Origin of the sequence: Clostridium aromativorans (genome assembly GCF_020908015.1) — a bacterium.
In the GTDB taxonomy this organism is placed as follows: Bacteria; Bacillota; Clostridia; order Clostridiales; family Clostridiaceae; genus Clostridium_B; species Clostridium_B aromativorans.
The window spans coordinates 1-85,784 of the sequence record NZ_JAJJPB010000016.1; the positions used below are offsets into that span (position 1 = coordinate 1).

The 85,784-nt window shown below is 35.3% G+C and carries 74 protein-coding genes, 1 pseudogene and 1 riboswitch; of the genes and pseudogenes, 52 read left to right on the forward strand and 23 right to left on the reverse strand.

What is annotated here, in order from left to right:
- The first annotated feature begins 504 nt into the window (after window positions 1-504).
- The 7 genes from LN736_RS12095 to LN736_RS12125 are packed head-to-tail and all read left to right on the forward strand — an operon-like array spanning window position 505 to window position 6,404.
- Complete coding sequence (locus LN736_RS12095; RefSeq protein WP_229981612.1) at window positions 505-1,047, forward strand: 2-oxoacid:acceptor oxidoreductase family protein; 543 nt, start codon at window positions 505-507, stop codon at window positions 1,045-1,047.
- A 1-nt stretch (window position 1,048) separates the two neighbouring features.
- A complete protein-coding gene (locus LN736_RS12100; protein ID WP_229981613.1) occupies window positions 1,049-1,354 on the forward strand; it encodes a 4Fe-4S binding protein in 306 nt (101 codons plus the stop codon).
- The gene (locus LN736_RS12105) at window positions 1,347-2,537 is read left to right on the forward strand and encodes a transketolase C-terminal domain-containing protein (protein ID WP_229981614.1); all 1,191 of its coding nucleotides are present in this window, start codon (window positions 1,347-1,349) and stop codon (window positions 2,535-2,537) included. The genes LN736_RS12100 and LN736_RS12105 overlap by 8 nt, the downstream gene beginning before the upstream one ends.
- Window positions 2,527-3,417: a thiamine pyrophosphate-dependent enzyme gene (locus tag LN736_RS12110; protein WP_229981615.1), complete on the forward strand. Its 891-nt coding sequence runs from the start codon at window positions 2,527-2,529 to the stop codon at window positions 3,415-3,417. Before LN736_RS12105 ends, LN736_RS12110 begins: the two co-directional genes overlap by 11 nt.
- Before the next feature lie 19 nt (window positions 3,418-3,436).
- Window positions 3,437-4,906 carry a 4-hydroxyphenylacetate 3-hydroxylase family protein gene (locus LN736_RS12115; protein WP_268253870.1) on the forward strand — a complete coding sequence of 490 codons (1,470 nt, stop codon included), beginning with the start codon at window positions 3,437-3,439 and terminating at the stop codon, window positions 4,904-4,906.
- The gene (locus LN736_RS12120; RefSeq protein WP_229981616.1) at window positions 4,875-5,189 is read left to right on the forward strand and encodes a hypothetical protein; all 315 of its coding nucleotides are present in this window, start codon (window positions 4,875-4,877) and stop codon (window positions 5,187-5,189) included. The genes LN736_RS12115 and LN736_RS12120 overlap by 32 nt, the downstream gene beginning before the upstream one ends.
- A gap of 57 nt (window positions 5,190-5,246) precedes the next feature.
- Entirely contained in the window at window positions 5,247-6,404 is a 1,158-nt protein-coding gene (locus LN736_RS12125) for a pyridoxal phosphate-dependent aminotransferase (protein ID WP_229981617.1), read from the forward strand.
- 93 nt (window positions 6,405-6,497) lie between these two features.
- Here the strand turns inward: LN736_RS12125 and metG are convergent.
- Window positions 6,498-8,066 (reverse strand): annotated as a pseudogene (gene metG, locus LN736_RS12130) (methionine--tRNA ligase); the annotation flags it as partial.
- Window positions 8,067-8,349: 283 nt separating this feature from the next.
- On the opposite strand from metG, the gene LN736_RS12135 reads away from it, so the two are divergent.
- The 7 genes from LN736_RS12135 (at window position 8,350) to LN736_RS12165 (ending at window position 20,822) form a co-directional block, all read left to right on the forward strand.
- Window positions 8,350-8,718 (forward strand): ArsR/SmtB family transcription factor, encoded by a 369-nt coding sequence (locus LN736_RS12135; RefSeq protein ID WP_229981618.1) that lies wholly within the window; start codon window positions 8,350-8,352, stop codon window positions 8,716-8,718.
- A gap of 32 nt (window positions 8,719-8,750) precedes the next feature.
- Window positions 8,751-10,877, forward strand: coding sequence for a heavy metal translocating P-type ATPase (locus LN736_RS12140; protein WP_268253872.1), 2,127 nt, complete (start codon window positions 8,751-8,753; stop codon window positions 10,875-10,877).
- Between the two features lie 408 nt (window positions 10,878-11,285).
- Window positions 11,286-11,831, forward strand: coding sequence for an SDR family NAD(P)-dependent oxidoreductase (locus tag LN736_RS12145; protein ID WP_326839086.1), 546 nt, complete (start codon window positions 11,286-11,288; stop codon window positions 11,829-11,831).
- Between the two features lie 89 nt (window positions 11,832-11,920).
- Complete coding sequence (locus LN736_RS12150) at window positions 11,921-12,688, forward strand: EFR1 family ferrodoxin (RefSeq protein ID WP_179977799.1); 768 nt, start codon at window positions 11,921-11,923, stop codon at window positions 12,686-12,688.
- Between the two features lie 271 nt (window positions 12,689-12,959).
- Entirely contained in the window at window positions 12,960-14,477 is a 1,518-nt protein-coding gene (locus LN736_RS12155; RefSeq protein WP_407647162.1) for a B12-binding domain-containing radical SAM protein, read from the forward strand.
- A gap of 314 nt (window positions 14,478-14,791) precedes the next feature.
- The gene (locus LN736_RS12160; protein WP_326839085.1) at window positions 14,792-17,281 is read left to right on the forward strand and encodes an MMPL family transporter; all 2,490 of its coding nucleotides are present in this window, start codon (window positions 14,792-14,794) and stop codon (window positions 17,279-17,281) included.
- A complete protein-coding gene (locus tag LN736_RS12165) occupies window positions 17,271-20,822 on the forward strand; it encodes a GLUG motif-containing protein (protein ID WP_229981619.1) in 3,552 nt (1,183 codons plus the stop codon). Before LN736_RS12160 ends, LN736_RS12165 begins: the two co-directional genes overlap by 11 nt.
- A 60-nt stretch (window positions 20,823-20,882) precedes the next feature.
- On the opposite strand, the gene sugE is transcribed toward LN736_RS12165, so the two are convergent.
- Window positions 20,883-21,203: a quaternary ammonium compound efflux SMR transporter SugE gene (gene sugE / locus LN736_RS12170; protein ID WP_179977797.1), complete on the reverse strand. Its 321-nt coding sequence runs from the start codon at window positions 21,201-21,203 to the stop codon at window positions 20,883-20,885.
- A gap of 57 nt (window positions 21,204-21,260) precedes the next feature.
- Window positions 21,261-21,364, reverse strand: a riboswitch (guanidine-I (ykkC/yxkD leader).
- A 303-nt stretch (window positions 21,365-21,667) separates the two neighbouring features.
- Between sugE and LN736_RS12175 the strand changes: the two genes are divergently transcribed.
- Window positions 21,668-22,879, forward strand: a complete 1,212-nt coding sequence (locus tag LN736_RS12175) for a trans-sulfuration enzyme family protein (protein ID WP_179977796.1) — start codon at window positions 21,668-21,670, stop codon at window positions 22,877-22,879.
- Between the two features lie 65 nt (window positions 22,880-22,944).
- Here the strand turns inward: LN736_RS12175 and LN736_RS12180 are convergent, their stop codons facing one another.
- Window positions 22,945-23,838 carry a LysR family transcriptional regulator gene (locus LN736_RS12180; RefSeq protein WP_229981620.1) on the reverse strand — a complete coding sequence of 298 codons (894 nt, stop codon included), beginning with the start codon at window positions 23,836-23,838 and terminating at the stop codon, window positions 22,945-22,947.
- Between the two features lie 100 nt (window positions 23,839-23,938).
- Here LN736_RS12180 and LN736_RS12185 point away from each other — a divergent pair, with 100 nt between their 5' ends.
- The 5 genes from LN736_RS12185 to LN736_RS12205 all read left to right on the forward strand — a co-directional run bounded on the left by LN736_RS12185 (window position 23,939) and on the right by LN736_RS12205 (window position 29,052).
- Window positions 23,939-24,040 carry a group II intron maturase-specific domain-containing protein gene (locus tag LN736_RS12185; protein WP_179977794.1) on the forward strand — a complete coding sequence of 34 codons (102 nt, stop codon included), beginning with the start codon at window positions 23,939-23,941 and terminating at the stop codon, window positions 24,038-24,040.
- A gap of 95 nt (window positions 24,041-24,135) precedes the next feature.
- Window positions 24,136-25,557 (forward strand): sigma-54 interaction domain-containing protein, encoded by a 1,422-nt coding sequence (locus LN736_RS12190; protein WP_229981621.1) that lies wholly within the window; start codon window positions 24,136-24,138, stop codon window positions 25,555-25,557.
- Between the two features lie 254 nt (window positions 25,558-25,811).
- Entirely contained in the window at window positions 25,812-26,630 is an 819-nt protein-coding gene (locus tag LN736_RS12195) for a BKACE family enzyme (RefSeq protein ID WP_229981622.1), read from the forward strand.
- Window positions 26,631-26,647: 17 nt separating this feature from the next.
- On the forward strand, window positions 26,648-27,595 hold the full coding sequence (locus LN736_RS12200) for a 3-hydroxyacyl-CoA dehydrogenase family protein (protein WP_229981623.1): 948 nt from the start codon (window positions 26,648-26,650) through the stop codon (window positions 27,593-27,595).
- 140 nt (window positions 27,596-27,735) lie between these two features.
- A complete protein-coding gene (locus tag LN736_RS12205) occupies window positions 27,736-29,052 on the forward strand; it encodes a gluconate:H+ symporter (RefSeq protein WP_229981624.1) in 1,317 nt (438 codons plus the stop codon).
- A gap of 119 nt (window positions 29,053-29,171) precedes the next feature.
- Here LN736_RS12205 and LN736_RS12210 read toward each other — a convergent pair whose 3' ends face one another.
- Both LN736_RS12210 and LN736_RS12215 read right to left on the reverse strand, forming a co-directional pair.
- The gene (locus LN736_RS12210) at window positions 29,172-29,945 is read right to left on the reverse strand and encodes a sulfite exporter TauE/SafE family protein (protein ID WP_229981625.1); all 774 of its coding nucleotides are present in this window, start codon (window positions 29,943-29,945) and stop codon (window positions 29,172-29,174) included.
- A 1-nt stretch (window position 29,946) separates the two neighbouring features.
- Entirely contained in the window at window positions 29,947-30,522 is a 576-nt protein-coding gene (locus LN736_RS12215; RefSeq protein ID WP_150358653.1) for a TetR/AcrR family transcriptional regulator, read from the reverse strand.
- Between the two features lie 199 nt (window positions 30,523-30,721).
- Between LN736_RS12215 and LN736_RS12220 the strand changes: the two genes are divergently transcribed.
- A complete protein-coding gene (locus LN736_RS12220) occupies window positions 30,722-31,054 on the forward strand; it encodes a hypothetical protein (protein ID WP_229981626.1) in 333 nt (110 codons plus the stop codon).
- Window positions 31,055-31,175: 121 nt separating this feature from the next.
- Here the strand turns inward: LN736_RS12220 and LN736_RS12225 are convergent, their stop codons facing one another.
- The gene (locus LN736_RS12225; protein WP_229981627.1) at window positions 31,176-32,573 is read right to left on the reverse strand and encodes a DHA2 family efflux MFS transporter permease subunit; all 1,398 of its coding nucleotides are present in this window, start codon (window positions 32,571-32,573) and stop codon (window positions 31,176-31,178) included.
- 196 nt (window positions 32,574-32,769) lie between these two features.
- Between LN736_RS12225 and LN736_RS12230 the strand changes: the two genes are divergently transcribed.
- Both LN736_RS12230 and LN736_RS12235 read left to right on the forward strand, forming a co-directional pair.
- Window positions 32,770-33,306 (forward strand): flavodoxin family protein, encoded by a 537-nt coding sequence (locus LN736_RS12230; protein ID WP_229981628.1) that lies wholly within the window; start codon window positions 32,770-32,772, stop codon window positions 33,304-33,306.
- 52 nt (window positions 33,307-33,358) lie between these two features.
- A complete protein-coding gene (locus LN736_RS12235; protein WP_229981629.1) occupies window positions 33,359-35,041 on the forward strand; it encodes a MutS-related protein in 1,683 nt (560 codons plus the stop codon).
- 88 nt (window positions 35,042-35,129) lie between these two features.
- Here the strand turns inward: LN736_RS12235 and LN736_RS12240 are convergent, their stop codons facing one another.
- From LN736_RS12240 to LN736_RS12275, 8 genes are all read right to left on the reverse strand, one after another.
- Window positions 35,130-36,410: an exonuclease domain-containing protein gene (locus tag LN736_RS12240; RefSeq protein WP_229981630.1), complete on the reverse strand. Its 1,281-nt coding sequence runs from the start codon at window positions 36,408-36,410 to the stop codon at window positions 35,130-35,132.
- Between the two features lie 454 nt (window positions 36,411-36,864).
- Window positions 36,865-37,371 (reverse strand): DUF1097 domain-containing protein, encoded by a 507-nt coding sequence (locus tag LN736_RS12245; protein WP_229981631.1) that lies wholly within the window; start codon window positions 37,369-37,371, stop codon window positions 36,865-36,867.
- Window positions 37,372-37,425: 54 nt separating this feature from the next.
- The gene (locus LN736_RS12250; RefSeq protein WP_179977785.1) at window positions 37,426-38,634 is read right to left on the reverse strand and encodes a molybdopterin molybdotransferase MoeA; all 1,209 of its coding nucleotides are present in this window, start codon (window positions 38,632-38,634) and stop codon (window positions 37,426-37,428) included.
- A gap of 159 nt (window positions 38,635-38,793) precedes the next feature.
- On the reverse strand, window positions 38,794-39,585 hold the full coding sequence (gene asrB / locus LN736_RS12255) for an anaerobic sulfite reductase subunit AsrB (protein WP_229981632.1): 792 nt from the start codon (window positions 39,583-39,585) through the stop codon (window positions 38,794-38,796).
- Window positions 39,585-40,643 (reverse strand): anaerobic sulfite reductase subunit AsrA, encoded by a 1,059-nt coding sequence (gene asrA / locus LN736_RS12260; RefSeq protein ID WP_229981633.1) that lies wholly within the window; start codon window positions 40,641-40,643, stop codon window positions 39,585-39,587. The genes asrB and asrA overlap by 1 nt, the downstream gene beginning before the upstream one ends.
- Window positions 40,644-40,682: 39 nt before the next feature.
- Window positions 40,683-41,348, reverse strand: a complete 666-nt coding sequence (locus LN736_RS12265; RefSeq protein WP_229981634.1) for a TorD/DmsD family molecular chaperone — start codon at window positions 41,346-41,348, stop codon at window positions 40,683-40,685.
- Window positions 41,349-41,963 carry a 4Fe-4S dicluster domain-containing protein gene (locus LN736_RS12270; protein WP_229981635.1) on the reverse strand — a complete coding sequence of 205 codons (615 nt, stop codon included), beginning with the start codon at window positions 41,961-41,963 and terminating at the stop codon, window positions 41,349-41,351.
- Entirely contained in the window at window positions 41,963-44,650 is a 2,688-nt protein-coding gene (locus LN736_RS12275; protein WP_229981636.1) for a molybdopterin-containing oxidoreductase family protein, read from the reverse strand. Before LN736_RS12275 ends, LN736_RS12270 begins: the two co-directional genes overlap by 1 nt.
- Before the next feature lie 377 nt (window positions 44,651-45,027).
- Here LN736_RS12275 and moaA point away from each other — a divergent pair, with 377 nt between their 5' ends.
- The gene (gene moaA / locus LN736_RS12280) at window positions 45,028-45,984 is read left to right on the forward strand and encodes a GTP 3',8-cyclase MoaA (protein ID WP_229981637.1); all 957 of its coding nucleotides are present in this window, start codon (window positions 45,028-45,030) and stop codon (window positions 45,982-45,984) included.
- 3 nt (window positions 45,985-45,987) lie between these two features.
- Here the strand turns inward: moaA and LN736_RS12285 are convergent, their stop codons facing one another.
- The gene (locus LN736_RS12285; RefSeq protein WP_229981638.1) at window positions 45,988-46,875 is read right to left on the reverse strand and encodes a LysR family transcriptional regulator; all 888 of its coding nucleotides are present in this window, start codon (window positions 46,873-46,875) and stop codon (window positions 45,988-45,990) included.
- A 178-nt stretch (window positions 46,876-47,053) separates the two neighbouring features.
- Between LN736_RS12285 and LN736_RS12290 the strand changes: the two genes are divergently transcribed.
- The 10 genes from LN736_RS12290 (at window position 47,054) to LN736_RS12335 (ending at window position 57,708) form a co-directional block, all read left to right on the forward strand.
- Complete coding sequence (locus LN736_RS12290) at window positions 47,054-47,974, forward strand: LysR family transcriptional regulator (RefSeq protein WP_229981639.1); 921 nt, start codon at window positions 47,054-47,056, stop codon at window positions 47,972-47,974.
- A 189-nt stretch (window positions 47,975-48,163) separates the two neighbouring features.
- Window positions 48,164-49,066: a bifunctional enoyl-CoA hydratase/phosphate acetyltransferase gene (locus LN736_RS12295; RefSeq protein WP_179977779.1), complete on the forward strand. Its 903-nt coding sequence runs from the start codon at window positions 48,164-48,166 to the stop codon at window positions 49,064-49,066.
- 26 nt (window positions 49,067-49,092) lie between these two features.
- Window positions 49,093-49,236, forward strand: a complete 144-nt coding sequence (locus tag LN736_RS12300; protein ID WP_229981640.1) for a hypothetical protein — start codon at window positions 49,093-49,095, stop codon at window positions 49,234-49,236.
- Window positions 49,237-49,541: 305 nt separating this feature from the next.
- Window positions 49,542-50,840 (forward strand): MFS transporter, encoded by a 1,299-nt coding sequence (locus tag LN736_RS12305; protein ID WP_229981641.1) that lies wholly within the window; start codon window positions 49,542-49,544, stop codon window positions 50,838-50,840.
- Window positions 50,841-51,111: 271 nt separating this feature from the next.
- Entirely contained in the window at window positions 51,112-52,278 is a 1,167-nt protein-coding gene (locus LN736_RS19140; protein WP_229981642.1) for an acyl-CoA dehydrogenase family protein, read from the forward strand.
- 246 nt (window positions 52,279-52,524) lie between these two features.
- A complete protein-coding gene (locus LN736_RS12315; RefSeq protein WP_229981643.1) occupies window positions 52,525-53,667 on the forward strand; it encodes an acyl-CoA dehydrogenase family protein in 1,143 nt (380 codons plus the stop codon).
- Window positions 53,668-53,679: 12 nt separating this feature from the next.
- Window positions 53,680-54,468, forward strand: coding sequence for an electron transfer flavoprotein subunit beta/FixA family protein (locus LN736_RS12320; RefSeq protein ID WP_150356638.1), 789 nt, complete (start codon window positions 53,680-53,682; stop codon window positions 54,466-54,468).
- A 15-nt stretch (window positions 54,469-54,483) separates the two neighbouring features.
- Window positions 54,484-55,494, forward strand: coding sequence for an electron transfer flavoprotein subunit alpha/FixB family protein (locus LN736_RS12325; protein ID WP_179977775.1), 1,011 nt, complete (start codon window positions 54,484-54,486; stop codon window positions 55,492-55,494).
- Window positions 55,495-55,543: 49 nt separating this feature from the next.
- The gene (fadK, locus tag LN736_RS12330; protein WP_229981644.1) at window positions 55,544-57,226 is read left to right on the forward strand and encodes a medium-chain fatty-acid--CoA ligase; all 1,683 of its coding nucleotides are present in this window, start codon (window positions 55,544-55,546) and stop codon (window positions 57,224-57,226) included.
- Window positions 57,181-57,708: a hypothetical protein gene (locus tag LN736_RS12335; RefSeq protein WP_150356635.1), complete on the forward strand. Its 528-nt coding sequence runs from the start codon at window positions 57,181-57,183 to the stop codon at window positions 57,706-57,708. Before fadK ends, LN736_RS12335 begins: the two co-directional genes overlap by 46 nt.
- Window positions 57,709-57,710: 2 nt before the next feature.
- On the opposite strand, the gene LN736_RS12340 is transcribed toward LN736_RS12335, so the two are convergent.
- Window positions 57,711-58,595 carry a LysR family transcriptional regulator gene (locus LN736_RS12340; protein ID WP_179977773.1) on the reverse strand — a complete coding sequence of 295 codons (885 nt, stop codon included), beginning with the start codon at window positions 58,593-58,595 and terminating at the stop codon, window positions 57,711-57,713.
- A gap of 179 nt (window positions 58,596-58,774) precedes the next feature.
- On the opposite strand from LN736_RS12340, the gene LN736_RS12345 reads away from it, so the two are divergent.
- From LN736_RS12345 to LN736_RS12370, 6 genes are all read left to right on the forward strand, one after another.
- The gene (locus LN736_RS12345) at window positions 58,775-60,064 is read left to right on the forward strand and encodes an MFS transporter (protein ID WP_150356633.1); all 1,290 of its coding nucleotides are present in this window, start codon (window positions 58,775-58,777) and stop codon (window positions 60,062-60,064) included.
- 73 nt (window positions 60,065-60,137) lie between these two features.
- On the forward strand, window positions 60,138-60,929 hold the full coding sequence (locus LN736_RS12350) for an SDR family NAD(P)-dependent oxidoreductase (RefSeq protein WP_179977772.1): 792 nt from the start codon (window positions 60,138-60,140) through the stop codon (window positions 60,927-60,929).
- An 84-nt stretch (window positions 60,930-61,013) separates the two neighbouring features.
- The gene (locus LN736_RS12355; RefSeq protein WP_150356631.1) at window positions 61,014-62,063 is read left to right on the forward strand and encodes a zinc-dependent alcohol dehydrogenase; all 1,050 of its coding nucleotides are present in this window, start codon (window positions 61,014-61,016) and stop codon (window positions 62,061-62,063) included.
- An 88-nt stretch (window positions 62,064-62,151) separates the two neighbouring features.
- Window positions 62,152-63,336, forward strand: a complete 1,185-nt coding sequence (locus tag LN736_RS12360; protein WP_150356630.1) for a CaiB/BaiF CoA transferase family protein — start codon at window positions 62,152-62,154, stop codon at window positions 63,334-63,336.
- Between the two features lie 34 nt (window positions 63,337-63,370).
- The gene (locus tag LN736_RS12365; protein ID WP_229981645.1) at window positions 63,371-64,630 is read left to right on the forward strand and encodes a CaiB/BaiF CoA transferase family protein; all 1,260 of its coding nucleotides are present in this window, start codon (window positions 63,371-63,373) and stop codon (window positions 64,628-64,630) included.
- Window positions 64,631-64,673: 43 nt separating this feature from the next.
- Entirely contained in the window at window positions 64,674-64,886 is a 213-nt protein-coding gene (locus LN736_RS12370) for an MFS transporter (protein WP_229981646.1), read from the forward strand.
- A gap of 82 nt (window positions 64,887-64,968) precedes the next feature.
- Here the strand turns inward: LN736_RS12370 and LN736_RS12375 are convergent, their stop codons facing one another.
- The 6 genes from LN736_RS12375 to LN736_RS12400 form a co-directional block, all read right to left on the reverse strand.
- Window positions 64,969-66,303 carry an APC family permease gene (locus LN736_RS12375; protein WP_179977770.1) on the reverse strand — a complete coding sequence of 445 codons (1,335 nt, stop codon included), beginning with the start codon at window positions 66,301-66,303 and terminating at the stop codon, window positions 64,969-64,971.
- Between the two features lie 39 nt (window positions 66,304-66,342).
- Window positions 66,343-67,500, reverse strand: coding sequence for a pyridoxal phosphate-dependent aminotransferase (locus LN736_RS12380; RefSeq protein WP_150356626.1), 1,158 nt, complete (start codon window positions 67,498-67,500; stop codon window positions 66,343-66,345).
- An 80-nt stretch (window positions 67,501-67,580) separates the two neighbouring features.
- Window positions 67,581-68,528, reverse strand: a complete 948-nt coding sequence (locus tag LN736_RS12385; protein ID WP_150356625.1) for a sugar kinase — start codon at window positions 68,526-68,528, stop codon at window positions 67,581-67,583.
- A 29-nt stretch (window positions 68,529-68,557) separates the two neighbouring features.
- Entirely contained in the window at window positions 68,558-69,301 is a 744-nt protein-coding gene (locus tag LN736_RS12390; RefSeq protein ID WP_179977769.1) for a sugar phosphate isomerase/epimerase family protein, read from the reverse strand.
- Window positions 69,302-69,316: 15 nt separating this feature from the next.
- Window positions 69,317-69,937: a bifunctional 4-hydroxy-2-oxoglutarate aldolase/2-dehydro-3-deoxy-phosphogluconate aldolase gene (locus LN736_RS12395; RefSeq protein ID WP_150356623.1), complete on the reverse strand. Its 621-nt coding sequence runs from the start codon at window positions 69,935-69,937 to the stop codon at window positions 69,317-69,319.
- A 136-nt stretch (window positions 69,938-70,073) separates the two neighbouring features.
- On the reverse strand, window positions 70,074-71,093 hold the full coding sequence (locus LN736_RS12400) for a LacI family DNA-binding transcriptional regulator (RefSeq protein WP_150356622.1): 1,020 nt from the start codon (window positions 71,091-71,093) through the stop codon (window positions 70,074-70,076).
- 397 nt (window positions 71,094-71,490) lie between these two features.
- Between LN736_RS12400 and LN736_RS12405 the strand changes: the two genes are divergently transcribed.
- The 8 genes from LN736_RS12405 (at window position 71,491) to fba (ending at window position 80,788) form a co-directional block, all read left to right on the forward strand.
- The gene (locus LN736_RS12405) at window positions 71,491-72,192 is read left to right on the forward strand and encodes a FadR/GntR family transcriptional regulator (RefSeq protein WP_179977767.1); all 702 of its coding nucleotides are present in this window, start codon (window positions 71,491-71,493) and stop codon (window positions 72,190-72,192) included.
- A gap of 453 nt (window positions 72,193-72,645) precedes the next feature.
- On the forward strand, window positions 72,646-74,055 hold the full coding sequence (gene ltrA / locus LN736_RS12410) for a group II intron reverse transcriptase/maturase (RefSeq protein ID WP_229981647.1): 1,410 nt from the start codon (window positions 72,646-72,648) through the stop codon (window positions 74,053-74,055).
- A gap of 469 nt (window positions 74,056-74,524) precedes the next feature.
- Entirely contained in the window at window positions 74,525-75,358 is an 834-nt protein-coding gene (locus tag LN736_RS12415) for a transketolase (RefSeq protein ID WP_179977763.1), read from the forward strand.
- Entirely contained in the window at window positions 75,358-76,290 is a 933-nt protein-coding gene (locus LN736_RS12420) for a transketolase family protein (RefSeq protein ID WP_179977762.1), read from the forward strand. Before LN736_RS12415 ends, LN736_RS12420 begins: the two co-directional genes overlap by 1 nt.
- A gap of 56 nt (window positions 76,291-76,346) precedes the next feature.
- Window positions 76,347-77,105, forward strand: a complete 759-nt coding sequence (locus LN736_RS12425; RefSeq protein ID WP_179977761.1) for an SDR family NAD(P)-dependent oxidoreductase — start codon at window positions 76,347-76,349, stop codon at window positions 77,103-77,105.
- 333 nt (window positions 77,106-77,438) lie between these two features.
- Window positions 77,439-78,767, forward strand: a complete 1,329-nt coding sequence (locus tag LN736_RS12430; RefSeq protein ID WP_179977760.1) for an MFS transporter — start codon at window positions 77,439-77,441, stop codon at window positions 78,765-78,767.
- 108 nt (window positions 78,768-78,875) lie between these two features.
- Window positions 78,876-79,829 carry a 6-phosphofructokinase gene (pfkA, locus tag LN736_RS12435; RefSeq protein WP_106009460.1) on the forward strand — a complete coding sequence of 318 codons (954 nt, stop codon included), beginning with the start codon at window positions 78,876-78,878 and terminating at the stop codon, window positions 79,827-79,829.
- Window positions 79,830-79,858: 29 nt separating this feature from the next.
- A complete protein-coding gene (gene fba / locus LN736_RS12440; RefSeq protein WP_179977759.1) occupies window positions 79,859-80,788 on the forward strand; it encodes a class II fructose-1,6-bisphosphate aldolase in 930 nt (309 codons plus the stop codon).
- A gap of 87 nt (window positions 80,789-80,875) precedes the next feature.
- Here fba and LN736_RS12445 read toward each other — a convergent pair whose 3' ends face one another.
- Window positions 80,876-82,321, reverse strand: coding sequence for an FAD-dependent oxidoreductase (locus tag LN736_RS12445; protein WP_179977758.1), 1,446 nt, complete (start codon window positions 82,319-82,321; stop codon window positions 80,876-80,878).
- A gap of 241 nt (window positions 82,322-82,562) precedes the next feature.
- On the opposite strand from LN736_RS12445, the gene LN736_RS12450 reads away from it, so the two are divergent.
- The 4 genes from LN736_RS12450 (at window position 82,563) to LN736_RS12465 (ending at window position 85,535) form a co-directional block, all read left to right on the forward strand.
- Window positions 82,563-83,720: a uroporphyrinogen decarboxylase/cobalamine-independent methonine synthase family protein gene (locus LN736_RS12450; RefSeq protein ID WP_150358665.1), complete on the forward strand. Its 1,158-nt coding sequence runs from the start codon at window positions 82,563-82,565 to the stop codon at window positions 83,718-83,720.
- Window positions 83,721-83,736: 16 nt separating this feature from the next.
- Window positions 83,737-83,919, forward strand: coding sequence for a hypothetical protein (locus LN736_RS12455; RefSeq protein WP_190972264.1), 183 nt, complete (start codon window positions 83,737-83,739; stop codon window positions 83,917-83,919).
- 96 nt (window positions 83,920-84,015) lie between these two features.
- The gene (locus LN736_RS12460) at window positions 84,016-84,813 is read left to right on the forward strand and encodes a dihydropteroate synthase (protein ID WP_150358663.1); all 798 of its coding nucleotides are present in this window, start codon (window positions 84,016-84,018) and stop codon (window positions 84,811-84,813) included.
- Between the two features lie 86 nt (window positions 84,814-84,899).
- Window positions 84,900-85,535, forward strand: coding sequence for a cobalamin B12-binding domain-containing protein (locus LN736_RS12465; RefSeq protein WP_268253874.1), 636 nt, complete (start codon window positions 84,900-84,902; stop codon window positions 85,533-85,535).
- Window positions 85,536-85,784: the final 249 nt, after the last annotated feature.

Here is an 85,784-nt window from a genome sequence, read left to right on the forward strand (position 1 = left end):
CGGATTTGGATATAACCTGCTGGCAGGAGCTAATATTGCCGGATTTGTAAAAGTGGCAGATGCAATGTATGCACAGGGAATATACTAATTATTAAACCAGGAACTGTTGAGAAATATAGAAGTTACCTATAGTGATTTTTTGAATTACTAGGGACGTATCTAGATTTTATACAATATAAGCATAGATAGTTATCATATTAGTGATAGATATCTATGCTTATTTTTTTTATGATAGGTTCGATTGCTCAACATACATGAATTTAGGAAAATACCCGTTACGTAAATTTAAATTCTGTACTGTTTTAATGAAATTTTGTAAACTTAAACTAATTTGTTAGTACGCTTTTAGAAATATTAGATAAAAACGTAAAAAGGTATAGAAAAAATACGGGATTTATGTTATTATGGAATTATAAATTCTGTATAATGGAATTAATATAAACGTTATGTCTTATTTATAGAGAATGTCTTTTAATATGCATAACACGAGGAAGGAGATATTTTATGATTGAAATTCGTTGGCATGGAAGAGGAGGACAAGGAGCATTTACTGCTGCAAGACTGCTGGGACATGCTGTATCAATTCATGATGGCAAATATGCTCAGGCATTTCCATCTTTTGGACCTGAAAGAAGAGGGGCTCCTGTTCTAGCTTTTACAAGAATTAGCGATAGTAAAATTTTTGATCGAAGCCAGGTTGAGGAATGTGACTATGTAGTGGTTTTAGATGAAACATTATATGGTTCATCAGTTATAAAAGGTTTAAAAAACGGCGGGATCTTAGTTGTGAACTCTAAAAAGGATGCTCTGGAATTTGCCGGGCATGGATTTAAGGTGGTAACTATTGATGCTACTGAATTGTCTTTGGAAATTTTAAAGAGGCCTATTACAAATGTTCCTATGTTAGGTGCACTATTGGCAGCATCTGGACTTACAAGTTTGGAGGCTGCATATGATTCTATCGACTCTCAGCTGTCGCCAGCTATAAGAGAAAAGAATAAAAAGGTACTGCTTAAAGCATATGATTCTGTAAAGGAGGAAGTATAAATTGAATAAACCAAAAGTGGAACCGTTTAATCCGCCTAAAAAAATAGGCGAATATCCATTAGGGCCTTCATCCTATTCTGGGCACTTAACGGAAGTAAGTTCTGGAATGAGAACTTTTCGAGCTGTAATAGATACTGATAAATGTGTAAAATGCCTGAGATGTTTTATGCTTTGCCCTGATGGTGCAATAGATAAATCAGGTGATGTTTTAGAAATTGATTATGACTACTGCAAAGGCTGTGGTATCTGTGCAAAAGTATGTAAATTTAATGCAGTAAGTATGAAGGAGGAGGGAGAATATGAGTAATAAAAAGTTTATATCTGGTGATGAAGCAGTTGCCCTTGGAGTTAAGCTGGCTAAACCACAGGTTATTTCAGCTTACCCAATTACACCACAGACAATTGTTGTTGAAAGATTATCCGATTATGTAGAAGATGGATCTTTGAACGCACAGTATTTATATGTTGAATCAGAGCACAGTGCAATGTCATCATGTATAGGAGCAAGTTCAGTTGGTGCTAGAACTTTTACAGCTACATCTTCCCAGGGACTTCTCTATATGTGTGAGTGTCTTCATTATGCCAGTGGCTCTCGTTTGCCAATTGTAATGATGAATGCTAATAGATCTACGGCAACGCCATGGAGTATATATGGAGATCAGAGGGATTCCCTTTCCCAGCTTGAGTCTGGGTGGATTCAATTTTATGTTGAGGATTCACAGGAAGCTTTAGATACAATTATTCAGGCATACCGTATAGCAGAAGATCCTGAAGTAATGACTCCAGTTATGGTGAATCTTGATGGATTTGTACTAACTCATACTTATGAACTGGTTCAAGTTCCAGAACAGTCTGATGTAGATAGTTTTATACCTTATCAAGATTATGATAATAGAATGGATCTTGAAGATCCTAAGAGTACATGTTTTACAGCAGGGCCAAACTGGAATATGGAATTCCGTTATCAACAAAATTATGCAATTTTAAATTCTATTGGAAAGATAAAATCTGTTGACAGCGAATTTAAGAAAAAATTTGGCCGTTCCTATGGTGGAGTAGTTGAAAGCTACAGATGTGAGAATGCAGATGCTATTCTGGTTACTTTGGGAAGTGTAACGGGAACTGCAAGAATTGTGGTGGATGAGATGAATAGGAATGGACAAAAGGTTGGGTTACTTAAATTGCGATGTGTCAGACCATTCCCCAAAAAGGAAGTGGCCGATATATTACGCAATGCGAAGGCAGTAGGGGTGCTTGAAAAGGATATAAGTTTTGGTTATGAAGGAGCAGTTTTCTCAGATGTGAATTCATCATTAACTATTCTTGATAAAGTGCCTAAAACTTATAATTTTATTGGGGGACTTGGAGGACGTGACATTTCGAAAGGTGACATCAAGGAGATATTTGAAAAGCTTCTCCAAAAGGATAATAAAAATGAAATAAATAATGTAGAATTTATAAAGTTGAGGTGTGAAAGTTATGACCGTTAATGCAAAGAGTTTAACTAATGAAGAATATTTTTATGGACATAAAGCCTGCGGCGGTTGTGGGGCAAGTTTGGCGATACGATTGGCCTTAAAGGTTTTTGGTAGAAGAACTTTTGCTGCAGTACCACCTAACTGTATGTCAACTGTTGGTTTTATATATCCTCATTTCCCATTCTTTTGTAATGCTATAATTCCACCCTTTGCGGGGACGGGATCGGTTATGTCAGGAATATTAGCTGGTGCTAAAGCCCTTGGTCTTAAAGATTACTATGTAATAGGGTTTGCTGGAGATGGTGGGACAGCAGATATAGGATTACAGTCCTTATCAGGAGTTGTTGACCGCAGGGAAAGGATAACTTACATTTGCTATGATAATGAAGCATATATGAATACGGGTGTTCAAAAAAGTGGGCTTACTCCTTACGGAACCAAAACTACAAACACTCCTGCAGGTAAGAATATTCACGGTTGTATGAGTACAAAGAAAAATATGTTCGAAATAATGGCAGCTCATGATATTGCATATGCTGCAACAGCAAGTCTGGGATATCCGGAGGATCTTTTAAATAAACTGGAGAAAGCAAAGAACTGTCCTGAAACTTCATTTATCCATATTTTCACTCCATGCCCAACAGGCTGGGGAGCTCCATCTGATCTGACAATTGATTTAGCTAAAGATGCTGTTGACTGTGGTTTGTGGTTTCTAGCAGAATATGAAAATGGAGAATTTACTGTTAATAAAAATCCTGGAGAATTTACTTCAATAAAAGATTATTTAAAAAAGCAGGGACGTTTTTCACATTTAACTGAAAAAGATATAGAAATTATTACAAAACAGCGTGATGCGAAATGGCAAAAAATTAAAGCAAATTGGATAAAGTAGTTAAAAAGGGGTGATTGAGATGATGACGGGACAAGAATATAAAGACAGTTTAAGAAAACGTAATATTAAAGTTTACGTTAAAGGAAAACTATTAAACAGTAATGAGGTAATTGACCATCCGTTTATACGTGGACATGTTAATGCAGCAGCATTAACTTATGATCTTGCAGATGATCCAATGTATGAAGATTTAATGACGGCAACTTCGCATTTAACTGGTAAAAAGATTAACCGTTTTACTCACATTCATCAAAGTGTAGATGATTTAATTAAAAAAGTAAAAATGTTGAGAATGATTTCTCAGAAAACGGGTACCTGCTATCAAAGATGTGTTGGCTTTGATGCTATGAATGCGACGTATTCTGTGACTTATGAAATGGATAAAAAATTGGAAACTAATTATCATGAACGTTTCAAGGAGTTTCTTCTTTATGTGCAAGAAAATGATATAATGGTTGCAGGTGCAATGACAGATCCTAAAGGAGATCGTAGCCTACGTCCATCACAGCAGGCAGATCCAGATCTTTTTGTTCATGTTGTAAGTAAGAATGATAAAGGTATAATAATTAGAGGGGCTAAAGCACATATGACAGGTATGGTCAATTCTCATGAAATGTTAATAATGCCCACTATGGGAATGAAAAAGGAAGATAAGGATTATGCAATATGTTGTGCAGTGCCGGTAGATGCGCCAGGTATCATTCATATTTTTGGTAGGCAGACAAATGATGACAGGAAATGTGAAGGTGATATAGATCAGGGTAATGCAAAGTATGGCATTGTTGGTGGTGAATGCCTCACAGTGCTTGAGAATGTTTTTGTTCCTTGGAATAGAGTATTTATGTGTGGAGAAACTGAATTCGCAGGTGTCTTAGTGGAGAGATTTGCTTGCTATCACCGTCAAAATTATGGAGGTTGTAAGGGCGGAGTATCTGACGTTGTAATAGGTGCATCAGCAGTTATGGCTGATTATAGTGGCTATAGCAAGGCAGGGCATATTAAGGATAAAATTAATGAAATGATTCATATGGCTGAGACACTTTATGCATGTTCAATAGCTTGCTCAGCTGAAGGAAAGCCCACTGCTTCTGGTGCATATTTTGTAGATCCTTTACTTGCAAATGTTAGTAAGCATAATGTAACAAAGCTGATATACGATATTGACAGAATTGCTCAAGATATAGCAGGGGGTATTGTAGCTACAATGCCATCTGAGTCTGATCTTGATAATCCTGAGATTGGTAAATATATAAGAAAATATCTTAAGGGAATATCTTCTGTTCCTACAGAAGACCGTATGAGAATTGCCAGGCTAATAGAGAATATGACTGGAGGAACAGCATTAGTGGAAAGTATGCATGGTGCAGGTTCACCACAGGCTCAAAAGGTTATGTATTCTAGATTATCTAATTTGGAACATAAGAAGCAATGTGCATTGAAAATTGCGGGAATTAGGATTGAGAAAAAAGAAGAAAAAGAAATTGATTAAGAAAGTAGGGGTAAAATTTTGTGGTAATTGTAATCCGCATATAAATACAGCTTTTTTGTTAGAGCAGTTAAAAAGTGCTGCAGAAGATATAAAATTTGTCTGTTGGGAGAAAGGCGGATACGACATTTTGCTTTTACTAAATAGCTGTCCTGTAGGATGTGTTACCCCTCCGGAGTTTAAAGGATCTTTGGTAGTTGTTACCAGTGATTCAGTAAATTATTTACCTATAGCATTTGAGAAAATAATGAGTGAAATATTACGGGCTTTACGGGAAAATTTCTAGCTATGTTGCTGTATTTTGAAATATCAAAAAAACTATGTTTTAGAAGGAGGTCTTTATATGAAACATTTATCTGAATTAGCCATAAATTATCCTGCATCAGGAATTAGAAAAATGTTTGATTTAGCTGAACAATATGATGATGTGATAAAACTTACTCTTGGGGAACCAAATTTCGATACCCCTATCAACATTAAAGAGGCGGCTAAAAAGGCTATCGATGATGGCTATACTCATTATTGTCCAAATGCAGGTATGGATGAATTACGTCGAGCAGTAGCTGATTATTATAAAAAATATTCAAAGGAATATACTTTTGAAAATGTAATAATAACGGTAGGTGGACTAGAGGCACTAACATTGAGTTTATTTGCTACTATAAATTCCGGGGATGAAGTTATAGTTCCAGATCCCGGTTTCCCAAATTATGTAGGACAAGTAATGATAGCTGGAGGAAAGCCTGTACCTGTTCCGATTTATGAAGAAAATGATTTTAAAATAAAACCTGAAGACATTGAAAAGGCAATAACGTCAAAAACAAAAGCAATTGTGCTTAATTCTCCCAGTAATCCTCTTGGCTCAGTATTGGATAAATCAGATATAGAAGCAATAGCTAAAATCGTGGAAAAATATGATTTATTAGTGTATTCTGATGAAGTATATGACAAAATTGTTTATGATAGTTATAAAAATTTCAGTATGGCTGAAATTCCAGAAGTTCGTAATAAAGTTATTGTAATTAACAGCTTCTCTAAATCATATGCAATGACAGGTTGGAGGCTTGGGTATATAGTTGCAGATAAAAATATAATATCAAATATGCCTAAATTGCAAGAAGGAATGGTCTCATGTGTACCAACATTTATACAAAAAGCAGGAATAGAAGCCTTAAATGGATCACAAATTGCAGTGAAAAAAATGATTGAAGATTATGCACGCCGTCGTGATATTTTAATAGATGGATTAAATAATATTCCAGGCATAACTTGTAAAAAATCTCCTGGCAGTTTTTATGCCTTTCCTAATATAAAATCCTTTGGTAAAACTTCGCAGGAATTTGCGGAGGAACTTGTAAGAGGAGCTAAAGTAGTAGTAGTTCCAGGTTCTGCATTCGGTGAAATGGGAGAAGGCTATTTACGTCTGGTATTTGCTAATTCAGATAAAAATTTGCAAGAAGCAGTAGCAAGGATCGATGAATATATTAGAAAAACTTATTAATTAAGAAAATATTGATTTAATAAATAAGGCATTACAGTAGGTTCATCTACTTAATGCCCTATTTCTACTATGTCAAATTAAATAATTTTATGATTGCATTTCCTTTAATTTATTTAATTCTTTTATCTTTTTATCAACGTCAATTCTTGGAAATAGTAAACTACCTTTATTTATTTTTGCTCCTACCTTTGTTCCGTGAAAAGATGACACACTTTCCCAGCTAATCAATTTTAAATTTAATTCATTATTTATTTTCTTGCTCGTTTCAGGTAAAAATGATGAAATACAAACTGACACTATTCTTAATGTTTCAACTAAATTATACAATACTGTACCTAATCTTTTTTTCTTAGCTTCATCCTTTGCCAGAATCCACGGAGTAGTTTCATCTATATATTTATTTGCTCTGGAAATTAGATCCCATGTTTTGTCTAAAGCCTCTGATATTTTAAGCTCATTAATGCTTTTTTCTATTCTCTTTGGAGTTTCGATAGCCATATTTATAAGTCCATAATCAATATCTTCCATTTCACTAGGTTCAGGAATAGTTGAGCTAAAATATCTTTCAATCATGGATGAGGTTCTAGATACTAAATTTCCTAAATCATTTGCAAGGTCAGAATTAATTTTTTTAATAAATATTTCATTATTGAACAGGCCATCAGAACCAAAAGGTATTTCTCTTAACAAAAAGTATCTAACGGCATCAGCACCGAAATGATTGACTAAAACTACGGGATCCACAACATTTCCTTTTGATTTTGACATTTTGCCTCCGTCAACTAAAAGCCATCCATGCCCAAATATTTGCTTGGGGAGGGGAAGATCCAATGCCATCAATATAATTGGCCAATATATGGTGTGAAATCTCAAAATATCTTTGCCAACGATATGTACATCTGCAGGCCAATATTTTTTATAGAGATTATCATTATTGGTTGCATAACCTAATGCAGAAAGATAATTAGCCAATGCATCTATCCATACATATATGACATGTTTTTCGTCAAATGTTACTGGAATTCCCCAGTTGAATGAAGTTCTTGATACACATAAATCCTGCAAACCAGGTCTTAAGAAATTATTTAACATTTCGTTTTTTCTTATTTCAGGTTGAATAAATTTGGGATGACTTTCTATATAATTTATTAATTTTGGAGCATATTTAGACATCTTAAAGAAATATGCTTCTTCCTGGGCCATTTCAACAGGTCTTCCGCAGTCAGGACATTTTCCATCAATCAACTGAGTTTCTGTCCAAAACGACTCGCAAGGGGTACAATATAAGCCTTTATAATAACTCTTGTATATATCTCCCTGATCATATAGTTGTTTGAAAATTTTTTGAACTGTAGTAATGTGATAATCATCCGTAGTTCTTATGAATTTGTCATAGCTAACATTCATTATTTTCCATAAATCTTGTATGCTTTTGACTATTACATCTACATATTCTTTTGGTGTAACTCCTTTTTCTTCAGCTAGCCTTTGAATTTTCTGACCATGTTCATCTGTTCCGGTTAAAAACATTACGTCGTATCCTGTTAACCTTTTAAATCTAGCAAGTGCATCTGCTGCAATAGTAGTATATGTATTTCCTATATGTAGCTTTGCTGATGGATAATAAATTGGTGTGGTAACGTAATAAGTTTTGCTTTTCATTTTCATGCCCTCCTCTATAAATTTTTTTAATATACTTACTTATTTTTAGGCTTTCTTAATTTTGTATGAATAAATATGTATATTTAATAGCATGTTTTCAAATTATAAAAAACTGTAATTTAAATTAAAATTTATAATTATATTATAGAATATAAAATGGAATTGTCAATTCCATTTTATTATATTTTAACAAATCGAAGATATTATTGACTATCCAAAATATTTAAATTATAATACATATAAATACATAATTATATGTTCATATATAGGAGGAAAATAAACTATGAATTATGATAATGAAAATATTGAAGTTTGCGATGTAAAAATTATACATGATAATGTAGTTAACATGGTTAAAAAGAAAATTACAAATGATACTTCAATATTTAATATGGCAGAATTTTTTAAAGTATTAGGTGACCCTACAAGGCTAAAAATAATTAATGCGCTGATATTATCTGAAATGTGCGTATGCGATATCTCTGCTGTATTGAATATGAGTCAGCCTGCAATATCCCATCATCTTAAGATATTGAGACAGTCAAAATTAATTAGATATAGACGGGATGGAAAAATTGTGTACTATTCACTGGACGATGAACATATCAAGCCAATATTTAATCAATGTTTAGCTCATGTTAATGAAAAATAAGCAAAAAATTTTTAGAAAGAAGGCAGACTTTTATGAATTCTGTGATTAAAAAAGAATTTTTGCTTCAAGGTTTGAATTGTGTAATTTGTGCAGGAAAAATTGAAAATAAAATTAAAAAGATAAAAGGTATAAAGTCAGCTTCAATAAATTTCATATCAAAAAAATTAGTTCTAGAAATCGAAGATGAAGAAACTAAAATTATAAATCAAGTAACTAAAATAGTAAAAGATATAGAGCCAGAAATTAGGGTTATTGAGTCTTATTCTACAAAAAAAGGTATTGAAAATGAAAATAATAATGATGACGATGAAGATCGTAAAAGAGTAATAATAAAACTTGTGATTGGTGGTACTTTATTTGTAGTAGGAATGATTTTTGAGCTCCCAAATTGGCTTGAACTGACTATATTCTTAATAAGCTATATTATAGTTGGAAGAAATGTTGTTTTACAGGCAGCAAAGGAGATATCTAAAGGCAGGGTATTTACTGAACATTTTCTTATGAGTGTTGCTACAGTTGGTGCTTTCTGTGTTGGACAGTATCCGGAAGGCGTAGCTGTTATGCTGTTCTATATGTTAGGTGAATTGCTTGAGGATATGGCTGTAGACCGTTCCAGAAAATCAGTCAGTGAGTTAATGAATATAAGACCTGATTATGCAAATCTTAAAGTTGGCGGTAAATTGAAAAAAGTATTACCTGAGGAGATAGGTGTAGGAGAGATAATTGTTGTAAAACCAGGAGAAAAAATTCCTCTTGATGGTAAGGTCATAGAAGGAATTTCAATGGTTAATACGTCTGCGTTAACAGGTGAATCAGTTCCATTTGAATTGGAACCTGGTAAAGATGCTTTAAGTGGATTTATCAATGAGAATGGTGTCCTAACAGTTGAAGTGTCAAAAAAATATGAGGAATCTACTATAGCAAAGATTCTTGATTTGGTTCAGAATGCCAGCAGCAAAAAAGCTCCTACTGAAAAGTTTATAACAAAATTTGCGCGTTACTATACTCCAATTGTTGTATTTGGCGCTTTAGCACTTGCAATAATACCACCTTTGGTTATTCCGGGAGCAACCTTCTCTGATTATATTTATAGAGCTTTAATATTTTTAGTGGTATCCTGTCCTTGTGCATTAATAATTTCAATTCCGTTGGGATTTGTCAGTGGTATGGGGGGAGCTTCAAAAAGAGGAATATTAGTAAAAGGTGGTAACTACCTCCAAGCATTGAATAATGTTGAAGCAGTTGTTTTTGATAAGACAGGTACATTAACTAAGGGTATATTCAAGGTTACAGGAACAAATCCACAAAATGATTATTCAAGTGAAGAGTTAATAGAAAGTGCAGCATATGCAGAAAGTTATTCAAATCATCCTATTGCTCTCTCAATTGTAAGTGCTTATAATAAAGAAATTGATAAAAACCGAATTGAAAATTATCAGGAGATTGCTGGGCAGGGCATCAAAGTTAATATAAACAATAGAGAAATTCTGATTGGCAATACTAAGTTTATGGCAAACCAGAATATTAAATATAATGATGTTGATACCATAGATACTGTAGTTCATGTTGCAATAAATAGAAAATATGCAGGTAATATAGTAATTGCTGATGAGGTTAAGGAAGATTCACTAAATGCAATTAAAGATCTTAAATCTCTTGGCGTTAAAAAAGAGATAATGCTTACTGGAGATTTAAAAGCTGTTGGCAATAAAATTGGAAGGCAATTAGGTCTGGATAAAGTTTATTCAGAGTTGTTACCAGCTGATAAAGTAGATAAGATTGAATCTTTAGAGATGAAAAAATCTCCTAAAGGAAAGATTGTATTTGTTGGAGATGGAATAAATGATGCACCAGTACTTGCAGGAGCAGATATAGGTATTGCAATGGGTGGGCTTGGATCAGATGCTGCCATTGAAGCTGCAGATATTGTGATCATGACTGATGAGCCATCTAAGGTAGCATCTGCAATAAGAATTGCAAGAAGAACTCAGGGTATAGTATATCAAAATGTAGTATTTGCATTAGGGATCAAAGCAATATTTCTCGTATTAGGTGCATTGGGAATAGCTTCAATGTGGGAAGCTGTATTTGGAGATATGGGAGTTGCGTTGATTGCAATCTTTAACTCAATAAGAGCAATAAATACAAAAAACTTATAGAAGATTTTATCGAAGGCTTTCGTCGAGAGCAGCTCAAACATAGTACCAGAAAAGGTGTCTAAGGTTTGTTTTGCTCCTTTCGTTACTTTTTTCGTAATATCATATTTCATAAATATACCTTTTTGCAGATTTCATGATTTTGTCTAAATTTGGGCAAAAGCGTATTTTTGATTCTTGATAATATTTGTATCTTAGTCTACAATGAAGTACAAAAGCTTGCAATTGTCTATTATTTTTCAATTGAAAATTATTCACAAGTTTATATGCAGCCTGACCTTGCGGGAGAAATCCTGAAGGTACGAGAAAACGGATCGAAAACTTTCATGTACCATACAGGATGCTATCGGTTACGCGACCGAGGAGTTGTGAAGAGCTTCAAACTAGAAAATTTTACAATGTATTGGTAAAATTCTTGAAGAAAATAATCCAGATATCAAACTGCTCATCAGCAATTCCGGTGTTGTCACACGCGGCAATTTTGATGAAGCAGATCTAAAAAGCCAAATAGCTATGTGTGATCTAAATGTTAAAGGCTCTACAGCAGTAACCCATCTTTGCCTGCCCTATATGAAAAAGGGCAGCATCATTCTGGAAACTTGTTCAACTTCAGCATTTGCACCAAATCCGCATTTAAATGTCTATAGTGCAACAAAAGCTTATTTAATGAACTTTTGCACAGGTTTACGACAGGAATTGAAGCCGCGCGGTATCAATGTTTGTGCAGTTCACCCAGGCTGGATGAACACTGAAATGAATGTTGGCGCAAGAAACACAAGTCATACTGGTGTCTCTAATTTTTTACCGGAAGTGAATGTTAAAAAACTTGCGTCGAAATCGCTGGCAGCAGCAAAGAAGGGAAAGGCTTCCTATACGCAAGGTGCTTTTTATGAATTTTACCACTTACTGGCGAAAGTTCTGCCTCATACCCTAATCGTGAAATTTTCAGCAATGTAATTATCATTGAATAGCTGCAGATATGGTTTCCCTGATTGAATAATTTCATCATTTTGGTGCTATATTAAGGAAATAAGGAGGGTAAGAATATGATCTTTTATTTTTCAGCAACGGGAAACTGCAAATATGTCGCTTTGAAAATTGCGGCAGAAACGAAGGAGGAACCCGTTGCAATCACTGATTGTGTAAAAAAACAGGAATTCATATTTGAGGTAAAGGATAAAGAAAGAATCGGTTTTATAACACCCACCTATTTCTGGGGCTTGCCTTCCATTGTATGTGAGTTCCTTAAAAAACTGGAATTGCGTATGCTGAATTTGCACCATCCCTACATCTATCATGTTGCAACATTCGGAACCACAACCGGACAGACCGGTCATATGGTCGATGGGTTTCTGAGAAAAAAAGGATTGTCCTTAGACGGAAAATTTAGTGTGCAGATGCCTGATACGTGGACTCCTATCTTTGATCTTACTGATAGAGAGAAAATAGAGAAAATCAATTATGAAGCCGAGAAGCAGATTGCGGATGCGACCCAAAAGATCAAACAGAATGTTATTGGAGATTTCAGCCGTCGAAAGATGCCTATGGTCGCAGTTAAATTATTTTACCCGCAATATGAGAAGCAGCGTCAGACAAAATATTTTTCAGTTGAGCATAGCTGTATCGGGTGTGGGCTATGTGCGAAAAAATGCCCGGTTACGGCTATTGAAATGAAGGAGGGAAGGCCGGTATGGGTCAAGGAAAAGTGTACCCTTTGTCTTGGGTGCTTACACCGCTGCCCAAAGTTTGCGATCCAATATGGAAACAAAACTAAAAATCACGGTCAGTATGTTAATCCAAATGTAAAGATGTAAGGTGGGATTAATACTGGCATTTTCAAAATATACTATGATATCAATAGATTTTGTTTGCTTTGAGATAGTCTGGTACAATTAGGCCAAAACTTAATTAAGTTGAATATTGCATGGTTCTAAACAGAAAAGTATAATAAATATATGTATATAAGTAAATAACAGATCAATAAATAATTTACTAGCATAAAATGGTAAAATGATGAAACATTTTTTAAAATGTGTGTAATAGTTATTGATGCTGGCTTGGTCTGCTATCTAGTGAGAAGAGAATATGTCCATAATATTTAGCGAAAGACAGGTGATATTTATGAAGATACTATTGGCTTATCCGAAGTCGCCGGAAACATTCTGGGGTTTCAATCATGCACTTAAATTTATATCCAAAAAAGCAGCGTTTCCCCCCCTGGGACTGATAACTGTTGCTGCAATGCTTCCTGCTGCCTGGGATAAGAAACTAATTGATATGAATGTCAAAACGATCAAGGACGATGATATTAAATGGGCGGATTTTGTTTTTATAAGTGCAATGGTTATACAAAAGCAATCCGCAAGGGAGTTAATAAGCAGATGCAAAAAACTTGGAGTTAAAACTGTAGCAGGTGGACCTCTTTTTACCAGCGAATATCAGGATTTTGATGATGTTGATCATTTAGTATTAGGTGAAGGAGAATTGACTATTCCAGAATTTCTTCGTGATCTGGATAACAATTGCCCGAAGCATATATATACAACTAATGAATGGGCTGATCTGACACAAACTCCAGCTCCGCTGTGGAATCTTATTGATATGAGTAATTATTCAACTTTAAACATCCAATACTCACGAGGATGTCCGTTTAATTGTGAATTCTGTAATATCACAACACTTTTCGGACGAATTCCAAGAACTAAACCGGTTAGACATCTTATCAGTGAGCTTGATGCCATATATGAAATGGGATGGAAAGGTTCAATTTTCTTTGTTGATGATAATTTCATAGGCAATCGCAAAAAGCTTAAGGAGGAAGTTTTACCAGCTCTTATAGAATGGCTGGAGCAAAGGGATTATCCATTCAGTTTTTTTACGGAAGTCTCTATAAATCTGTCTGATGACGACGAACTTATGAACTTAATGGTTAGAGCTGGATTTAAAACAGTTTTCATAGGAATAGAAACAGTCAGTGAAGAAAGCCTGACTGAATGCAACAAACTTCAGAATAAAAACCGCAATCTGGAGGAATGCGTGAAAAAAATACAGCGTAACGGTCTTCAGGTACAGGGAGGATTTATTATAGGCTTTGATAGCGACAACAAGACTATATTTAAAAAAATGATCAGGTTTATTCAGGACACAGGTATTGTAACAGCTATGGTAGGTTTATTGAATGCACCAAGAGGAACATTACTTTACAAAAGGCTGAAAAAAGAAGGAAGAATTGAAGAAGGATTTTCTGGCAACAACACAAGCTTATCAATTAATTTTAAGCCCACAATGAATCTCAAAGAATTAATTAGTGGTTACAAGTATGTTGTCAGTACGCTATACTCACCAAAACATTATTACGAACGTGTTACTAATTTTCTAAATGAATTTCGTCCAAGTAACTTTGGCAAGCGGCACATTGGCTTAAGCGAGATAGAGGCATTTCTTAAAGCAAATGTTTACCTTGGTTTATTTGGAAAAGAAAGGAAATATTACTGGAAGCTGTTTTTTGGATGCATGTTCAAGCGGCCCAAAGTATTCGACTTGGCAATTACCTTTGCTATTTATGGATATCATTTTAGGAAGATATTTGAAGAGTATACATAATTTAAAATTATAAAAACAGAATTTAATTTATATGTGGAAAAGTATTTGAATCTCTTGATGCGTTAAAATAGCAACTTGTAGATTATGTTAATTGGCTCGATAATCGCAGAATTCATTCATTTTGTATATATTGTTTCATAATTTTGCGGATTAATCTAATTTGTCTAAATATAGACAAAATCTTTTATTTGATTCTTGATAAAATTTGTGTCTACTTCTATTATTAAAAGGAGTAGGCTATTGTCTATAAATTTGCAAACGCATGAAAAACAATTACTTTTTTATTGATGAAAGTAGGAAATTGGAAATAAAGAATGAGACATGAGGATATTACAATGGAAAATAAATCACAAGATAATAATATTATGAAGAAAATTTCAACATTTATTGTCGATAAACGGCAGGGCTTTTTTCTGTTGTTTATTGTTGCCATAATTTACTGCATTATTTCAATTCCCAAAGTCTCAATCAACAATGATATCACTACCTACTTACCGGCTAATTCGGAAACACGTCTTGGCCTGAACGTAATGCACAAAGAATTTACTACATTTGGTACAGCCAGCGTAATGGTAGCCAATATCAGTTATGACCAGGCGGAAGAAATCAGCAAAAAGATAAAGGAAATCAAAGGGGTTTCTTCTGTTGATTTCGATAACAGCAGCAAGCATTTCAAATCGGCATCTGCCCTGTTTGATATTACATTTGATGGACAGGAAAAGGATAAAGTAAGCATTGATGCCATGTCCGAGATTAGGAAAATGCTTTCAGGATATGATTTTTACGTATCGAGTACTGTGGGTGTAGATAATGCGAAAATCCTGGCAAAGGAAATGACCTCTATACTTGTGATTGCGGTTATAATCATTTTGGGGGTTTTGCTGTTTACCTCCAAGACATATATGGAAATTCCTGTTCTGATAATTGTATTTGCTGTTGCAGCTGTTCTGAATATGGGAACCAATTATTTATTAGGCACAATATCTTTCATTACAAATGCTATAGCAATTGTGCTGCAATTGGCCCTTGCTATTGACTATGCCGTTGTTCTGTGCCACCGTTATACAGAAGAAAGAGAGACGAAAGAACCAAGGGAAGCCACCATTGCAGCGCTGAGCAAGGGTGCTATAGAAATTGGCTCCAGCAGTCTTACGGCTATTGTAAGTTTAGCTGCTCTCATGTTTATGCAGTTCCGGCTCGGTTATGATATGGGAATTGTCATGATCAAGGCCATTGCATGCAGTCTTGTGAGCGTTCTTCTCTTAATGCCTGGTTTACTCATGCTTTTTCATAAAGGAATTGACAAAACCGGCCATCGGAACTTTGTACCTGCAATAGATTTTATCGGAAAGCTGGCTAACAAGACGAGGTACGTTGTGCCTTTGTTGTTCATACCTCTTCTGATTACAACTTTTTATCTAAGCCGTCAGACTGAATTTGCCTTTGGTCAGAAGGACATCCCCACAATTAGACAAAACGAAACACAGATTGCTGATCATAAAATAAAAGAGACTTTCGGGCAGCCGAATATCCTGGCAGTGGTTGTTCCTTCCGGAAATTATGAAAAAGAGGGAGAGCTGCTGAAGGCTCTGGGCAAAATAAAACATGTTACAGCAGTTACGGGTCTTGGAAATATAAAAGTAGGCGATTATGTGCTGACGGATAAGATGACTCCGAGAATGTTTGCTGAACTTACAAATATGGACATTAATGATACAAGGCTGCTTTATGCAGCTTATAGCCTCGAGCATGAAGAATACGGGTATCTGGTAAACGAGTTTAACAATCGGAGTGTAACACTTTATGAAATGTTCATGTATGCATATCAAAAGGTTCAGGAAGGCTATGTGACACTACCTTCCGATACAAGAGAAAATCTATACGAAATCCATAAGCAGCTTGTAATGGCAACAAAACAACTGCAGGGGAAAAATTATTCTCGAATGGTTATTAAACTGGATCTGCCGGAAGACAGTAAGGAAACCTTTGAGTATCTGCCGACCGTACGGAAGGTGGTATCGGAATTTTACAAGGAAAATACTTTTCTCGTAGGAGAGTCAATTAATAATCATGATCTGGCAACCTCATTTGAAGTTGACGATATAGTTATATCTGTATTGACTCTACTGTTTGTTGTGTTTGTCTTGCTGTTCACATTCAAATCTGCAGGATTACCCATACTTTTGGTTACTACGATTCAGGGAAGCATTTGGATTAATTTTGCGATCCAGGCATTATCCCATAACCGTGTTCATTTTATAAGCTATTTGATTGTTTCAGCGATTCAGATGGGGGCCACCATCAACTATGCTATTTTTATAACAAACAGATATCTTGTGGCAAAGAAGCATATGTCGATTTCAGAAGCAATCAACGAGGCAGTCAATGGGGCTTTCCCGACGATTATGACGTCGGGTTCCATCCTCTCATCAACTGGAATTTTGATAGGTCTCCTCAGCTCGGATCCTGTTATCTCTGCCATAGGCAGCTGTCTTGGGAGGGGAACAATCATCTCCATTTTTCTTGTTTTATTTGTTCTGCCTCAGATACTGCTCCTCGGTGATATTATTATCGAAAAAACAAGATTCACACTACAAGTGGATACTTATCAAAAAGTTCAAAGTGGCAATGTGCGTCTGAACGGGCATATTAGAGGTTATGTTTCAGGTATGATAAATGCCAACATCAAGGGAGACTTGAAAGGAAAAATTGATGCGGTGATTGACAGCCAAAATACATCAATAGAGCATATTGATGAAACCGAAAGTACAGCACAGGAGGAGAAAAATCAGGATGAAACTTAAAAAGAGAATTGCAGCTTTACTGATAATTATTGCAATATTTATTAATATTGCCGGTATTCCTGCAATGGCAGCACAGGACGAAAAAGTCATCTATATAAATTCCGTGAAGGATCTTGTCAAACTCGGCAATGACTGTTCTTTGGATACATATTCGCAGGGGAAAACAGTATACCTGAAGCGTAACCTGGATATTTCCAACAGTAAATTTGCCGCCATTCCTACATTTGGAGGGACTTTCAATGGTGGCGGGCATACAGTCAGCGGATTGAAGATTACAAAAGCAGGCTCTGTACAGGGCGTATTTCGATATATACAGAACAGCGGCAAAGTTATTAATTTAAATGTATCGGGAATCATCCAGCCATCTGGAAGCAAGCAGGAATTGGGAGGAATTGCCGGGATCAATTACGGAGAAATACTGAATTGTTCTTTTTCAGGATCCATTGTGGGGAGCAAGTCTGTTGGAGGTATTGCGGGAGTGAATGAAACAACAGGAACAATCAAAGGCTGCAGCTCCTCAGCTACTGTTACATCGGATCGCTGGGCAGGCGGCATTACAGGTAAGAATTTAGGTTCCGTTTTTTATTCAACCAATAAAGGCAAAATCAATGCGGTCTATACGCAAAAGCGTACTCCCAACACGACTGTCGATTCTAAGAACAGTAATTCTGATATTCTTCCAAAGTTTGGTGTGGGAACTGATGCTTCCAGAAATCAAACATCGGAAGCTGGTACAGGTGATTTGCTGAATGAGCCGGGAAGTTATATGGATGCCGGCGGAATTGCTGGGCATTCTTCTGGAATAATACAGTATTGCAAAAACTCCGGGGAAATAGGTTATCCCCATGTGGGCTATAATGTAGGTGGTATTGCAGGCAGACAAAATGGTTATCTTACAAACAGTAGCAACCAGGGAGAAATCCAGGGCCGTAAAAATATAGGCGGTATTGTGGGGCAGATGGAGCCGAACCTTTCTCTTCAATATTCAGAGGATACCTTTCAAAAAGTAGGAAGCCACCTGCAGAAAATGTCAAGATTGTTTGACAACCTGCTGGACGATGTACACGGCAGCTCAAATTCCATATCGAATCAGATTACTGATACTATGAAAGCCATTGACAGTGCTTTGGCGACAACAAACACTCTTGCCCATCAGACAACCGACTTGATTTCGGAAGGTAGTGAGTCCATTAATAACTCAAGCGAGAGAATAACAAATTCCCTGGCAAAATCAGAGCAGGTTTTCGAACAGCTTGAAAATGCAGCGGACAACATGTCGGCTGCTGCGAAAAATGCTGCAGATGGATTTGAAAGCCTGCGGGGAAGCAGTTCCAAGGCAGCTGAGGCCATGGAGGATTTATCGGATGCTTTCGATAAATTTGGAGATGGTGCAGATAAGCTTCAGGATGCTTCGGATAAAGTTGTTGAAGCTTTTGATAAACTGATAGTAGCACCAAACGAGGACGAAAGAAAAGCTGCCTTGGAAGATCTGCAAAATGCTCTGGCTAGTGCTCAGTCTGCTTCTCAAGAGATGAATTCCGCCCTTCAGAATGCGGTGACTGCGCTACAAAAAATACGCGAAGAAGATCCTGAAGCTTATGATGAACTCAATCAGGCGCTTGCCGATTTGTCTTCCGGTACTGCGAAGCTCATTACAGCTTTTTCACAGATCAGTGCCGATTTGTCCGTTGTTATTAGCAATTCTTTACCATCAATCGATCTTGATGGTTTTGCAAGTGGGATGGCTTCTGCATTGGAGTCTTTTAATGAGGCGGTTGATAATGTGACCGAAGGTTTCGAGAAAATTAGTGATGCTTTTAATGAAATGTATAAGGCAAGTAATGATCTTGGTGAAGGTCTTGGATCTTTTAAGGACGCATCAAACAACCTGTCTTCGGCACTTGCCAATTTAAGTGATGCCTCTGCAAAAATGGAGCAAATTATTTCAGAATTGACAGAAGAGCCGATTATTCAGCTTCCAGTTCCTGATGAATCCTATTCTAATCATCTGGATCAGCTTTATGACTCCCTTTCTGAAATAACCTCCGGCATTGAAACAATAAACAACCTTGCGGCAGATGCAGGCACTGCGGTAACAAATGATCTAAAAGCGATTACTGCGGAGATGAATAATATTGGTGAAGAATTAGCCAGCTCCAATGAACAAAAGGAGGATGCCAACCTTTTTCAGGACATTTCGGATAAAGAACTGGCCGATGCTAAGGAAGGAAAGGTTGCCTTCTCTGAAAACACCGGTGTTGTGAGCGGAGATGTTTCTGCAGGTGGGATAGCGGGTTCCATGTCAATATTTTATGAATTTGACCGGGAGAATGATGTTCTCAATCCTCAAACTACTGGAACAAAATCACTGAATTTTGTATACAAAACAAAAGCTGTCATTTATCAATCCTATAACAGAGGAGAGATTACTGCAAAAAAGAACTGCGCCGGCGGAATTGCAGGAGAAGCAGATTTAGGAACTGTATATGGCTGCCAAAACTATGGCAATATCAAAAGCACTGATGGCGATTATGCAGGAGGCATTGCTGGCAGTTCCTTGTCCACAGTTCGCCTTAGCTATGCTCTCTCGGAGATTTCCGGAAAAAGCTATGTTGGAGGAATTGCAGGTTCGGGAGAAAATATTGAAAACTGTTATGCTTTTGTTCGAATAAACAGTGACGGAGAATACCTGGGATCTATTGCGGGAGCTGGTGACGGAAACATTACTAATAACTATTTTGTTGGAAATCAGTGGAATGGGATTGACGGAATAAGCTATAGTGGAAAAGCAGTTCCTCAGGAATACAGTAATTTTATCATGGCAGAAGACATGCCGACTGAATTTAAAAATCTAAGACTCCGCTTTCTGGTGGACGGTAGGGAAATAGCTGTGATTCCCTTTCATTATGGGGAGTCCATCTCTACCAGGATGCTGCCTGAGATCAAACCAAAATCCGGGTATTCTGCGAAATGGCCTGATTATGATTACAGCAATTTGACTTTTAATGAGACATTTGAAGCGGAGTATGACCCTCTGGTTACTGCTATTGCCAGTAAGCAGACTCGAGGGAAACCTGCACGCCCAATTCTTATAGCGGAGTCCTCTTTCGAGAAGGGCGCAGTCATTAACCTGTCTAAAGCAGAAACGAAAAGCAAAATGATTTCAGTAAATGATCAGAGTATCCTGGAGTCCTGGAAGGTGACGGTCAACGGCCTGCATGACGGCAATGCAAAGGAAATCAAATTTAGATATCTTGCATCCGAAACAAGTGGTAAAATTCATATTTGGGTCAAAAAGGGTTCTGGTTGGGAAGAAGAAGCTTATAAAGCGGATGGCAGCTATCTCATTTTTACGATGGAACCACAGAGTGTGTTTACTGTTACGATGCAGCCAAATATTTTTCTGAAATATCTGGCTGTCTGGATAGCTTTAGCAAGTCTGCTTATCCTTATTGCTATATTTTTCCTGATGTATCGCAGAGGAAAATTGCTTCCAGTGCAGACTTATTTTAAAAAATTATTTAAAAAAATAAGGTCATAGCATTGCTATTTATTCTTACTCACTCAGACTATGAAAAATTATATAATGGCAAAAAGCTTATTAATGTGGGGATACAAGCTTTAATCCTAATATACCCACTATTATAAAGCCAATACAAATTATCCTAATTATATTAATAGGCTCTCTAAATAATATTATTCCGAAGATTACAGTACCAATAGTTCCAATTCCTGTCCAGATTGCATATGCTGTACCCAAGGGAAGAGTCTTTAGTGCTAATGATAAAAAATAGAAACTTCCTATCATTCCTATTATTGTAAATATACTTGGTATAAGTTTTGTAAATCCCTGTGAATATTTTAATGCTATCGCCCACCAAACTTCTAATAAACCTGCAATGAATAATATTAACCATTTCATAATTTTCACTCCCTATAAATGTAAAAAATAAAAAAGCTCCGGTTGATATTATGAAATATCTCCCGGGCTTTTATCCCTCCGTGAACACAATAAGTTGTGTGTTTCATCTTGGACCTGACCAGTCATAAATTTCAAACTGCGGAACCCTATAAAACTTAAAACTGTGTTATTATTTTACTCATATTAAAATAATAGCAAAAAATATATGGTTAATCAATAGACATTTAATTTCAAATTATTTTATAATTATAAATTAAGGCTTGATCTCAACCTACTAAAAGTGAAATATATTCATTTATAATGTGAATATAATGAACTTTACTAACCTATAAAATGGATATATATTATAAATAAAGTAGCTGCATAAAAATATTACGTACTCTACTAAAAATTAAAAAACTGGGCAGATAAATAAGTATATGTGAAATATTTTGATAAAAAAGTATTAGAAGAGGAGGTAAATAATGGATACAAAAAAACTATTGTTTAACGCAAGAGCAATACATGTAGGGAGTGAACCAGATCCAGCTACTGGCGCGCATGTTGCTCCGATTTGCCGTACTTCAACATTTGTAATGAAAAATGTTGAAAAAGCAATTGCTGCAGGTTATGGAGATGAAGAGGGAGTTTATGCATATACTAGATATGCAAATCCGACAGTAGATGCTGTACAACGTAAGATAGCAGCTTTGGAAAATGCAGAAGCGTGTTTAATGGCTGCATCAGGAATGTGTGCTATAACTACATCATTGCTTGCAAATTTAAATACTGGCGATCACTTAGTCGCTGGTAATACTGTTTACGGAGGAACTTTTGCTTTTATTAAAAACATTATTCCTCGTTTTGGAATTGAAGCAACTACAGTTTCAACAACTGGTGATAATATTGAAAACATTAAAAAAGCAATGAAACCTAATACGAAGATTGTTTATATTGAAACACCATGTAATCCAACTTTGGGAATTACAGATATCAGGAGGGCGGCGGAAATAGCACATGAGGGTGGAGCATTACTGTATGTTGACAGCACATTTGCAACACCATATCTGCAAAATCCACTTTCATTGGGTGCAGACATTGTGCTGCATTCAACAACTAAATACTTGAATGGACATGGAGATATTTTGGGCGGAGCAATTGTAGGAAATAAAAAATTAATTCATAAAATAGATGCCGAGTTTATGAAGTTTATGGGTGGAATTATGTCACCTGCAGATGCAGCAGAACTTTCTAAAGGTATTAAAACTTTAGGTGCTAGAATGGATAGGCATTGTGCAAATGCCAGAAAAGTAGCCGAATTTTTAGATAACCATGATATGGTTGAAAAAGTATTATATCCTGGACTAAAATCTCATCCAGGTCATGAGATCGCGAAAAGACAAATGAAAGATTTTGGAGGAATGATGAGCTTCAATGTCCGCGGTGGATTTGAAGCAGGAAAAATGTTGATGGATAGCGTGAAAATGATAAGTTTAGCAACTTCTTTAGGTAATGTCGATTCACTGATCCAGCACTCAGCATCAATGAGTCATGCTTCTATGAGCAGAGAAGAACGTGAAGCAGTTGGGATTGCAGATGGGCAGGTTAGGCTATCGGTAGGAATTGAAGAAGCAGAAGAAATTATCAAAGACTTAGATCAAGCTTTGAATAATGTTAAAAAACGATTAAATTTATAGGTTAAAATTTATACTACACATTTTAATTATAAAATATCCTTTATACTAAACAAGATAGTATCGTTTCAAATGATGTTATCTTGTTTTATTATACTTTTAATATATGAAACAATATGATCAAACATTTTTAAAGTTGCGGGAGAAAGTAATTGTTTTTTATGTGTTACTAGTCCAATAGTACGAAACTCATTTGGCACTATTGGATAGATATTTACATTGCATCGCACTTTATTTAGAATTAATTCTGGAACAATACTTATACCAAGTCCACTCTCAACAATTGCAATGATGGATTGGTCATCTTCTATGAAAAATTGTGGGCGGATAGATAAATTGTATTTTTTAATAAAAGAAATGGTGTCTGAATTATAACCTTCTTGTTGCAAAATAAAGGGATGATCCCTTATATCATCAATGGTGACATATTTAAAATGAACAGGTTTAAAATTTTTCGGTGTAATACACAGAAGTCTATCCATATACAGAGGCGTTTCCGTAAGATCTTCTTTAACAGGCAGAGTAGCAAAGCCAATATCTACAACACCTGTTTTTACCCAGAGCAGAACATCTTCATAATCCCCTTGCATAATATTGATATCAATGTTTGGATAAAAGTTGTGAAAAGATTTTACAATATCGGGAATCCAATTGGTACAAACACTGCTAAAGGTACCAATTACTACAGTTCCCTTTTCCAGTCCGTTAATTTGTGCTGCTTCTTGCTGCAACTGTTTTTCGCAGCTTAGAATTGCACGTATACGTATAAGCATAAGTTCTCCTTCGCTTGTAAGTTTTACGCCAGTTCTGCTTCGTAAAAATAGTGGGAAACCCATCTTACCTTCCAGTGAGGATATAGAATGACTAACAGCCGATGGAGTTAAATTCAAAACTTCAGCCGCTCGTAAAAAGCTTTGTTGCTTTGCCACAGCATCAAAAATTTGATATGAAAATATTGACATATATGTTTCTCCTTATAGGTGAATATTATTCATTTAAATAGTATAATGATGAGCTATATTTTAGATAACTTAATAATACAGTTAAATAATAAAATAGTCAATGTCAATTACATCTTCGATGATAAATCCTACTATCAGAGGTTGGTTCAACTATTTTACAAAATATAATCCTTCAGCAGTTAAATATACCATTTTATGCTAGTTATAAGGTTAAATATTTTATCTTTATTATTTGATATAATAAAATTTATAAGGAAGGGTGTGTTTATAAACTATTCTTAGGAGGATGAATAAAATATGGAAGATGATACACAAATAGGAAAGATAAGTAAATGTGACTTTGAAGAAATTGTTGATAATTTATATGATGGTATTTATTTTGCTGACGGAGAGGGAAATACATTGTATGTAAATAGAGCCTATACAGAAATGACTGGATTGAACCGAGATAAGCTTATAGGTAGAAATGTGAAAGACTTGCTTAAGGAGGGCGTTTATTATAATGCTGTCACACTAGAGGTTATTAAGCAGAAAAAAACTGTTACTTCAATAGGAAAAGCTAAAAAAGGCGTGGAAATGCTTATAACTGGAAGCCCTATTTTTTCCCATGGGGGAACTGTAAGGCGAGTTGTAGTTATTGATCGGGATATTAGTGAATTAAGAAGAATACAAAGGGAATTAGAACTTTCACTAAAGAAAATTAAAGTAGTGGAAAAAATAAACTCCAAGAAGGAACAGGAAATTGAACATTTGAGAAAGCAGCAGCTAAATAATAATTTTATAGGCAGCAGCAAAGAAATGAAAGAAATATTGAAGATGATTTCAAAAGTTGCACCTTTAGATGTAACCGTTTTGATTACTGGTGAATCCGGCGTGGGAAAAGAAGTAGTTGCAAATCAAATTTTTAGAAAGAGCCTTCGTAATAAGGGAGCATTTATCAAAGTAAATTGTGCCGCTATTCCTGCAAATTTATTGGAATCTGAATTATTTGGTTATGAAAAGGGCGCTTTTACTGGCGCTATTAATAGAAAAATAGGTTTGTTTGAATTGTCAGATAAAGGTACATTAATGCTTGATGAAATTGGAGACATGTCATTGAATTTACAGGCGAAACTGTTGCGTGTTATTCAAGAGAAAGAAATAACTAGAATAGGAGGAGAAAAAACAATTCCCGTAGATGTGCGAATTATTGCCGTAACAAATAAAAATTTAAAAAAGATGGTGAAGCAGGGAACATTTAGAGAAGACTTATATTACCGGATAAATGTGTTTCCAATTCATATTTTACCATTACGTTCACGAAGGAGTGATATTTTAGATTTATTAGATCATTTTTTAAAAATTTATAATACCAAGTACAGTAAAGAAGTTGTAATTGATAAAAGGGCTATTTCGGTGTTTCAAAGATATCCTTGGCCGGGAAATATTAGAGAATTGAAAAATATAATCGAAAGAATTGTTATTATTTCTGAACCACATACTTCTATTACTCCAGATGATGTAGCTAGTTTATTGATGATGAAAGAAGAGAGAGCTGATATGTCACAATCCAAGTTGGGGCTAAGAGAGAGTATTCAAAATGTTGAACGGGAATTAATTAAAGAAGCGTTAAAAAGAGGCGGAAGTACTAGGAAGGCAGCAGAAATTTTAAAAATTAGCCAATCGGCTGTAGTAAAAAAAGCAAAAAAATTATCGATTGATTTTAATAAGCAGCAATAATAGATAATTTTGATTATAAATAGAATCAATTTGATTACAAATGGAATAATTTTTAAATATGGTCATAATCAATGAATAAGGGCAGTTGTAGTCAGGATTGATTTCTTATTTTCAGAATATTGATGAATTAATTCATCAATATTCTTTTTATTTTGTCAAAAAAGCTAGTAAATGAGGAAATTTAGATTTGGTATAGTATTTGCTGATATAGATACGTGTAAAAAATAAAAATCAAATTGAAAGGATGTTTTAAAATGGAAAAGATAATTGTTACAGCAGCATTGACAGGAGCGTTTCCTCGAAAAGATAAAAACCCCAATATTCCTACTACACCACAGGAAATTGCCAATGAAGCATATGAATGCTGGAAAGCTGGAGCAGCTATTGTCCATCTTCACATGATAGATGAAGAAGGCAGGGGAACAATGAATAAAGATAAATTTGCAGAGACTGTGGAATTAATTAAAAGTAAATGCGATGTTGTTATAAACTTAACAACTTCTGGAGATTTAAATGCTACGGATGAAACTAGAATGGCACATCTAGTTGAATTAAAGCCTGAAATGGCCTCTTATGATGCAGGTACAATGAATTGGATGAATAACTCAGTGTTTTATAATACTCCGGCATTCCTAGAAAAGTTGGGTAATTGTATGAAGACCAATAATGTTAAACCAGAAGTAGAAATTTTTGATGCAGGAATGATATACAATACATTGTATTATGTAAAAAAAGGAGTTTTAGATGTACCAACACATTATCAGTTAGTTTTAGGAGCAGTTGGAGGAACTGCGGCAACTGTTGAAAACCTTGTTTATTTAAAGAATTTACTTCCTAAAGGTTCTACCTGGTCAGCTTTTGGTATAGGGAAACAACATTTGCCAATTCTCTATGCAACTATTGCACTTGGTGGACATGTTCGCGTAGGACTAGAAGATAATATTTATTATTCTTATGGGAAAATTGCCAAATCAAATGTAGAATTTGTAGAAAGAGCAGTTAGAGTAATTAAGGAAGCTAATAAAGAAGAGGCTACGCCAGCAGAGGCAAGAGAAATATTAGGTATAAAATAACTAGGAGGAAATATAAAATGATAAAAAAAATAGCTGTAATTGGTGCAGGAACGATGGGACACAGTATCGCAGAATGTTTTGCCCTTTATGGATATCCAGTAAATTTGTTTGATACCAATTCGGAGACATTAAAAAATGTAAAAAAGACAATGGATAAGGATTTGTCAGAATTAGTGGAAGGAGGTTTATTTAGTGAGGAAGCTATCGTAAAGTCGCTGGATAATGTTACACTTTTTAATGATATGGAGAAAACAGTAGAGGATAGAGATTATATAATCGAAGCTGCACCTGAAAAAATTGATATAAAGAGAGATATATTTTCTAAATTGGATAAATATGCACCTAAAAATGCAGTTTTTGGAAGTAACACCTCCAGCTTATCATTAAGTGAAATGCTGACAGCTGTAAGTGATGAAAGGAAAAAGAGAATGTTAGTGGATCATTTTTATAATCCGGCACTTTTGATGCCGATTATTGAGCTGTCGTTTTTTGGAAATATGCCAGAAGATATTTTCAAAGAAATACAGGAGATCTACAAATCTATAAAAAAACAAACAGTTAAAATTTTAAAAGATGTACCAGGACTTGTTGCTAATCGTATTCAACAGGGAGTTGCCAGGGAAGTGTTTTCACTTATGGAACAGGGAGTTGCCGAACCAGCTGAAATAGATAAAGCGTTAAAATTTGGTCCGGCATTTCGTTATGCCACAACAGGTCAATTGGAAGTGGCTGATCTTGGCGGTTTAGATATTTGGTGTACTGTAGGAGATAATTTGTTAAAAGTGATGGACAACTCAACTTGTGCAAATCCGATTTTACGTGAAAAAGTTGAAGCTGGAAAACTGGGAGTTAAATCCGGAGCAGGTTTTTATGACTATAGGCCGGAGGAAATTGAAGCTCTTAAAAAAGAATTTAATAAACGCTTAATTCATCAGCTGAAGGCTTCTGAATTCTATATTAAATGAAAACGGTGCAAAAATCATCTGTATTATTTTGTATGTTAATTGAGTATGACCTTGAGTTAGTAATAGAGTAATATTACTGGCTTAAGGGTGATACTGAAATAATTTAGAGATCAATTTTGGAAGAAGGAGTGAATTATATTATGCCTCTTATTATTTTGGCAGTAGGTATCGCATTTCTTTTTGTACTATTAGTTAAATTTAAACTCAACGGATTTTTATCCCTTATGCTGACCTGCTTGGTAGTAGGTGTGGCAGAAGGATTGCCAATAATGAAGACCATTAGCTCAATTGAGTCAGGTGTAGGAGGAACACTAGGACATCTTGCAATAATTTTAGGCCTTGGAGCAATGTTTGGCAGGCTTATGGCAGATGGTGGAGGAGCTCAGCGTATTTCGATGACTTTAATTGAAAAGTTTGGTAGGAAAAATGTTACCTGGGCAGTTGCATTGACAGGATTTATTGTTGGTATAACACTATTTTGGGAAGTTAGTTTTGTTGTACTTATTCCGATTATATTCACCATAGCTGCAACTGCTGAGATTCCATTATTAGAAGTTGGTATTCCAATGTTGGCGGCCATATCGGTGACTCATTGTTTTTTGCCGCCGCATCCTGGTCCAGTTGCTGTAGCAGGAATTTTTAAAGCCAATATTGGGTTGACATTAGCTTATGGAATAATAATAGCAATACCAGCCTTAATTGTTTCCGGGCCATTATATTATAAATTGGTTAAAAACAACAAATCTGAAATACCAAAAGGCCTGGCTATTGCCAAAGTATTTAAAGAAGAGGAACTTCCTGGTTTTGGAATAAGTGTTACCACAGCTCTTATACCTGTAATTCTTATAGCAGGATCATTATTAATTGAATTTTTTGTTCCCAAAAATTCATATGCACATACGTTTTTATCCTTTATTGGAAATACAGATATGGCATTGTTAATAGCTTTCTTTATTTCATTATATACTTTTGGATTTCGTGTGGGTAAAAAGATGCCTGAGTTAATGAATAGTACGGTAGAAGCGGCCAAGTCTATTGCAATGATTTTACTCATTATTGGAGGTGGTGGTGCCTTTAAACAGGTTATAGTTGACAGTGGAGTAGGAAAATATGTAGCAACCTTAGTAGTAGGACTGCCTATATCACCATTAGTATTGGCCTGGGTTATTACAGCTCTTATAAGAGTAACAGTTGGCTCTGCGACAGTAGCATTATTTATGTCTGCTGGAATCTTATTGCCATTGCTCGCACAAACAGGTGTTAGTCCAGAATTAATGGTGTTGGCTGTTGGATGTGGCTCTATGTTCTGTGATCCTCCTACTGATGCGTCTTTCTGGATGGTTAAAGAATATTTTAGTTTGACTTTTCCTCAGACACTTAAAATTTGGTGCGTACAGACATCGATTATTTCAATAATGGGATTAATTGGTGTAATGGTTTTGAGTCTGGTAGTCTAAAATAAGTACAGATTATTGATAGGTATAGATTTATACAAAACTAAATCTATAAACTAAATCTATACCTATAATTTAAATGATTATGAAAACTGAACTATATACCAGCAGAGCATATGCGTCTATTTAAAAATCAGCATTCCACCCATTACAACGATCATGGTGAAAAGTGCTGGTCGAAGAATCTTTTCTAATTTTTTCTTATCTATGCGCTTGAGAAGGAACGGGCTTGCAAAAGCTCCACATACTGTACCCACAGCTAAAAGTCCTACGAGTTTCCAATCGATATTTCCCAATCCAAGATGTGTGATAAATCCAGTAATAGCTATGCCAAGTAACACGAGTACTGAAGTCCCCACTGTTTCAAGTACCTGACATCCTAAAATCATAAGTCCTGCTACAATTGGACCGCCGCCGCTTAAACCGACAAGCCCGGACATGACTCCCCCCAGCAGGCCAAAACAAACCGCTTTAATAATATTGGATCTCTTAGTTTGACTAACATCTTGGGAATCATCTTTCTTTTGGTTACTTCTTGTGAATGAAATAAGCATCTGTACGGCCAGTAATACCAAGATAATTCCGGTCAGTTTATTATACAAGTTCTGTGGCAGCAGTCCGGAACACAGTGAACCTATAATTGAACCGACTACACCTCCGATTAGCATGGTAAGGCCTAAATGTAAATTTACATTTCCAGCCTTCCAGTGGCTTAAGGTCCCAACCGCGGTGGTAGGAATTGTAGTTGCAAGCGAAGTTGAGGCTGCAATGGCAGGAGGAATGTTGAAGAAAGCAGTGAGAATCCCCACATAGACAGCTCCACCGCCGCCGCCAAGGGAAATAATAAGCAGACCGACTGCAAATCCAACTATAGGTAAGGCAATATATTGAACCATGCTAATTATCCTCCCTTGTATTTAAAGTTGATATCAGACATGAAACAAGCTGTTCGAAGCTTTTATCCACATCGGCTTCGGTGCTCTGAAAAAACCCTACCTCTTCTAGGGAGACAAATCCGTGAAGGGCACTGCGGAACCCGCGGACAAAATGAATGGTTTTTTCTTTACTGTAGTGATAAGATTCCATGACCTGGTATAATATATGGACAACAGCATGACCTGCTTCCTGAATACTTCTATCATTGTAAGCGGGAAATCTCAAAATTGCCTTGTAAAGTTCCGGATTTTCTCTTGCAAATTTACGATATGCCAAAGCAATTGTCATTAACGCATCGCCCTTTGACCGACCAACTGCTGCACTGCGGATGGTGTCTCCGAGTCTGGAGATAGCAAGCCTTGCAATGCCCAATGAGAGTTCTTTAAATCCACTAAAATGATTGTACAGTGATGGTGATTTTACACCCAATTTTTCCGCAACCTGTAGTAAGGAAACATTTTCAAGTCCATTTTCTTCCACCAACTCTGCTGCGGTATTTAGGATTGTCTCTGTATTTAACCTTCTTTTTGCACTCATATTAATCTCCTTTATATAAAACTATAATAAATTTATTATAAACTAATATGATTAGTTTGACAATAATTTAATTTGAACTTTCAAGAATATTTTAGGTGTATAATATAAGTAAAGAAACTATACGTATGAAATACAAAAATATCTGCAATTCCATAAGTTTATAAAGATTATGTATTTTTAAAGAAAGGATGAATGTGCAATGACTCAAAAGTTGTGGTTATGGTTATGGCTGTCCGTTGTTATGGTTATTTCCGGTGCATTGTTACTGTATCCTATTGGAACAACAGCCTTAAATATCATATTTGTTGTAGTTAAAATTGGCATGTTAGCGGGTTTAGTTATACTTCTATTTTTAAGAAAAAAACTTGGCTTTTATATTTGGGCTTTATTTTCTATCGGTGCTGTTGTAATAACTATAATTAAGTGGAACATAGTGGGAAGAGTTTCTTTTCTTATAATTGCCAGCATTGTTGTTGACATACTTATGCCTGTTGTCGCATATGTACTTATAAAAAAATATGGGGTCATTTAGAACTGCAGCTAAATGGATGAAATTTAGATAATAGATAGCTTTTTACAAAACCTATCTATTATTTTTTTGACAATGCTGCTAGAATTATAGCAGCATTTAAAATAAACCGGAGATATTGTTGTTATTCCGATTTTAAAGTAAATGACAGAAAAAGACCAAATAAAACAAGCACTGCTAGAGCTAGTACTGCTGTACTGAATCCGGCAGTAACAGCGGCTTGTTCTGAAGCCAAGTTATTTAAAGCTTTTTGCTGTGAAGCCGACATAATGCCTATAAATAATGAGGAGCCAATTGCTGCTGATAATTGTTGAAGTGTGTTTAATATGGCCACCCCGTGTGGATAGTATTCTCTTGGCAATTGATTAAGGGAACTTGTTTGAGATGGTGATAATGTGCTTCCAACTCCAATACATACTACTATATAAATAATTGTAATCTTTGCAAGAGATATATCAAGAGTCAGTCGCGACAAAATAAATAATGATACAAGCATTATAACAAATCCTACCTGTATTAAAATTTTCGCTCCTAATTTATCGTAAATTTTACCTCCTATAAGTGTCACAAATCCATTGATAAGTGTTGCCGGAAGCAGTACCATTGCAGCTACAAAAGTTGTTGTTTTAAGTGCTCCTTGAAGAAACATAGGTAACATTACATTCATAGTAAATATCGTCATCATGGAAATCATGACAAGTGCTACACCAATTGAAAATAAAGGAAATTTAAAAGTACGTATTTCCAACATAGGTTCTTTTAGGGACAATTGGCGTTTACCAAATGCTATCAATGTGATCATTCCAATAATAAATGTTATACCAAATATCTTCGTATTTCCACTGTCCAGACTACTTAAGCTGTATATAATTCCTCCAACCCCAATGGTTGATAATATAATTGATGTGATATCAATTTTTGGTTTTGTAAGAGTCGATACATTTACTAAATAAATATGTCCAAATATCATAGCTAGTATTATAAGTGGAATTAACATTATAAATAACACATGCCAGTTGAAAAATTGTAATATAAATCCTGAAATTGTCGGTCCAAGTGCCGGCCCAAGCTGAATTGCACAGGCACCTATAGCCATTGCTGAACCGCGTTTTTTCTGCGGTGTTATAAGTAGTATTGTATTCATCATAATGGGAATCATCATTCCAGTACCCGAAGCTTGCAGCATTCTGGAAATAAGTAATATTGGGAAAGTCTTAGAACAAGCTATACATATTGTCCCAATCAAAAGTATTACCATAGCTCCCAAATACAACTTTTTTAATTCGAATGATTGGATTAAAAAAGCTGTAACTGGTACCATAACAGCTACAATCATCATATATGCAGTAACTATCCATTGTATTGTTCCCGCTGTGACGTTCATTTCCTCCATAAGAATGTTTAATGCAACATTTAATATGGTTTCATTAAATACTGCTAAGAACCCACTAAATGCCAAAACTGCCAGCATTGCCTTTATATTAATTTGTGTTTTAGGTTTTAATGTTTTTGAATCTTTCATTGAATTGATCTTCCTCCTTTTTATTAAGTTCGTACAGTTAATGTCCAAAAAAAAGCAAGTAGTATTGACAACCGGATTTACGTTATCAAAACTACTCGCTGTATATATATTATATAATAAGTTATATAATAAAATAAAGCTGTTTTGTGTAAAACTGTAAAATAAAATTATGTATAATATATCAGGAGGTATTAAGATGAAGGTATTGGTTTTAACAGGAAGTCCGCATTTACAGGGAACTACATCATTTCTTGCCGATGAGTTTTGTGATGGCGCAAAAGAAGCAGGCCATGAAATAGTTCGCTTTGATACAGCAAGATTAGATATTCATCCGTGTATAGCCTGTTCTCATTGTCTTAAGAATGATGGCAAATGTGTATATGATGATGACATGTCACAAGTTTATCCGCATCTATTGACAGCTCATATTGTTGTTTTAGTAACACCGCTCTATTATTTTAATATGTCAGCACAGCTTAAGCGTACTATTGACCGATTTTTTTCTGTTGATTCTGTACTGCTTAAGATGTCAAAAAAACTTTATTTAATTGCTGCTGGCGGAGTTAAGGATAATTGGGCAATGGATACTTTAAAAGTGAATTTTCATTCACTATGTCATTATCTTCATTGGCAGGAGGGAGGTATGCTTCTTGTTTTGGGTTCAAGCAGCAGAAAAGATGTAGAAAATAGTAAATACCAGAAAATGGCAAGAAATTTAGGGTCGGGTTTATAGTTGTGACTGATAGACACAAGCTCAATATATAATGTTTTAAAGGAGAATGATTATGACAGCTATCATTGTGTATATACTGTTGATCATAGCAGTGAGCACCTTGTTTTCAGCTTATTCAAGTTTTAAATCTGACAGTGAAATCAAGGAGAGAATAAAAAGTAATTGGGGCAGAGAAAAAGATGAAAAATACAATGATGACGATATGAATAGCATTGCTGAGTATTTTAACAACAGGAGGGAAAAAAATAGAAGTGATTTTTTTATTGATGAAATTACATGGAATGATCTGAGTATGGATGATGTTTTTAAAAACATCAACGCCACGGAAAGCAGCCCCGGTGAACAATTTTTATACAACATGCTTAGAGAACCGCTGTACGATGAGAGAGAACTTAAAAATAGGGACAGATTGATAAAATTTTTTCAGGACAACCCAATTGAAAGGGGGAAAATACAGTACATACTTGCTAAACTGGGTAAAAATAGGAACTGTTTTATATCTGATTATTTTTATAAAAAAGAAAGTGAGAGAAAATCAAATCTTATTTACTATAGAATCCTGGGGGGAATACCCATTTTGGGAATTGTACTGCTGTTTTTCAAGCCCTATGCTGCATTGATTATAATCATGGTATCTTTTGGTGTAAATATATATAAACATTACAGCGAGAAGAAAAAAATAGTACATAAATTTGAAGCTTTTATGTACATACTCAAAATAGCCAAATATGCAGGGTTGATTTTAAAGGAACAGGTGGAGGAACTCCAAGGCTATAATGAAAAACTAAGATATGCTCTTAAGGGCATAAAAAGCATAAAAAATGCAGCTTTCAGTCAGAGTGGAGGTGCTACGGATTCAGGTATACTTACAGAGTACATGGGAATGTTTTTTCTGGTGGAACTTATAAATTATGAAAAAATGTCCGATATGCTTATAGAAAGAAGCAGTGAGTTCGAAGCTATATTTGAGGTCGTAGGTGTAATAGACAGCTGCATATCCATAGCATCATATAGAGAGAGGATGCAAAATTATGTGACGCCTAAATTGATTAGATGCAGTAAAAAGCAGGCTCAAGTCAGTATATTTAAAGAACTGAGGCATCCTCTTATAAAAAATTCGATACCAAATTCCATAGAAATTGACAATTCAATTTTAATTACAGGATCCAATGCTTCCGGGAAATCCACCTTTTTAAAGACAGTGGCCATAAATATTATACTGGCTCAAACAATATATACTTGCCTGGCCTCGGAGTTCAAATGCTGTTATTTTAGAATATACACTTCCATGGCACTTAAAGATAATATATTCAATAATGAAAGTTATTATATAGTAGAAACAAAGTCTCTAAAGAGAATAATAGACAATATAGGGGATGACGTCCCAACCATATGCTTTGTAGATGAGATATTGAGGGGAACTAATACGGTGGAAAGAATAGCGGCTTCTTCTCAGGTACTAAAATATCTTACCTTAAACAATTGCATATGTGTGGCAGCTACCCACGATGTAGAACTTACATATATACTTGAAAAATATTTTTCCAACTATCACTTTCAAGAGAGGATAGTGGATAATACTATATCTTTTGACTATAAAATACATAAAGGAAGATCCCAAACTCAAAATGCAATAAAACTCTTAGGGATTTTAGGATATAATGATGATATAGTGGAAAAAGCTAAGGAAAAGGCATCAGAATTTTTAAAGGATGGAATATGGCAGGTAGAATAATTTTTATACTGTATTAAATTAAAATGGAAAGGGGAGTGTAAAAATTTTATACTCTCCTTTCCATATAGGTTTTAGTACAGGCTACATGCTATTGATTCTGCTGAAAGTCTTTTTTCTGCATTTCAAGCAGATAAGCAGGAGCTATTTTTATAATCTTATCTTCAACCTTTAGTACAATTGTTTCATAAGATTGACTTATACATTTAGGATTTGTTGTCTTGCTTATATATCCCAGAATGTCAGCGTTATAAATATTACTTTTCTTTTTATAGTATATGTCTTTTAAATCATTTGCCGAAGGGCTCAATAATTTCCATTCTTTCAATTTTTCTATTTTGTCATTTAAATTATTGAAGACTATAAGGGATTCTAAATCTAAAACTTTTTTGGAAATATCGATATTTTCCCTATTGGTTTTATATTTGCTCATATCTAAGAACTCATCTTCGTAGATTGTTTTAATATCATATCCCTGATCTTTGAGTTCAGCTGCCTTTTGTTCTTTAGAACTCATTCCGGAATTGTCAACTAGGGATTTATCCTGAATTCCCACAACTAAATAGTCTGTTTTCTTTGATACACCGCTCTTTAATATACCGCCTAAATTTACCACTTCCTGCATGGCATCTCTTCTATTTAAATTTTCTAGATCTCCTGTAAAGACCACAGTTTTATTGTAGAATGGATTGGAAGTATCGATACTGTCACACTCAGGTTTAATTTCAGATATTTTAACTGTATTGAATTTATTATGAAAAATAGGGCTTCTTTTTTTGAAAAGTTCTATTTTAGGATGTAGATCCTTAAAATTTTTAACTGGAACACTGGTATATGTATTGCAGAAGGATTCAAGGCTTTTCCTATGAGAGCGTTTCACACATTCGATGACTAAATTGGCACAGGTTATGGCGTCATCGAGAGAATTATGGTGGTGTCCTAAATCTATATCAAAATACCTGGCGCGGTCTTCTAGGGACTTACCTATTTTTTTACCCCTGCATAGTCTTGTTGATATCGGTATGCTGCAAACATATTTAAAATCTGGCATGGGTATCTTGTACAATGTCAGGCAATTTTTGAGTACAGACATGTCAAATGCAGCATTGTGGGCAACCATTAGGTTGTCCTTAAAATAAGTACTTATATTATTCCATATATCGGGAAAAAGTGGTGAGTTTTCAACGTCTTCTGGAGTTATCCCATTGATGGATATATTTTTTCTGCTGAACTCAAGAGTCGGTGGGTGAATTAAAAAATATTCCTTTTTGCATATCTCGTTATTTTTCACGGCAGCAATACCTATGGAACATGCACTGGTATATTTATTATTGGATGTTTCAAAATCTATTGCTACAAAATCAAATGACATAATATCCCTCTTTTTTATTGACCTTTTTAAATTTACTCTACTACATGATTATTATATATAATTTGCAGGTGTTTATCAATTCTAAGATTTTGGATTATACATCAACAGATTTACAAATAAAAATAAGATTGGATCATGATCGAGTATTTTAGGAGGGATAATAAAAACTTAAATTTTCGATGAGGTGATGAAATCATGAGCAAATATGTAGAATCGGAATACCCCTGCTATAGGTATTGATAATGATGTGAGTATAGCGCTAGCTCCGTTAATTTAGAAATAAACCAAAAGTTTATTAAAGAAGCTAATGACTTTTAAACTTTTGAAATTAGTGGATAAGGTTGACAATAAGCATCCGCCAGCTAAACTAGCGGATGTCTGCTTTATTTATAACCGAATTATATCTTTTTCCTTCTCTGCAACTTTATTGTATAACATTTTACACAAATCTTCCTTATCTATTATATAATTTAAATAAGAATTTTTGAAATTTGTCAACTCCAGCACCTACATACCATACACCCACTAGCATAGAGAGTCCAATTTGTATAGCCAGACTTCCTAAATTATTAATTCTGTCGGCAGTCATAATAGTCAAACCCACGGCCCATCCACACAACCATGCAGGTAGATATATCCATTTAGTAAACAATCCTGAAATTATTACTGCCAGTAACCCCAAAACAAATAGGGTAATAAACAATTCCACATTCGGATTAAACTGCATTATGTCCATCATTTTCAATGCACAACAAGCCCATATATCACCACATAAAAAACCTATTGAAATTTTAATCCCATCTTCAATTTTATTGCCATTAGCTACATAGACAGCTGCACAAATAAGAGCCACTGCTCCCGTTGAAATTCTAATATATGGACTTATAACAGCCCATATAGACGGCAATAGTGCAATTCCAAGCGCTAATGTTAAAATATCAGGCCATTCTTTTTTACTCATTTTTCCTCTTTCATCCTCCAATCTTTAATCTATACTCAGTAGAATCATATAATGTCATAGTATGAATTTTCCATTTAAGACCTCTCCTGCCTTAACATTTGCACATTTTTCAGGAATAATAATAATTCCGTTTGATCTACTCATAGTCATTAGATGATTGGAAGATTGTGATCCTACTTTATAAGCGTAATATTTTCCATCATGTTCTTTAATTTCTACGTATATATATTTTTTCCTTCCTATTTTGGCTTTAAAATCTTCCATTAAAATAACAGGGAATTCTCCTTTATTTTCAAATTGTTTACCCATCATTTTTTCAATTGCAGGTTTAACAAGTTCTTGAAAAGTTGTTATTAAAGACAATGGATTGCCTGGCAGAGAAAAAAATAGTTTTTCCTCATATGTGGCAAAAGTTACTGGTTTTCCAGGCTTGATTGCTACTGAGGTAAATTTTATATCTGCTCCTATTTCTTTTAACAGATCGTCTATAAAGTCGTAGTCTCCAACAGATGCTCCACCTGAGCTGACTACTATATCCGCATTTTCTAAGGCATATTTAATTTTTTCTCTTAAATTGTCCTTGTCATCTTTAATTACTCCTAAGGACAAGACTTTTGCACCTAAATTTTTAATTAAAGCTTTTAGTGAATATTCATTGCTGTTTCTAATTTTACCTCTTTTCAGTTTGCTATCTATACTGACTAATTCATCCCCAGTAATGATTAAGGCAACAGTAGGGCTTTTATAGACATTTACAGAACTATACCCTAATGAAGCCAATAAGCCTATTTCTACGGGCCTAATCTTACTTCCCCTATTTAGTGCCAATTCACCAACTTTAGTTTCTTCTCCAAGCTTGACTACATTATTATCTTTGTTTACAATTTGGGATACTTTTAATATACTGCCTTTAACTTCCACCTTTTCAATTTCTATAACAGCATCTGCACCTTTAGGCAGGGGCGCTCCTGTCATAATTTTAAAAGCTTCACCGGATTTTAGTTCATCTTCGCAATAGTCTCCTGCTTTTATTGATCCTTTGATCTCAAATTCTGCCGCGTTTTCTGCATCACAGTTTCTAGTATCATCACTTTTGATAGCATATCCGTCCATTGCGGACTTGTCAAAGGGTGGGAGATCATCTTTGGAATATATGTCCTCTGCTAAAATTTTGTTAAGACAGGATAGTATATCCTTTTTTTCTAAAGGAAGCTTTTTTGTATTTTCATTAATTATATTTAGAGCATTATCTACATCAATCATTTTTAATTCCCCCTATTTTTATATTATTATATAGACAAAACTTGAATCTGCCAAATCTAACATTTAAGCTGATTCAAGTTTTGCCTAATTTTCACATAAATAATCATAGATTAATTTGGGTATAAAATTTGGAGCCAACAATACCAAAGAATTTAATAGTTAATCCAGCAGATCTTTGGCTTTAGTATAGTTGAAAATCGGTCCCTCCAGGCAGACATAGGTTTCGTTTATCTTGCAGTGTCCGCACTTGCCTACTGCACAGGACATTTTTCTTTCAAAAGAAACCCATATTTTGGATTCTTCCACATCATTTGCAAGGCACTCCTGAGCTGCAAAGTGCATCATTATTGGAGGACCAACTATAATAACATTATAGTCTTTAAAGGTATTAAATGGAATCTTTTTAATGTGCGCTGTAACCATTCCAGTTTCAAATCCATCTACTTTAGTATTATCTAAGGTATAGATTGTATTGAATACAGTTTTGAATTTTTTAAGATCATACTCGAACAAAACGCAGTCGATATCTTTGAAGCCGGCAATTAGATTTACGGATTTGATCTCTTTTGGATGTTCATAAAAGTAGTTTAAAAGGCCTCTGACTGGAGCGAAGCCGGTACCGCCGGCAATTACCACCAGGTCTTTGTTCCTGAATTTATCTAGAGGGAAGGAGTTACCATAGGGACCTCTCATAAACAGTGTGTCATTAGGCTGCAGGCCGAAAATTCCCTCTGTAAGTCTGCCTACCTTTCGAATTGTGAATTCAAGCCATCCAGCTCCCTTGCCGCTTACGGATATGGGGGCCTCGCCTACCTTGGGAATTGACAGCTGAAAAAATTGTCCGTACTTGATATTGTCCTTATCATATGCAACCCTGAAGGTATATTCGGCATTGGTTTCATGTATCACATCTAGAATTTTATAAGGTGCAGGTAAGGTGATATTGGTCATTATTTATTCACCTCCCTGGATGATGGTTCTTCACTTGATATTTTTTCTATTTCATCGCTCAAACTGTTGATAGTATCAGAAAATGAAATCTCCTCTGGACATCGGCGGCTGCAACGGCCGCAGCCTACACACATATGCTCTGTACCGCCAAAACGGGCATTGTAATCATAAACCTTGTGCAGGGTTTTAAATCTCATTCTTTTACCGGCTGTTTCTCTAACTTTATGTCCACCTGCCATAGTTGTAAATTCTTCAAGCATGCAGGATGACCATACTCTTCTTCTCTCTCCCCTGCGGCTTGTTTCATTGTATATGATATCCGTAGTGTCAAAACAGCTGCACGTACCACAGACTGTATTACAGGCGCCGCAGCTTATGCACTTTGTATTGAAGCTATCCCATAATTTCAAGTTGTAAACTTTTTTCAAGAGATCAATATTGTCTATTTTAGGTAATTTTACTTTTGTTTGGTTTTGCTGAACAAATTCAGGAGTAAAATCCCTTGAGGTTTCCCCGCTGAAGTATTTTTTAAATTCCTCATCCTTTACTTCTATCAACAGGCCGTTGTCTTCAAATCTTACAGCTGCGCTGTAGTTGTCAGTCCGATTTGAACCCATGGAAACGCAGAAACAATTATCCCATCCTTTCCGGCATTCCATCATGAAGATCTTTATTTTATCACGTAATCGCTTATAATAATTATCCTCTTTGTCGCCGTTTTTCAGGAAAATGGTGTCCAGCCTTTTGATGCCGTTAATATCACAGGGGCGGGCAAATAAAATGATATTTTTACTGTCATCAATACTACTCTCAATACATTTATCTTCCGTAAAATAAAGAAGTGTCTGACTAATAGGGTAAAAGACTTCTTTCGGTGAAAAATCAGATTTTTCATCATAGACGATCTCTGATACCGAATTGATTTCAGCATAGCGTATTAGGTCGGTATTAGGCTTCCAACCGCGATTTTCAAAGCGTTTAGGAGCATATATTTTGTATTCTTTTTTAAGTTCATCGATTATTTTGTCCATTCTTTCCGAACTCACATAATAACTCAATGATTACCCCTCCTATCTTTTTATAAATTATATTTGCAGCTAATTCGTTAAACTTTCCAGAATTGTATTGTCCAAGTGCAAATAGCCGTTGGTGATTTTTCCAATCCCCTTGTAGAATTCTGTATGGGCATACTTTTCTATATCACTGCAGAAGCTTGGAACCCAATTCAATAAATGCTTACTTAAAAAATTCATCTGTTCCTTTAAGCAGGGCAAAAATTTTGATTCATCCTGTATATTCAAAACTTCTTGTGCCTCTTGACATAGAAATGCCATAAATTCCAGTTCCAGGGATATATGATCTTCAAAGAGATTCAGCTTTTCCTCATCTTTTTTCAGACCCTTTGCTGCATATATAGTCATCACTTTATCCCGGGCATCCTGCATCATGATTTTCTTTTCACTGGTATACACCGACTCATAGGGAAATGCAGCAGAACCCTCCGCTATTCCTGCAGCAAGGAAAATTTTCGCATAATCTACAGCTAGGTCAGTCAATGCAGTATTACCATGATTATCCAGATATTTTCCAAGCATTTGGTATCCTTCCCTGAGTTCAATTTCACAGCAATCTACAGGAAAGTCCATGTTTTTCATCTGCATAAATAAGGGTTCATCCACTTCTGATTCATAAAGGCGCTCCAAAAAACGATACAAATTTTCACGGTTTCTCATAAGTGTCAGGTACTCTGGATTCTTATTCACCTATCTTTTCCTCCCGTCCTGCTGGCTGCACTCCTGCGGGATAACATCAATCCACTTGTCACGGCGCAAAATGTATCGAACAGAAGGGTGAGTGCCAACATCCCGAAGACTATATACATTTTCACTGCCAGCTTCTTTTAATGCCAGGGATACATCGCTGTTCGGATCATTGATATCGCCAAAAATCATGGCCCTGCCTGAGCAATTTTTTACACATGCAGGCTTTTCACCTTTTTCTGTCAATTGAGTGCACAGAGTACATTTATCCATTACTCTCATTTCGTTGTTGAAGTTGTTTATTTCATAAGGACAGGCTCTATGACAGCTCTTGCAGCCTATGCATTTTTCCTGATCAATGAGAACGACACCGTCGTCACTGCGTTTATAGCATGCACCTGTAGGACAGACTTTGACACAAGCAGGATCAGCACATTGCTGGCACATAACCGGCAGCCAATACATCTGTACATCCGGATATGTTCCTGTAGGACCTATGGTCAGTACTCTATTTCTCGAAGAACCCAGTGCAACTTCATTCTCCATTTTACATGCTACACTGCATCCATAGCAGCCGATACACCTGTCTAAATCAATTACCAAAACATTTTGTTTCATTATTTAACCACCTCCGTAGGATCGGATGGTTGAGGGAGCCATGCCTTGAACTGTTCAGGTTTAGTCCAGACTCCTTTTGGCGGACCGTCCTCAGCTCTTGAAACCCTTACGAGAAATCCTCTTAAAGTGTAGGTCCCCACAACATCGTTGTATGGAGCAGTTGATTTTGAAAGTACGTTGACGTTCATTTCACGCCATCCTTCTGTTTCAGTATGGTAATTTTCGGGGAAAACAAAACGTTCCATATATACGGCACCAGGATTTATGCCCTTTGTCACATTGGCTTTTGCCTTGATCTTGCCTCTTAGTGATTCCACCCATACCCAGTCTCCATGGGAAATGCCGTAGGTTTTTGCAGCTTCCGGGTGAATCCAGATCTCAGGAACGGGGTACATTTCACGCAGCCATGGAACATTTCTCAAGGTTGAATGATGATAAAATGGGAGTCTCCCATTGGTCATAACCAAAGGGTATTTTTTAGCAAGCTCACTGTCTTCAATAGGACTTTCAGAAGGTTCCAGGTAGTATGGCAGCGGGTCATAGTCTTTTGAAGCAGGAGGCAGTTCACAAGTACTGTAAGGCATTCCCGTTCTTCCTAAGGTAATGAGACTCTCCAAATAGAGTTCAATTTTCTTGGAAGGTGTATCGAATCCTCTTGGCTTGCCTGTCTTTGGGTCCTTCTGCTTGTAGACATAATACTGTTTCCACTGGTTTTTAGGAAGGAACTCAAAAGGAGCTTTTTCCTTAAATTCATCCCATGTCATATCAAAGGCGCTTGTACAGCGATTTAGAAGTTCATTCATATCTTTCCAGTAAGGAAGATCGTTTCCCATAAATTCTTCATCAAATGCTTTCCTGCAGTTTTCATGTCCAAGTTCTGCACAGCGTTTTGCCAGTTTGGACCAGAATAATGTTTCATCCATGGTTTCCCAAAGGTGGGTAACTGCTTGTCTAGCAAAGACTTTATTACAGGACTCCACGGGCATATCCGTCTCCAGCCATTCTGCTGCAGGAAGGAGCATGTCTGCATAATTGGAGAATGAAGTAGGGTACATATACATATGCACAACAAACTCCATCTCTTTAATAGCGGGAACCCATGACTTACTCTCGGCTACATTGGCAAACTTATTGCCGGAACGCTCAATCCAGACTCTTGGTTTATAAGGTTTTCCAGTCAGGATTGCCTCTTTGACACTGCCAGGGTGTCCTGCCCACCAGAATAGAAGTCCTTTGTATTCGTTGCCGCCCAGACGCTTTTTGAGTTGTTCCGCTGGAAGCAATTTACGGGCAGCTGGTACAATATAGGTTGAGACAGCAGCATCACCGGGAATAACACCGCTTGTTTTAAAGCGCTGCATCAGTGATCCTGGCCTTTCGATGTTGCCCATCAGCGCATTGAGAATAATTGCTGCCATGGCTGCCTGTACTGAATTGGGGCTTTGATCGGTGGCAACGCCAAGGCAGAGACCTGCAGGAGAATTTTGTGCATATATATTAATGGCCTCTTCAATTTTACTTGCGTTAAGCCAGCATATTTCTGCCGCCTTTTGAATAGTATAGGGTTCCACTCTCTCCTTTAAAAGCTGAAATCCGGTTTTACATTCAACTCCATTTACGCTAAAGCTGCCCTCCAGTGCAGGAGACAGATCATTATTCCAGGGATAGGCTAGGGACTTAGCTGAATTGGTTTTTGTATCCCACACCATAAAAGTATCTGGAACATTAGGGTCATTGCTTTTATTAGAACGTAAGAACATCTTGGTCTTGACATCCACCAGATAAGGCAGATTTGTCCATTTCAGGACGAAATCACTGTCGTAAAGTTTTTTATCAATGATATAGCGAGTCCAGGCCTGTAGTAGTGCCACGTCGCTCCCCGGTCTTATAGGTAACCAAACATCAGCTTTAGCTGCATCTGGTGTCATACGGGGATCGATTACAACGGTTTTTACTCCCTTGGCACGAAGGTCTGCAACGGCACCTCCGCCCATTGCAGGACTGGAGTAGGAAGGAGCTGCTCCCCACAAGACCAAGCATTTCATTGGTGTATCATCGGCATAGTAAATTTCCAGGCAATTTGAGTCGGCAATACTGTAGTCAGAACCACCATACATCAAATTATTGGCTAGAATACGCGGCAGATAACATTGAGCACAACCGGGTTCAAACCAGTTGGGAGTACCAAATACATTACAAAATCTGGCGATACTCCAAAATTCAGGATTTCCACCTCCTCCAGTAGAACAGAGTACAGCTTCTGCTCCATACTTTTCACGTGTTTCCATAAGTTTCTTGGCGAGAATATCAATGGCTTCATCCCAGGAAATACGCTTCCATTTATTTTCACCTCGCTTGCCCACTCTCAGCATTGGATACTTATTACGATTTGGATTATAAAGAGCTTGTATGCCGGAAAGTCCTTTGGCACACATGGATCCTTTGCTCATAGGATTTTCAGGATCGCCTTCAAGCTTGACTACTCTGCCGTTCTTGACATGGGCAATAACACCACAGTTGGAGATACATGCTCTGCAGCATGTTTTTACAGTTTTAGTAGAGGATGATACATCATCTTGTGATGACTCATTTTGAATTAATTCCCTTGAACCATTTAGGGCTGATGTAATTCCCGTTATATTTGTTGCGCTGAGAAAATCTTTTTTATTTGTTTTTTGTTCTTCCATTTAGTTGCCTCCTTTACTGATAAATAATTTTAGATAATTATCAAATATTGTGAGTAAAGTCATTATCTAAATTTAGCATAACATCTTATAAATTCAATTTCCAATTCAAAAAAAGTGATTGCTTATTCCAAAAATGAATAATTTATGATGCCTATTACGATAGTAAAATATTTTAACTATTCCGTTTTTGAATCGATTATATAATAATTTTAAATTGATTGCAGGTACAAATTATGATTTACTAAATTAAATGGATAATTGTTTAAAAGATGTTTATCATCTATTGAAAACGATTAAACAATATTTAGATAGATATATTAATTTTGGTGGATGTTTAAAGATTCGTGAGTATAGGAGTCACGTGATGGAGGAATAATATGATGGATTCATATGAAAGAAACATAAATTATTTGAGAATATCCGTTACAGATTTATGCAATCTCAGATGTAGATATTGTATGCCTGAAAAAGGTATAACAAAGATACAACATGATCAGATATTGAGGCTGGAGGAAATATATAAACTGGCAAAAATTTTTGTGTCACTGGGAATAAAAAAAATAAGAATAACAGGAGGAGAACCTCTAATTAGAAAGGGCATCATAAATCTAATTGAAAACATAGGCAAGTTAAATAAAATTAAAGATTTTGCCATGACTACAAATGGAATACTTCTCAAAAAGTATGCCGGAAATTTAAAAAATGCAGGCCTCAATAGGGTAAATGTTAGTCTGGATACTTTAGATCAGAAGAAATACTATGATGTAACTAGGGGAGGATGCCTGAAAGATGTTCTTGAGGGAATTGAAGAAGCTAGGAAAGTGGGACTTGCGCCGATAAAATTAAATACAGTTTTGATCAGCGGATTTAATGACAGTGAAATAGAAAGCTTTGTCAATCTAACAAAATATGAGAAAATAGATGTCAGATTTATTGAGCTTATGCCCATTGGACGGACAAAGAATTGGTCGCTAGATAGATTTATATCAAATAGGATAGTTTTGGAGAAAGTTAAAGAATTAAAAAAAATTGAAAGAAAAGATGTGTCATCGCCAGCTGAATACTATAAATTACCTGATGGGAGAGGTAGGGTGGGACTTATAAGTCCTGTTTCCCATAAGTTCTGTAGAAATTGCAACAGAGTTAGATTGACAGCAGATGGTAAGCTCAAAGACTGCCTCCTTTCAGATTATGAAATAGATTTGAAATCGGCACTGAGAAATGGAGGAAATTTGAAAAAAATAATAATTGACTCAATTAACAACAAGCCTAAGGAACATAATCTGGAGAAGGGAGAGTATGTAAAGAGAAACATGACGGCTATAGGAGGATAATGATCATTCATTGTTTCTATCAATTAACATTTTAATTAATTCTCTGACCTTGGGATTTTTTTGACTGTGTTTGTTTATAACAGCTCCCAATGTAGCTGGAATACTGGGGGAGATAGGTATTAAGACAACATTGTTAGCTAGTAATTGGCTGGCCAGTTTACGTGCTATTAAAGCAGAACCAAGTTTAGCTTCCACACCGCCTAAAATAGTTTCAGGTCTTCCTCTAAATATAATATTCGGGACAATATGATGTTCTTCGAAAAAAGCCATGCATAGATGGGATATGCATGTATAGGTTTCCATCAGCATAAGAGGGATATTTTTTAATTGTTCCGGGGTAATGTGGTCTAGTTTTGCCAGGGGATTGTCTTTGTGAACTGCCAGGACAATTTTATCCGTTGAAACAGGGACAAACGGGTTTTTGCCGTTGGTTAAGTTTTGTTCATCCCAATAGGTCAATGCTATGTCAAAATTATTGCCTAGCAATTTACGAAATAATTGAGGCTCTTCCAATTCCTTGAGGTTAATTATAAATGAAGGGTTTTCCAATTCAAATCTGCTTACTGGAATGTGAAAGCCGAAACAGCTCATTATAGGCAGAGTTAATACTGTTATTCTGTATTTGTATCCAGGTTGTAGTTTTTTTGCCATGTATTTTAGATGATAGATCTCACCTAATATATGTCGGGCCTGGGGTAATAATTGTTTTCCTTCCTCCGTTAATTTTACATGCCTGCGGCGGCGATTAAAAAGCTGGACACCTAATTCACGTTCCAGTGCCTGTATTTGTTTGCTGACAGAAGATTGGGCAATATTTAACTCTAAGGCGGTTTCCATGTAACTGCCCGTGTCTATTATGGTTACAAAATATTTTAATTGTTCTTCTGTCATCATAACTCACCTATTCCATTTTTGAATCAATTATATAATAATTTAAAATTGATTACAAGTATCGATTTTGATATCTTGATAATGAAGGAGCCTTTTAAGATACAAACTAATGTAAACTATTTCAAAAGAATGTATTGTTATAAGGCAATATTTAAAGTATAAAGAGGGGAAATAAGAGATGCCAATTAGCTTATTACGTGAGTTTATTGTGCTTTCTAAAAACTTGAATTTTAGTATAACAGCACAGCAGCTCTATATTACACAATCTGTACTTAGTAAGCACATCGCTTTATTGGAGAAAAAAATTGGCTTAACTTTATTGACAAGAAATCACCATGGTGTTGAGTTGACTGCAATAGGAAAATTATTTTTAGTAGAGGCTATTGCTATTGTAAACAGATATGATGAAGGTATGAAAAAAGTAAAGATGGCAGTATATGGGATTAAAGCAGAATTGAGGATCGGTTATTTATATGCACATACTAAAGATATCCTTGTATTATCTATACAGCTATTTAAAAAACATTATCCTCATATTGAACTAAAATTAATGGCTTGTGAATATGGAAAATTAGCTCAAAAACTTAAAAATAGTGATTTCGATTTAATCCTGACAGTTAATTTTGATAAAGATATTCTATCCTGGTGCAATACGTACAAGCTATATGAAGATGTTCTTTGCGCCGTAGTATGTAATGATCATCCCTTAGCTAAGCAGCGAAATGTTACGATTCATGAACTGAATTCAGAACGTATTTTGATGCCTTCAAATGATGATTTTAATGGATATGCTACATTTGTGAATGAGATTTTTAATTCGGAAAAATTATCCCAAGATAGGAAGATTCGATATAAGTGTATAAATTCTTCATTATTAATGGTCGAAGCGGGATATGGTGTTGCAATTGTACCACAAAAGCTCAAGGTTAATGCAAGCAAAAAAATTTGTTTTATACCACTTAAAGGAGAACAATATTCTTTTGATGTTATTGCAGCCTGGAGAAAATCAAATAATAATCCAGCGATAAAGAAATTCATTCATATATTGTCACAAGTCAGATATGATTGCTTTTGCAATGAGAAAATTGAATCGTTTTAAAATTAAAGGGCTATCTCTAATGAAAATAATTTTCAAAGGAGGTAGCATTTTTTACTTGTAATTTGTAAAATAAAATAATAGGGACAGCAGCTAAGCTTAAAGGAAAAAATTATTTGCTTGCTGAACGTATTCTATCTAAGGTGTTTAAAGGGTGAAGAAAAAGCAAAGTGGTACTTAGGGGGAAGAAAAATGATAAAAAATCTTAATGATTTAATAGAGCAAATTAAATCAAAAAGATGGGGAAAAAAGAAAAGGATCATTGTAGCTGCAGCAGAGGATTTGGATATATTGGAAATAGTTGAAAAGGCTACAGAACTTAAATTAGGAGAATTTATACTTGTAGGAGATAAAGAAAAAATAGAAAAAATAGCAATTAAAAATAATAAGAGACTATTATGTGAAACAATTGATGAGCCTGACAATAGAAAAGCTGTAGAAAAAGCAGTGGAATTTATAGTAAAAGGTGAGGCAGATATAATAATGAAAGGACTGCTGCATACAAGTACATTTCTAAAATCAGTGCTTAATAAAGAAAATGGATTGAATGCGGGTAGATTGATAAGTCAGATCTCAGTCTTTGACAAGGAGTTTGGAGAAGGGCTTCAATTACTGACTGATTGTGCTATGGCAATACAACCTAATTTGGATGAAAAAAAGCAAATCATAGAAAATGCAGTATCACTAGCAAGAAAAATAGGATATAAAAAACCAAGGGTAGCTCTGCTATCCGCACTTGAAATAATAAACCCAACAATACAAGATACAGTAGAGGCTGCAATACTAAGCAAAATGGGTGACAGAGATCAAATAAAAAATGCAGTAATTGATGGACCTTTTGCATTGGATAATGCAATATCACTGGAGGCAGCAAAGCATAAAGGAATTAAAAGTGAGGTTGCAGGAAAAGCAGATATCCTTGTAGCACCTAATTTGCAGGTAGGTAATGTTTTGACAAAAGCACTTACATACTATGCACATAAAGATGTAGCAGCAGCAGTAATGGGAGCGAAAATACCAATTATAATGACTTCAAGGACTGATATGATAAAAAATAAATTACTTTCAGTAGCCTTAGCAAGTTACATTTCGTGATAAGTTATTTGAAAGAGAGGTATGAAATGAAATATTGTATTCTTACTCAATTAAAATATATTGGAATGCTTGCTGAAAGAGATCTTGGTTATAGATCTGTTTTTATAACGGATGATAAAATTAAGCATTCCAAGTTATTTGCCAGACGACTAATGAGTGATGAAGTGTGATCTAAATAGAATTAAATTGTAAGTGAGGCTTGCCTAATAGGGTGAGCCTTATTTTTATATTTTGACAAGTCATAGTTTGTAAAATTTTAAAATAATACTCTTCTTGAGGTTTTTTTATTTTTTCGGAAAATACTAATTTTTAGCTATCTGTTTATATTGGACAAGTATATCTCTCTATCAAATTATAGTTAATAACTATTAATAACAATAAAAGCAATAATTAGTAACTATTGGAAATAAAACAGATGTTTAAGTAAAATTTAAAATGACGAATTATTAAATTTAAGAATGTTAGGAGGAGTAAAATGGATATAAAAATTGGAAATAAAAGATGGAGAATCGTTCTATTACTGACGTTATGTTATTTAATCTTATATATGGATAGATCCTGTATGTCTATGGCAGGTCCGGAAATGATAAATTATTTTGGATGGAATGCCAGTGAATTTGGTTTAGTTTCCACAGCTTTTTTTATTGGATATGCTTGTACTCAGATTTTAGGAGGATGGCTGGCAGATCGTTTTGGTGGCGGAAGAGTTGTTATGTTTGGAGCCATATGGTGGTCCGTATTTGTTTTCCTTACTCCATTTGGATCAACAATAGGCCTTATGGTTGTAATACGTATAGTGATGGGGATGGGTGAAGGTGTTTCACTTCCAGCCATGTCTACAATTATTGCAAAATGGGTACCTAAAAAAGAATCGGGACTGGCATGGGGTATAAGTATAATGGGTGTTTCCATGGGTATTGCATGTGCAATGCCGCTTTCGGCTTGGATTATTAAAATATGGAGTTGGCAGATGGTATTTCATTCATTTGCATTTCTAGCACCAATTTGGGTAGTTATTTGGTGGAAATTTGGAAAGGACAGGCCAGAAGATTATGCTAAAATAAGTAAGGAAGAACTGACGTATATAAGGAAGAAGACATCGGATGACAGCTCCAGTCCAAATGAAGATAATGATCTCACTTATAAGGACATATTTTCTACGCTGTCTGTATGGACAGGTGCATTGTCATTTTTCTGTACCAATTATTTATTTTATCTGTTTATGACGTGGCTTCCTACATATTTTGTAAAAGGAAGGGGATTTGAAATGGGAGCAAGTGCTATTTATACGATGATGCCCTATATTGTTGCAACTTTTACATATCCTATTGGGGGATGGCTAGCAGACAAAGCAGCTAAGAAATTTGGGCATAATATGGGTAGAAAATTATTTCCACTTATTGGAATGGTGGGGGCAGGAATATTACTTGTATTGGGCTCCAGGGCATCAGATCCTATTTCCGCAGTTGTACTTATATCCATATCAAATGGTATATTGTGTTTAACAATGGGAGGGTATTATTCTATGCCTATGATCTTCTCTTCCAAAGATGCAGGAAAAATTACTGGACTTTATGCGACTTTCGCTACAATAGGAGGTATATCAGCTCCGTTGCTTACAGGGATAATAGTTGATAGTTATGGATACTCAAGTGCTTTGTATCTGGGTGCAGGCATATCTATACTGGGTGCAATTATTTTATTGACAAGTCAAGTGAGACCTATAGTACCTATATCTAGGAGAAAATTATCAGATAAAAAAGTACAAGTGTAATTTTTGATTATTTGAGAAAAGGAGTACTGTAAAGTTATTTTTTAAAATAACTTTACAGTACTCTATTTTTATAATTTTGATTTGTCTTGTATGGCAGTCTCCTATTTTTGGCTATTTGTGTATGTTAGATAAGTATGTCTTTCCCTCAAAATTATAGTTAATAACTATTGATAGTGACAAAAATGATAATTAGTAACTATTGGAAATATAATAAACGTTTAACTAAAATGGAAGCATAGAAGTTTTTACAAAATATCAGGGAGGTAGTAAGGTGTCAAAATTAAGCGAAAACGAATTCAAAGCATACTTAAAGCAGGTGAGAGCTTTAGCTGAAGGTCCTTTTGAGGAAATTCAGAAAGAAGTTGAGGTAACAAATAAGTTCCCTCAGAAATTCTTTGACCTGGCAATTCAAAACAATTTATATAGATGTGCGTTGCCGGAGAAATATGGTGGATGGGGATTGAGCCCATTGCAGATATTACAAGTACAGGAAGAGTTCAGCAGGGGACCAGGAGGAATGCGTATGCACCTTCATTATGCAGTAGATATGAACTGGAGAATTCTCGATGATTTTGGAAATAGAGAATTGAAAGATGAATATATGGACAAATTTCAGGACAAGACAATTTTTACCTGCTTTGCTTTAACGGAAAAAACGGGTGGTACAGGTGCAGATTTGCATACAAGGGCTGTAAGAGATGGTGATGACTACATAATAAATGGTGAAAAGACTTTGATTTCTCATACAGATTGTTGTGAATTTGCATATGTAATTACTGTTACTGATCCAGATGCTCCTAATGATAAGAGATTATCTGCTTTCTTTGTACCAGTTAATACTCCTGGTTATGAAGTCGTTCCTATGCCTCATATGATGGGATGTCGCGGTGCCGGGCATGCAGGATTAAAATTTACCAATATGAGAGTTAACAAGAAGTATCTACTTGGTAAAGAAGGAGACGGACTTAAGGTGGCAATACACTCATTATCTGTGTCAAGGGCTTATATAGCAGTGAGTAATCTCGGCATGGCACAAAGGATGCTGGAAATGGCTATTGCGAGAGCAAAAGACAGAGTCACATTTGGTAAACCGTTGGTTAAAAGACAAGCAATACAGCAGATGATTGCAGATATGGGTACTGAAATATTTGCACTGAGAATGATGATCTATAATTTTGCTAAAGATTATGAAGAAGGTAAAGATATTGAAATGAAAGCAGCTATGTGTAAGCTTCATAGTATAAATACCGTAAAATTAGTGTCTGATTATTGTCTGGAGATATTTGGTGGTATTGGATATTTTGAAGACAATCCTTATGGACCGGTAGAAAGAATGTATCGTGATTGTCGTGCAATGTGGTTAGAAGAGGGACCTAGATCGGTTCAAAGATTAACGGCTGCGAGAAAATTAATTGCAAGTGGCGGTGTTATTGATTAATTTTCTTATTATAATTTGCAAGGTGGAAAAAATATTTTAGTTCCAAAGTAGAAATGCTTTGTGAAAGTATTTTTGAGTTAATCCGGACTTATTCGGCTATATGCAAGAATTTGATCCGGAAGCCTTGCTGTATCTAAAATAGCAGTTATTACATGGAAAAGATATTATGAAATACATTCAATATATACACTTGGGATCTAAAAGAGAATTAGAACTGCTTGAAAAATAATGAGAGGTGGAAAATTAATGAGCTTATTGTATACCAAGGAGCAGAAAGAATTAATTGCTCTTGTAAAAGAGATGGCAGAAAATGAAATTAAGCCATATATTCAGGAATTAGATGAAAAAGGCGAATGTCCCAGAGAAATGTTTAAGTGTTCTTTTGATATGGGGCTTCATATGCTTGAAATCCCTAAGAGTTATGGTGGAACTGGTTTAAGCTATGAGACTACGGCTATGATTTTTGAAGAGCTGGCAAAGGTTGATGCAGGTTATGCAATTACTTTTGTTACTACATTTGTTGCTTTAAGAAATGTGATTCTTTCCGGTACTCCTGAACAGGGCAAGTATTTTGCTGATGTTATTGGGAAAGGCAATTTTGCATCTTTTGCACTTACTGAACCCAATGCAGGTTCAGATCCTGCAGCTATTAGGGGAACTGCTGTAAAAGACGGAGATGAATATATTTTAAATGCCTCTAAGACATTTATCACAAATGGAGCCTTGGCTTCATTGTTTGTAGGATTTTTCAAAACTGATCCGGAAGCAGGACATAATGGAATTTCGGCATTTATTATTGATGAAGATACAGCGGGAATTACTATTGGAAAACATGAAGATAAAATGGGACTCCGCTTATCAAATACTACGGATGTCATTTTTGAAGATGTCAGAGTCCCTGCATCCAATATGCTGGGAAAAGATGGGGGCGGATTTAAACTGGCATTAAATGCACTTAATCTATCCAGAGCTTTCGTTGCCACTTTAGCAGTAGGTATTATGCAGAGGGCTTTAGATGAATCTATAAAATATGCAAAAGAAAGAAAACAATTTGGCAAGCCTATTATTAAATTTCAGATGGTACAGCAGATGCTGGCTGATATGGCAATTAAAATAGAGGCATCTAGAGTATTGGTAAATAATACTATGCGGTTAATGGACAATGGAAATCTTGTTCGTAAGGAAGGTGCTATTACTAAGACTTTTGTATCTGATTGTGCTCAAGAAGTTACGTCCAATGCAGTCCAAATTTTTGGCGGATACGGATATAGCAAAGAGTACCCTGTAGAAAAGCTTATGAGAGATTGTAAAGTATTTCAGATTTTTGAAGGAACTAATCAAATCCAAAGAATGACTATAGCAGGTGTATTAGAAAGGGAATATAAATAAGGGGGAAGCAAGATGAATATTGTTGTTTGCGTTAAGCAGGTTCCTGATACGACGGAAATTAAAATTGATCCAGTAAAAAATACTCTCATTCGTAAAGGAGTTCCAAGTATTTTAAACCCATTTGACAAAAATGCTTTAGAACAAGCTCTTAAATTGAAAGACAGATATGGTGGAAGGGTCACTGTAATTTCTATGGGGCCTGACCATGCAAAGGAAGTTTTAAGGGAAGCTCTTTCTATGGGTGCCGATAAAGCATATTTAGTTACGGATAGGGCCTTTGGTGGTTCAGATACTTATGCTACTAGTTATATTTTATCTAAGGTAATTGAAAAATTAGGGTCCTTTGATTTTGTCCTTGTGGGAAAACAGGCAATTGATGGAGATACAGGACAGACAGGTTCAAGCATTGCAGAGCATCTGGGAATTTCTAGACTGAGTTATGTCCTTGATATTGAAATAAGTGAGAGTAAATGTATTGTAAAGCGTCAGGTGGAGGAAGGTATAGAAGTGGTGGAAACAAAATTACCGGTTCTCTGTACTTTGACTAAGGAAAGCAATAAACCGAGGTATGCAACTATTAGGGGGAAAATAGACTCGTTAAAAGCAGAAATAGAGGAGATTCACTTGACGGATGTGCCCGATATCGATACTACTAAAATTGGACTCAATGGTTCGCCTACAAGGGTAAAAGCAACTTTTACACCAAAGCGTCAGTCCAGTGGTGAAATAATGGAAGCTGTAAATCCGGAAAAAACGGCGAAAGTTTTAGTGGGTAAGCTTGTGGAATCAAAATTATTATAAAGGGGATTTTTAATTATGAGTTTTGAGGAATATAAAGATATATGGGTATTTATAGAATGCTTTCAAGGGCAGCCAAAAAATGTTGGATTTGAACTTTTGGGGCAGGGAAGGATACTGGCAGATAGGCTCAAACAGAAATTATGTGCAGTGGTTATTGAAAGCAATGTCGATAAGGCAATTGATGGTGCAAAGTGTTACGGTGCAGATAAAATTTATGTAGTTCAGGGAGAAGAGTATAAAAATTATTCTTCTGATTCCTATGGAAATGCATTTTTAAAATTATGTCATAAATATAGGCCAAATACCATTTTAATAGGTGCCACTATAAGGGGAAGGGAACTTGGATCTAAAATTGCAGTTAGTCTGAGGACAGGTCTTACTGCGGATTGTACAGCGTTAAGTGTAGATGAGGATAATGCAAATGTTGTATGGGAAAGGCCTGCCTTTGGAGGTAATCTCTATGCTCAGATTCTATGCAGTGGCACACGTCCTCAGATGGGTACTGTAAGGCCAGGTGCTTTTAAAAAACCGGAAAAAGAGGAGAACAATATTAGCAAAATAATTACAGAAAATATCAGGATGGATAAAGTTTCTGCTCTTACAAAAGTAATAGATTTTATTAAATCTACGGAAGATGCTGGAGTTAAACTGGAGGAAGCGGAGTATATTGTGTCTGGTGGAAGGGGAATGAAAGGACCGGAAAATTTTGCAATGCTTAAAGAACTAGCCGATTTACTGGGAGGAGCCGTGGGAGCATCAAGAGCGGCTGTGGATTCGGGCTGGGTTCCCCAATCAAAGCAAGTAGGACAGACTGGTAAAACTGTTTCACCAAGAGTTTATATTGCATGTGGAATTTCTGGAGCAGTGCAACATCTTGCGGGAATGAGTTCTTCAGATACTATTATAGCAATTAATAAAGATGAATCTGCGCCGATTTTTGAAGTAGCGGATTATGGTGTAGTAGGTGATGTATTTGAAATGGTTCCAGCATTAATTAAAGAAGTTCGTTCAATAAAAAACCTATAATTGAAGAATGTTTCAAGCTGTGTTCTTTCTTATAAGGAGATAAAGGGCTATGATAGGTCAAATTAAGATAAATAGCAGTCGAAAAAAAATATATGAAAAAATGGGATACTGGGGAGATAAAACTCTTCTGGATTATTGGAATGTATCTGTGAAAGATTATGCGGATCGAGAATTTGTTGTAGATGATAGAGGATACCGGTACACCTATAAGGAGATAGACGAAAAGGCGGGGGCTATTGCTTCTTATTTTATTAAGGTTGGTATTGAGCCAGGAGATGTAATTTCTTTTCAGATACCTGTATGGAGTGAATTTGTTCTGATTGTTGTTGCATGTATGAAAGTAGGTGCTGTAATTAATCCTATTGGTATGTGTTATGACGAAAAAGAAGTTGTTTATCTTTTGAATCTTACTGAGAGTAAAATTTTTATTTGTCCAACATTGTATCATAAGACCGATTATGAAAAATCGATTATATCGGCTAAAAAATATATAAAAAGTTTAAGTAATGTTGTGTTGTTGGATAATCTTAAAACGAAAAAAAGTGAAAATGTTACTTTGAAAGAAATTCTTTCTACTTATACTACTTTAGCAGATGAAGTTAAAGTCAATAGTAATGATGTTGCAGCTGTTCTTTTTACTTCAGGGACTACCGGGCACACAAAAGGGGTCATGCTTACACATAACAACATAATATTTAGCGAAAGATATTTTAACAGAGAATTAAGTCTTACTAAAGATGATGTTATGTTTATGCCTGCACCGTTAAACCATGCTACTGGATTTCACCATGGAATTATTGCCCCTATGTTTATTGGAGCAAAGGTTATTTTGCAGAGTAGGTTTAAGAGTAAAGAGGCAATTGAACTTATGAATGCGGAAAAATGCACTTATTCAATGGGTTCAACCCCTTTTATATATGATATTTTAAATGATATGGAAAATGAGGGGCTGCGTCTTAATTCGTTAAAATTTTATCTTTGCGGGGGGGCTCCAGTGCCTGGGAATATGGTTCGAAGAGCTTATGAATATGGTGTTAAACTGTGTGAAGTCTATGGTTCTACAGAAAGCGTTCCTCATGCATTTGTGAGATTAGATGAAACTTTGGAATTGATGGGAAGTACTTCAGGAAGACCTGTAGAGGGAGTAGAAGTTCGTATCGTAGATGAGAATAGGCAAGATGTTTTTCCAGGAACAGTTGGGGAAGAAGTATCTCGTGGACCCAATGTATTTGTAGGATATATTAATAACAAAAAAGCTACGGATAAAGTATTGGACGATGAAGGGTGGTTCTACAGCGGCGATCTATGTGTCGGCGATGAAGATGGCAATATTAAAATAGTAGGAAGAAAGAAAGACATGATTATCAGGGGAGGAGAAAATCTTAATCCCAATATTATTGGCAGCTATATTGTCGAGTGTCCAATGATTCAGGATCAGGCAGTGATAGGGATGCCTGATGAGCGGCTTGGCGAACGGATTTGTGCTTATGTTGTATTGAAGTCAGAACAGAGATCTTTAACGTTAAAAAAACTTTTAAAGTACTTGAAACAGAAAAGGATTCCCAAAAGGTATTGGCCAGAAAGATTGGAAATTATAGGTGAAATTCCTAGAACTGATAGTGGAAAAGTGAAAAAGAATTTATTGAGGGAAGATTTAAAATTACGTATGCATAAGGAGGAATTAGTTTGCGAGAACAGGAATTTGGGCCAAGGAGATCTAAAGAGACTGTAAAACCTGGAGTTATGTGTCAAGAGATAGTGTTCTATTATTGTAAACATTGTAAAAATCTTTTTCAGCTGTTTGGTGCTGGGGAAGGAAAAATCCTTACTTGCTGTGGCGAAAAAATGCAGTTATTGGATGCTAAATCTCCTTCAGAAGTTTCAGAGTGTGTGTTGATTGATTATAAAATAACGGGGGGATACAACGAAAATGCAGTAGAAGTTTTCTGGAAAATAAAAAAAAGGAATGTTTCAATAAAATGGATTTATATTAAAACTTTTACAGGGGGACAGATAAAGTATGTGACAAATCCCCAAAAAACATCTTTTATATTTGCGTTGGCGGATGAAGATGCCTATGCGTATTGTGATGAAGATCCCTGCTTGGAATGTGTATTTCAGTGTAAAAGGGGATTTGAAATCTATGCATATATGGGGGCAGGTGTGTTGATAAAGGTTCCTCTGGAAAAAATGCATGCCAATTGGCAGTCCTGATCCTATAGCTTTTTCTCCTTTTTAATTATATAGCTTATAAATGTCTTTACAGGTATGGTGTGATAATGTTTTTTACCATAACACATGTATACTATGTGTGCATTGAATTTGGATGGCATGTCCAACTTAATGAGCTTTAAATTATGAAATTGAAGTAAATACGGAGTGTGTGCAACTATGCCAACTTTATCTGTAGAAGACATAATCCCACCAATGGCAACTTCATCGTCAAAAGCATATGTTGCACGTAAACCAAAGGGCTTTAAAAGTTTTTTAACGGATTTTCCAATGGATAGATTATCCCGGTAGGTGATTAGAGAATAATTATGGATATCTTTGAGATTAACGAATTTTTCTTTTGCCAAAGTATGATTAACGTTTACAATGAGAATAAATTCCTGAGATATAATCGGAATAAACTCAAGATCAGGTTCGTTTTCCAAAAAAGAGCAAAATCCAATGTCATATTTTTCGGACTTAATACCTTGTACAATTTCCGATGTCACATTAGTGAAGATATTAAATTTTGTTTTGGCATTTAGAGTTTTTAAAAATCGGTTAATTGCCTTGGGCAAAAAATTATATAATGTTGGGACACACCCTATATCAATACTTCCAGCGATATTTCCAGTTTCTTTTTTCACATAATCAATTCCTTTTTCTAGTTCATTTAGAGATGCACACACATAATGATAGAATTGTTTTCCATACTTTGTCAGTTTAGCGTTTCGACCATTTTTAACAAAAAGTTTAATACCAAGCTCTTCTTCCAAAGATGAAATGGAGCCACTTAAAGTGGGTTGTGTTATATACAGCTCTTGAGCAGCTTTAGTGAAATGTTGTAGTTCAGCCAGTTTTTTAAAATAATATAATTGGTTTAAGTTCATGGATATTCCCCCTTAAGTATATACTTAGTTTTACAAATTTTACAGTATGTTCATGTAAATTTTATCACAATATTATGATAATTTCTACATTTTAATAAATTTTCAGCAAGATTTATGCTAATATTTTCAATTATTATAATAATGTGAAATTTTTAAGTAGGAAGGAAGTAAAAAAGACAATGAGTTCAGAAATTGGTAATAAGCGATGGTTTATTGCATTTATGATGGTTTTTGTTTATGCTGCTATGTATCTTGGCAGATCGAGTCTTTCATATGTTGGACCCGTACTTATGAAACAATTTGGTTGGAATGCTACCCAGTTTGGTTTGGCTTCTACAGCATTTTTTATAGGTTATGGTCTTACAATGCTTCCATCTGGCCCGTTAGCCGATAAATTTGGTACTACCAGAGTCTTAATATTCGGTGTTCTTTTCTGGTCAGTGTTTGTTTTCTTAACGCCATTCGTTGCATCACTTGGAATGATTATCATCGTTCGTGCCTTAACTGGTGTAGGTCAAGGTACTGTTCTACCTTCTAATGGTACGTTGATGTCAAGATGGATGCCTCAGAAGGAAGTTGGTTTAGCACAGGGCATCGTTATGATTGGCACACCGTTGGGTATTGCTCTTACCATGTTAACTGCACCATTTATCATGGCAAGTTTTGGCTGGAAGTCAGTTTTTTGGATATTTGCTCTTATAGGCCCTATATGGACATTTGTTTGGTTGAAGTTTGGTAAAGACAGGCCTGAGGATGATCACAGGCTTTCTAAGGCGGAATTAGAGTATATTAAATCAGGCCAGGTAAACAAGGAAATTACTGGGGATGCTGCCAAAGTTGTTGCCAAAGATATTTATTCAACACCATCTGTATGGATTGTTGCTCTTTCTTATTTCGCAAGTAACTATCTATTCTTTATGTTTATGACTTGGTTGCCTACTTATTTTGCCATTGGGCGTGGTTTTTCAATGAAAACAGCCGGTCTGCTTTTAGTAGCGCCTTATATTGTAGCTATGTTTTGTTATCCCCTTGGCGGCAAATTAGCCGATTCATTTGCTAAAAAACTGGGAGATAATGTAGGTCGTAAAATGTTCGAGGTTATTGGGCTAGCTGGAGCTGCTATTTTATTAGTATTATCAAGTTTGTCTACTAATATTATTGTAGCTGTTATATATCTTTCTATTTCAAATGGGCTACTTTCTATCACTCAAGCACCTTTCTTTTCAACTGCTGTCATTTATTCGCCGAAAAATGCTGGCATGATTTCTGGATTATATGGATTCTTTGGCACAGCAGCAGGCCTTATAGCTCCGATTGTTACTGGTATCATAGTTGATTCTGCTGGTTATAACAATGCCCTTTTTGTAGGTGCTGCAGTTGCCGTAGTTGGTGCAGTTATAATGTTATTTGCCAAAATTAAGCCGGTTGAAGCAAAGAAAGCTAAGTTTAAAGGCCCTGTATCTATCTAAATTAATTTGAAAATTTAGATATTTCAATAAGTAACAATTATATAAAAAATTATAAGTGAAAGGATTGATCAAAATGGATGATAAGACGACAGAAAATTGGTTCAAAAATGGTGAACCTCTAAAAGGGAAGGTAGCAGTTATAACTGGCGGCGGGACAGGAATTGGACGTGCTACTGCATTGACATTGTCTGCAGCAGGAGCAAAAGTAGTGTTAGCAGGACGAAGAGTAGGAAAACTGACAGGAGTTCAGGAAGAGATCGAGGAAGCTGGCGGCGAGGCCCTAAGTGTTGCCACAGATATCTTGGTTCAGAAAGATATAGATAATTTAATGGCACAAGCCTGTAATGCTTTTGGAACAGTTGATATCTTAGCGAACATTTCAGGTATAGCAATTCCAAGAATAAATACCCTTGATATTAAAGCAGAAGATTGGGACAAAGTTCTTAATACTAATCTGAGGGCAACATTTTTTGTTTCTCAGGCTGCTGCTAGGATTATGGCTAAGAAGGATGGAGGCAGAATCGTCACTATGACATCAGAAAGAGGTGTAAGGGCTTTACCAAATATAGTTCCCTATTGTACTTCAAAAGGAGCTTTAATGTCCATGACAACTGCATTGGCTATAGATCTTGCTCCATACAATATTAATGTTAATGCTGTAGCCCCTGGATACGTCATGACAGATATGGTTTCAGGCCTGTTGGCTGACAAAGCAAGATTACAAAGCGTTCTTGATAGAACCCCTTTAAACAAGATGGGAACCGTAGATGAAATGGCAGCTGCTGTGCTTTATTTCTGCATTCCTCAATCATCATATACTACAGGGCAGACATTGATATTGGATGGTGGATGGGGTTGTCAGTAATCCGAAAAAATTGTTTTGATTAAGCGATAAGTTATTAGTAAAGACATAAAAATTAATAAAATAAAAAATGGAGGTAAGTTTATTATGAAGGGTAATATGGATGCTATTTTAAAAACTAAAGGTGCACCTAAAAGTGTGGAATTTGCTTCTGTGCCGATTCCTCAAATCACTCCTGATCAGGTGTTAGTTCGAATTAAAGCCAGTGGAATCTGTGGAACAGACCATTCTCTATATCATTGGAGTGAGGCAATCGCAAGTTCTTATGATCTCAGTTTTCCTGCTATTTTTGGGCATGAATTTTCTGGAGTAATAGCCGAAGTGGGAAGCCAAGTAGAGGGAATTAAGGTTGGAGAACGTGTTACTGTAAATCCTATAATATATTGTGGAAAGTGTAGTTATTGTGCAGAGGGGAATATCGAAGTATGTGACAACCGTCCGTTTTTAGGAACAGACTATGATGGCGGATTTGCACAGTATGTAGCTGTTAGAGCTGTCAATATAATAAAGCTCCCGGATACTGTAAGCTTTAAATCAGGGGCGTTGATGGAACCCTTGTGTGTAGCAATCCATGCTGTGGACAGAGTTAAACCTGAATTTGGAGATTCTGTTGTAGTCATGGGGCCAGGAGCTATTGGGCTTTTGATGCTTTTAGTTTTAAAAAATATGGGTGTTGGAAAGGTAATTGTAGCTGGAACTTCAGCTGACAAGGAAAGACTGGAAATGGCCAAAACATTAGGAGCCGATTATATCCTAAATACACAGGACGAAGGTGCTGTGAAAAAGGTAAAAGATCTTACTGGAAGCAAAGGTGCAGATGTTATATTTGATGCTACCGGCCATAATTCTGCAATTCAAATGGCTGTTCAAATGATAACTAAGCGTGGCAGAATAGGTGTGACGGGATTGCCTCCAAGACCAAGTGAACTCATGATGACTCAAATAGCAATGAATGAAATTAGCATTATTGGAAATAGAGCTTATGAACGTAAGAATTGGCTCCAGGCTTGTAAAATGATAGATCAGGGTTTAAACATAGAAGCAATTGGGACCCATACGATGCCTCTAAAAGACTTTGAAAAAGGCATTGATTTGATTGATCAGAAAAAAGGATTGAGAATTATACTTCAACCGTAGCGTTTTATAAAAAGAAGATATTAGTAAATTCAGTATTCCTGATATTTGGAACTGAATTTACTATTTTATAGATTTGGAGGATTGTAGAATGAGTATAAAACCAATTACGAAAATAAAAATTCTTGATTTGACAAGGTATTTGCCGGGAGGTTATGCTACACAGGTATTTGCAGATCTTGGAGCTGAAGTAATAAAAATCGAGGAAATGAAAAAGGGTGACTTTTGCAGGGGAGATGAACCGAAAATTAATGGTGTAAGTTATTATTTTTCTGCATTATGTCGTAATAAAAAAAGTCTGACAGTTAATCTCAAAGACAGCAGTGGAAAACGAATTTTTAAATTATTAGCGAAAAAAGCGGATATAATAGTGGAAAATTTTAGGCCTGGAGTTACCAAACGATTGGGAATTGATTATGCTGAAATAAAAAAAATTAACCCTAAAATAATTTATTGTTCTTTATCAGCTTTCGGGCAGAGCAATCCTGCAAGTTTAAAGGCCACTCATGATTTAAATTTACAGGCGTTAAGTGGATATTTATCGCTAAATGGAGGTAAACCTTCTCCCATACATTTGGCGGATGTGGCAACTGCAATGGTATCTGCCATAGGAATTTCAATAGCTTTGTTTTATCGCGAAGTAACTGGGAAGGGTCAGTATGTAGATGTAGGGATGTTTGATTCTTTTTCATGGTGGCTGAGTTTGTTGTATAGTAGATTTCATTTCCAGGGAAATAAAATTTCTCCGGAGACAATTGAGTATCCGGCGCTTTGCTATAATACCTATGCAACAAAAGATAACAAGTTGATGGCATTTGGCATGGTTGAGCCTAAATTCTGGAAAGAGTTTTGTGAAAAAACAGGAATGGAGGAACTCATACCTAAGCAATTTTTGAGACGCCATGAAGCTCCGGAAGAGTGGGAAAAACTATCTGCTTTGGTAGCAAGTAAAACTCAAAAAGAATGGCTAGAGTGGCTTAAAGGTAAAGATATTTGTATTGCTCCAGTTAAGAATGTAGCGGAAGCTGTAAAAGATATGATGGAAGATGATACTGGAATAGTTGATTATGTGAATTTTCCCGTAGTGGGGAGCATACTGCAAACGGCATTGCCATTAAAAATGTCGGAGGTTCCCGTGTCATTTCAATCAGCAACTCCGCCACCAGCATTAGGGGAAAATACCGCAGAAATATTAGAGAAAATTGGATTTAGTAAAGAAGATATAAAAGATCTGGCGGAACAGGGAGTTATATCTCTATATAAAGAATTGGATTAATAAAATAAACTAAATAAAGGAGAGGTTTATGAGTATGAAAGGCTTAGAAGGACTTAAAGTTATAGAGTTAGCTGGTTATGTGGCAGCACCAGCATGTCCAAGAATTCTTGGCGAGATGGGAGCAGAGATTATTAAAATTGAGCCGTTTACAGGAGATGAACAGCGTACGCAAAGTGCCAGCCATGGAATGTTAAAAACGGATGTTGAAGATCCATCATTTGATATGAGCAGTATAAATAAAAACTGGCTGGCGGTAAATTTAAAAACTGACGAGGGAAGAGAATTTGCTTATAAATTGATAGAGACAGCTGATATTTTTATTACAAGCTTCAGGGATAAGGCTTTGGAAAGATTAGGTATGGATTATGAAACTATTCACAAAAAATTTCCACATATTGTTTGGGGTCAAATGAGAGGTTATGGAGAAAGAGGACCTGAAAAGGACTCAAAGGGATTTGATGCCACATCTTATTCAGCTCGAGGAGGTCTTATTACGGCATTTCCTCAGAAGGGCGAAAGTCCTGTTAATGTGGTATCTGCATTTGGTGATTTCAATGCAGCTATTGATCTGGCAGCCGGTGTTTTAGCTGCTTTGGTGAGAAAAGACAGAACAGGAGAAGGAGATAAAGTTGTCGTCAATCTTTATCATACTGCCGTATGGGCTATGCAGATTGCAGTAGTTTCTCGTCAATTTGGCAGAGAATATCCAAGGTCTAGAAAAGAAGTCCCATGTCCGTCCAATAACTGTTATCAAACTAAAGATGGAGTTTGGTTTATGATCTGTTATGGTAATTATAATAAATATTTTGAGGACATGTGTCATGCCTTTGGCCTGGAACAATTGATCGGCAACAAGGAACTGGATACATTAGAAGCACTGGGGAAGAATGGCAAAAACGTTGATGTTATCAGATACTTTGAAGAAGCATTTGCCAAAAAAAATTGGAATGAGTGGGAAGTAATATTTAAAAAATGGGATATGCCTTACCAGAAATGCTTTACTATTGATGATATTATTTCGGATGAGGAGGCCTATGATAATGATATATTGAGGCATATTAATTACGATGCTTTTGGGGATAGAGTTATTCCAACAAGTCCAATTAGATTTGGGAGTATAGGTGATCCTGAGCTGTGGCTGAATAAACCAGTTGGATATGATACTATTGAATATATGAAAAAATATGGTTATTCTGAAGAGCAAATTGATAAGTTAATTGCTGATGGTGTTATTAAAGCTTACAAGGGCAAAAAACTCAATTTTAATAAAGTTAAAAAGGGACCTGGACTTTAGAAATTTTGACGCCCCTGAGTTTAAAACTTCCGGATCAATTACCTTGAGGGGAGTTGGATTTGCAAATGCGGCAGGTAGAGTTGCATCTATTGTAACACCTCCTATAATTGCTGCAATTTTGACAACTTATGGAACAAATGCAGTTTTTGCTACAGTATTAGGGCTACTTGTATTTTTTGCAGTTGTTATAGGTGTTGCAGGGGTTGAAACAATGGGCAAATCACTGGAAGAGATAAATAAGGATGTATATTTATGATCATTTAAAATAAGTTAATGAAAAAAGTTTACTTTCATAACTTGCTAAATCATGAAAGTAAACTTTTTGTAGAGAAGTCTGATTAATCCTTGTTCATTGCCTTATAAACAGGTAGTCCTATAAATGTTAATACCAAACCTATTCCAGCATTCATTGGCTGTGTGATTATAGTATTAATAAGAATATACAATCCACCAATGATTGCCACTGCAGGAATTATTGGATACATCGGTACTTTATAGGGCCTATATAAATCTGGCTGTTTCTTTCTCAATATAAACACACTATAGAAAGTAAGAATATAAAATATAAATATTACAAATATAGTGAGATCTGTCAATTGATCAAATTTACCTGAAAATATGTATATTATACTTACAATGATCTCTAATATGCCAGCATTTACTGGAGTTTTAAATGTCGGGTGTAATCTAGATAGCCATGCACTTCCTGGTAGAGTTCCTTCTGTAGCTAGTTTATAGGGAATCCTCATACAAGTTAAAATATTTCCATTCAATGTTCCAAATACGGATATCAAGATACCTATAGTTATGATTTTTCCACCGTTTGTTCCAAATATTATTTTTGCAACATCTGCAGCTGGAGTTTCTGTTGCAGCTAAAGCTGATGAAGGCAATACGAATAAATAAGCTATATTTATCAATAAATATACGGCCATAACTAATGAAAGGCCTCCGATTATTGCTTTAGGAAGATCCTTTGCTGGGTTTTTCATTTCACCTGCAATGACGCCTACGCTTATCCAGCCATCGTAGGCAAACATTGTTGCTATTAAAGCTGAACCCAATCCTGAAACTACCGGATGATCTGCTGCTGCTATTGGAAGCAAGTTAACGGTGCCGCCGCCACCTTTTACTAATCCTACAATAATGATAGCTACTAAAGGTATTAATTTACATATTGTTGATACTGTTTGAATGTAAGCACCTGTTTTTGAACCAAGACAGTTCATTGCAAATAAGAAAACGGCCGTAATAATGGCAATAATATTCAGCATTCCGCCTGATATTCCCGTTAAATTAATAACTTGAGTTGAAAATATAATAGCTAATGCAGCTATTGTAGCCGGATAGAAAATAACTGTCTGTACCCATCCCAATAAAAACCCCCAGATTTTACCGTATGCTTCCTCTAGATATACTATCATGCCACCTGTTTTTGGTATTGCCGCAGACAGTTCCGCAACTGTAAGTCCACCTGCTATTGATAAAATTCCTCCCAATATCCATGCAATAATTCCCAACCCTGGTGCTCCTGTTGCATTGAAAATTGCATGAGATTTAAAGAATACTCCGGAACCGATAACCATTCCTATAACAAGTGACACCGCTGGTATTAGTCCAATTTCTTTTTTAAGACTGCTTTCATTACTAATTGCTTTTTTCGATTCGTCCATTATTTTTCATTCCTCCAGTTTTATAATGGTGTTTTCTGATTATAAACTTTTAACAAAGTTGTTTATCCTTTTAATTCCTTCTTCTATATTTTGATTTGAAGTTGCATAAGATATTCTAACAAATCCCTCGCCGTGTTTCCCAAAACCAGTACCTGGAACCACAACAACTCGGGCTTCTTTTAATAACCTCATTGCAAATTCTTCTGAAGTTAACCCTGTTTTGGTTATGTTTATGAATGCATAGAATGCACCTTTTGGCTTTTTGCAAGACAGGTTCTCTATTGAATTGATCCCGTCATATATCAGTTTTCTTCTTTCTGCATACTTCTCAATCATATTATTTAATGAGTCCTGTGGACCTTCCAGAGCTTCTAGTGCAGCAAATTGCGTAGCTGAGTTAACACATGCACAAACATTTTCTTGCAATTTAGTCATATTACTAATTATTTCCTTGGGACCTGCTGTAAAACCAACTCTCCATCCAGTCATAGCATAACTTTTTGAGAAGCTATCTATGAGAATTGTCCTTTCCTTCATGCTCTTTATTGAAGTTATACTGGAGAATTTGACATCATCATAAACAAAACGTCTATATACTTCATCTGAAAATACCAACAAGTCATACTTTATAGCAATTTTGGCTATATCTTCTAATACTTCACGGCTCGCTACGCCACCTGTTGGATTTGCTGGTGAATTTATTATTATTGCTTTGGTTTTAGGTGTAATTGCTTTAGCAAGCTTATCAGGATTATAAATAAAACTGTCTTCTTCAAAAACTTGTACAAATTTTGGTACAGCACCACATATTAATACTTGATTGGGATAATTTGTCCAGCAAGGATCAGTAAGTATTATTTCATCACCTTGATTAAATGCGGTGATCATTGAAAGCATTAATGCTTCCATCCCTCCAGTAGTTATAATGATTTCAGTTTCTGGGTCATAATCAATTCCATTATATTCTTTTAATTTTTTTGACACAGCTTTTCTCAATGGTAAAATGCCAGCATTAGGAGTATAATGTGTTTCTCCAGCATCAAGAGCCTTTTTTGCAGCGTCAATTATATTCCGCGGAGTTATGAAATCGGGCTCCCCGACAGCAAAGCTTATTACATTATCCATTGTAGATGCAATATCAAACATTTTTCTAATAGATGAACGCGGAATTTCAGTGGCTTTTGATAATTTAATCATAATGTTCTCCTCCAGACTTTATTTTAGTTTTTTGCATTTATCTCTTTTTTATTAAAATTATTAATATATCATTTTAAATTTTATAATTTCATAAATTCAATCAATTCTTTTTTTGATGGGTAACCATCGTTATCTCCTGGTGACATCACTGCTAATGCTCCTATTGCATTTCCCCTCCTGATAGAATCCCTCATGCTCAATTCTTCCAGTAATCCACTTATAAATCCAGCTGCAAAACCATCACCGGCACCAACAGTATCAACTACTTTGTCGACCTTAAATCCTTCTACCAAATAAGATCCTTCTTTTGATTTTACAAATGCACCTTTTTCCCCCAGTTTTATAATTACAAATTTAACACCTTTTTTTAGATAAAAATCGGCAATTTCTTCTTTTTTATTACTTCCCGTTAATATCAATCCTTCACCTATACCGGGCATTACATAATCACATTTAAACGCCAGATCGTTTATTGTTTTAACCATTTCCTCTCTGCTTGCCCATAATTGTGGCCTCAGATTGGGATCGAAAATGATCGGTATATTATTTTCTTTAATAGAATTCAATAATTTATAAACCGATTTCCTGGTACTTTCAGATAATGCCGGAAAAATTCCAGATATATAGGCACACTTGACTCCCTTTAAATCCAAATTGTCTAAATCATTTATATCAAAGTGAGCTGCGGCAGAATTCTTTCTGAAATAAAATATTTTAGGGTCTCCCTTGCTTACTTTTGATTTTAATTGAAATCCAGTAGGGTAATCATTAGTTGAACATATATAATCTGTCCCTATGTTTTCTTTTTTTAAGTTTCTCTTAATAAATATTCCAAAAGGATCTTCCCCCAATTTTGTGATGTATTCCACGGAATGTCCCAGTCTGGATAAGCCGACACATACATTGACTTCAGCACCAGCCAAATATTTTTCAAAATGCTTTACTTCACTTAATTCTTTGTCTAATTCATCAGCTCCAGCTGCTCCAAATAAAACTAATGGTTCTCCAATTGTTATTACTTCACTCATTTTTTACCTCCACTTAAAAGTTATTTATATTAGTATTCCAGCACCTTCTTAATCTCTTCTTTTATAACTGAAAAGTCTTCACATGGGTACTCTAAACTAACTGGAATATCTTTAGGAAATATATCGAGCACTTCTTTCCACAGTATATTTCCTTCATTTAATAAAACTGTCCTAAGTCCATCGGAAGTTCTTTTAACATCTTTTAGATGTATATGTCTAGTAAAATCTTTCAACAATTTTGCATTTTCCATCTCATCTTCATTTATCCAGGACCAGTTTCCAATATCATAAACATAGCCAATATCGATGTTTTCTTTTTTGCAATCCTCTAAAAATTTAATAATATTCTTGCATGTTCCATTTTCAACACTTTGATCATTCTCTATATTTATACTTATTTTAGTGTCTAGGATACCCCTTAGATCTTCTTTCAAATTACCTGCATATCCTCTGTAATCTCCAATGTTCAGCTTTAAACTTTTACAATTGAATTTTTTAGCTTCTTCAATATATTTTAAAATATTTTTCTTATTAACTTCACCATCTATAAACAGATATTTAGGTACACTATAATAAGTATTGATTCCAAATTTCTTGGATAGTTTAGAGAACATTTCTAGTTCTGTACTAAAATTTCTAATAAATTCTCTTCTTATTTCAATATTACTAAGATTGAGTTCATTTAAATATTCAAATATTTCCTCCTGTTTAAAACCTTTTTCCATATAATTTTTAAAAACAAGAGTATTAATAACAACTAATTTTTTATCCATAATAAATACTCCCACTTAATTTAATGCATCAAAAATATCTCTAACCCTTTTATCAATTTCATTTAAATTGTTTTCATTGATATTGTTTGTAAAGTATCCACCTAATCCAACAGCAACTGCACCATTTTCAAACCATTCTCTAATATTACTTTTATTAACTCCACCCGTTGGCATAAAATCTATGTATGGGAAGGGTGCTTTTAATTCTTTTATATATGACGGTTTAAGTGAGCTTCCAGGAAAAAGCTTTATAACATCTGCTCCCAGTTTATAAGCTCTAAATACTTCAGTAGGTGTGAGTGCTCCTAAAAAACAAAATATATCTTTTTCTTTACATATTTTGCAGACTTCCTCTACTGTACATGGTGAAACAATAAAGTCAGCTCCGTTTTCTATAGCTTCCTTGGCATCAGTTAGATTGACGATTGTACCTGCTCCAACTAAAATATCTGGAAATCTTTTTTTAAGTTTTTGTATTAAATTACCCGCGTTTTTAACGGTATATGTTACTTCTATTGCTTTTATACCGTTGACAATCAACTTTTCTGATACTTTTTCCGCTAATGTGAAATCTTTGCATCTGACAACTGCTATAATTTTTTTATTTATTTTTTCAGCAACATTGTATTTACTCATATTTATATCTCCTTTACTGTTTTTTATAAACCGGTTTCTAAAAATTATGTAAAAAATCTGTTTTTAATCATTTTTTAGAAGACGGTTTATATCAATATCTTATAAATATATCAATTCAGAATTACATTGATATATTTTAAAGTACAGTTGATCCTCTTATTTCTAATTTTGCTTTTAATTGTTTATGCACTATATCGTGGGTGCTTCCATTTTCTATTTTATCAATTAAAATCTTTGCTGCTTGAAATCCCATTTCACAGGTTGGTTGTGAAACAGTTGTAATTCCTGGAGTTATAAGCTCTGCCCAACCCCAATTATCATAACCACATATTGCAATATCATCTGGAATTTTTATGTTTAATTTTTTCATTGCCTGTAATGTATTTAACAGAACCACACCGTTTACTGCAAAAATCACTTTTTTACCGTTATGGCTGTTTTGGAATTTACGTATATTAACTTCAATATTTCCCTCTTCCTCGTGATCAATAACACATACATAGAAATTAGATTTATCTAGTCTTTTACTACATACATCTACAAATGCCTCTTCTCTCTCTTTTCTTGGAGTTATCCTTTTAGCATCTTCAGTAAAGAAAACAAGATTTGTAAATCCTGAATCTATTAAATAATTAATTGTTTGGCTTGTAAGTTCGTAATTATTACTAGTTACGGTACTAAATTCTTCTTCACAAACCGTTCTATCAAGCATCACAATTGGAATTCCCGTTTTTTTTATGCTGATTAATTTTTTTACGTTTTCACCCGTGCTATTTATAATTAATCCCTCTACTCTTTGATCTAATAAAGATTCAATATACTCTTCTTCTATACGAGGATTCCTATCGGAATTCACAATAATGATATTGTAGCCTTTGCTTTTACATGCATCACCAATTCCTTTGATTAATATAGATGAAAAGGGATTTATCAAATCTGCTACTATAACTCCGATTAACTTGCTTTTTTTAAGTTTTAAGCTTCTTGCAATATTATTTGGTCTAAAATCCAGTTTTTTAATTACATTCTCAATTTTTTTCTTCGTTTTTTCAGACATATATTCAAACTTACCATTCAAGTATCTGGATATAGTTGATTTAGAAACGCCCGCTGCTTTTGCCACGTCATCTATAACAATTTTTTTATTATTGTCCATATTTAATCTCACCTTACGAAACCGATTTCTAACATTAGAATATCATCTATTTTTAGCAATGTCAATATTATATCATTTTTCTGGAAAAGAAAAAATAATATAGATATTTTGTCAGTGAGGGAAATTAAATTATGGGCATAGTTGCAAAATGTTGTCAATGATAAAGAATTTTGATGGGATTTTTCGTATTTAAAATCTTTTACTTAAATTGTCCAACTTGTGTCATTATAAGTAATTTGTTATGTGAGTAGACAAGTTACAAAAAATATAATATACTTTATATTATATTAAGAAAAAGTAAAAAGTATTAAATGATCTACTATATAAAGTTAAAAAATACACAAAGTTATATTTGTAATATAAACACGAATTATAATTTTTCTATGAGGTGATTTACATGAGTTTTAATCCAGTATCGAGCAAAAAATTGTATCTACAGATTTACAATCAGATTCTTTCACAAATCCAATTGGGGGTATTTAAGATAGGTGACAAATTACCACCGGAAAGGGAGTTGTGCATGCAGTTTAATGTAAGCCGTGCACCTGTTAGGCAGGCTCTGAGTGCTTTGGAACTGAATGGATATATTTATTCTCGTCAGGGAGAGGGTGTTTTTGTCATGAGTACTCAACCGACTATCGGCGATAATAAGTCAAACGCGGTACTGGAATCAGTGACTCCGGAAGAGATTGTTGAAGCAAGGATGAATATAGAGCCTATAATTGCTAAATTTGCAGCTGAGAGAGCTACAGATCAGGAAATTAAAAACATGCGGAAGATTGAAAAAAAGTTTGAAGAAGAGGCAAATAGGGGTATTTACAACCCGGAAACAGATCAAAAATTACACAATGAGATAGCAAAAGCTTCTCATAATGATTTGTTTATGAAATTTATAAGTGATATAAATAATGCTATGAAAGAGCAGGAGATGTGGACTTTCATTTGTGATAGAACTTTTACTAAACCGGAATACAGAGATATCAATGTAAATGAGCATAAGGCAATTGTCAAATCCATTGAAAATCACAATGGTGAAGAGGCAATGGAAAAAATGACCAAACACATGTATAAACTGTACGACAGATATTGGAAAGAATAAAAGGTATAATATACTGCCAGATGAAATATTTCATCTGGCAGTTTCTTTTGTGCGCCACGCATGGCGCGTAACTTGGAGGTGGAAGTCCGCTATGGGGGCAGGCAGTTGCCAACCATTAGCCAAGCGCAAGGGTGTCCATTGTGAAATGGAATCTGAAGGAAGCGTTATGAGCAAAGTCCCGGCCCGAGGGACACGAATCGTATCAGGCATCTGAAGTGGGATGAATCTGCAAAACAAGATAAAATCCAATAAACTGCACAGACACGAAGATGTAAATACGGCGGGTATATGGGATGAAGGTTGCGTGTCTTACCGTGGGAGGTCTCGCGGACGGATAGAAACAGAGTATGAAATCCGGTTGAAACAAGATTTATCGTGAGAAGTCAGCCGAGGCCATAGTACGGAGGTGTCGCGACACCAAAGGAAGGGCTTGATCAGAGGAGGTGAGGGTCAATGAAGGTTACCAAAAGTGGCAAATCAAAACACAGACAACTTCAAAACGAAGGCTATTTACAAATAGTATCTGCGGAACAGAAAGAGTATGTGAAAGTGTGTGAGCCAGCAAGGATGATTAAAACCGATATCACCAACACAAACAAGCAGACAGGTGGATTGCTTGAGTTAATCCTAGCCAGAGACAATTTGAATATAGCATACAGGAGAGTAAAAAGGAAAAAAGGTGCAGGTGGAATCGATAGAATGAAGGTAGATGAACTTCTGCCATACTTGAGAGAAAACCGGGAAGAACTTATACAATCCATCCGGGACGGAAAATACCGGCCCAAGCCGGTACGAAGAGTAGAAATACCCAAAGAAGGTGGAAAGAGTAGAAAACTGGGAATTCCCACAGTTGTAGACAGATTAATCCAGCAAGCGATAAGCCAAATATTAACTCCCATCTTTGAGAAACAATTTTCGAACAACAGCTTTGGATTCCGACCGGGGAAAAGTGCCCATGATGCGCTTAAGAAATGCAAAACAAATATAACAGAAGGGTACAGATATGTAGTTGATATGGATTTGGAGAAATACTTCGATAGTGTAAACCAGAGCAAACTTGTTCAAATTCTATCAGAAACAATAAAAGATGGACGGGTAATATCACTCATCCATAAATTCCTGCGGGCAGGGATTATGGCAGGAGGGATGTTTGAGGAAAGCAGGAAAGGTGTACCCCAGGGAGGACCACTTAGTCCTTTGCTAGGGAATATAATGCTGAATGAATGCGACCGTGAACTAGAAAGGCGTGGACACCGGTTCGTGCGTTATGCAGATGATATGATGATATTTTGCAAAAGCAGGAAGGCGGCACAGCGCACGCTGGAACATATGCTGCCCTATATACAGAAGAAATTATTTCTGAAAGTAAACCAAGAAAAGACACAGACAGCATATATAGGGAAGGTTAAATACCTGGGATATGGGTTCTATGTGTACAGAAGAGAAGGAAGGCTCAAGGTTCATCCGGAAAGTATAGGAAAACTAAAGGAGAAAATTCGAAAAGTTACAGGACGAAGCAATGGAATGGGAATTGAAGAAAGGAAAGCCAGGCTCAATCAGGTCACAAGGGGATGGGTAAACTACTTCAAATTGGCAGACATGAAAAGTCTTTTAATAGAAATGGATAAATGGACGAGAAGCCGTATTAGAATGGTGACTTGGAAACGATGGAAAAGGGTACGGACACGCTTTGAAAATCTGAAAAGGGCAGGCTTGAAAGAAGAAATGGCATGGATGTGGGCAAATACAAGAAAGGGTTATTGGCGAACCGCCCATAGCCCTATTTTGACAAAAGTCCTATCCAATAAGCGCTTTAAACACGTAGGGTATTTCAGCTTCATGGAATGTTATTCTGCAAAGTAAGATGTAAACTCTGGAAGCGCCGTATACCGAACGGTACATACGGTGCTGTGAGAGGACGGAAAATAAAATAATTATTTTCCTCCTACTCGATTGATGACGTTTTTGGTTGATAAATTATTTTTCTGATTGTATTTTACATATCCGCGGGCATAAAATTGTTAATAATGTTCTTGGAAATACCATGTAATTTCTTTAGTATTTTTCTTTAGGGAAACCTCTCTTTTAACTCCAAAGGAAAGCTTATTGGCTAAGAAATTCATAATAATAATTTATCCAAGTTTTGTTCTTATCGTGGTAGAAAAATTTTTTTGATTTCGAAGAAGAAGAAACATATTTCAACAAAGTCGGTATCATTTTGATTTTTAAAAAATTTAGTGTTGACAGAAATTGAATCCAGAGTATAATAAAATTATAAGTTAACTTAGTAGACAAGTACACAAGCAGATAAATATTTAACGAGGTGATTGATGTGAAGGATATAAGCGTTGAGGAATTAAAACAAAAAGCTATTGAGCTCAGAAAAACAGCCCTTACTATGATTTATGAAGCAGGATCTGGGCACCCAGGTGGTTCCCTATCTTCAGCTGATATAGTAGCGGCACTTTACTTTAAGGAAATGAATATTGACCCTAAAAATCCTAATTGGGATGATCGTGACAGATTTATTTTATCTAAAGGCCATGTTTGTCCAATTCAGTATGCGGCATTAGCATTACAAGGATTTTTCCCATATGAAACTATACACACCTTAAGAAAGTACGGATCAATCCTTCAGGGACATCCAAACATGAATAAGTGTCCAGGAATAGACATATCTACAGGATCCTTGGGACAAGGCCTTTCAGTAGGAGTTGGTATGGCCATTGCTGGCAAACGTGATAAAAAGGATTACAGGGTCTTTGTTATAGTGGGGGATGGAGAAAGTCAAGAAGGACAGATATGGGAAGCAGTTGAAACTGCAGTTAAATATCAATTAGATAATTTAGTTGTATTTGTTGATGATAATGGACTTCAATGTGATGGTGCCTGTAAAGATATTATGCCAAATCAAGATATAGAAAAGAAATTTAATGCATTTGGTTTTGAAACAAAAAGAATTAATGGACATTCTATGGAGGAGATAGTTGAAACTTTGGATTATATAAGGGAAGCAAAGAATGATAAACCTAAATGTATTGTAATGAATACTGTAAAGGGCAAAGGAGTATCGTTTATGGAAAATGTAGCTTCATGGCATGGAGTTGCTCCTAATGATGAAGAATATAAACAAGCTATGGAAGAATTAGAGGGAGGTTTAAAGTAATGAGTATGATGAAAAAAGCAACAAGACAGGCTTTTGGAGACGAAATATTAGCATTGGGAAAAAAGAATAAAAATATATATGTTGTTGATATAGATATTGGTAAATCATGTAAAACTGGAGAATTCTCAAAGCAGTTAGCTAATCAACATATAAATGTTGGCATAGCTGAACAAAATGCTTGTGGAGTTGCTGCAGGCCTTGCTACAACAGGGAAGATACCATTTATAAGTACATATGCCATATTTGGTTCTTTAAGAATGGGTGAGCAGATAAGACAAGAGGTTTGTTATCCAAACCTAAATGTGAAAATTGCTTGTTCTCATGGTGGACTTACTCCTGCTAATGATGGTGCGAGCCACCAGTGTATAGAAGATATGGGAGTCCTTAGAACTTTTCCAAACATGACAGTAGTTATGAGTGCTGACTATTATTCTGCTAGAAAGCTAATACAACAAGCAGCAGAAATTTATGGACCTGTATATCTTCGTTTTACAAGGGATGCTATTCCAGTAATATATGGTGAAGATGAAGAGTTTACAATAGGCAAAGCAAAGAAGATAAAAGAGGGGAAAGATATAGCTATTATTGCTAATGGAGATACTGTGTGTCTAGCATTAGAAGCATCCAAAGAATTAGAAAAGGAAGAAATTTCTGTAAAGCTATTAGATATGCATACAATTAAGCCTTTAGATAGAGAGGCAGTAGTTGAATGCTTGAATATTGGAAAGATAATTACTGTTGAAGACCATAACGTTATAAATGGCTTAGGAAGTGCAGTGTGTGAAGTAGTTGCGGAGGAAGGAAAAGGCAAAGTAGCGAGAATAGGAGTCCAAGATCAGTTTGGACAATCTGCACCTTATGAAAAGCTTATGGAGATTAACGGAATTACCGTAGCTAATATAATAAAAACAGCTAGAAAAATGTTAAAGTAACAAAAGATTATAAAAATATAGCAATATGTTAAATAAATTGTGAGGAGAGATAAATTATGTTTGAATTAAACGAGAGGGTAGCAATAGTAACAGGAGCTGGTTCACCAAAGGGGATAGGACGTACTATCGCATTGACACTTGCAAAGCAGGGAGCTGCAGTTGTTATAGCAGATTTGAATACTGCAGGTATAGGGGATACTGTAAGGGCTGTTAAAAAGACTGGAGGAAAAGCTCTAGGTGTAACATTGGATGTTACAAGCAAGAAATCAAACGAAGCCATGGTAGAAAAGGTGCTTGCAGAATATGGGAGAATAGATATCCTTGTAAATAATGCAGGTATCTCACAGAAGGTCACTGTTGAGGATATGACATTGGATGATATGAAAAGAATATTCAACGTAAACGTGTTCGGGTTATTTTTATGTACTCAAGCTGTAATGAAAGTCATGAAGAAACAAAAACATGGCAGAATAATAAGTCTTTCTTCAGTATCAGGCAAGAGAGGCGGTGGAATATTCGGCGGTGCACATTATTCAGCATCAAAAGCTGCAGTATTAGGATTCTCAAAAAACCTTGCCCGCGAGGTAGCACCTGATGGGATAACAGTAAACAGTGTTGCTCCAGGACTTATTAACACAGAAATATGGAAATCACTTCCAAAAGAGCAGGCCGATGCAATTATTGGGAATATACCTATGGGAAGACCAGGGGAAACACAGGAAATTGCATCGACAGTTGCTTTCCTTGCTTCAGAAGAAGCTTCATATATAACAGGTGAGGATATAGACATCAACGGTGGACAGCACATGGATTAATCTATAAAGTTTCTGTGATAATTATAGCATAGGATATCTGGTCGAATACTAAGATATCCTATATTATAAAAGTAATATTCTTAATAATTTTTTATCAAATTTATGTTCTTATATTAAAATGATAAAATGAATTTTCAAAATTATTATTTTAGTGTAATGGTAATCGTTTGCTAAGTACATTAGAATCGCATTAAACTTATATTTTGAAGTAAATAAAATTGTATTAGGGTAGAAGTGAAGAAAATATATATTCAATTGGATTAACAGAAAATAAAGACATTTGATGAAAAACTAGAAAAAGTTACAGAGTTATTAATTTTTGGAGGTGTTATTGTGGACGTAAAACAAATTGAGGCTTCAACGGTTAGAAAAGTTACATTAAGGCTAATTCCATTTCTGTTCATATGCTTTGCAATATCAATAATGGATAGAGTAAATATTGGATTTGCTGCATTGACAATGAATGCAGATCTTGGTTTTTCAAGTGCTGTTTATGGCTTTGGGGCTGGAATATTCTTTATAGGGTACTTTATATTTGAGGTACCAGGAAGCGCAATGATGACTAAATGGGGAGCGAGAAAGTGGATTGCAAGAATAATGATTTCCTGGGCATTTATTGCAGCGATTATGTCTCTTATAAAAACCCCAATGCAATTTTATATAGTTAGGTTCCTTTTAGGAGCGATGGAAGCTAGTTTTTATCCATGCATGGTATGGTATTTAAGCAATTTCTATCAGAGTAAGAACCATGCAAAAGCTATAGCAGGATTCATGCTTGCAATACCGGCGGCCAATGCGATAGGTTCTCCAATAGCAACTGTATTGTTGGGTATAAATATATTTGGACTAGCAGGATGGCAGAGTCTGTTCATATTGGAAGGTGTACCATGCCTGATCTTAGGTATAGTGTGCTTATTCTACCTTGATGACAAAATTGAAAATGTAAAGTGGCTGACGAAAGAAGAATTAGCTTGGCTTATAGATGTTACAACAAAAGAAAAACTTCAGAAAGAGAAAGCAAAACGTTATACATTCATAGATGCTTTAAAGGATAGGGATGTTCTGGTAATGTCCCTGGGCTATTTTTGCTGGATGACAGGTTATTACGGAATAAATATGTTTCTTCCGACTATTACTAAAGGAATGTCTGCATCATTTAAACTCAGTACTATGGGTTTAGGATGGCTTGTAGGGGCCATGTATCTTTGTGCTATGATTGTTATGTATCTTGTTGGCAATCATTCTGACAAGACAAATGAAAGACGTTTTCATGTTTTGGGATGTTTAGTAATAAGTGCAATAGCCATGGCAGTAAGCATTTATGTTGCCAAATTCAGTGTAATAGGAGCATTTTTATTATTAACTATTTCTGTATGCGGAGCATTTGGCTCATATTCACCATTCTGGGCAATCCCACCTTCATTCTTAACTGGTGCAGCAGCAGCAGGTGGCATAGCTCTTATAAACAGCATAGGTAACCTTGGAGGATTTTTTGGACCATACATTGTTGGATATATTAAAGATATGACAGGTTCCTTTAATGCAAGTATGATATTCCTTGCAGTTGTGTTAGCATTAGGTGGCATTATTATTGGGTTTCTAATTAAGGCCTCAGGTAAAGTTGTGGTCCTTGATAAGGAAAGAAGAAATACTTTAATATAAATATCAAGTAGCGAAATAAAATTTTGACAGTTGGATCGAAATAGCTGAAGAAATTATTGAAAATTTGAATAAGTCAAATTTAGATAAAAGAGAGTGATATGAGAGATAATGAAAAGATTAGGTGTTTTGACAAGTGGAGGAGATGCTCCGGGAATGAATGCTGCAATAAGAGCGGTAGTTAAATCAGCAAATCATTATGGAATAGAAGTTTTAGGAATAAAGCATGGGTATAAAGGATTGATAAATGGTGAGGTAATACTTCTAGGAGGTCATGAAGTCGATAGAATCGCAGAAAAAGGGGGAACAATACTAAAAACTGCCAGATGCTCTGAATTCATGGAGGAGCAGGGAAGGCGAAGTGCTTTGGAAACTATAAAGAGACTTAGCATAGAAGGGTTAGTTGTGATTGGGGGAGATGGTTCCTTTAATGGAGCAGAAAAGCTCAGCAGGCTAGGAGTCAATGTTGTAGGACTTCCTGGGACAATAGACAATGACTTAGCTTATACTGAGTACTCCATAGGATTCGATACGACTTTAAATACTGTTATGGATTGTATAGATAAAATAAAAGATACGGATTCCTCTCATGAAAAAACAACTATTGTAGAGGTTATGGGAAGATACTGTGGGGATCTGGCGTTGTATTCTGCTTTAGCTGGTGGCGGCGAGATAATATCTACCCCTGAAAGAAAATTGAATTTTGACACTATATGTTTAAAATTGGAAGATAACATCAATAAAGGTAAACTTGATAACATAATAATAATAACCGAAAGAATGTATAATATAGAAGAACTTGAAAAATATATACAGAAAAAGCTGAATATCGCTGTAAGAAGTACAGTTTTGGGATATGTACAGAGAGGCGGAAAAGCATCAGTTTTTGATAGAATTTTAGCAAGTAAAATGGGTGTTAGAGCTGTAAAATTGCTGAGACTGGGAGAAACATGCAGAGCCGTAGGAATCAGAAACAATAAAATAATAGATGTGGATTTTAAAAGAGTAAATTGTATAGATTCAGCTAAAGATAAAGAATATGATCTTTTAAATCAGCTCTTGTAAAATTATATTATTAGGAAGGTGGTATTGATATGGCATTAGTTACTACAAAGAAAATGTTTGAAAAAGCTTACAAAGGCAAGTATGCTATAGGAGCTTTTAATGTTAACAATATGGAAATAATACAGGGGATTGTAGAGGGAGCCAGGGCTCAAAAATCACCTGTGATTCTCCAGGCCTCGAAGGGAGCATTGAAATATATAGGTCCTAGGTATTTGAAAGCAATGGTGGATGCTGCTGTAGCGGATACGGGGATAGATATCGCTTTGCACCTAGATCATGGGCCAGATTTAAACACAGTAAAAATATGTATAGAAAACGGATTTACATCTGTAATGTTTGATGGTTCCCGCTATGATTATGAAGAAAATGTAAGGAAGACCAGAGAAGTTGTTAAGTATGCTCATGCTTGTGGTGTAGTTGTAGAAGCTGAACTGGGAGTGCTTGCTGGAGTAGAGGATAATGTTCAAAGTAATATGAATATATACACTGATCCGGATCAGGCTGTTGATTTTGTTAATAGTACAGACGTTGATTCACTGGCCATAGCTATAGGAACATCACATGGAGCTTTTAAGTTCCCGGTGAATTTTAAGCCACAACTAAAATTTGATATATTAGAGAAAATTCAATCAAAGTTGCCGGGATTTCCAATAGTCCTTCATGGGGCTTCAGCTGTTGATCCAGATACAATTGAAGTTTGTAACAAGTATGGTGCAAAAATAGCTGGTGCAAAGGGGATTCCAGTAGAAATGTTAAGAAAAGCGTCTTCAATGGCTGTATGCAAAATTAATATGGATACAGATTTAAGGCTTGCAATGACTGCAGGAATAAGAAAAGTTCTAGTAGAAAAACCATCTGAAATAGATCCAAGAAAATATTTGGGTGCAGGAAGAGAATTGATAAGAAAACTGGTTGAGAAAAAAATAACCGATATACTCGGTTCAAATAATACATTATAAATATCTTTTTGACTTTAGAGTAATAGATAGACCTGCTAAGATCTATCTATTATCTTTATCATTATACAGTAGAAAATTTTTTATAAATTATATTGAAGTAAGGGATTTATTTGTAGGGCTTTGTATCCAATTTCCCTTATAATCGTATCGTGAGCCGTGGCAGGGACAGTCCCAGGTTAATTCATCAGCGTTCCATTGAAGTTCGCATCCTAAGTGAGCACATTTGGTTGATACCGTATATATATTTCCATCATTATCTTTATAAACTCCAACTTTCTGATCTTTATATTTTACTACTCCGCCATGGCCTCTTTGAATATTTTCTAAATTTTCATTAGGAATATTTATTCTCTGTGCGATAAAGTTCTTTGCTGTTATTATAAGATCATTAGCAGCATTTTTCATAGATGTTGATATATCAAATCTTTCAGGGGAAAATATTTCTGAAAAGTCATTTTCATTTTCAAGAATCATATCGCTTACTATCATTGCAGCTGCCATTGAACTTGTCATACCCCATTTTTTAAATCCTGTTTCGACATAAATATCAGGAGTTTTTGAGGAGTAATGACCTATATAAGGTATATTATCTAAAGTCATACAATCCTGCGCTGACCAATGATATTTTTCTATTGAATTTGGATAAAACTCTTTGGCTGCTTTTCTTAATTTATTATAAGCTCCACCTTCTTCATTTTCACCAGTTCTTTGAGCTATGCCTCCAAGTAATAGCAAATTTTTATAATTTCTAAATGAATACGAATTTTTATCAGCGCCTATATACATTCCATTTACATCTTGAGCATTTTCTAAAGCTATAACATAAGATCTTTCCTGATGCATTTTCATAAAATAATAGCCTGGAGTATTTAAAAATGGATAATGTGTTGCTACTACTATTTTATTTGCTTTAATTTTTGTTCCATTCTCTGTAATTACAGAATTTTCCTCAGTAATATCAAGTGCTGTTGTATTTTCATAAATAGTTAGCTTTTCTGAAATAGGTTTTAAAAATTTAAGTGGATTAAATTGTGCCTGATTCTTAAATTTCAATGCTTTTTTGACTTTAAAGGGGAGATTTACTTCATCCACTAATTCTGCATCGATTCCTAATTTTTTAGCTGCATCATATTCATCTTCAAGGGCTTGAGCATTGTCTAAACAATATACATATGCATCTTTGTATTCAAAATTGCAATCAATATTTTCATCATCAATTATTTCTTTATATTTTCGTATTGCAAGTTCATTGGCTCTGGCATATTGCTTTGCCCCTTTTTCGCCAAATTCTTTTATTAAATTATCATAAATTAAATCATGTTGAGATGTTATTTTTGCAGTTGTATTTTTCGTAACTCCACCTGCAATGCTTTTTGCATCGATGACAACAACTTCTTTTCCATTTTTATTAAGCATATATGCTGTTAGAAGGCCAGCTATCCCAGCTCCTATTATAAGAATATCACAGTTTATATTTTTATTTAAAGCATCTCTCTTTTTAAATTTAACCTCGGAATTCCATACACTTTCCATTTGAATCACCTCATATTTAGTATTCCACTTTTTTTGTAATATACACATACTTTTATATGGACAGTGTTAAAAACAATGACTGCATGTGCGATTGAGATAACATATAAATAACTTATATATACATGTTCTAAACATGTTGAAAGTTTAATAGTATAAATATTAATAGTAAGTATTTAGTTATATTGATTATATAAAGATTTTATATTTAAAATATAACGAATTTTTGGGGGGATAAATATTTATGGAGGATAGTGCATTTAAAAGTCGATTATTTGAAGATGTTCTTAATGGCAAGACACCTAAGAGAGTTCCAGAAGCTTGTGGTGTAAATACGTGTGCGGTTTTAGAACTTGCAGGTTATAATTTACGGCAAGCTCAATACGGCTATTCAAAAATTTTAGATGCAACAGATAGAATAAATGCAAAATATAATACTGATACTCTTATTGGGACATGGCCTTCAATGCCATACGTAACTAAAACTATTGGCAGTAGGACGAATATCATGGGTTCTGATGGATTTATGCAGCACCCTAATCTACGTATAATGGAAGACGATGAATATGATGAATTGATAGAAAATCCTTTGAAATATATATGGGATAAGCAAATACCGAGAGCTTTTAGGGAGTTTTCAAAACCCTGGCCATATAATGCATTTGCCCTATTGAAATCGTTTTTGTTAGAAAGAGAGATGTCGGATATAATGGGTAAGGCAAACTTTGAGATGGAATTGAAATACAATAAATCAACAACACCAATGATAACGGGAATTTCTCGGGCACCCTTTGATTATCTGGCAGATTATTTTAGATCTTTTACTGGAGCTCTGATTGATATTAGAAGATATCCTGATAAAGTTATTCAAGCAGTGAAAGCTATAAAACCATTAATGGTTCGAGGGGCTTTGGCATCTTGTAGAGGGAAAAATCCAAATAGGAAAGATAATCGTATATTCTTTGCACTGCATATGGCTACATATATGCGTCCCAAAGATTTTGAAAAATTTTGGTGGCCAAGTTTTGAAGAGACTATATGGGATATTTATAACGCAGGATTTGGGATTGTGATTTTTGCAGAAGAAAATTGGATGAGATTATTGGATTATTTTGATAAATTGCCGCCCTTATGTCATATTATGTTTGAATATGGGGATTTGAAGATTATAAAAGAAAAAGTAGGTAAAAAACATATTATATCTGGAATGTATCCTGTTAGTTTATTAAGAAATGGTACAAAAGAAGAAGTTACTTCCAAAGCAAAGGAAGTGCTTGATATAATGGCGCCTGGGGGACATTATATTTTTGATTTTGATAAATCTGTTTTGAGAGCTGAACAGATCAACTGGGACAATTTTAAATGCTTGATTGACTGTGTAAAAAAGTATGGTGAATATTAGGAGGTAAAATTTGAATATGTCAAGTGCAATGGATGATATTAAGAAAAAAAATAGAATTAACTGTGAATATTTTTTAACTCCAGAGGATGTTATAGAAAAGTATGATATTGATGCAGAAACTATTGAAGATGTAAGAGAATCTTTTGAAATGGTTGAAGATATGCTTTTGTATTTTACATTGACTACGCTTAGTAATTAATGGTGAGCTAATATGACGGATGCTAAAAAGTTGTAAGAAGAAAAGATTCAGCTGTTGTGATTATAATTATTATTTTTTAGAGAGGAAGGTGTAAGTATGATAATTATTGGTGAGAAAATTAATGGTGCGATTCCTTCGGTTAAGAAGGCGATTGAAGAACGTAACGGTGATTTTATAAAGAGTATAGCAAAGGCTCAAGCAGAAGCAGGTGCTGATTTTATTGATTGTGCACCAAGTACTCAAGTAGATAAAGAATATGATGCTATGGTATGGCTTATTGGACTTATTCAAGAGGTTACCGATGTTCCTGTTTGTATAGACAGTCCCAATGTACTTCTTCTTAAACGTATTTTTGAAGAAGGTCATGTTAAGCATCCTGGAATGATTAATTCAGTAAATGAAGAAGGCATGAAGTGTGAAATCATATTTCCATTAATTGCTGGAACTGATTGGCAAATTATAGGCCTGACATGTGACAAAGATGGTATTCCTATGGATTCAGATAAAAAAATTGACATTGCAAAAAGCATTATTAATAAAGCACATAAATATGGTGTAAAACTTTCAAATCTACACATAGATCCATGTGTAATGGCTCTTGCTGCAGTCCCGGATTCCATGACCGATTTTGAAAAGTGTATTATCAAAATTCATGAATATGCTACAGAAGTAAAAGTAACAGGTGCAATTTCAAATATCAGTTTTCAGATGCCGAGAAGAAAATATATAAATGTAAGTTGTATGTCATTAGCTGTACATGCTGGACTCAATTCTGCAATACTGAATCCATGTGATCAAGATATGGCAGCTGCTATATATGCGGCAGAAGCACTTTGCGAAGTTGATAAAGGCGGACGCAAATATAATAGGGCCCATAGAAAGGGAGTATTTTAATAAATCACATTTTAAATGATTGTGAAGTTAAAAATTAAATAGGTAAAATAAAAATAAATGTATTAAAAGGAAAGAGGGAAATTATTATGAATTTTGAAGAACTCAAAAATGCTATGGCTGATCTGGAAGAAGAATCTGTCATGAAGATGATGAACGAGTTTATGAAAGACGGCGGTAAGGATGCTGGCGAAGCATTGAAAGCTTGTCAGGAAGGTATGGAAATTATAGGGGATCGTTTCGAGAAGGGAGATTATTTTGTTGGAGATCTTATTTTTGCTGGCGAAATAATGACAGAAGCCATGGATATTATTAAGCCTGCACTAGCTGTTAAAAGTGCCGGGAAATCGGCAGGGCGTATGATTTTTTGCACCGTAAAGGGCGACATTCACGATATTGGAAAAAACATTGTAAAGGCTATGTTAGAAGCAGCAGGTTTTGAAGTGCTGGATCTGGGCGTAGATGTTCCACCTGAAAAGATAGTGCAGACGGCAAAAAAGCAAAACATTAATATCATTGCACTGTCGGGAGTTCTTACTCTTGCTCTTGACTCCATGAAGAATACAGTGGAAGCATTTAAAGTAGCTGATATGCGCGATAAGATCAAGATAATAATAGGTGGAAACCCTGTTAGTGAAGATGCTTGTAAATTAATAGGTGCTGATGAATGGGCATATAGTCCACAGAAAACGATAAATGTCTGTAAGGAATGGGCTTCAGTGTGATTATAGTTGATGAGAGGAAGAGATCGATACAGAAGATGATTTAAGCTATAAAAAATTGTTGCGTAAGAAAAAACTCATTGAGGAAATATGTTAGCATTAAAGTTCAGAATATATTAAATTTAGTGAATTTTTGACATTATTCAAAAATTTTTATTGAGTGGTCTTTGTACTTTGAACTTTAAAATATAGGGGGATTAGATTATGGATTATAAATTGTTAACACAAGCAGTAGGGGATTTGGATGAAGAC

Excerpts from the sequence above, each read along its gene's own strand:
- pfkA (WP_106009460.1), top strand. The coding sequence starts at position 78,876 with ATGAAAAGATTAGGTGTTTTGACAAGTGGAGGAGATGCTCCGGGAATG.
- LN736_RS12295 (WP_179977779.1), top strand. The coding sequence starts at position 48,164 with ATGATAAAAAATCTTAATGATTTAATAGAGCAAATTAAATCAAAAAGA.
- LN736_RS12215 (WP_150358653.1), bottom strand. The coding sequence starts at position 30,522 with ATGAGTGCAAAAAGAAGGTTAAATACAGAGACAATCCTAAATACCGCA.
- LN736_RS12315 (WP_229981643.1), top strand. The coding sequence starts at position 52,525 with ATGAGCTTATTGTATACCAAGGAGCAGAAAGAATTAATTGCTCTTGTA.
- LN736_RS12245 (WP_229981631.1), bottom strand. The coding sequence starts at position 37,371 with ATGAGTAAAAAAGAATGGCCTGATATTTTAACATTAGCGCTTGGAATT.
- LN736_RS12465 (WP_268253874.1), top strand. The coding sequence starts at position 84,900 with ATGAATTTTGAAGAACTCAAAAATGCTATGGCTGATCTGGAAGAAGAA.
- asrB (WP_229981632.1), bottom strand. The coding sequence starts at position 39,585 with ATGACCAATATCACCTTACCTGCACCTTATAAAATTCTAGATGTGATA.
- LN736_RS12180 (WP_229981620.1), bottom strand. The coding sequence starts at position 23,838 with ATGTCAATATTTTCATATCAAATTTTTGATGCTGTGGCAAAGCAACAA.
- LN736_RS12445 (WP_179977758.1), bottom strand. The coding sequence starts at position 82,321 with ATGGAAAGTGTATGGAATTCCGAGGTTAAATTTAAAAAGAGAGATGCT.
- LN736_RS12220 (WP_229981626.1), top strand. The coding sequence starts at position 30,722 with ATGACTCAAAAGTTGTGGTTATGGTTATGGCTGTCCGTTGTTATGGTT.
- LN736_RS12230 (WP_229981628.1), top strand. The coding sequence starts at position 32,770 with ATGAAGGTATTGGTTTTAACAGGAAGTCCGCATTTACAGGGAACTACA.
- LN736_RS12385 (WP_150356625.1), bottom strand. The coding sequence starts at position 68,528 with ATGAGTGAAGTAATAACAATTGGAGAACCATTAGTTTTATTTGGAGCA.
- LN736_RS12190 (WP_229981621.1), top strand. The coding sequence starts at position 24,136 with ATGGAAGATGATACACAAATAGGAAAGATAAGTAAATGTGACTTTGAA.
- LN736_RS12360 (WP_150356630.1), top strand. The coding sequence starts at position 62,152 with ATGAGTATAAAACCAATTACGAAAATAAAAATTCTTGATTTGACAAGG.
- LN736_RS12275 (WP_229981636.1), bottom strand. The coding sequence starts at position 44,650 with ATGGAAGAACAAAAAACAAATAAAAAAGATTTTCTCAGCGCAACAAAT.
- LN736_RS12460 (WP_150358663.1), top strand. The coding sequence starts at position 84,016 with ATGATAATTATTGGTGAGAAAATTAATGGTGCGATTCCTTCGGTTAAG.
- LN736_RS12240 (WP_229981630.1), bottom strand. The coding sequence starts at position 36,410 with ATGTCATTTGATTTTGTAGCAATAGATTTTGAAACATCCAATAATAAA.
- fba (WP_179977759.1), top strand. The coding sequence starts at position 79,859 with ATGGCATTAGTTACTACAAAGAAAATGTTTGAAAAAGCTTACAAAGGC.
- LN736_RS12235 (WP_229981629.1), top strand. The coding sequence starts at position 33,359 with ATGACAGCTATCATTGTGTATATACTGTTGATCATAGCAGTGAGCACC.
- LN736_RS12350 (WP_179977772.1), top strand. The coding sequence starts at position 60,138 with ATGGATGATAAGACGACAGAAAATTGGTTCAAAAATGGTGAACCTCTA.
- LN736_RS12225 (WP_229981627.1), bottom strand. The coding sequence starts at position 32,573 with ATGAAAGATTCAAAAACATTAAAACCTAAAACACAAATTAATATAAAG.
- LN736_RS12455 (WP_190972264.1), top strand. The coding sequence starts at position 83,737 with ATGTCAAGTGCAATGGATGATATTAAGAAAAAAAATAGAATTAACTGT.
- LN736_RS12380 (WP_150356626.1), bottom strand. The coding sequence starts at position 67,500 with ATGATTAAATTATCAAAAGCCACTGAAATTCCGCGTTCATCTATTAGA.
- LN736_RS12095 (WP_229981612.1), top strand. The coding sequence starts at position 505 with ATGATTGAAATTCGTTGGCATGGAAGAGGAGGACAAGGAGCATTTACT.
- LN736_RS12185 (WP_179977794.1), top strand. The coding sequence starts at position 23,939 with ATGTCAATTACATCTTCGATGATAAATCCTACTATCAGAGGTTGGTTC.
- LN736_RS12150 (WP_179977799.1), top strand. The coding sequence starts at position 11,921 with ATGATCTTTTATTTTTCAGCAACGGGAAACTGCAAATATGTCGCTTTG.
- ltrA (WP_229981647.1), top strand. The coding sequence starts at position 72,646 with ATGAAGGTTACCAAAAGTGGCAAATCAAAACACAGACAACTTCAAAAC.
- LN736_RS12200 (WP_229981623.1), top strand. The coding sequence starts at position 26,648 with ATGATAAAAAAAATAGCTGTAATTGGTGCAGGAACGATGGGACACAGT.
- LN736_RS12115 (WP_268253870.1), top strand. The coding sequence starts at position 3,437 with ATGATGACGGGACAAGAATATAAAGACAGTTTAAGAAAACGTAATATT.
- LN736_RS12450 (WP_150358665.1), top strand. The coding sequence starts at position 82,563 with ATGGAGGATAGTGCATTTAAAAGTCGATTATTTGAAGATGTTCTTAAT.
- LN736_RS12135 (WP_229981618.1), top strand. The coding sequence starts at position 8,350 with ATGAATTATGATAATGAAAATATTGAAGTTTGCGATGTAAAAATTATA.
- LN736_RS12355 (WP_150356631.1), top strand. The coding sequence starts at position 61,014 with ATGAAGGGTAATATGGATGCTATTTTAAAAACTAAAGGTGCACCTAAA.
- LN736_RS12290 (WP_229981639.1), top strand. The coding sequence starts at position 47,054 with ATGCCAATTAGCTTATTACGTGAGTTTATTGTGCTTTCTAAAAACTTG.
- LN736_RS12400 (WP_150356622.1), bottom strand. The coding sequence starts at position 71,093 with ATGGACAATAATAAAAAAATTGTTATAGATGACGTGGCAAAAGCAGCG.
- LN736_RS12340 (WP_179977773.1), bottom strand. The coding sequence starts at position 58,595 with ATGAACTTAAACCAATTATATTATTTTAAAAAACTGGCTGAACTACAA.
- LN736_RS12395 (WP_150356623.1), bottom strand. The coding sequence starts at position 69,937 with ATGAGTAAATACAATGTTGCTGAAAAAATAAATAAAAAAATTATAGCA.
- LN736_RS12165 (WP_229981619.1), top strand. The coding sequence starts at position 17,271 with ATGAAACTTAAAAAGAGAATTGCAGCTTTACTGATAATTATTGCAATA.
- LN736_RS12125 (WP_229981617.1), top strand. The coding sequence starts at position 5,247 with ATGAAACATTTATCTGAATTAGCCATAAATTATCCTGCATCAGGAATT.
- LN736_RS12320 (WP_150356638.1), top strand. The coding sequence starts at position 53,680 with ATGAATATTGTTGTTTGCGTTAAGCAGGTTCCTGATACGACGGAAATT.
- LN736_RS12375 (WP_179977770.1), bottom strand. The coding sequence starts at position 66,303 with ATGGACGAATCGAAAAAAGCAATTAGTAATGAAAGCAGTCTTAAAAAA.
- LN736_RS12325 (WP_179977775.1), top strand. The coding sequence starts at position 54,484 with ATGAGTTTTGAGGAATATAAAGATATATGGGTATTTATAGAATGCTTT.
- LN736_RS12420 (WP_179977762.1), top strand. The coding sequence starts at position 75,358 with ATGAGTATGATGAAAAAAGCAACAAGACAGGCTTTTGGAGACGAAATA.
- LN736_RS12195 (WP_229981622.1), top strand. The coding sequence starts at position 25,812 with ATGGAAAAGATAATTGTTACAGCAGCATTGACAGGAGCGTTTCCTCGA.
- moaA (WP_229981637.1), top strand. The coding sequence starts at position 45,028 with ATGATGGATTCATATGAAAGAAACATAAATTATTTGAGAATATCCGTT.
- LN736_RS12405 (WP_179977767.1), top strand. The coding sequence starts at position 71,491 with ATGAGTTTTAATCCAGTATCGAGCAAAAAATTGTATCTACAGATTTAC.
- LN736_RS12425 (WP_179977761.1), top strand. The coding sequence starts at position 76,347 with ATGTTTGAATTAAACGAGAGGGTAGCAATAGTAACAGGAGCTGGTTCA.
- LN736_RS12305 (WP_229981641.1), top strand. The coding sequence starts at position 49,542 with ATGGATATAAAAATTGGAAATAAAAGATGGAGAATCGTTCTATTACTG.
- LN736_RS12140 (WP_268253872.1), top strand. The coding sequence starts at position 8,751 with ATGAATTCTGTGATTAAAAAAGAATTTTTGCTTCAAGGTTTGAATTGT.
- sugE (WP_179977797.1), bottom strand. The coding sequence starts at position 21,203 with ATGAAATGGTTAATATTATTCATTGCAGGTTTATTAGAAGTTTGGTGG.
- LN736_RS12110 (WP_229981615.1), top strand. The coding sequence starts at position 2,527 with ATGACCGTTAATGCAAAGAGTTTAACTAATGAAGAATATTTTTATGGA.
- fadK (WP_229981644.1), top strand. The coding sequence starts at position 55,544 with ATGATAGGTCAAATTAAGATAAATAGCAGTCGAAAAAAAATATATGAA.
- LN736_RS12345 (WP_150356633.1), top strand. The coding sequence starts at position 58,775 with ATGAGTTCAGAAATTGGTAATAAGCGATGGTTTATTGCATTTATGATG.
- LN736_RS12390 (WP_179977769.1), bottom strand. The coding sequence starts at position 69,301 with ATGGATAAAAAATTAGTTGTTATTAATACTCTTGTTTTTAAAAATTAT.
- LN736_RS12175 (WP_179977796.1), top strand. The coding sequence starts at position 21,668 with ATGGATACAAAAAAACTATTGTTTAACGCAAGAGCAATACATGTAGGG.
- LN736_RS12300 (WP_229981640.1), top strand. The coding sequence starts at position 49,093 with ATGAAATATTGTATTCTTACTCAATTAAAATATATTGGAATGCTTGCT.
- LN736_RS12270 (WP_229981635.1), bottom strand. The coding sequence starts at position 41,963 with ATGAAACAAAATGTTTTGGTAATTGATTTAGACAGGTGTATCGGCTGC.
- LN736_RS12155 (WP_407647162.1), top strand. The coding sequence starts at position 12,960 with ATGTCCATAATATTTAGCGAAAGACAGGTGATATTTATGAAGATACTA.
- LN736_RS12105 (WP_229981614.1), top strand. The coding sequence starts at position 1,347 with ATGAGTAATAAAAAGTTTATATCTGGTGATGAAGCAGTTGCCCTTGGA.
- LN736_RS12365 (WP_229981645.1), top strand. The coding sequence starts at position 63,371 with ATGAAAGGCTTAGAAGGACTTAAAGTTATAGAGTTAGCTGGTTATGTG.
- LN736_RS12205 (WP_229981624.1), top strand. The coding sequence starts at position 27,736 with ATGCCTCTTATTATTTTGGCAGTAGGTATCGCATTTCTTTTTGTACTA.
- LN736_RS12285 (WP_229981638.1), bottom strand. The coding sequence starts at position 46,875 with ATGACAGAAGAACAATTAAAATATTTTGTAACCATAATAGACACGGGC.
- LN736_RS12160 (WP_326839085.1), top strand. The coding sequence starts at position 14,792 with ATGAGACATGAGGATATTACAATGGAAAATAAATCACAAGATAATAAT.
- LN736_RS12210 (WP_229981625.1), bottom strand. The coding sequence starts at position 29,945 with ATGGTTCAATATATTGCCTTACCTATAGTTGGATTTGCAGTCGGTCTG.
- LN736_RS12250 (WP_179977785.1), bottom strand. The coding sequence starts at position 38,634 with ATGATTGATGTAGATAATGCTCTAAATATAATTAATGAAAATACAAAA.